106 protein-coding genes, 1 tRNA gene and 1 pseudogene (2 of these 108 cut by a window edge) are annotated in these 112,689 nt (G+C 72.6%); 56 read left to right on the forward strand and 52 right to left on the reverse strand.

The features are described 5' to 3' along the window. Both ACQPZA_RS35735 and ACQPZA_RS35740 read left to right on the forward strand, forming a co-directional pair. Positions 1-367, forward strand: partial view of a TetR family transcriptional regulator gene (locus ACQPZA_RS35735; protein WP_433276840.1) — the 3' portion only. Its footprint begins 299 nt before the window's first position; only the last 367 of its 666 coding nucleotides appear in the window; its start codon lies beyond the left edge, outside the window; it ends in the stop codon at positions 365-367. Next, a complete protein-coding gene (locus ACQPZA_RS35740) occupies positions 364-2,328 on the forward strand; it encodes an acyl-CoA dehydrogenase family protein (protein WP_433276842.1) in 1,965 nt (654 codons plus the stop codon). The genes ACQPZA_RS35735 and ACQPZA_RS35740 overlap by 4 nt, the downstream gene beginning before the upstream one ends. Positions 2,329-2,511: 183 nt before the next feature. Here ACQPZA_RS35740 and ACQPZA_RS35745 read toward each other — a convergent pair whose 3' ends face one another. After that, the gene (locus ACQPZA_RS35745) at positions 2,512-2,955 is read right to left on the reverse strand and encodes a VOC family protein (RefSeq protein ID WP_433276844.1); all 444 of its coding nucleotides are present in this window, start codon (positions 2,953-2,955) and stop codon (positions 2,512-2,514) included. A 182-nt stretch (positions 2,956-3,137) separates the two neighbouring features. On the opposite strand from ACQPZA_RS35745, the gene ACQPZA_RS35750 reads away from it, so the two are divergent. Together ACQPZA_RS35750 and ACQPZA_RS35755 are read left to right on the forward strand one after the other, a co-directional pair. Continuing rightward, positions 3,138-4,235, forward strand: coding sequence for a LacI family DNA-binding transcriptional regulator (locus ACQPZA_RS35750; RefSeq protein ID WP_433276846.1), 1,098 nt, complete (start codon positions 3,138-3,140; stop codon positions 4,233-4,235). Positions 4,236-4,247: 12 nt separating this feature from the next. Next, positions 4,248-5,060, forward strand: a complete 813-nt coding sequence (locus ACQPZA_RS35755; RefSeq protein WP_433276848.1) for an SDR family oxidoreductase — start codon at positions 4,248-4,250, stop codon at positions 5,058-5,060. Between the two features lie 129 nt (positions 5,061-5,189). Here ACQPZA_RS35755 and map read toward each other — a convergent pair whose 3' ends face one another. Next, positions 5,190-5,969 (reverse strand): type I methionyl aminopeptidase, encoded by a 780-nt coding sequence (gene map / locus ACQPZA_RS35760; protein ID WP_169397275.1) that lies wholly within the window; start codon positions 5,967-5,969, stop codon positions 5,190-5,192. A gap of 33 nt (positions 5,970-6,002) precedes the next feature. Here map and ACQPZA_RS35765 point away from each other — a divergent pair, with 33 nt between their 5' ends. Next, entirely contained in the window at positions 6,003-6,275 is a 273-nt protein-coding gene (locus ACQPZA_RS35765; RefSeq protein ID WP_433276850.1) for a helix-turn-helix domain-containing protein, read from the forward strand. 3 nt (positions 6,276-6,278) lie between these two features. On the opposite strand, the gene ACQPZA_RS35770 is transcribed toward ACQPZA_RS35765, so the two are convergent. From ACQPZA_RS35770 to ACQPZA_RS35790, 5 genes are all read right to left on the reverse strand, one after another. Continuing rightward, positions 6,279-9,464: a helicase HerA domain-containing protein gene (locus tag ACQPZA_RS35770; protein WP_433276852.1), complete on the reverse strand. Its 3,186-nt coding sequence runs from the start codon at positions 9,462-9,464 to the stop codon at positions 6,279-6,281. Then, positions 9,461-10,066 (reverse strand): hypothetical protein, encoded by a 606-nt coding sequence (locus ACQPZA_RS35775; RefSeq protein WP_312859530.1) that lies wholly within the window; start codon positions 10,064-10,066, stop codon positions 9,461-9,463. Before ACQPZA_RS35775 ends, ACQPZA_RS35770 begins: the two co-directional genes overlap by 4 nt. Positions 10,067-10,362: 296 nt before the next feature. Beyond that, positions 10,363-11,271 carry an NADP-dependent oxidoreductase gene (locus ACQPZA_RS35780; protein WP_433276854.1) on the reverse strand — a complete coding sequence of 303 codons (909 nt, stop codon included), beginning with the start codon at positions 11,269-11,271 and terminating at the stop codon, positions 10,363-10,365. Further along, on the reverse strand, positions 11,268-12,428 hold the full coding sequence (locus tag ACQPZA_RS35785) for a pyridoxal phosphate-dependent aminotransferase (protein WP_433276856.1): 1,161 nt from the start codon (positions 12,426-12,428) through the stop codon (positions 11,268-11,270). Before ACQPZA_RS35785 ends, ACQPZA_RS35780 begins: the two co-directional genes overlap by 4 nt. Positions 12,429-12,453: 25 nt before the next feature. Then, positions 12,454-13,443, reverse strand: a complete 990-nt coding sequence (locus ACQPZA_RS35790; protein WP_433276858.1) for an alanine racemase — start codon at positions 13,441-13,443, stop codon at positions 12,454-12,456. Positions 13,444-13,504: 61 nt separating this feature from the next. Here ACQPZA_RS35790 and ACQPZA_RS35795 point away from each other — a divergent pair, with 61 nt between their 5' ends. Together ACQPZA_RS35795 and ACQPZA_RS35800 are read left to right on the forward strand one after the other, a co-directional pair. After that, positions 13,505-14,872, forward strand: a complete 1,368-nt coding sequence (locus ACQPZA_RS35795) for a glutamine synthetase (RefSeq protein ID WP_433276860.1) — start codon at positions 13,505-13,507, stop codon at positions 14,870-14,872. A gap of 72 nt (positions 14,873-14,944) precedes the next feature. Then, positions 14,945-16,216, forward strand: a complete 1,272-nt coding sequence (locus tag ACQPZA_RS35800) for a Bcr/CflA family efflux MFS transporter (RefSeq protein ID WP_433276862.1) — start codon at positions 14,945-14,947, stop codon at positions 16,214-16,216. A gap of 85 nt (positions 16,217-16,301) precedes the next feature. Here ACQPZA_RS35800 and ACQPZA_RS35805 read toward each other — a convergent pair whose 3' ends face one another. Both ACQPZA_RS35805 and ACQPZA_RS35810 read right to left on the reverse strand, forming a co-directional pair. Beyond that, complete coding sequence (locus tag ACQPZA_RS35805; protein ID WP_169399802.1) at positions 16,302-17,156, reverse strand: LLM class flavin-dependent oxidoreductase; 855 nt, start codon at positions 17,154-17,156, stop codon at positions 16,302-16,304. A gap of 143 nt (positions 17,157-17,299) precedes the next feature. Continuing rightward, entirely contained in the window at positions 17,300-17,941 is a 642-nt protein-coding gene (locus ACQPZA_RS35810; RefSeq protein ID WP_433276865.1) for a YczE/YyaS/YitT family protein, read from the reverse strand. A gap of 115 nt (positions 17,942-18,056) precedes the next feature. On the opposite strand from ACQPZA_RS35810, the gene ACQPZA_RS35815 reads away from it, so the two are divergent. After that, positions 18,057-20,012: a TPM domain-containing protein gene (locus ACQPZA_RS35815; protein WP_433276867.1), complete on the forward strand. Its 1,956-nt coding sequence runs from the start codon at positions 18,057-18,059 to the stop codon at positions 20,010-20,012. A gap of 52 nt (positions 20,013-20,064) precedes the next feature. Here ACQPZA_RS35815 and ACQPZA_RS35820 read toward each other — a convergent pair whose 3' ends face one another. The 4 genes from ACQPZA_RS35820 to ACQPZA_RS35835 are packed head-to-tail and all read right to left on the reverse strand — an operon-like array spanning position 20,065 to position 25,547. Then, positions 20,065-22,389: a glycoside hydrolase family 3 N-terminal domain-containing protein gene (locus ACQPZA_RS35820; protein WP_433276869.1), complete on the reverse strand. Its 2,325-nt coding sequence runs from the start codon at positions 22,387-22,389 to the stop codon at positions 20,065-20,067. A gap of 34 nt (positions 22,390-22,423) precedes the next feature. Next, on the reverse strand, positions 22,424-23,341 hold the full coding sequence (locus ACQPZA_RS35825; RefSeq protein ID WP_433276872.1) for a carbohydrate ABC transporter permease: 918 nt from the start codon (positions 23,339-23,341) through the stop codon (positions 22,424-22,426). Continuing rightward, on the reverse strand, positions 23,338-24,237 hold the full coding sequence (locus ACQPZA_RS35830) for a carbohydrate ABC transporter permease (protein WP_433276874.1): 900 nt from the start codon (positions 24,235-24,237) through the stop codon (positions 23,338-23,340). The genes ACQPZA_RS35825 and ACQPZA_RS35830 overlap by 4 nt, the downstream gene beginning before the upstream one ends. After that, positions 24,234-25,547 carry an extracellular solute-binding protein gene (locus ACQPZA_RS35835; protein ID WP_433276875.1) on the reverse strand — a complete coding sequence of 438 codons (1,314 nt, stop codon included), beginning with the start codon at positions 25,545-25,547 and terminating at the stop codon, positions 24,234-24,236. Before ACQPZA_RS35835 ends, ACQPZA_RS35830 begins: the two co-directional genes overlap by 4 nt. 455 nt (positions 25,548-26,002) lie before the next feature. On the opposite strand from ACQPZA_RS35835, the gene ACQPZA_RS35840 reads away from it, so the two are divergent. The 8 genes from ACQPZA_RS35840 to ACQPZA_RS35875 all read left to right on the forward strand — a co-directional run bounded on the left by ACQPZA_RS35840 (position 26,003) and on the right by ACQPZA_RS35875 (position 34,025). After that, positions 26,003-27,007, forward strand: a complete 1,005-nt coding sequence (locus ACQPZA_RS35840; protein WP_433276877.1) for a LacI family DNA-binding transcriptional regulator — start codon at positions 26,003-26,005, stop codon at positions 27,005-27,007. Positions 27,008-27,490: 483 nt separating this feature from the next. Continuing rightward, positions 27,491-28,468 (forward strand): PmoA family protein, encoded by a 978-nt coding sequence (locus ACQPZA_RS35845; RefSeq protein ID WP_433276879.1) that lies wholly within the window; start codon positions 27,491-27,493, stop codon positions 28,466-28,468. Positions 28,469-28,494: 26 nt separating this feature from the next. Beyond that, positions 28,495-29,772, forward strand: coding sequence for an ABC transporter substrate-binding protein (locus ACQPZA_RS35850; protein WP_433276881.1), 1,278 nt, complete (start codon positions 28,495-28,497; stop codon positions 29,770-29,772). A 95-nt stretch (positions 29,773-29,867) separates the two neighbouring features. Continuing rightward, positions 29,868-30,755, forward strand: coding sequence for a carbohydrate ABC transporter permease (locus ACQPZA_RS35855; protein WP_407692191.1), 888 nt, complete (start codon positions 29,868-29,870; stop codon positions 30,753-30,755). Next, positions 30,755-31,591, forward strand: a complete 837-nt coding sequence (locus ACQPZA_RS35860) for a carbohydrate ABC transporter permease (RefSeq protein ID WP_169394963.1) — start codon at positions 30,755-30,757, stop codon at positions 31,589-31,591. Before ACQPZA_RS35855 ends, ACQPZA_RS35860 begins: the two co-directional genes overlap by 1 nt. After that, positions 31,588-32,166, forward strand: coding sequence for a hypothetical protein (locus ACQPZA_RS35865; protein ID WP_433276883.1), 579 nt, complete (start codon positions 31,588-31,590; stop codon positions 32,164-32,166). Before ACQPZA_RS35860 ends, ACQPZA_RS35865 begins: the two co-directional genes overlap by 4 nt. Before the next feature lie 132 nt (positions 32,167-32,298). Next, entirely contained in the window at positions 32,299-32,760 is a 462-nt protein-coding gene (locus tag ACQPZA_RS35870) for a MarR family winged helix-turn-helix transcriptional regulator (RefSeq protein ID WP_433276885.1), read from the forward strand. Then, positions 32,757-34,025, forward strand: a complete 1,269-nt coding sequence (locus ACQPZA_RS35875; protein WP_433276886.1) for an MFS transporter — start codon at positions 32,757-32,759, stop codon at positions 34,023-34,025. Before ACQPZA_RS35870 ends, ACQPZA_RS35875 begins: the two co-directional genes overlap by 4 nt. Here the strand turns inward: ACQPZA_RS35875 and ACQPZA_RS35880 are convergent. From ACQPZA_RS35880 to ACQPZA_RS35895, 4 genes are read right to left on the reverse strand one after another with little or no spacing between them, the layout of a single operon-like run. Then, the gene (locus ACQPZA_RS35880; protein WP_433276888.1) at positions 33,990-34,487 is read right to left on the reverse strand and encodes a bifunctional nuclease family protein; all 498 of its coding nucleotides are present in this window, start codon (positions 34,485-34,487) and stop codon (positions 33,990-33,992) included. The genes ACQPZA_RS35875 and ACQPZA_RS35880 overlap by 36 nt on opposite strands. Positions 34,488-34,495: 8 nt before the next feature. Beyond that, positions 34,496-35,320, reverse strand: a complete 825-nt coding sequence (locus tag ACQPZA_RS35885; RefSeq protein ID WP_433276890.1) for an MBL fold metallo-hydrolase — start codon at positions 35,318-35,320, stop codon at positions 34,496-34,498. Beyond that, positions 35,317-35,724, reverse strand: coding sequence for a VOC family protein (locus ACQPZA_RS35890; RefSeq protein WP_433283128.1), 408 nt, complete (start codon positions 35,722-35,724; stop codon positions 35,317-35,319). Before ACQPZA_RS35890 ends, ACQPZA_RS35885 begins: the two co-directional genes overlap by 4 nt. A gap of 50 nt (positions 35,725-35,774) precedes the next feature. Continuing rightward, complete coding sequence (locus ACQPZA_RS35895) at positions 35,775-36,767, reverse strand: Gfo/Idh/MocA family protein (RefSeq protein WP_433276892.1); 993 nt, start codon at positions 36,765-36,767, stop codon at positions 35,775-35,777. 226 nt (positions 36,768-36,993) lie between these two features. Between ACQPZA_RS35895 and ACQPZA_RS35900 the strand changes: the two genes are divergently transcribed. Beyond that, positions 36,994-37,800 carry a hypothetical protein gene (locus ACQPZA_RS35900; RefSeq protein WP_433276894.1) on the forward strand — a complete coding sequence of 269 codons (807 nt, stop codon included), beginning with the start codon at positions 36,994-36,996 and terminating at the stop codon, positions 37,798-37,800. Between the two features lie 61 nt (positions 37,801-37,861). Here the strand turns inward: ACQPZA_RS35900 and ACQPZA_RS35905 are convergent, their stop codons facing one another. Beyond that, on the reverse strand, positions 37,862-39,037 hold the full coding sequence (locus ACQPZA_RS35905; RefSeq protein WP_433276897.1) for a YihY/virulence factor BrkB family protein: 1,176 nt from the start codon (positions 39,035-39,037) through the stop codon (positions 37,862-37,864). 64 nt (positions 39,038-39,101) lie between these two features. Between ACQPZA_RS35905 and ACQPZA_RS35910 the strand changes: the two genes are divergently transcribed. Then, a complete protein-coding gene (locus ACQPZA_RS35910; RefSeq protein WP_433276899.1) occupies positions 39,102-39,842 on the forward strand; it encodes a Clp protease N-terminal domain-containing protein in 741 nt (246 codons plus the stop codon). 21 nt (positions 39,843-39,863) lie between these two features. Here the strand turns inward: ACQPZA_RS35910 and ACQPZA_RS35915 are convergent, their stop codons facing one another. Together ACQPZA_RS35915 and ACQPZA_RS35920 are read right to left on the reverse strand one after the other, a co-directional pair. Next, positions 39,864-40,787 (reverse strand): Dyp-type peroxidase, encoded by a 924-nt coding sequence (locus tag ACQPZA_RS35915; RefSeq protein ID WP_433276901.1) that lies wholly within the window; start codon positions 40,785-40,787, stop codon positions 39,864-39,866. A 64-nt stretch (positions 40,788-40,851) separates the two neighbouring features. Next, positions 40,852-41,283 (reverse strand): DUF3618 domain-containing protein, encoded by a 432-nt coding sequence (locus tag ACQPZA_RS35920; protein ID WP_433276903.1) that lies wholly within the window; start codon positions 41,281-41,283, stop codon positions 40,852-40,854. A gap of 282 nt (positions 41,284-41,565) precedes the next feature. On the opposite strand from ACQPZA_RS35920, the gene ACQPZA_RS35925 reads away from it, so the two are divergent. Further along, positions 41,566-41,988, forward strand: a complete 423-nt coding sequence (locus ACQPZA_RS35925) for a hypothetical protein (RefSeq protein ID WP_433276905.1) — start codon at positions 41,566-41,568, stop codon at positions 41,986-41,988. 44 nt (positions 41,989-42,032) lie between these two features. Then, a complete protein-coding gene (locus ACQPZA_RS35930) occupies positions 42,033-46,409 on the forward strand; it encodes an HAD-IC family P-type ATPase (RefSeq protein ID WP_433276907.1) in 4,377 nt (1,458 codons plus the stop codon). Positions 46,410-46,664: 255 nt separating this feature from the next. Here ACQPZA_RS35930 and ACQPZA_RS35935 read toward each other — a convergent pair whose 3' ends face one another. Together ACQPZA_RS35935 and ACQPZA_RS35940 are read right to left on the reverse strand one after the other, a co-directional pair. Beyond that, complete coding sequence (locus tag ACQPZA_RS35935) at positions 46,665-47,669, reverse strand: 1-acyl-sn-glycerol-3-phosphate acyltransferase (protein WP_433276909.1); 1,005 nt, start codon at positions 47,667-47,669, stop codon at positions 46,665-46,667. Beyond that, on the reverse strand, positions 47,666-48,511 hold the full coding sequence (locus ACQPZA_RS35940; protein WP_433276910.1) for a patatin-like phospholipase family protein: 846 nt from the start codon (positions 48,509-48,511) through the stop codon (positions 47,666-47,668). The genes ACQPZA_RS35935 and ACQPZA_RS35940 overlap by 4 nt, the downstream gene beginning before the upstream one ends. 327 nt (positions 48,512-48,838) lie before the next feature. Between ACQPZA_RS35940 and ACQPZA_RS35945 the strand changes: the two genes are divergently transcribed. Beyond that, positions 48,839-49,297, forward strand: a complete 459-nt coding sequence (locus ACQPZA_RS35945; RefSeq protein ID WP_169394975.1) for a DoxX family protein — start codon at positions 48,839-48,841, stop codon at positions 49,295-49,297. Between the two features lie 111 nt (positions 49,298-49,408). Then, positions 49,409-49,849, forward strand: a complete 441-nt coding sequence (locus ACQPZA_RS35950) for a DoxX family protein (RefSeq protein WP_433276912.1) — start codon at positions 49,409-49,411, stop codon at positions 49,847-49,849. A gap of 18 nt (positions 49,850-49,867) precedes the next feature. On the opposite strand, the pseudogene ACQPZA_RS35955 reads toward ACQPZA_RS35950, so the two are convergent. Together ACQPZA_RS35955 and ACQPZA_RS35960 are read right to left on the reverse strand one after the other, a co-directional pair. After that, a pseudogene (locus ACQPZA_RS35955) lies at positions 49,868-50,380 on the reverse strand (GrpB family protein); the annotation flags it as partial. A gap of 14 nt (positions 50,381-50,394) precedes the next feature. Further along, positions 50,395-51,783 carry an FAD-binding protein gene (locus ACQPZA_RS35960; protein WP_433276914.1) on the reverse strand — a complete coding sequence of 463 codons (1,389 nt, stop codon included), beginning with the start codon at positions 51,781-51,783 and terminating at the stop codon, positions 50,395-50,397. A gap of 28 nt (positions 51,784-51,811) precedes the next feature. Here ACQPZA_RS35960 and ACQPZA_RS35965 point away from each other — a divergent pair, with 28 nt between their 5' ends. Both ACQPZA_RS35965 and ACQPZA_RS35970 read left to right on the forward strand, forming a co-directional pair. Beyond that, the gene (locus ACQPZA_RS35965) at positions 51,812-52,018 is read left to right on the forward strand and encodes a hypothetical protein (RefSeq protein ID WP_433276916.1); all 207 of its coding nucleotides are present in this window, start codon (positions 51,812-51,814) and stop codon (positions 52,016-52,018) included. Positions 52,019-52,300: 282 nt separating this feature from the next. Then, positions 52,301-52,549 carry a DUF1049 domain-containing protein gene (locus ACQPZA_RS35970; RefSeq protein ID WP_433276917.1) on the forward strand — a complete coding sequence of 83 codons (249 nt, stop codon included), beginning with the start codon at positions 52,301-52,303 and terminating at the stop codon, positions 52,547-52,549. Between the two features lie 135 nt (positions 52,550-52,684). On the opposite strand, the gene ACQPZA_RS35975 is transcribed toward ACQPZA_RS35970, so the two are convergent. Continuing rightward, positions 52,685-53,272: a GNAT family N-acetyltransferase gene (locus ACQPZA_RS35975; protein ID WP_425563865.1), complete on the reverse strand. Its 588-nt coding sequence runs from the start codon at positions 53,270-53,272 to the stop codon at positions 52,685-52,687. A 290-nt stretch (positions 53,273-53,562) separates the two neighbouring features. Here ACQPZA_RS35975 and ACQPZA_RS35980 point away from each other — a divergent pair, with 290 nt between their 5' ends. Together ACQPZA_RS35980 and ACQPZA_RS35985 are read left to right on the forward strand one after the other, a co-directional pair. Beyond that, positions 53,563-54,609, forward strand: a complete 1,047-nt coding sequence (locus ACQPZA_RS35980) for a cupin domain-containing protein (RefSeq protein WP_433276921.1) — start codon at positions 53,563-53,565, stop codon at positions 54,607-54,609. A 51-nt stretch (positions 54,610-54,660) separates the two neighbouring features. Continuing rightward, positions 54,661-57,813, forward strand: coding sequence for an ATP-binding protein (locus ACQPZA_RS35985; RefSeq protein ID WP_433276923.1), 3,153 nt, complete (start codon positions 54,661-54,663; stop codon positions 57,811-57,813). 7 nt (positions 57,814-57,820) lie between these two features. Here ACQPZA_RS35985 and ACQPZA_RS35990 read toward each other — a convergent pair whose 3' ends face one another. Continuing rightward, positions 57,821-58,612 (reverse strand): ABC transporter permease, encoded by a 792-nt coding sequence (locus tag ACQPZA_RS35990; protein WP_433276925.1) that lies wholly within the window; start codon positions 58,610-58,612, stop codon positions 57,821-57,823. Then, positions 58,609-59,592, reverse strand: coding sequence for an ATP-binding cassette domain-containing protein (locus ACQPZA_RS35995; RefSeq protein WP_433276927.1), 984 nt, complete (start codon positions 59,590-59,592; stop codon positions 58,609-58,611). Before ACQPZA_RS35995 ends, ACQPZA_RS35990 begins: the two co-directional genes overlap by 4 nt. 160 nt (positions 59,593-59,752) lie before the next feature. On the opposite strand from ACQPZA_RS35995, the gene ACQPZA_RS36000 reads away from it, so the two are divergent. Together ACQPZA_RS36000 and ACQPZA_RS36005 are read left to right on the forward strand one after the other, a co-directional pair. Continuing rightward, complete coding sequence (locus ACQPZA_RS36000; RefSeq protein WP_433276929.1) at positions 59,753-60,400, forward strand: LysE family translocator; 648 nt, start codon at positions 59,753-59,755, stop codon at positions 60,398-60,400. Between the two features lie 35 nt (positions 60,401-60,435). After that, complete coding sequence (locus tag ACQPZA_RS36005; protein ID WP_433276930.1) at positions 60,436-61,215, forward strand: class I SAM-dependent methyltransferase; 780 nt, start codon at positions 60,436-60,438, stop codon at positions 61,213-61,215. Between the two features lie 7 nt (positions 61,216-61,222). Here ACQPZA_RS36005 and ACQPZA_RS36010 read toward each other — a convergent pair whose 3' ends face one another. From ACQPZA_RS36010 to ACQPZA_RS36020, 3 genes are read right to left on the reverse strand one after another with little or no spacing between them, the layout of a single operon-like run. Then, positions 61,223-61,732, reverse strand: coding sequence for a (2Fe-2S)-binding protein (locus ACQPZA_RS36010; RefSeq protein ID WP_433276932.1), 510 nt, complete (start codon positions 61,730-61,732; stop codon positions 61,223-61,225). After that, positions 61,729-62,664 (reverse strand): FAD binding domain-containing protein, encoded by a 936-nt coding sequence (locus ACQPZA_RS36015; protein WP_433276934.1) that lies wholly within the window; start codon positions 62,662-62,664, stop codon positions 61,729-61,731. Before ACQPZA_RS36015 ends, ACQPZA_RS36010 begins: the two co-directional genes overlap by 4 nt. After that, positions 62,661-64,880 (reverse strand): xanthine dehydrogenase family protein molybdopterin-binding subunit, encoded by a 2,220-nt coding sequence (locus ACQPZA_RS36020; protein WP_433276936.1) that lies wholly within the window; start codon positions 64,878-64,880, stop codon positions 62,661-62,663. Before ACQPZA_RS36020 ends, ACQPZA_RS36015 begins: the two co-directional genes overlap by 4 nt. Before the next feature lie 346 nt (positions 64,881-65,226). Here ACQPZA_RS36020 and ACQPZA_RS36025 point away from each other — a divergent pair, with 346 nt between their 5' ends. Both ACQPZA_RS36025 and ACQPZA_RS36030 read left to right on the forward strand, forming a co-directional pair. Further along, complete coding sequence (locus ACQPZA_RS36025; RefSeq protein ID WP_433276938.1) at positions 65,227-66,195, forward strand: aldo/keto reductase; 969 nt, start codon at positions 65,227-65,229, stop codon at positions 66,193-66,195. A 119-nt stretch (positions 66,196-66,314) separates the two neighbouring features. Further along, a complete protein-coding gene (locus tag ACQPZA_RS36030) occupies positions 66,315-67,019 on the forward strand; it encodes a DUF1345 domain-containing protein (protein WP_433276940.1) in 705 nt (234 codons plus the stop codon). A 6-nt stretch (positions 67,020-67,025) separates the two neighbouring features. Here ACQPZA_RS36030 and ACQPZA_RS36035 read toward each other — a convergent pair whose 3' ends face one another. The 3 genes from ACQPZA_RS36035 to ACQPZA_RS36045 all read right to left on the reverse strand — a co-directional run bounded on the left by ACQPZA_RS36035 (position 67,026) and on the right by ACQPZA_RS36045 (position 69,623). Beyond that, positions 67,026-69,032, reverse strand: coding sequence for a GAF domain-containing protein (locus tag ACQPZA_RS36035; RefSeq protein ID WP_433276942.1), 2,007 nt, complete (start codon positions 69,030-69,032; stop codon positions 67,026-67,028). 51 nt (positions 69,033-69,083) lie between these two features. Beyond that, complete coding sequence (locus tag ACQPZA_RS36040; protein ID WP_433276944.1) at positions 69,084-69,314, reverse strand: hypothetical protein; 231 nt, start codon at positions 69,312-69,314, stop codon at positions 69,084-69,086. Between the two features lie 75 nt (positions 69,315-69,389). Beyond that, the gene (locus ACQPZA_RS36045) at positions 69,390-69,623 is read right to left on the reverse strand and encodes a hypothetical protein (protein WP_169394990.1); all 234 of its coding nucleotides are present in this window, start codon (positions 69,621-69,623) and stop codon (positions 69,390-69,392) included. A 225-nt stretch (positions 69,624-69,848) separates the two neighbouring features. On the opposite strand from ACQPZA_RS36045, the gene ACQPZA_RS36050 reads away from it, so the two are divergent. Both ACQPZA_RS36050 and ACQPZA_RS36055 read left to right on the forward strand, forming a co-directional pair. Next, the gene (locus tag ACQPZA_RS36050) at positions 69,849-71,015 is read left to right on the forward strand and encodes a flavin-containing monooxygenase (protein WP_433276946.1); all 1,167 of its coding nucleotides are present in this window, start codon (positions 69,849-69,851) and stop codon (positions 71,013-71,015) included. 26 nt (positions 71,016-71,041) lie between these two features. Next, positions 71,042-71,515, forward strand: a complete 474-nt coding sequence (locus ACQPZA_RS36055) for a GNAT family N-acetyltransferase (protein ID WP_433276947.1) — start codon at positions 71,042-71,044, stop codon at positions 71,513-71,515. Here ACQPZA_RS36055 and ACQPZA_RS36060 read toward each other — a convergent pair. After that, positions 71,512-71,976, reverse strand: a complete 465-nt coding sequence (locus ACQPZA_RS36060) for a hypothetical protein (protein ID WP_433276949.1) — start codon at positions 71,974-71,976, stop codon at positions 71,512-71,514. The genes ACQPZA_RS36055 and ACQPZA_RS36060 overlap by 4 nt on opposite strands. Further along, complete coding sequence (locus tag ACQPZA_RS36065; RefSeq protein ID WP_433276951.1) at positions 71,973-72,518, reverse strand: anthrone oxygenase family protein; 546 nt, start codon at positions 72,516-72,518, stop codon at positions 71,973-71,975. Before ACQPZA_RS36065 ends, ACQPZA_RS36060 begins: the two co-directional genes overlap by 4 nt. Positions 72,519-72,718: 200 nt before the next feature. Here ACQPZA_RS36065 and ACQPZA_RS36070 point away from each other — a divergent pair, with 200 nt between their 5' ends. Both ACQPZA_RS36070 and ACQPZA_RS36075 read left to right on the forward strand, forming a co-directional pair. Beyond that, positions 72,719-73,867, forward strand: a complete 1,149-nt coding sequence (locus ACQPZA_RS36070; RefSeq protein WP_433276953.1) for a sensor histidine kinase — start codon at positions 72,719-72,721, stop codon at positions 73,865-73,867. After that, positions 73,864-74,526 carry a response regulator transcription factor gene (locus ACQPZA_RS36075; RefSeq protein WP_433276954.1) on the forward strand — a complete coding sequence of 221 codons (663 nt, stop codon included), beginning with the start codon at positions 73,864-73,866 and terminating at the stop codon, positions 74,524-74,526. The genes ACQPZA_RS36070 and ACQPZA_RS36075 overlap by 4 nt, the downstream gene beginning before the upstream one ends. A gap of 22 nt (positions 74,527-74,548) precedes the next feature. Here ACQPZA_RS36075 and ACQPZA_RS36080 read toward each other — a convergent pair whose 3' ends face one another. The 3 genes from ACQPZA_RS36080 to ACQPZA_RS36090 are packed head-to-tail and all read right to left on the reverse strand — an operon-like array spanning position 74,549 to position 76,753. Continuing rightward, positions 74,549-75,139 carry a DinB family protein gene (locus tag ACQPZA_RS36080; RefSeq protein ID WP_433276956.1) on the reverse strand — a complete coding sequence of 197 codons (591 nt, stop codon included), beginning with the start codon at positions 75,137-75,139 and terminating at the stop codon, positions 74,549-74,551. Between the two features lie 34 nt (positions 75,140-75,173). Beyond that, entirely contained in the window at positions 75,174-76,319 is a 1,146-nt protein-coding gene (locus ACQPZA_RS36085) for an RNA polymerase sigma factor (RefSeq protein ID WP_433276958.1), read from the reverse strand. A 26-nt stretch (positions 76,320-76,345) separates the two neighbouring features. Next, positions 76,346-76,753 (reverse strand): YciI family protein, encoded by a 408-nt coding sequence (locus ACQPZA_RS36090; protein WP_433276960.1) that lies wholly within the window; start codon positions 76,751-76,753, stop codon positions 76,346-76,348. 111 nt (positions 76,754-76,864) lie between these two features. Between ACQPZA_RS36090 and ACQPZA_RS36095 the strand changes: the two genes are divergently transcribed. The 4 genes from ACQPZA_RS36095 to ACQPZA_RS36110 all read left to right on the forward strand — a co-directional run bounded on the left by ACQPZA_RS36095 (position 76,865) and on the right by ACQPZA_RS36110 (position 79,532). Continuing rightward, positions 76,865-77,473, forward strand: coding sequence for a TetR/AcrR family transcriptional regulator (locus tag ACQPZA_RS36095; RefSeq protein ID WP_433276961.1), 609 nt, complete (start codon positions 76,865-76,867; stop codon positions 77,471-77,473). 125 nt (positions 77,474-77,598) lie between these two features. Continuing rightward, positions 77,599-78,336, forward strand: a complete 738-nt coding sequence (locus ACQPZA_RS36100) for an SDR family NAD(P)-dependent oxidoreductase (protein WP_433276963.1) — start codon at positions 77,599-77,601, stop codon at positions 78,334-78,336. Between the two features lie 14 nt (positions 78,337-78,350). Beyond that, positions 78,351-79,100, forward strand: coding sequence for an SDR family NAD(P)-dependent oxidoreductase (locus tag ACQPZA_RS36105; RefSeq protein WP_433276965.1), 750 nt, complete (start codon positions 78,351-78,353; stop codon positions 79,098-79,100). A 42-nt stretch (positions 79,101-79,142) separates the two neighbouring features. Further along, entirely contained in the window at positions 79,143-79,532 is a 390-nt protein-coding gene (locus tag ACQPZA_RS36110; RefSeq protein WP_433276967.1) for an ester cyclase, read from the forward strand. 295 nt (positions 79,533-79,827) lie between these two features. Here the strand turns inward: ACQPZA_RS36110 and ACQPZA_RS36115 are convergent. Next, positions 79,828-79,901, reverse strand: a tRNA-Thr gene (locus ACQPZA_RS36115). A gap of 130 nt (positions 79,902-80,031) precedes the next feature. On the opposite strand from ACQPZA_RS36115, the gene ACQPZA_RS36120 reads away from it, so the two are divergent. Continuing rightward, positions 80,032-80,760 carry a class I SAM-dependent methyltransferase gene (locus ACQPZA_RS36120; RefSeq protein ID WP_433276969.1) on the forward strand — a complete coding sequence of 243 codons (729 nt, stop codon included), beginning with the start codon at positions 80,032-80,034 and terminating at the stop codon, positions 80,758-80,760. 288 nt (positions 80,761-81,048) lie between these two features. Here ACQPZA_RS36120 and ACQPZA_RS36125 read toward each other — a convergent pair whose 3' ends face one another. The 5 genes from ACQPZA_RS36125 to ACQPZA_RS36145 all read right to left on the reverse strand — a co-directional run bounded on the left by ACQPZA_RS36125 (position 81,049) and on the right by ACQPZA_RS36145 (position 90,142). Further along, positions 81,049-83,856 carry an ATP-binding protein gene (locus ACQPZA_RS36125; protein ID WP_433276972.1) on the reverse strand — a complete coding sequence of 936 codons (2,808 nt, stop codon included), beginning with the start codon at positions 83,854-83,856 and terminating at the stop codon, positions 81,049-81,051. A 34-nt stretch (positions 83,857-83,890) separates the two neighbouring features. Next, positions 83,891-85,042 (reverse strand): DNA polymerase III subunit delta', encoded by a 1,152-nt coding sequence (locus ACQPZA_RS36130; RefSeq protein WP_433276974.1) that lies wholly within the window; start codon positions 85,040-85,042, stop codon positions 83,891-83,893. A gap of 10 nt (positions 85,043-85,052) precedes the next feature. Then, complete coding sequence (locus ACQPZA_RS36135; RefSeq protein ID WP_211173916.1) at positions 85,053-87,077, reverse strand: bifunctional MFS transporter/dTMP kinase; 2,025 nt, start codon at positions 87,075-87,077, stop codon at positions 85,053-85,055. A 215-nt stretch (positions 87,078-87,292) separates the two neighbouring features. Continuing rightward, the gene (locus ACQPZA_RS36140; protein ID WP_433276976.1) at positions 87,293-87,613 is read right to left on the reverse strand and encodes a hypothetical protein; all 321 of its coding nucleotides are present in this window, start codon (positions 87,611-87,613) and stop codon (positions 87,293-87,295) included. Between the two features lie 93 nt (positions 87,614-87,706). After that, a complete protein-coding gene (locus tag ACQPZA_RS36145; RefSeq protein WP_433276978.1) occupies positions 87,707-90,142 on the reverse strand; it encodes a penicillin-binding protein in 2,436 nt (811 codons plus the stop codon). Between the two features lie 155 nt (positions 90,143-90,297). Here ACQPZA_RS36145 and ACQPZA_RS36150 point away from each other — a divergent pair, with 155 nt between their 5' ends. Next, the gene (locus ACQPZA_RS36150) at positions 90,298-90,660 is read left to right on the forward strand and encodes a WhiB family transcriptional regulator (RefSeq protein WP_433276980.1); all 363 of its coding nucleotides are present in this window, start codon (positions 90,298-90,300) and stop codon (positions 90,658-90,660) included. Between the two features lie 11 nt (positions 90,661-90,671). Here ACQPZA_RS36150 and ACQPZA_RS36155 read toward each other — a convergent pair whose 3' ends face one another. Next, positions 90,672-91,847 carry an ArsA family ATPase gene (locus tag ACQPZA_RS36155; protein WP_433276982.1) on the reverse strand — a complete coding sequence of 392 codons (1,176 nt, stop codon included), beginning with the start codon at positions 91,845-91,847 and terminating at the stop codon, positions 90,672-90,674. Between the two features lie 20 nt (positions 91,848-91,867). Continuing rightward, positions 91,868-92,896: an ArsA-related P-loop ATPase gene (locus tag ACQPZA_RS36160; protein WP_433276984.1), complete on the reverse strand. Its 1,029-nt coding sequence runs from the start codon at positions 92,894-92,896 to the stop codon at positions 91,868-91,870. Positions 92,897-92,969: 73 nt separating this feature from the next. Here ACQPZA_RS36160 and ACQPZA_RS36165 point away from each other — a divergent pair, with 73 nt between their 5' ends. From ACQPZA_RS36165 to ACQPZA_RS36180, 4 genes are all read left to right on the forward strand, one after another. Next, the gene (locus tag ACQPZA_RS36165; RefSeq protein ID WP_169395013.1) at positions 92,970-93,149 is read left to right on the forward strand and encodes a hypothetical protein; all 180 of its coding nucleotides are present in this window, start codon (positions 92,970-92,972) and stop codon (positions 93,147-93,149) included. A 4-nt stretch (positions 93,150-93,153) separates the two neighbouring features. Beyond that, on the forward strand, positions 93,154-93,618 hold the full coding sequence (locus tag ACQPZA_RS36170) for a RidA family protein (RefSeq protein WP_433276986.1): 465 nt from the start codon (positions 93,154-93,156) through the stop codon (positions 93,616-93,618). Then, a complete protein-coding gene (locus ACQPZA_RS36175; RefSeq protein WP_433276988.1) occupies positions 93,615-94,205 on the forward strand; it encodes a hypothetical protein in 591 nt (196 codons plus the stop codon). Before ACQPZA_RS36170 ends, ACQPZA_RS36175 begins: the two co-directional genes overlap by 4 nt. Before the next feature lie 94 nt (positions 94,206-94,299). Then, the gene (locus ACQPZA_RS36180; protein WP_433276990.1) at positions 94,300-97,068 is read left to right on the forward strand and encodes a hypothetical protein; all 2,769 of its coding nucleotides are present in this window, start codon (positions 94,300-94,302) and stop codon (positions 97,066-97,068) included. A 9-nt stretch (positions 97,069-97,077) separates the two neighbouring features. Here ACQPZA_RS36180 and ACQPZA_RS36185 read toward each other — a convergent pair whose 3' ends face one another. Then, positions 97,078-97,968, reverse strand: coding sequence for a Gfo/Idh/MocA family protein (locus ACQPZA_RS36185; protein ID WP_433276992.1), 891 nt, complete (start codon positions 97,966-97,968; stop codon positions 97,078-97,080). A gap of 38 nt (positions 97,969-98,006) precedes the next feature. On the opposite strand from ACQPZA_RS36185, the gene ACQPZA_RS36190 reads away from it, so the two are divergent. Beyond that, a complete protein-coding gene (locus tag ACQPZA_RS36190; protein ID WP_433276994.1) occupies positions 98,007-98,816 on the forward strand; it encodes an NUDIX hydrolase in 810 nt (269 codons plus the stop codon). Next, positions 98,813-99,604 carry an MBL fold metallo-hydrolase gene (locus tag ACQPZA_RS36195; protein ID WP_433276996.1) on the forward strand — a complete coding sequence of 264 codons (792 nt, stop codon included), beginning with the start codon at positions 98,813-98,815 and terminating at the stop codon, positions 99,602-99,604. The genes ACQPZA_RS36190 and ACQPZA_RS36195 overlap by 4 nt, the downstream gene beginning before the upstream one ends. A 7-nt stretch (positions 99,605-99,611) precedes the next feature. On the opposite strand, the gene ACQPZA_RS36200 is transcribed toward ACQPZA_RS36195, so the two are convergent. The 3 genes from ACQPZA_RS36200 to ACQPZA_RS36210 all read right to left on the reverse strand — a co-directional run bounded on the left by ACQPZA_RS36200 (position 99,612) and on the right by ACQPZA_RS36210 (position 102,077). Continuing rightward, positions 99,612-100,868, reverse strand: a complete 1,257-nt coding sequence (locus ACQPZA_RS36200; RefSeq protein ID WP_433276998.1) for an MFS transporter — start codon at positions 100,866-100,868, stop codon at positions 99,612-99,614. A 103-nt stretch (positions 100,869-100,971) separates the two neighbouring features. Further along, positions 100,972-101,646, reverse strand: a complete 675-nt coding sequence (locus tag ACQPZA_RS36205; protein ID WP_169398011.1) for a Crp/Fnr family transcriptional regulator — start codon at positions 101,644-101,646, stop codon at positions 100,972-100,974. A 179-nt stretch (positions 101,647-101,825) separates the two neighbouring features. Further along, positions 101,826-102,077: a hypothetical protein gene (locus ACQPZA_RS36210; RefSeq protein WP_169398010.1), complete on the reverse strand. Its 252-nt coding sequence runs from the start codon at positions 102,075-102,077 to the stop codon at positions 101,826-101,828. A 252-nt stretch (positions 102,078-102,329) separates the two neighbouring features. Between ACQPZA_RS36210 and nth the strand changes: the two genes are divergently transcribed. From nth to ACQPZA_RS36230, 4 genes are all read left to right on the forward strand, one after another. After that, positions 102,330-103,064: an endonuclease III gene (gene nth, locus ACQPZA_RS36215; protein ID WP_169398023.1), complete on the forward strand. Its 735-nt coding sequence runs from the start codon at positions 102,330-102,332 to the stop codon at positions 103,062-103,064. A gap of 49 nt (positions 103,065-103,113) precedes the next feature. Continuing rightward, complete coding sequence (locus ACQPZA_RS36220; RefSeq protein WP_433277001.1) at positions 103,114-103,764, forward strand: TlpA family protein disulfide reductase; 651 nt, start codon at positions 103,114-103,116, stop codon at positions 103,762-103,764. 19 nt (positions 103,765-103,783) lie between these two features. Further along, positions 103,784-104,479, forward strand: a complete 696-nt coding sequence (locus ACQPZA_RS36225) for an NUDIX hydrolase (RefSeq protein ID WP_433277003.1) — start codon at positions 103,784-103,786, stop codon at positions 104,477-104,479. A 103-nt stretch (positions 104,480-104,582) separates the two neighbouring features. Continuing rightward, on the forward strand, positions 104,583-105,779 hold the full coding sequence (locus ACQPZA_RS36230; protein ID WP_169398008.1) for a MarP family serine protease: 1,197 nt from the start codon (positions 104,583-104,585) through the stop codon (positions 105,777-105,779). Positions 105,780-105,800: 21 nt separating this feature from the next. On the opposite strand, the gene ACQPZA_RS36235 is transcribed toward ACQPZA_RS36230, so the two are convergent. Further along, on the reverse strand, positions 105,801-107,009 hold the full coding sequence (locus ACQPZA_RS36235; protein WP_433277005.1) for a PQQ-binding-like beta-propeller repeat protein: 1,209 nt from the start codon (positions 107,007-107,009) through the stop codon (positions 105,801-105,803). Positions 107,010-107,186: 177 nt separating this feature from the next. Further along, a complete protein-coding gene (locus tag ACQPZA_RS36240; protein WP_433277007.1) occupies positions 107,187-108,467 on the reverse strand; it encodes an adenylosuccinate synthase in 1,281 nt (426 codons plus the stop codon). A gap of 87 nt (positions 108,468-108,554) precedes the next feature. On the opposite strand from ACQPZA_RS36240, the gene ACQPZA_RS36245 reads away from it, so the two are divergent. The 6 genes from ACQPZA_RS36245 to ureG form a co-directional block, all read left to right on the forward strand. After that, positions 108,555-109,280 (forward strand): hypothetical protein, encoded by a 726-nt coding sequence (locus tag ACQPZA_RS36245; RefSeq protein ID WP_433277008.1) that lies wholly within the window; start codon positions 108,555-108,557, stop codon positions 109,278-109,280. Positions 109,281-109,345: 65 nt separating this feature from the next. Beyond that, on the forward strand, positions 109,346-109,648 hold the full coding sequence (locus ACQPZA_RS36250; RefSeq protein ID WP_433277009.1) for an urease subunit gamma: 303 nt from the start codon (positions 109,346-109,348) through the stop codon (positions 109,646-109,648). Between the two features lies 1 nt (position 109,649). Beyond that, positions 109,650-110,027 (forward strand): urease subunit beta, encoded by a 378-nt coding sequence (locus ACQPZA_RS36255; protein WP_169398004.1) that lies wholly within the window; start codon positions 109,650-109,652, stop codon positions 110,025-110,027. Further along, the gene (locus ACQPZA_RS36260; protein ID WP_169398003.1) at positions 110,024-111,742 is read left to right on the forward strand and encodes an urease subunit alpha; all 1,719 of its coding nucleotides are present in this window, start codon (positions 110,024-110,026) and stop codon (positions 111,740-111,742) included. Before ACQPZA_RS36255 ends, ACQPZA_RS36260 begins: the two co-directional genes overlap by 4 nt. Continuing rightward, positions 111,742-112,425 (forward strand): urease accessory protein UreF, encoded by a 684-nt coding sequence (locus ACQPZA_RS36265; protein WP_433277010.1) that lies wholly within the window; start codon positions 111,742-111,744, stop codon positions 112,423-112,425. The genes ACQPZA_RS36260 and ACQPZA_RS36265 overlap by 1 nt, the downstream gene beginning before the upstream one ends. 11 nt (positions 112,426-112,436) lie before the next feature. Then, positions 112,437-112,689, forward strand: partial view of an urease accessory protein UreG gene (ureG, locus tag ACQPZA_RS36270; protein WP_433277012.1) — the start only. Its footprint extends 452 nt past the window's final position; the window shows 253 of its 705 coding nt (coding positions 1-253); the start codon lies at positions 112,437-112,439; its stop codon lies beyond the right edge, outside the window.

The following is a 112,689-nucleotide window of genomic DNA, read 5'->3' on the forward strand; positions in this document are numbered from 1 at the left end:
ATACCTGCGGCTGATCGAGAACGACCCGGAGGTCTACCGGTTCGTCGTGCACCGCCCACTCGTCGACAGCGCCCTCGACGGCGACCCGGTGGCCGACCTCGTCTCGCTCATCGGCGACGAGGCCGCCGCCGTGATCGCCGCACAGCTGCGCCGCGCCGGTTCCGACACCGGCGCCGCGGTGTCGTGGGGCCACGGCATCGTCGGGCTCGTCCGGGCGGCGGCCGACAACTGGCTGGCCCGCCCCACGGGAACGACCCACGACGAGCTGGCCGCCCAGCTCACCGATCTGGCCTGGTCCGGGCTCTCCGGCGTCGTGGCTCCCCACCAGGCTCCCGACCAGGCTTCCCACAAGGAGGAACCCGCATGACGTCCGACCCCCGCGAGCTCCGGCGCGTCCTGGACGGCCGGTGGGCCGACGTCCGCGCCGAGGTTCGCGCGCAGCTCGGGGAGCTGCGGCTCACGCCCGAGGCCGACCTGAGCACCGAGGAGTACCGCGCACTCACCACCGAGAACCTGCGCCGGCTGGCCGAGAGCGGGCGCCCGCACCAGGGCTTCGACCCGGCGTACGGCGGTGGGGGCGACGTCGGGGGCGTGGTCACGGCGTTCGCCGCGCTCGGCTACGGTGATCTCTCGCTGCTGGTCAAGGCCGGTGTGCAGTGGGGCCTCTTCGGTGGTGCCGTCCAGGTGCTGGGCACTTCTCGTCATCATGACAAGTATCTGCGCGCGATCATGGACGGCGACCTGCTCGGCTGCTTCGCGATGACCGAGACCGGCCACGGCTCCGACGTCCAGCACCTGCGCACCACGGCCACCTACGACCCGGCCACGCAGGAGTTCGACATCCACACCCCCGACGCCGGCGCGCGCAAGGACTACATCGGCAACGCCGCGCGCGACGGGCGGATGGCCGTCGTCTTCGCCCAGCTGATCACCGGCGGCGTCTCCCACGGGGTCCACGCCCTGCTCGTGCCCATCCGCTCCGAGGACGGCACCGCGCTGCCCGGCGTCACGATCGGCGACTGCGGCCGCAAGGCGGGCCTCAACGGCGTCGACAACGGCAGGCTCTCCTTCGACCACGTGCGGGTGCCGCGGGAGAACCTGCTCAACCACTTCGCCGACGTCGCCGAGGACGGCGCCTACTCCAGCCCGATCACGAGCGCCTCCCGCCGGTTCTTCACGATGCTCGGCACGCTCGTCCGCGGCCGGATCAGCGTGGCGGGTGGGGCGGGCGCCGCCACGCAGAAGGCACTCGCACTGGCCATCCGCTACGGCGCCACGCGACGGCAGTTCGCCGACCCCGAGAGCGGCGAGGAGGTGGTGGTGCTCGACTACCTCGTCCACCAGCGCAAGCTGCTCCCCGCGCTCGCCACCACGTACGCGCTGCACTTCGCCCAGGCCGACCTCGTGTCGGAGATGCACGACCTGCAGTCCTTCGACGCGGAGCCCGGCTCGGACGCCGACACCGAGGCGGGGCAGCGGGACCTGGAGACGAGGGCCGCGGGCATCAAGGCCGTGGCCACCTGGCACGCCACCGCCACGATCCAGACCTGCCGCGAGGCGTGCGGCGGCGCCGGCTACCTCGCGGAGAACCTGCTTCCGCAGCTCAAGGCCGACACCGACGTGTTCACCACCTTCGAGGGCGACAACACGGTCCTCCTGCAGCTGGTGGCGAAGACACTGCTGTCGGACTACGGCCGCCGCGTCGGGAAGCTCGACGTGGTGGGCAAGGCCCGGTTCGCCGCCGACCTCATGGCCGGTTCGATGGCCGAGCGCACCGGGCTGCGGGCCGTCGTCCGGCGCGGGGACCTCCGCGACCGCGCCTACCAGAGGTGGCTGCTCGTCGAGCGCGAGGAGCACCTGCTGGCCGCGGCCGCCCGACGGATGCGCAAGGCACTGGCCCCGGGAGCCGACCGGTTCGCCGTCTTCAACGGCGCGCAGGACCACCTGCTGGTGGCCGCGCGGGCCCACGTCGACCGGATCGTCCTCGACTCCTTCGCCGCCGCCGTCGACCGGGTGGAGAGCCCGGCCGTGCGCGGCCTGCTGGAGCAGGTGCGCGGGCTGTACGCGCTCTCGGTGATCGAGGGCGACCGCGCGTTCTTCGTCGAGCACGGGTACATCAGCCGGGGCCGGGCCAAGGCCGTCACGCAGGCCGTCAACACGCTGTGCGGTCAGCTGCGCCCGCAGGCCAGGACCCTGGTCGACGGGTTCGGCATCCCGGAGGCGTGGCTGGACTGCCCGCTGCTCGACGGCGAGCGGGACAGCCACGCCGCCCCGACCGACCCGTCACCGTCCCAGAAGGAGCCGACCGACCTGGCCGCGGTGGGCTGAGCGCGGCCCGCCGCGGGCGACTCACCCCGCAGAACCGGGCGACTCACCCCGCGAAACCGGGCGACTCGCGAAACCCCCCGCGAGTCGCCCGGTCCGGACCCGCGAGTCGCCCGTTTCCCGTCCGCGAGTCGCCCGTTCATGACGCGCGAGTCGCCCGGGACTGGGGCAGCGGGTGGCGGGTGATCACTCCTCCTCGGACCACTCGTCCTGGGGCTCACCGGGCCGGTGCACCCCGAACGACCACTCGAAGCCCTCGGGGTCGACGACCCGGAAGCGGTAGTTGCCCCACTCCGTCGGCTCCGGGGCCCAGATCGTGGTCGCGCCGGCCTCGACCGCACGGGCGTACAGCGCGTCGACGTCGGCCGGGGCGGGGACGCTGAGGTAGACCCCGTAGCCCATCGTGTCGCCCTTGCGCGGCGGGCGCTCGTAGCCGTCGTGGTCGCTGAACACCACGGCCACGGCGTCGCCCAGCCGCAGCTCGGCGTGCGCGATGCCGCCCTTCTCGTCCGGGAACGACATGGTCGTCTCGAACCCGAACGCCCGCTGGAGCCACGTGATGGCGGCCGGAGCGTCGCGGTACCCGAAGAGGGCGTGCAGGTCGGCGGGGGGCTGTCTCGTCTCGGTCACACGAGAAGCGTGTCCGGGACTGCTGCCAGTTCCTGTCCTGATCTCCACGGGCGTCGTCCCGGTGTGCGGCATTCACGGAACCGAGCGACATCGCTCCTGGTGAGCCCGGGCCGGCGTTAGCGTGCCCACGGGAACCGGTTACAGGAACCGGGCCCGTCACCGCCTGAGCCGGGGGTTGCGCGATGCCAGTGGGCTCGGCGAGGGAGGACGCGACCGCCGCCACGATCAGCCAGGTCGCGGCGGCCGCGGGGGTGTCGCGAGCCACCGTCTCGCGCGTGATGAACGGACGCGCCACGGTGGCGCCCGAGCTGGCCGAGCGCGTCCGCGCCGCGGCGGCCGCCCTCGGCTACAGCCCGAGCCCGGTGGCTCGCAGCCTCGCGCTCGGTCGCACCTCCACGGTGGCGTTCGTCGTGCCCGACCTGTCGAACCCGGTGTTCCAGAGCGTCCTGCGCGGGCTCGGTCAGGCCGCCGCGAAGGAGGGGCACCGCCTCATCGTCGCCGAGTCGAACGAGGACCCGGCGGAGGAGACGCTGCTCGCCGTGGAGATCCGGCGCCGGGTGGACGGCATCGTCCTGGCCGCCTCCCGGCTCCCGGACGACGAGCTCGCCGAGCTGGTTCCCCGGCTCGAGCCGGTCGTGCTGGTGAACCGCGAGGTGCCGGGGCTCGACGTGCCGTCGCTCTCGGTCGACCACCGCGCGGGCGTCCGCGACCTGGCCGCGCATCTGTTCGAGCTGGGTCACTCCCGCCTGGTCTACCTGGCGGGCCCGCAGGCCAGCTCCTCGGACCGGGAACGGCTGCACGGGCTGCGCGCCGCTGTGTGCGACACCGCCGGCGCTGAGCTGGTGGAACTGCGCTGCGGATCGGGCTTCGCCGACGGGCAGGCCGCTGTCCCCGCCGTGGTCGCCTGCGGTGCCAGCGGAGTGGTCGCCTACAACGACCTGGTGGCCTTCGGCGCGCTCAGCGGGCTGCACGAGCTGGGCATCGCGGTCCCGGAGCAGATCTCCGTGGTCGGCTTCGACGACATCCCGTTCGCCCGCTACACCACGCCCCCGCTCACCACCGCCTCCGTTCCGCAGTTCGACCTCGGCGAGCAGGCATGGCAACGGCTATGGGCGTTGCTGCAGGACGGTCCGCCCCAGCACAACGTGACCTACCGGCCGCGGTTGGAGGTGCGGGGCAGCACCGGTCCGGCCCCCGGGGCTGCCGGTGGGGAGGTGACCACTTCGCAGGTGGCCGACAACCGGGGACCTACCGTCGATCCGTCGCCGTCAGCGTTGTAGAAGGAGTACGGATTGATCGTCGTCACCGGAGTCACCGGCAACCTCGGCGGGCTCGTCACGAAGGACCTGCTCATGCGCGTGCCGGCCACCGATCTCGTCGCTGTTGCGCGAAACCCCCAGAAGGCCGCCACCCTCGCCGACCAGGGCATCGAGGTCCGCGCCGGGGACTACGAGGACCCCGAGTCGCTCCGGACAGCCTTCGCGGGCGCCGACGTCCTGCTGTTCGTCTCCTCTCCCGACATCACCCCGGGCACCCGGGTGCGCCAGCACGGCAACGTGATCGACGCGGCACGGGCGGCCGGGGTCGGCAGGATCGTCTACACCAGCGCCATCGGGGCGCAGGACGGCGTCGGGTTCCTCGCCGACCACACCACCACCGAGAAGCTGCTCCGCGAGTCCGGCGTGCCACACACCCTGCTGCGCAACACGTTCTACATGGGGGCGCTCGTCAACCCGGCGCTGCGCTCGGCCGTCGAGTCCGGGGAGCTGCTCGCCGCAGACGGCGGGCAGCCGGTGAACTTCGCGACGATCGCCGACCTGGCCCTCGCCGCCTCGGCCACGCTCACCGGCCCGGAGCACGACGGTGCGGCATACGAGGTGCGCGGCCCGCTGTGGACGGTGCCCGACCTCGCCCGCACCCTCAGCGAGGTCTCCGGGCGCCCCGTCACCTACCGGGCGGTGCCCGCCGACGACCTGGGGCCGGCCGCGTTCGTGCACCGGCTCATCGCATCGGGCCTGTTCGCGCAGCCGTCCGACGACCTCGAGAAGCTGCTCGGGCGGCCGGGCACCGGCCTGCGCGACGCCGTGGCGGCGGCGCTGGCCTGACGCCCGGTGGTTGCCGGGTGTCGGTGCGGTGACGTCGCGGCGGCCGGCGGGCGACTCGCGCACGAAAAACGGGCGACTCGCGGGACCCCGGCGGGCGACTCGCGGGCCGGAAACGGGCGACTCGCGGGGTCAGCTGGTGGGGCGGCCTGCGGTGAGCACCCGGGGGCCGTCGTCGGTGACCGCGATGGTGTGCTCGGCGTGGGCCGCCCGGCTCCCGTCGGCGGTGCGGAGCGTCCAGCCGTCGGGGTCGGGGCGGTAGGCGTCGGCCCCGCCCGCGTGGAACATCGGCTCCACCGCGATCACCAGCCCGGGCTTCAGGACGAGGCCGCGGCCAGCGCGGCCCTCGTTCGGGACGTGCGGCGCCTCGTGCATCTCCCGCCCCACGCCGTGGCCGCCGTGACCCTCCAGCAGCCCGTATCCGCCCGATCGTCCGACGGAGCCGATCGCGTGGGCGACGTCGCCCATCCGGGCTCCCGGCACCGCGGCGGCGATGCCGGCGGCCAGGGCCCGTTCCGTGGTCTCGATGAGCGCGAGGTCCTGCGGGTCGGCCGGACCCACCACCGTGCTGAAGGCGGCGTCGGCGCACCATCCGTCGAGGTGCACGGCGAGGTCGACGCTGAGCAGGTCCCCTGGCCGCAGCGGTTGTCCCGACGGGATCCCGTGCACCACCGCGTCGTTCACGCTCGCGCAGATCACTGCGGGGTAGGGGGACGGGGCGAACCGCGGGTGGTATCCCAGGAAGGTCGGGCGCGCACCCGCGGCAGCGATCCGCTCGGCGGCGAGCGCATCGAGCTCTCGCGGCGTGACACCGGGGGCGGCATGCTCGCGCACGGCGGTGAGCACGTCGGCCACGATCTTCCCGGCTGCCTCGACGGCGTCCACCTCGCCCGGGGTCTTCATCTCAATCATGCGGATAACTATACCGGTATTACTATTGGCGTCATGGTGCGCGTCCCCCTGACCCCGGCCGACCGCGAGCGCGGCGAGCGGCTCGGCCGCCTGCTCCGCGAAGCCAGGGGGGAGCGCAGCCTCGCCGATGTGGCCGGCGCGGCCGGAATCTCGGCGGAGACCCTCCGCAAGATCGAGACGGGCCGCATCCCCACCCCCGCGTTCTTCACGGTCTCGGCGCTGGCCGGGGCGCTGAGGCTGTCGATGGACGAGCTGGTGGTCGCGGCGGCGCCCATGTCGGAGGAGCCGGACGCGCAGGCGGTCTGACGATCACCCCGCCCCCGCTGCGGCGCGAGCGATGACCTCCTCCACGGTGAGGGCGCTCGACGGGTGGTGGCTCAGGCACATCGGCTCCTGCACCTTCTCGAACGCCAGACCCTCGCCCGCCACGTAGAACTGCCCGGACGTGAGCCGCGAGATGTCGCTCACGTGGCCGCCCTTGGCCCTGGCGAGCTCGGTGGCGGCGTTGATCTGGGCGCCGGAGTTGAGGAACCCGAAGAACTGCGTGGCGGCGTTGCCCGGGATGCGGTTGTGCAGGCCCTTGGGCGCCTGCGTGGCGAACACCAGCCCGAGCCCGTACTTCCGTGCCTGCGAGGCCAGGGAGATGGTGCTCTCGGTGCAGGCGGTCATCGCCCCCGACGGCGCGAACGTCTGCGCTTCGTCCATCACGAAGAGCCCACCGAGCGGCCGGTCCCCCGCCGGGTTCGCCTTCACCCACGAGAACAGCGCCATCTGGAGCTGGTTGACGAAGCTCTGGCGCTGCTCGTCGGAGGGCAGGCCGACGAAGCTGATCACCGAGATGCGCGCCCGCTTCCCCTCCCGCGGGGTGAGCAGCACCGAGGGGTCGGCCTTCTCCCCGGATCCGCCGAACAGCGGGTCGTTGATCATGGCCGCCGTCAGCGCTTCCGCCATCTCCGCGGCGAGCTTCTGGCCGTTGCGCAGCCCGCTGATGCCATCGGGCAGGTCGCCGAGCAGGTCGATGAACCCGCCGAGGGACGAGGCGCCGTGGCCCGCGTAGTAGGTGAGGACCTCCCGCAGCACCGCCCGGCCCGACTCGACCTTCCGCCCGGTCAGCTGCGCCCGGGGAGCGAGACTCGCGACGGCGGCACCGACCGCGATCGCGAACTCGTCGTCGTCACCGAGGACGGCGGCGAAGTCCGGGAGCGGCTGGAACGACAGCGGCCGGCCCTTCGAACGACCGGGCGTCCACACGACCACCTCGGTCTGGTCGAGGTAGGCCGCGGCCTTCTCGCCGTCACCGTCGCGCCAGTTGTCCGGCGGCTCCGGCCACGCGTCGCCCAGCCGGGCCAGGTCGTTGTTGGGGTCGAGCACGATCGCCGACACCCCGTGCAGCGCGCACTCCTCGACCAGCCGCCGCAGCAGCACCGTCTTCCCCGACCCCGATCCGGCGAAGACGACGGTGTGCTTGCGCAGCGACTCGAGCGGCACGTGCACGTCGCGCTGGTCGGCGGCGGACCGGCCGACCGGCACGGTCGGTACCCGGGGCCGGGGCACGGGGCTGGGGCGCCATGCCGCCGGGGGTTCCGGACGTTCACCGGTCTCCTCTGGGTCGTCGACGGCCTGCTCGTGCGGCGGCTCGACGACCAGCGGAGGCGGCACCGGTGCGGGCACGACCTCCGACGGGACGGGCGCGGCGCCGGCCAGCGTGCGCCGGAAGAGCTCGGTCGATCCGGCGGGCCTGCGGGCGGCGAGCCATTCCAGGAACCCCGGCTTCTGGGGGCGCTGCATGACCTCCAGCGCCGCGAAGGTGCGCAGGTCGGCCTCGCTGATCGGGACGACGATCCCGCCCAGCTCCTCCAGCTCGGTGACGACCCGCGCCGTCACCGGGCCGCTCGGCCACGGCGCGTTGCGGATCACCACGAGCGTGCGCTTGTCCCCGCCCGCCCCCACGCCCGACTCCGTCCGCGCCGAGCCGATCCGGCTCTGCACGGCGCGGGGATGCTGGTGGGCGATCGCCCGGAACGCGACGTGGATCTCGTCCTCGGTCTGTTCGTCGAGGGTGCGCCGGAGCCGGGCGTGCAGCGCGGGCTTGCGTCCGCGCGCCTGGTCCACCACGAGCAGCTGCCCGCTCTCCCCGAACTCCGCGATGTAGGCACTCAGGCCCGCGGTCAGCAGGGCCGGCATCCGCTCGTCCTCGCTGTCCTGGTGCAGCGGGCGCGCGACGTCGGCCTCCTCGCGCAGCCGGGCGAACCAGGCGTCCATCACCTGCAGGACCACGTCGTCGGTCGGCCCTACCGGCCCGGGACCGATCACCGGCTCGGTGAGCTCCTCCAGCTCGCGCACCTCGCCGGAGTCGAGGCAGTCACGGATGTGGGAGTCGACGCGCTGCAGCAGGCGCCGCGGCGTGAAGTTCCGCACGCCCGGACCGGTGAAGGCCGACGGCCGGACCGGCCACGTGTCGTACGGCGGGGTGAACCCGATCTCGGCGTACCAGCTGCTGAGGTGCTGCGCGACCAGCGCGGTGGCGATGTCCGAGTCGGGCATCGCGCCCTGCAGCACCGACACCCGGAAGCGGTCGGACGCGGAGTTGACGCTGTGCCCCCTGATGATCTCCCAGGACGCCGGGATGCACGCGACGATCGACAGCGTGCGGCGCGTCGCCTCCCGTAGCTCCATCAGGCCGTCGGCGATCTCGCCGACCAGGGCGTTCCGCTTCGCCTTCGCGTCGGCGGCGACCCCCGTGGCCTCGTCGGACTGGTTGATCAGCCCGTCGATCTGGTCGACCGCGATCACGGTCGGCCCGGTGAGCGCCAGCAGCCGGGACAGGTCGCGCAGCACGAGCTGGCGCGGCCGGGTGCCGGGCCGGAAGCCCCACTCCTCGCGCGCGGCGTCCTCGACGTCGCCGTCGAGGGTCAGGTAGCCGTAGCCGATCTCCTGCACGTCCGGGTGGTCGGCACGGAACAGCACGAGCGCCCGGAGGGTGTTCTGGCAGTCCGACCCGATCTGCCGGTCGACCTTGCGCAGACCGGCCACCAGCTCGTCGAGGTCCGTCCGGGACACCGGGATGGTCCCCCCGATGCGCGCCTGTCCCAGCGGCGACATGCCCGCGAGCGCCGCGAGCCTGCGCAGCAACGGGGTGAGCTGGTCGACCTGCCCGGCGTCGAAGCCGTCGATGATCCCGTGGACGGCGCTGCGCCAGAACTCGTGCCCCTCCAGCAGCTTGACCAGGAAGAAGTAGCCGTCGCTCTCCTGCACCTGCTGGCGCACCCAGCGCAGCAGGTGCGTCTTGCCCACGCCGCGCTCGCCTTGCAGCACGACGCCGATCGGACTCGCCCCGGTGCTCGCGCGCGCCGCCTGCACGGAGTTCAGCACCGACTGCGCAACCCGCTCGTGCAGGCCGTCGACGTGGTGGGTGACCGGGCTCCAGACGTCGTCCGGGGCGACCGCCCAGTTGAACTGGACGGCGGCGAGCGCCATCCGCTCCTCGTCGGTCATTCGGCCTCGATCATGAGCAGGTGCCGCTCGTCGCCGCCGAAGCGGACGGCGGCGGCGCGGTCGGCCTCGGTGAGTGTCTTCTGGTTGGACTCGGCCTGGACGTGCACGCCGGGGGTGCTCGCCATCCGTTCGAGCTCGGCGTCGACGGCCTCCCGGGACACGCCGAACAGCTCTTCCCGCAGCTCGGCGAGACCGACCCAGGCTCCTGGACCCTTCGCGAGGCGGAGGTACGCGCTGCGGATCTGCTTCCCGGCGTCCGGCTGGAAGATGTCGGAGAGCTGCTGGCCGGACCGGGCGACCCGCCGGCCCAGCCCGGCCAGCAGGGCGTAGCACGCCCCGCCGAGGTAGCCCGCCCGATCCGGGCGCTGTGCGGACAGCTCCGCGGTGCACCACGCCCAGCCGTCGTCGGTCAGCTCGTGGGCGAAGCTGCGGCCGACCTTGCGTGAGGTCACCAGCTTCTGCTCGTTCAGCCGGCGTCGGGGCGTCCCGTCCAGGGTGAAGCCGGCCGCGGTGCGCAGCTCCGCGTTCGTCAGCTCGCGGGCCTCGGCCATCAGGGCCAGCAAGGCGGCCCGCTCACGCATGGTCAGCCGGTCGGTGGGCACTGTCGTCCTCCGGGGTTCGGGGTCGTCGAGGGAAGGGCCGTGCGCCCGTTGGGATCGGCCGAGCGGGACCGGGCGGGGAGCGCGGACCGTCCAGCGGGAGCACGCGGTGTCGAGGGGAGCCGGAGCCCGGTGCGGCGGTCCGCAGGACCGTGCGGGCAGCACGGGGGGGGCGGCTTCCCGAGCCGATCACACCGGGCGAGCGAACCCTACGGCGCGTCCTGGCTCCGGAACAGCTCCATCCGGCCGATCATGAAGCGGCGGGCGGGCGAAATCGCGCTTACCCCGCCGGCAAGCCCTCAGCCGACCTGGATCACCACTTTGCCGGTGGTGTGCCCGGCTTCGACCGTCGCGAGTGCGGCACCGGCCTCGTCGAGGGGGCGGATCTCGGTGACGTGCGGGTCGAGCGCCCCGTCGGCGACGAGCTGCACGAGCGCGGTGAGCACAGCGGTGCTGCGATCCCGCTCCACTCCGCTCCCACCCAGCTGCGCCGCCAGCGGCCGGTCGGCGATCGTGACCAGCTTGGAGCGGTCGGCCAGCAGCTCGGCCACCGCACGCAACGCGTCGCCGCCGACGGTGTCGAACACCGCGTCGACGCCCTGGGGCGCGGCGGCGCGGACGCGCTCGGCCACCCCGTCCCCGTACGCCACGGGGACGGCGCCGTGGGAGGCCACGAGGTCGTGCTTGCCCGGGCTCGCCGTGCCGATGACGACGAGCCCGCGGGCGCGGGCGAGCTGCAGGGTCGGCACCCCCACCCCGCCGCCTGCGCCGTTGACCAGCAAGGTCGAGCCGGGTGGCAGGTCGAGCCCGGTCAGCGCGTCGTAGCCGGTGGCCGCGGCCACGGGGAGCGCCGCGGCGTCGGCAGGGGTGACACCGTCAGGACGGTGCGCAGCGAACGACGCTGTCACGAGCGCGAACTCGGCCCACCCGCCGACCATGCCGGGGTTGCCGCCGAACACCTCGTCACCGACGGCGAAACCGTCGACGTCCGGGCCGGTCTCCACGACGGTGCCCGCGACCTCGCGGCCGAGCACGGCAGGCAGCGTGATGTCGCCGTAGCCGCCGTCGCGCAGCTTCCAGTCGCCCGGGTTGACCCCGGCGGCCCGCACGCGGACCAGCAGCTCGCCCGGTCCGGGTACGGGCACCGGCACGTCGAGCATCGTCTCGTTCTCGGGACCGCCGAACGCGGTGAACCCGTACGCCTTCATGCCCGCACCTCCGTCCGCAGCGCGGCCAGCCGGGAGACCGCTTCCTCGAGCACCTCGTCGCGTTTGCAGAACGCGAAGCGCACCAGCGACCGTCCCAGATCGGGGTCGGCGCAGAACACCGACACCGGTACCGCGGCCACGCCGATCCGCTCGGGCAGGGTCCAGCAGAACTCTGCGCCGTCGGTGAAGCCGAGCGCCGTGACGTCGGTGACCACGAAGTACGTGCCTGCCGTGTCGAACACGGTGAAGCCGGCCTCGCGCAGCCCGTCGGAGAGCAGGTCCCGCTTGCGCTGCAGATCGGTGGCCAGCCCGCTGTAGAAGGAGTCGGGCAGCGCGAGCGCGGCGGCGATCGCGGGCTGGAACGGCGCGCCGCTGACGTAGGTGAGGAACTGCTTGACCGCGCGGACCGCGTGGACCAGCTCGGCCGGCCCGTTCACCCACCCGACCTTCCACCCGGTGACGGAGAACGTCTTGCCGACCGACGAGATGGTCAGCGTGCGGTCGGCCAGGCCCGGCAGCGTCGCCATCGGCACGTGGGCGCGGCCGTCGTAGACCATGTGCTCGTACACCTCGTCGGTGACGACGACGGCGTCGTGCTCGGCGGCGAGCTCGCCGATCAGGGTGAGCTGCTCGCGGTCGAACACGGTGCCCGTCGGGTTGTGCGGGGTGTTCACGAGCACGAGACGGGTGCGGCTGGAGAACGCGGCGCGCAGCTCGTCGGGGTCGAACCCGAACGACGGGGGCCGCAGCGCCACCGCCCGGAGCTCGGCCCCGGCCAGCGCGATCGTGGCCGCGTAGGAGTCGTAGTAGGGCTGGAACGTGACCACTTCGTCGCCGGGTCCGCACAGCGCGAGCACGGCGGCGGCGATCGCCTCGGTGGCCCCGGTGGTGATGAGCACCGTGTCGGGGTCGACGTCGAGGCCGTAGAACCGGCGCTGGTGCTCGGCCACCGCGGAGCGCAGCTCAGGGACGCCGATGCCCGGCGGGTACTGGTTGAGCCCGCCATGGATGTTGGCCGCGGCGTCGCTGAGCAGCGAGGGTGGTCCGTCGGTGTCGGGGAACCCCTGGCCGAGGTTGATCGCCCCGGTCCGCAGTGCGAGCGCCGACATCTCGGCGAAGATCGTGGACGTGTGGGCACGCATCCGCTCGACCAGCATCCCCCCACGGTATAGCGCCGGGCGGTCACCACCCCCGCATGTCGACGGCCCAGGTCTCCACGACCACGTCACCGTCCACGAGGTGCATCCGCTCGTGCAGGACCACGGTCGGGTCGACGTGCGCCGGGAGCACCCGGATGCGGTCACCGACCCGCACGGGTGTCTCCGGGGCGAACGTCGTGTGCTCGTCGGAGCAGAACCACACCTGGGCGTCGGCGATCGTGGGCAGGCCGTGGTCCATGCCGAGCGACTTGAGCCCCACGTCGACCACGGCATGCGTGGCCGCAACGGACACGACCGTGCCGAGCACCGACAGCGCCTGCCCGAACGGCACGACGGCCCCGTAGGCGGTGTCCATGAGCGCGTAGGAGCCGGCCTGGATCTCGGTGGCCCAGGTGTTGGCCACATACGTGCCGGTCCCGCCGGCGCTGATGATCTCGCCGCCCACGTCGGCTGCGGCGGCCGTCAGCAGCGCCATGGCGTCCCCGGTCATCCGCGCCCGGTCGGCCGGATCGGCCACCAGCATGAGGTGGCCCTCGTAACCCATGACCCCGCGTACCTCGAGCCCGGCGCGGCGGGCCGTGTCGGCCAGCTCACCGGCCCGCTCGGGCGGGCAGCCGCACCGGGGCAGTCCGACGTTCACGTCGACCAGCACCTCGCGCACGCCACCCGCCGCGGCCGCGACGACCGTCTCCGGCGAGTCGACGGCGACGGTGACCCGCGCTCCATCGCGCACGAGCGCGCCGAGCCTGCGGGTGTCGAGCACCTCGTTGGCCAGCAGCAGGTCCGCACCGAGGCCCGCGGCGGCCATCACCTCGCACTCCCGCACCGTGGCGCACGTGAACCCGGCGTGGCCGTTGGCATGCTGCCGATGGGCCAGCGCCGTGCACTTGTGTGCCTTCACGTGCGGGCGCAGCCGGGCCCCGGGGAGCGCGGCGCTCATCGTGTCGAGGTTGGCCTCCAGCGCCGCCCGCTCGACCAGCAACGCGGGTGTGGGGAGCTCGTCGATCCGCATGATCGCCACGCTAGTGCGGCGGTGTTGGCGCGCGGCGCGGCGGCGGAGGATCGTGCCCGCCATGACCTCTTCCGACGTACCGCTCGACGTCCGAGGCGTCACCACGGCGCTCTCCGACGCGGGAGTCGCCGGCGTGACGATCAGCTGGGCGGACAACAACGGGATCCCGCGAGCGCGCATCGTGCCCGTCGCCGCGCTGCCCCGGGTGGCCGAGGTGGGCGTGGGCGTCACCCCGCTGTTCGCGGTGTTCGACAGCTCCGACGCGATCACGTTCGCCCACGAGGGCCTCTCCACGCCCTCGGGGGACGTCCGGCTCGTGCCGGTGCTCGAGCGGCTGGTGCGGCTCGCCGGGCAGCCCGCGCTGGCGTGGACGCCGGGACGGCTCGTCGACGCCGACGGCGGCCCGTGGCCCTACGACCAGCGCGCGGTGCTGGAGCGGCAGGTCGAGGCGCTCGCGGCAGCCGGGCTGACCGCGCTCGTCGGGTACGAGATGGAGTTCGGGGTCTACGCGGAGGGCGGCCCCGACGAGCTGGTGCCCGCCCACCCCGGGGCGGCGTACAGCCCGCACGCGCTCGTCGCGGTCGACGGGTTCGTGGCGGACGTGCTGCGCGACTTCGCCGCCAACGGGCTGGAGATCGGGCAGCTGCACGCCGAGTACGGGCCGGCCCAGATGGAGCTGTCCCTGGCCGCGACCGACCCCGTCACCGCGGCCGACCGGCAGCTGCTCGCCCGCCAGACACTGCGCGCGGCCGCCCGGCGGCACGGGCTGCGGCTGAGTTTCGCGCCGCTCCCGGCGACGGCCGCCGCCGGTAACGGCTGGCACATCCACAGCTCCCTGTGGCGCGACGGGCGCAACCTCCTCGCCGGCACGGCGCAGGGCCCCGGCGCCGACGGCGCCGCCTACGTCGCCGGGCTCCTGCGGGACCTGCCCGCCATCGCGGCGATCAGCGCTCCCAGCATCGGGTCGCTGGCCCGGCTGCGTCCCGGGTTCTTCGCCGGGGTGTACGCGGTGTGGGGCGTCGAGAACAGGGAGGCGCCGCTGCGCTACGTGCCGGGCACCTCGCTGCTCGGGAACGACCACGCGAACATCGAGCTCAAGACGTCCGACGCATCGGCCAACCCCTATCTCGCGGTGGCCGCGCTGCTCGCCGCCGGGGCGGCCGGGGTGGCGGAAGGGCTACGGCTCGACCCGCCCGTCCAGTCCGATCCGGGCTCGTGGAGCGCGGAGGAACGCGCCGCGCGGGGGGTCGCCGCGCTTCCGTCCACGCAGGCGGAGCAGGAGGACGCGCTCCGCACCACCCCGCGCGTCACGGCCGTGCTCGGCGAGGAGCTGCTGGGCGCCTTCCTCGCCGTCCGGCGTTCCGACGCCGCGGCCGCCGACGGCCGTTCCCCCGACGACGTGCTGGCCGGGCTGCGCTGGCGCTACTGACCACCAATGAGCTGAATCACACCTGATCGCCGAGCGGGAACAGTCCTCCCGCCCGCCGCATTTCAGCCCTGCGTGACACTAGCTCCCGATCGTGTCCCGACGGCCGTACCGGACACCCGGGGGAAGCGGCTTCGGCTCGTCCTGGTCCTGGGCGCGTTCACCGCGCTCGGACCGCTCACCATCGACATGTACCTGCCCGCGCTGCCGACCATCGGCACCGAGCTGCACGCGACGCCGACCATCGTCCAGCTGACGCTCACGGGCACCCTGCTCGGGCTCGGGCTGGGGCAGCTGGTCGTCGGCCCGCTGTCGGACCGGTACGGCAGGCGCACCCCGCTGCTGATCGGCACCGCGGTGCACGTGCTCGCCTCGGCCCTCTCCCTGATCGCACCCACCATCGAGGTGCTGGGCGGCCTGCGCCTGCTCCAGGGTCTCGGTGCGGCTGCGGGCGCCGTCATCGCGCTGGCGATGGTGCGCGACCTCTACTCCGGCCGCGCGGCGGCGACGCTGCTCTCGCGGCTGATCCTGGTGATGGGGGTGTCGCCGGTGATCGCCCCGACCCTCGGCGGGTTCATCCTGCACTTCACCTCGTGGCGCGGGATCTTCGCCCTGCTGGCGATCCTCGGGCTGGTGCTCATCGCGGTCGCGGCGCGCTCCCTGCCGGAGACGCTGCCGCCGGAACACCGCCAGACCGACGGCGTGCTCGGGACGCTGCGCACCTACGGGGGGCTGTTCCGCGACCGCACGTTCGTCGGCCTCGTGCTCGTCGCCGGGCTCGCCCTGTCGGCCGTGCTGGCCTACGTCTCCGGCGCGTCGTTCGTCTTCCAGGAGCAGTACGGCGTCAGCCAGCAGCAGTTCGGGCTGATCTTCGGCAGCGGCGCGATCTGGCTGATCGCCGCCACCCAGCTGAACCCGGTGCTGCTGCGCCGCTTCGAGCCCCGGCAGTTGCTGCTCACCGCGGTGGCCGTGGGCGCGGCGGCGGGGCTGCTCCTGCTCGGTGTCGCCCTGCTCGACCTCGACGGGCTTCTCGGCGTGCTGCTCGCCCTGTGGCTGGTGCTGTTCGCGGTCGGGCTCGCGCTGCCCAACGCCCCGGCCGTCGCGCTGTCGCGCCACGGCGAGACCGCAGGCACAGCCGCCGCCCTCCTGGGCGCGGTGCAGTTCGGCGTCGGCGCGCTCGTCTCCCCGCTGGTGGGCGTGCTCGGCAACAACGCCGTGGGGATGAGCCTCGTCGTCGCGGGCGGCCTGGTGTTGTCGCTGGTCGTCCTCGTCACCGTCGTCCGGCCCTGGCGACTGGAGGACCTGGAGCCGTCGACGGCGAGCGAGGCCGTGGTGGTCGCGCACTGACCCGAAGTTCAGGAAAGCCACTTTCAGGCCCTCACAGGGCAGGAAAGTGGCTTTCCTGAACTTGCTGCGGCTCCCCGCGGGACCGTCAGAAGACGATCTCGGCCAGCCGGCTCACCTCGTCGGTGTCATCGGTGGTCGCGATGAGGATGAACTCGTCGGCCCCGAGGTCCTCGTAGGCCTTGACGGCCTCCTTGATCGCCTCCGGCGTGGCGGAGACGGCGCCGCCCATGAGGTTCGCGACGTCATCGCCCAGGAAGCTGTAGTAGTCCCGGACGTTGTTGCGCCCCTCGTCCTCGGCGCCGAGGTTGACGTAGCCGATTCCGACGATGCGCGGGTCGCCGGAACGGCCCGCTTCCTTCCACGCCGCACGGGCGGCCTCAAAGGACGGCGCGACCATGGACGCCGGCATCGAACCGCCGACGTACCCGACTCCCTCGCGCGCCATCCGGGCGTACGCCGCCGGGCTCCCACCGCCGAAGATCAGCGGGATCTCACGGGTGCCTGCGGGCACGGCGGGGTTGGTGCCACCGCCGACCGGCTCGCCCTTCCAGACGCTGCGGTAGACCTCGAGGTCGCGGTCCATCCGCTTGCCGCGACCGCTCATGCCGAAACCGTCCACGGCGAAGTCGTCCGGACGCCCACCGACGCCGATCCCGACGGTGAGCCGGTGACCCGACACGCCGTCGATGCCGGCGAGCTCCTTGGCCAGCAGCTCACCGGGCCACACGGGCGCGAGCATGACGTGGCTGAACAGCCCGATGGTCTTCGTGGCGCCTGCCGCCGCGGCGAGGGTGATCGTGTCGCTCACGCCCGGGTAGGCGTAGCGGCCCACGGTGCCGAGCGTGGAGAAACCGGCCTGCTCCGCGGCGGACGCGAACTGCGGAATCGTCTCGGGGCGGACGTTGCGCACCTGGTTCGGAAGCCCGAAACCGATCTTCATACAGATCTCCTTGGCGATCGCTGAGAGGGTCGAAGGTCGGCGTGTCCGGCGCCTTGCGGCCCTTGGCAGGCCCATCACTGAGCCTTCAACAAAAGCGTAGAGGCCACCTCCCGGCCGCTCCCGAGGCCACACCCAGGCCCGAATCAGGAATCCCCCGGCACCCCACGACCGTCCCGCACCGCCAGGAGCGGCAGGAACACCTGTGTGAGAGGGCCGATCGCCAGCGCGTACAACACGGTGCCCACACCGACGGTGCCACCGCACAACCAGCCCGCTGTGAGCACCATCACCTCGATGGCGGAACGAACCAGACGTACCGACCGGCCGGTGCGGGCCGCCAGCCCCGTCATCAGCCCGTCCCGCGGACCGGGGCCCAGCCGCGCGCCCACGTACGCCGCAGTCGCCACCCCGTTGAGGACGACGCCGCCCACCAGCAGCCCGATCCGGGCCGGCAGTGCCGACGGCGCCGGGATCACCGCCAGTGCCACGTCGACCACGACCGCGATCACCACGACGTTCGCCACCGTGCCGAGCCCGGGACGCTGGCGCAGCGGGATCCACAGCAGCAGCACCAGCACGCCCGTGACCGCGGTCATGGCGCCGAAGCCGATCGGCGTCTGCTCGGTGAGCCCTTCGTGCAGCACGTCCCAGGGGTTGAGCCCGAGCGCCCCACGGATCTGCATCGCCATGCTGGTGCCGTAGAGGGCCAGCCCGATCAGCAGCTGCGGGATACGCCGGGCCGGCTGCCGATGGACAGGGAGCGGACGGAGATCGACGACGGCCATGGCCTCCATCCTCGGTGCTTCCGCGCGAGCGACCATGGCCAATCCACGGCATGTGGACCTGCCGGACCGAGGTGACGCGACATGATGGCACCGTCCCCGAGCCGCGGAGGTCGCCGTGCGCAGGTTGTTCGCCATCCCGGCAGTGCTGGTTGCGCTGCTGCTCGGCGGCGCGGGCGTGGCGCCGGCCGAGCCGCCGTTCCGCCTGGTCGACCGGGTGACCGACGAGGCGGCCGTACTCACCCCCGGGCAGACGGCGCAGGTCACGGGGGCGATCGAGCAGTTGCGCACCCAGGACGGCATCGACCTCTTCGTGGTCTACGTCGACTCGTTCGACGGTGCCGCCCCGCAGGACTGGGCCGACCAGGCCGCCCAGCTGTCCCAGCTCGGCTCGGAGGACGTCCTCCTCGCAGTGGCCACCGACGACCGCGCCTACTACGTCTCGATCGCCGACGGGTTCCCGCTGCCGGAGTCCACGACGGACGACATCCGCCGGACCGACGTCGAGCCGCGCCTCGCCGCGAACGACTGGGCGGGAGCGGCGGTCGCCCTCGCGAACGGGCTGCGCACCGCGGACGCCTCGGCCGGAGGCGGGGTACCGGTCGGTCTCCTGGTCGTCGGCGGCGCCGTCGTGGTCGGTGGCGGCGCGTACGCGCTGGCGCGGCGACGGAGGAGGACACCGGCCGAACCGTCGGTGGCCGGGGCCTCGCCCACGCCGGCGGCGCGCGACGAGGAGTTCGGGAACGTCTCCAGCGACGACCTCGCCTACCGCGCCAGCACCGCACTCATCGAGGTGGACGACGCGGTGCGCACCTCGGAGCAGGAGCTGTCGGCCGCCCGGGCGCATTTCGGCGACGCCGCGGTGGCCGAGTTCTCGGCCGCGCTGGAGCAGTCGCGCGCAGAGATGCTGGCGGCGTTCGAGGTCCGCCAGCGGCTCGACGACGACCAGCCGGAGGACGAGGCCGCGAAGCGCGCGATGTACGCGGCCATCATCAGGGGCTGCCGGACCGCCGACGAGCGGCTGGACGCCCAGGTCGAGGCCTTCGACCGGCTGCGTGACCTCGAGGCGAGAGCCCCGGAGTACGTCGCCGGACTCGGCGGCCGCCTCGATGCCGTGACGGCACGGCTGCCCGGCACCGAGACGGTCTGGACCGGTCTGCAGGGACGCTACGCACCGTCCGCGCTGACCCCTGTGGCCGGCAACCTCGCCCAGGCCCGGCAGCTGCTCGCCGCCGCGGGAGCGGAGCTCGACGAGGCGAACACCGAGCTCGCCGGGCCACCCGGGCCTGCTGCCGCCGTGGTGTCCGGCCGGGCCGCTGAGGACGCGGTCACCCAGGCCGGGACGCTGCTCGACGGGATCGGGCGGCTGGAGGCCGAGCTCACCGACGCGGTGGCGCGCGTTCCGGGCGCCCGGGTTGAGGTGATGCAGGATCTCGCCGAGGCGAGAGCCCTCGCCGCCACGGTCACGGCCGGCGGGCTGGCGGCGATCGTCGCCAGGGCGGAGGCCACAGTGGCCGCCGCCGACCGGATGGCGAACGCTGCGGAACCCGACCCGATCTCCGCGCTCCGGTTGCTCGACGAAGCCGCCACGGCGCTGGACCAGGGCCTCGACCAGGCACGGATGGCCGAGGAACGGGCGCGGCGGGCCGCTGCCGCTCTCGACCAGACCCTGCTCACCGCACGATCCGGCGTGGCGGCGGCGGGCGACTTCATCGCGACCCGCCGGGGCGCCGTCGGCACGGAGGCGCGCACCCGGCTCGCCGAGGCGCAGCGGCACCTGCAGCAGGCCGGCGGCGGCGATCCCGTCGTGGCGCTCCGCGAGGCCCAGCAGGCCGACGCGCTCGCGCAGGAGGCCCTGCGGCTCGCCCAGGCCGACGTCTCCCGCTGGTCCGCGCCGTCGCCGTCGATGACCGGGGCAGGCGGCCTCGACCTGGGCAGCCTGATCCTCGGCGGGATCCTGGCCGGAGCGAGCGGTGGCCACCGCGGCGGCGGCGGTCGCGGCGGCGGCCGGCGGCCGGCCAGCTTCGGTGGGTCCGCGACGCGGGGCCGCCGTGGCGGCGGCGGCCGCTTCTGAGGCGAGCCGCCGCCGCTGTCGGAGGGAGCGGACGTGGAGCAGGGGAGCCTGGTCAGCTGCGGGTGATCGCCACCTCGACCATCCTGCGGTCGGCCGTGGTCACCTCGTGCACCGGGCCGGTCAGCTCCACTGCGCCCGTGAGCACCGGGGTCTCGCAGCTGGTGCCGACGAAGAGGTCGATCGCACCGGGCTCGACCACCCGAACCATGCGCCGGTCGCTGAACGCGAGCCGCTGGGTGGGCACGTCGAACGTCACCTCGACGCTCTCGCCCGGCTCGAGGTCGACGCGGGCGTAGCCGAGCAGCTGCACCACGGGGCGCGTCACCGCCGCGACGACGTCCGTGGCGTACAGCTGGACGATCTCGGTGCCCGCCCGGTCACCGGCGTTGGTGACCCGGCAGGTGGCCTCGATCGCCCCGTCGGTCGGCACCTGCTGCGCGGCGACACGCAGGTCGGCGTGCTCGAACGAGGTGTAGGACAGCCCGAAGCCGAACGGGCGCACCGGTTCGGTGTCGATGTTGCTCACCGAGCTGGCACCCCCGAGCTTGGGGTGCAGGTAGCTGTAGGGCTGGGCACCGACCGAGCGCGGCAGGGTGACCGGCAGCCGCCCCGACGGGTTGATCCGCCCGGAGAGCACCCCGGTGATCGCGGCCGCGCCCTCCTCGCCGGGGAAGAACGCCTGGACGACAGCGGCGCACCGGTCCAGGGCCCATCCGACGGCGTACGGCCGGCCCGTCAGGAGCACGAGGACGACCGGGGTGCCGGTGTCGAGCAGCGCCTCGACGAGCTGGCGCTGCACGCCGGGCAGGTCGAGCGACTCGGCGTCGCAGCCCTCGCCCGACGTGCCCCGGCCGAAGAGGCCGGCCCGGTCGCCGACCACGGCGACGCACAGCTCCGCCTCGCGGGCGGCGGCCACGGCGGCGGCGAACCCGGTGGTGTCGGCGGTGTCGACGTCGCTGCCGCGGGTGTAGTCGACGGTCGCCGCCGGCAGCTCGGCCCGCAGCGCGTCGAGCACCGTGGTGACGTCGAAGCCCAGCTCCGTGCCGGGGTGCAGGGCGATCACGTGGTTGACGAAGCTGTAGCACCCGAACAGCGCCGCCGTGTCGTCGGCGTTCGGGCCGACCACGGCGATCCGGCTCGCGGTTCCCGGGTCCAGCGGCAGGATGCCGTTGTTGCCGAGCAGCACCACCGACTCCTCCGCCAGCCGGGCGGCGAGCGCCCGGTGCTCCGGCGGGTCGAGGTCGATCCCGGCGTCCACGCGGGTCTCGTCGAAGACCGCGTCGAGCAGGCCGAGCCGGGCCTTCTGGTCCAGGACGCGGTGCACGGCGCGGTCGACCAGCTCCTCGGGCAGCTCGCCGGCGCGCACCTTCGCGGCCAGCGGCGCCAGGTAGGCGGTGCCGGTGGGCAGCTCGACGTCGATACCGGCCGCGAGGGCCTGCGCCGCGGCGTCACCCAGGTCGGCCGCCACGCCGTGCAGGGTGTGCAGGAAGGCGACCGCGAAGTAGTCGGCCACCACCGTGCCCTCGAAGCCCCACCGCTCCCGCAGCACACCGGTGAGCAACCCGGCGTCGGCGGCGACCGGGATGCCGTCGATCTCGGCGTAGGAGTTCATCACCGAACCGGCACCGCCGTCGAGCACGGCCATCTCGAACGGGGGCAGCAGGACGTCGGTGACCTCGCGCGGCCCGGCGTGCACCGGCGCCAGGTTGCGGCCTGCGCGGGAGTTCGAGTACCCGACGAAGTGCTTGAGCGTGGCGACCACGCCGGTGCTCTGGACGCCGCGGACGTACGCGGTGGCGATCGTGCCCACGACGTAGGGGTCCTCGGAGATGCACTCCTCGACCCGGCCCCAGCGGGCGTCGCGGACGACGTCGAGCACCGGGGCGAGGCCCTGGTGGACCCCGAGGCTCGCCATGGAGCGCCCGATCGCCGCGCCCATCTCCTCCACCAGCTCGGGGTGGAAGCTCGCGCCCCAGGACAGCGGTGCCGGGAAGGTGGTGGCCTTCCACGCGGCGAGCCCGGTGAGGCACTCCTCGTGGACCAGCGCGGGGATGCCCAGCCGGGTGTTCTCGGTGAGCCAGCGCTGCTTGGCCGCCAGGGTCCTGGCGCCCTCCACCGGGTCGATCGGCGTGGTGCCGAACGCGCGCGTCACCTGGCCGAGCCCGTGCTCGGCGAACGCCTCGAACTCGCTCTGCTCGTCCTGCATCGCGTCCTGCATGGGGGCGACGTCGCCGCCCTCCCCGGAGCCGCCCCGCCCCTCCCACAGCCCCACCAGCTGGGCGAGCTTCTCCTCCAGCGTCATGCTGGCGACGAGCTCGGCGACCCGGGGGTCGTCGCTGCGCGTCGCCGCGCTGGTGCTGGACACGTCGGTACTCATGACGTCCTTTCGGAGGTTCGGCGATCGGGGACGTTCACTTGCCGGCGCCCGCGGTGAGGCCTGCGAGCAGGAAGCGGCGGGCCAGCAGGTAGACCACCAGCAGAGGGAGCAGGGACAACGTCACGGCGGCCGTCACCAGCGGGACGTTCGTGCCGTACTGGCCCTGGAAGTCCCACAGCCCGAGCGTGAGCACCCTGACGTCGGGGTTCTGGGTCAGCACCAGCGGGAACAGGAACCCGTTCCAGGCCTGCAGCGCGGTGAAGATGCCGATCGTCGCCAGCCCGGAGCGGGACAGCGGGAGCACCAGCGAGAAGAGCGTGCGTACGGTGCCCGCCCCGTCGATGGTGATCGCCTCGTACAGCTCCTTCGGGACGTCCCGCAGGCTCGACGTCAGCACCACGATCGACAGCGGCAGGGCGAACGCGGCCGTCGGCAGGATGATCGCGAGCAGCGAGTCGTACAGGCGCAGCTGGGTGATCATCAGGTACAGCGGCACGATCACCGCCTGGGCCGGCACCGCCAGCCCGAGCAGGACGATCGAGAAGCCGGTGGAGACGAGCCTGCTGCGGCTGCGCACGATCGCGTACGCGGCCGGGAGCGCCAGCACGATCACGATCGCGACGCACGCCACCGTCACCAGCAGGTTGTTGATGAAGTAGCGCGGGAACTGCGACGTCAGGACGGTGATGTAGTTGTCGGCGGTGAGGCTCCTCGGGAGCGCCAACGGCCCGTCGCTGAGGTAGGCCCCGGACGCCCGGAAGCTCGTGACCGCCAGGAAGTACAGCGGGACCGCGACGATCACGAACCAGACGCCGGCGCCCAGGCCGCCGACCACGTTGGGCCGCCGGTAGGAGACCGACCTCCGGGACCGCTTGCGCTCCGGCTCCGTGGGCCCGCTGGACGTGCTGGGCGGAGCGGGTGGCCGCTCGGTCGAGGGGGTTGTCGCTGTCACAGTCCCTCCCGCTGACTGGCCATCTGCCGATATCCGGTGACGCGGGTGATCACGAGCGAGAGGGCCGTGCCGATCACGAGCAGCACCACGGCGAGCGCGGCGGAGTAGCCCATCTGGAAGCTGCGGAAGCCCTCGACGTACATGTGCAGCGGCAGGATCCGCGTGGCCGTGCCGGGCCCGCCGTTGGTCAGGATCAGCACGATCTCGAAGTACGTCAGCGACCCGACGACGATCAGCACGCCGGAGGTGATGATCGTGGCCCTTAGCTGGGGCACCGTGATCGACCGGAACTGCCGCCACCGGCCCGCCCCGTCCAGGGTGGCCGCCTCGTAGAGCGACTCCGGGATCGCGCGGGTCGCACCCTGGTAGAGCAGGGTGTGAAACGGCATGAACTGCCACGAGATCACGAACAGGACCACGTAGAACGCCAGTGACGGGTTGCCGATGAAGTTGCCGTCGGGCACCCCGACCAGCGGGCCCAGCACGCTCGCCAGCCCGAAGTTCGGGTCGAACAGCGTGCCCCACAGCACGGCGATCGCCGCGCCGGACATCAGCTGCGGCACGAAGAAGATCGCCGCGAGCACGGCCCGCGTGCGCTCCTTCCCCGCCAGGTAGACCCCCAGCGGCAACGCCACGGCGGTCTGCAGCAGCCACGAGAGCAGGGTGAGCATCCCGGAGAGCCGCAGCGAGTCGAGGAAGATCTGGTCCCCGGCCAGCGTCTGCCAGTTCTGCAGACCCACGAAGACCGGCGGGTTCAGCCCGTCGTAGGACGTGAAGCTGAGGTAGACCAGGGCCAGCATCGGGACCAGGGCGAACAGCCCGAAGAACACCAGCGCGGGCGCGACCCAGCCGAAGCCGGGCCGCGCCACATCGACGTGCGAGGTCGAACGACTCACTTCGAGGCCGCGTCCATGGCCTGGCCGAACTGCTCGGGGGTCATGCTGCCCAGGAACACCTGCGAGAGGTTGGTCAGCATCGACTGCGAGACGTCGGCGGCGAGAGCCTGGTCCCAGGACTGGGTGAAGGTCGGCGCCTTCTGCACCGCGGAGTAGGAGTACTGGTTGAAGGCCGCGAACTGCCCGGTGGCGACCTGCTGGTCCAGACCCTTGATCGCCGGCACCTGACCGACGTCGATCATGCCCTTGACGTAGGCCGGGCTGGTCATGTTGTCGACCAGGAACTTCGTGGCCGCCGCGACGTCCTTCGAGCTCGCGGCCACCGAGTAGAAGTTGCTCGGGTTACCGACGAGGTTCTTCGGGTCGCCCGTGCCGCCCTCGACGGCCGGGAAGTCGGCCCAGCCGAGCTTGTCGGCCTTCAGGAAGTCGGGGAAGTTGTCGTTGAGGCTCGTGACCTCCCACGACCCCATGAGCTCCATCGCCGCACGACCGCTGGTGAGCAGCGCCTGCGAGCCCTGGTTGTCGTAGTTCACGGCGGAGAAGTTGCTGCCGAACGCACCCCGGTCGACGAGATCCTTGATCTGCGTCAGCGACGTGATCACGGCGGGGTCGCTCCACGCGCCGGGCTTGCCGTCGGCGATCGCCTGGAACTTGTCCGGGCCACCGTTGCGGTCGAGCAGGTACTCCAGGTACATCAGCTCGGTCCACGGCTGCGAGCCGGCCAGCGAGATCGGCTGGATCCCCGCGGCCTTGAGCTTGTCGACGGTCTCGAGGAAGCCCTGCCACGTGGTGGGGAACGCGGTGATGCCGGCCTTGGCGAAGGCGTCCTTGTTGTAGAAGAACGACACGGGCTGCACACCCTGCATCGGGATGCCGTAGATCTTGCCGTCGATCGTGCCGACCTGCATCACGCTGGGCAGGAAGGCGTCCTTGACGTCGGGCTTCGCGTCGAGCGCCGCGGTCAGGTCGGCGACCTGGCCCGCGTCGACGTAGCCCTTCAGGTTGCCGCCGCCCCAGTTGTAGAAGATGTCGGGAGCGTTCGGCGAGCCGATCGCGGTCTGCAGCGCCGCCTTGTAGGGGTCGTTGACGTAGGTCCGGAGCGCGATGTCCGGCCCCTCGCCCGCGTTGAACGAGTCGACGGCGGCCTGCTGCACACCGTTTATGCCCTCGTTCTCGAGCGTCCACAGCGTCAGCCCGCCCGAACCGCCCGCCCCTGCGGGGCCGGCGGTGCCACAGGCGGCGGTGGCCGTGACGGTCAGTACGGCGGCCGCTGTAACCAGCGTCGTCCGCACGGTGGACCAGGTGGGCATGTGCTCTCCATCGGGGAGTCGGATCAGTGGTTGGTCTCGGCAGGCGCCCGCGTCAGGCGGCGGCCGGGACCCTGGCGTCGGCGGGCTGCTGCGGGGTCGTCCGCCGCATGAGGACGTGCGGAACGTGCGTCGGGGGCACGTGAAGGGGAGAGTTCGCCTCGTCCGGACCCGGCCCCGCGACGGCGGGAACGGCCACGACATTCCCGGCCGGAGCCGGCGCTCCGGCGGTCGGGAGGGCACGCCGGGATCGACTGGTCACATGACTCCCCTTCGAGCCGGTGCCGAAACTTTCCGAGACTTGCGAACTGAGGGCCGACCGTAGGTTTCCCGCCCGCCCCCGTCAAGGCCCCGCCGGTCCACCGATATCGCGCTGTGACCGGCAGAAAGTTTCGGCTAGCATTCGCGCCGCCTCAGGCCCGAACACGGGAGGACCCCTGGACAGGATCAGCAGCCGCGTGACGATCGCGGAGATCGCCGAACAGGCCGGAGTGTCGGTTCCGACGGTCTCCAAGGTCCTCAACGGCCGCTCCGACGTCGCCGAGGCCACCCGACTGCGGGTCCAGCAGGTGATGGCCGACCGCGGCTACCAGCGGCGCAAGCCCGGGACGCTCCGGCGCGTCGGCCTCGTGGACATGGTGCTGCCCACCCTCGACTCCCCCTGGATCGTGGAGGTGCTGCGCGGCGCCGAGGCGGAGGCCAGGAAGGCGGGCGCGCAGGTCGTCCTCACCTCAGCCGAGGACGGCCCCGCCGGCGACCGGCAGTGGCTCGACCGGCTGGCCTCCCGCCGCTCCGACGGCCTGGTACTGGTGGTGAGCGAGGCGGCACCCGAGGCGGTCGAGCAACTGGCCGCCCTGCACACGCCCATCGTGCTGCTCGACCCCGTGGGCGGGAGCGACCCCTCCTTCGCCACGGTCGGCGCCACCAACTGGGCCGGTGGCCTCAGCGCCGTCGAGCACCTGGTGTCCCTCGGCCACCGCCGGATCGGCGTCATCTCCGGGCGTCCCCAGCTGGTGTGCAGCCAGGAACGCATCGAGGGGTACCGCGCCGCACTCGGTCGCGCCGGGATCCCCGTCGACGATGACCTCGTGCACTTCGGCGACTTCCGGCCGCGCGGCGGACGGCTCTGCGCGCAGCAGATGCTCGACCTGCCCGACCCCCCGACCGCGATCTTCGCCGGCTCCGACATGCAGGCCGTCGGCGTCTACCAGGAGGCATCGGTGCGCGGCCTGCGCATCCCCGAGGATCTCTCCGTCGTCGGGTTCGACGACATCGCGTTCTGCGAGCACATGACACCGCAGCTCACGACCGTGCGCCAGCCGCTGGCCAGGATGGCGAGCGAGGCCGTGCGGCTGGTGCTGGCGGCGGAGGACACCGCGGGCGCAACCGGCGCACCCCCACCACGCGTGGAGCTCGCCACCCACCTGGTCCTCCGGGAGAGCACGGGCCCAGCCCCCCACTGACCCCCGCGAGTCGCCCGTTCCCGCCCCGCGAGTCGCCCGTTTCCGTGCGCAAGTCCCCCAGCGCACCCGCCGAGCAGGCGCGACATGGACACACGACGCTGCGCGAGACCGCTTCTGAACAGCGACATGTGTCCATGTCGCGGCGGCGCAGAGCCGGACTGGCCAGCCTGCCTGCCGGAACGGGCGACTCGCGCACGCATTCCGGGCGACTCGCGGGGTGGGGGCGACATGGACACGTGTGGCTGATTTTCGGGCCCGGATTCCGCGACATGTGTCCATGTCGCGGTGCGACCTTCTCCCGTCGCGCGGGGGCCGGGTGGGTGGTGGCGTGGGCGCCCGGACCGTCGGAAGTTTCGGAAAACTGCCGATTGTGCGTTTGCGTGTCGTATGCGACCGTTGCAAGCGCTTTCCGACCCCCGGCACCGTCGATCGGAGATCCGTGAGCGCCCGGCCCCCGTTCCCCGCCGACAGCTCGGCACGCTGATGCCCTACGCCGGCGCCAGCGGCCCCGTCGGCGGCCTGCTGCCCGAGCCCGCCCCCCTCGGGCTCGGGCTGCAGCACGAACACGGCCGCTCGGTGTCCGTCACCCACCACGGCGCACAGCTGCTCCGCTACGTCACGCACCCGTGGGACCCGCAGCTCGAGTCGCCGCGGCCCTACGTCCATCCACTGCGGACGCTGTCCGGGCAGCTGGTCAGCCTCTACCGCCCGCACGACCACGTGTGGCACAAGGGTCTGGGCTTCGCGCTGCCCAACGTCGGGGAGCACAACTTCTGGGGCGGCCCGACCTACACGCGGGGCCCCGGCTACCGGCAGTCGGACAACGACGGCTCGATGCGGCACCGCAGCTTCGACGTGCTGCACGCCGACGCGGACAGCGCCACGATCGGACACGTCCTCGACTGGGTCACGGCCGCCGGGGAGACGGCGATCGTCGAGCACCGCCGCATCGACGTCACCGTTGCGGCGGGCACGAACGCCTGGGTACTGACGTGGTCCACCCGGCTGACCAACGTCTCCGGGGGAGCGTTGCCCATCGGCAGCCCGGCGACCGAGGGCCGCGAGGGCGCGGGGTACGCCGGGCTGTTCTGGCGCGGTCCGCGCTCCTGGACCGGCGGCACGGTGCTGGCCCCCGGCCGGTCCGGAGACGACGACCTCAACGGCGTCCACGGGCCGTGGCTGGGCTTCACCGGACGGCACGACGAGGGCGGCGACGCCTCCACGCTGGTGTTCGTCGACGCCGAGGACAACCTGCGGCACCCGACGCCGTGGTTCGTCCGCTCCGGCCTCTACGCGTGCCTGTGTCCGGCGCCGTTCGGCGAGACCGAGTACGTGCTCGACGACGACGCGGAGTTGCACCTGCGCTACGCGGTGGTCGTGGCGGACGGCGAGCACGACCCCGACGGCGCCGCGCACCTCGCCGCGCTGGGCGCGAAGTCCCTGACGCAGCGGTCCCGCTGACTCCCCCTACCGATCTGGAGGAACGCATGCTCAACGGAGAGCGGCACCGATCCCGTCTCCTCGCCGCGCTGGCCTGCGCCGCCGTCCTGCTGCTCACCGCCTGCGGCGGGAGCGGCGGAGGCGGCGGTGGGGACGGCGGTCCGGTGGAGCTCCGCTACTCGTGGTGGGGCAATGCCGACCGCGCCGCTCTGATGCAGCAGGCGATCGCGATCTTCGAGGCCGACCACCCCGACATCAAGATCATCCCGAACTTCTCCGACTTCGCCGAGTACTGGCAGAAGCTCAACACGGAGTCGGCGGGCGGCGGCACCCCGGACGTCCTGCAGATGGACTTCAGCTATCTGCGGGAGTACGGCGACCGGGGGCTGCTGCTGGACCTCGACAAGTCGGAGAACCCGGTACCCGTGAACGACCTGCTGCCCGGCCTGCAGCAGGCCGGCGTGGTCGGCGGCGAACGGTTCGCGGTGGCCCTGTCCGGCAACACCTGGGGCCTGATCTATGACCCGGCCGCGTTCCAGACCGCGGGGGTCACCGTCCCCGAGCGCTGGACCTGGGAGGAGTACGGGGCGGCGATCACGAAGGTCGCGCAGACCTCCGGCATGGCGGGCGCGTGGGACTACACGTCGATCATGGGTGTCTTCGAGATCTGGCTGCGCCAGCAGGGCAAGGTCCTGTTCACCGAGGACGGCCGCATCGAGGCCACCCCCGCGGATCTGGAGCGGTTCTGGCAGCAGGGAGTCGACCTGCGCGCGGCCGGGGCGTTCCCGCCCCAGGACAAGGTGGCCCAGGCGCTGCCGGTCACCGTGATGGGCGCCGACCTGGCCGCCTCCACCGTGAACCTCGACAGCATGGTCACCCGCTACGCGGGCGAGTCCGAGCGGAAGCTCGCTCTCGGTGCGCTGCCCAGCTCGAACCCCGCCGACCTGGGGATCCGGCTGCGTCCGGGCATCCTGCTCTCGGCGTTCAGCGGCACCGACCACCCCCGCCAGGCGGCGCAGCTGATCGACTTCATGGTCAACGACCCGCGGGTCGGCGAGATCTTCGGCGGTAACCGCGGCCTGCCGGCCAGCAACGCGCAGCGCGCGGCGGCCACTCCGAAGCTGTCGGCGACCGACGCGGCCGTGGCCGAGTACGAGAAGACGATCGCGCAGTACCTGACGGTGGCGCCGACCATCCCGCCGGCCGGCGTGGGCACCGCCGACTCCGCCTTCCTGCGCATCAACGAGGAGCTGGCCTACGGCCGCATCTCGGTGCAGGACGCCGTAGCGCAGTGGTTCTCCGAGACCGAGGCGGCGCTCAGGTGACAGCGGGGACCAGTGCAGGGCCTGCCCTGTCCCGGGGCCTGCGCCCGAGCGCCGGTCCCCAGCAGGGCGGCACGAGCGGGCGCGCGAAGCGATCGTTGCGCACGGACGGGCCGGCCGGGTACTTCTTCCTGAGCCCGTGGATCCTCGGCATGCTCCTGCTGACCCTGGGGCCGATGCTCGCGTCGCTCTACCTGTCGTTCACCGACTACAACCTGTTCACCGCACCGGAGTGGGTCGGGCTCCAGAACTACGTCGACATGTTCGCCGACCAGCGGTGGCGGCAGTCGGTGCTGGTCACGCTGACGTACGTGGTGATCTCGGCACCGCTCAAGCTCGCCGTCGCGCTGGCCGTCGCGATGCTGCTGGCCCGCCCGCGCCGGAGCCAGGGGTTCTACCGGTCGGCGTTCTACGCGCCGTCCCTGATCGGCGCGAGCGTCAGCATCGCGATCACCTGGCGGGCCTTGTTCAGCGACGACGCCGCGGTGGACCGGGTGCTCACCGCGCTCGGTTTCCCCTCGGGCGGCTGGGTCGGCGACCCGTCGCGGGCGCTGATGATCCTGGTGCTGCTGGCGGTGTGGCAGTTCGGCGCCCCGATGGTGATCTTCCTGGCCGGGCTCAAGCAGATCCCGCGCGAGCTGTACGAGGCCGCCGAGTGCGACGGCGCGGGCCCGTGGCGGAAGTTCTGGTCGATCACGCTGCCCACACTGTCGCCGGTGATCTTCTTCAACGTGCTGATGGAGACGATCGGCGCGTTCCAGGCCTTCACCAGCGCGTTCGTCGTCAGCAGTGGCAATGGTCTCGGCGGACCCGCCGGGTCGACCCTCTTCTACACGCTCTACCTGTACGAGCGCGGCTTCCAGGACTTCCGGATGGGCTACGCGTCGGCGATGGCCTGGATGCTGTTGCTGGCCGTCGGGCTGGTCACGGCGGTGCTCTTCCGCACCTCGCGTTCGTGGGTCTTCTACAACGACGGGAGCAGCTGATGACCACCCGCGTCCGCTCGGTGGTCTGGCACGTGGCCGCGCTCGCGATCCTCGTGGTGCTGCTCTACCCGGTGGCCTGGACGATCGGGGCGTCGTTCACGCCGTCCCGGGACATCGTGGGCAACCTCGAGCTGTTCCCGGCCACGCCGACCGGGGCGAACTACGCCCGGGCCGCGGAGGGCATCGCCGGGGTGAGCATCTGGAGCTTCTTCCGCAACTCCGTGGTGCTGGCCGTGCTCTCGGTGATCGGCACGGTGGCGTCGTCGGCGATGGCCGGCTACGCCTTCGCCCGGCTGCGCTTCCGCGGGCGGGGCCTGATGTTCACGATGATGATCGGCACGCTGCTGCTGCCGTTCCACGTCATGATCATCCCGCAGTACATCATCTTCCAGCGGGCCGGCCTGATCGACACGTTCGTGCCGCTGCTGATCGGCAAGTTCCTGGCCACCGAGGCGTTCTTCGTGTTCCTCATCGTGCAGTTCATGCGCACGCTGCCGCGGGAGCTGGACGAGGCCGCCACGATCGACGGCTGCGGGCATCTGCGGCTGTTCTGGAACATCATCCTGCCGCTGTCGCGGCCCGCGCTGATCACGGTCTCGATCTTCACGTTCATCTGGACGTGGAACGACTTCCTCGGCCCGCTGCTCTATCTCAACAGCCCGGAGAACTACCCGCTGCCGATCGCGCTGCAGGCGTTCATCGACCAGACCACCACGTCGGACTACGGCGCGATGATCGCGATGTCGTTGCTGGCCCTGATCCCGGTGCTGCTGTTCTTCCTCGCGTTCCAGCGCTACCTCGTCGAGGGTGTGGCGACCTCGGGGATGAAGGGATGAGCAGCGACACCACCCGGCTCGGCCGGCTGGAGCTCTTCGCCGAGTGCCTGCTGCTCGGCGTGCTGGTGGCGGTCGCGGCGCTGCCGCTGGTCACCCTTCCCGCGGCGCTCGCGGCCGGGTGTTCGGGTGTCCGCAGGCTCGTCGAGCACCGGACCAGCGGGGCGCGGGTGTTCGCCGGCGACCTGCGGCGGGCGCTGCACACCAGCGCGCCCGCGGCCGCGGGTGTCGTCGGGGGCTGCGCGCTCCTCGGGTTCGACGCCCTCGTGGTCGTGCGGGCCGGGCTCCCCGGTGCCGTCGCGGTGGCCGGAGTGGTCGCCGCCACCGCCGTCGCGGGGCTCGTCGTCCTGCTCCGCGCCGCGGCGCTGTGGCGCGCGGACGGCCCGGCGTGGTCGATCCTGCTCCGGCTGGCGGGCGCTCGCGCCGCGGCCGACCTCTCCGGCTGCGCGCTGCTGGTCGGTGCGCTCGTCGCCGTCACCGCGCTCGTCTGGCAGCTGCCGGTACTCCTGCCACCCGCCATCGGATGTCTCGTTCTGGCCGGCACCGCGATCGAGGCACGAGCGAGCGCCCGGATCTGACCGGGTGCCGGTCGGGTCGACCGGCCACACCGCAAGCTCTCCCCGTATCGGGGCTCACATCCCCCTCACCAGCGGTGATACTTCCTCGGGCGTATAGTTGCTTGTTGTCAGGCAACTATCTGAGGAGGCGACATGACGGACACCTTCGACGACGAGGCAGTCGCCCGCCTCCGGATCGCACTCGCCCGCATCTCGCGCCTGCTCGACCGGCAGTCGCGCGGTGACGCGCTGACCCGCACCCAGGCATCCGTGCTGGCCACGGTCGTGCGTCTCGGGTCGGTACGCCTGTCCGAACTCGCTGACGTCGAGGGCGTCAACCCCACGATGCTCTCGCGCATCGTGGCCAAGCTCGAGGACGGCGGTCTGCTCCGCCGCGACCCCGACCCCGACGACCGGCGCGCCGCTCGCGTGGAGTGCACCGACGTCGGGCGTGCGGAGCACCTGCGCCTGCGCGCCGAACGCACCCAGCTGCTCAGCGCCCGTCTCGCGACGATGCCAGCGGCCCACGCGGCCGAGCTGCTCGCCGCGCTGCCCGCACTCGAGTCCCTCGCCGACCAGCTGACCCCCGCCGTACCCCGCAAGGAGAACCAGTGACTCTCGTCGGCGAGCGAACCCTCGCCCCTCTCGATGCGCTGCGCCGGCAGACCTTCGCGTCCCTGTCCAACCCCAACTACCGGCGCTACATCAGCGGCCAGTCCATCTCGCTCGTCGGCACCTGGATGCAGACGATCGCGCAGTCCTGGCTGGTCCTGCAGCTCACCGGCTCGGCGACGGCGCTCGGCCTCGTCGTCGCGTTGCAGACCCTGCCGACGCTCGTCCTCGGTCCGTACGGCGGCGTGATCGCCGACCGGATGGACAAGCGCAAGCTGATGATCGGCCTCCAGTCGATGATGGGCGCACTCGCGCTGCTGCTCGGGCTGCTGACGATCACCGGCGTCGTCCAGCTGTGGCACGTGTACGCGCTCGCCTTCCTGCTCGGCCTCAACAACTGTTTCGAGAACCCGGCCCGCCAGTCGTTCGTCCTGGAGATGGTCGGTCCGACCGACCTGCGCAACGCCGTGAGCCTCAACTCGGTGCTGGTCAACTGCGCCCGCGCCGTGGGTCCGGCCGTGGCCGGCATCGTCATCGCCACCGGCGGCATCGGGCTGTGCTTCATGCTGAACGCGTTGAGCTTCGTCGCCGTCGTCGTGTCGCTCAGCCGGCTCGACACGTCGAAGCTCAGCCCCTCGGACCCCGCTCCCCGCGCTCCCGGACAGCTGCGTGAGGGCTTCAGCTACGTCCGCCGGACGCCGAAGCTCGCGGTGCCGCTGCTCATGATGGGGCTGGTCGGCTGCCTCGCGTACGAGTTCCAGGTGGTGCTGCCGATCGTCGCCAGCGAGACCTTCCGCGGTGATGCCCGCACCTACGGCTTCCTGACCGCCGCGATGGGCGTCGGCGCCGTGGTCGGTGGCCTCTACGTGGCCGCACGGGGACGGACGGGAATGAAGTCGATGGTCGTCGGGGCCACCGCGTTCGGCGTGGCGCTGCTGGCCACCGCCTTCTCCCCCACGCTGATGCTGGCGCTCGGCGGAATGGCCCTGGTCGGAGCGGCGAGCGTCGCCTTCCAGTCAACGGGCAACAGCACCCTGCAGCTGACCGCCGCACCGCACATGCGGGGACGGGTGATGGCGCTGTGGGCCGTCGCGTTCCTCGGGTCGACGCCGATCGGCGGCCCCATCGCCGGCGTGGTCAGCCAGCACTTCGGAGGTCGCGCCGGTCTGGTGCTCGGCGCCATCGCATGCCTCGTCGCCGCCGGGCTGGGAGCGATCGTCGTCCGCCGGGAGTCAGCCGCCGCCAGGGCGTCCGAAATCGTCGGGTGACACGTCGTCGAGGAACTCCCGGAAGTCGCGCAGCTGCTGGTCCGGCGGGGCGTCCGCACCGTTCGGGAACAGGTCGCTGACCGGCTGACCGACCTCGTCGAGGATCGCGTCTGCCACGCCGATCGACAGGCCCTCCCGCACCGCGAAGGCCAGTGCGTCACTCGGCCGGACCGGAACGCGGTGGCCGCCGTCGAACACCAGCGCGGCCGAGTACCTGCCCTCGCGCAGCTCGGTGATCTCGGCGCCGTCGAGGTGGTGTCCGAGGCCCGTGACCACCGGCAAGAGCACGTCCTGCGGCAGCGGCGGGCGGGACTCGTCCCTCCGACCGGCCGCGATCACCTCCGCCGGGCCGCGGTGCAGGAACACGGGAAGGCAGCGGTCGCCGTCGACCTCGCCGAGCAGCAGCACCGGCTCCCGCGTCCGCACGTGGACCACCAGCCGCAGCACACGCATCTCCCGCATCCTCCGCCTCACTCCTTCGGGCGCCGCGGCCAGTCTGCGCCACCGGTGTCGCCGACGCGACGCGTCCCGGTGAGGTCGACGTCGTGGGTGGTGGCGAGGTCGTCGCCGAACCACGCCTGGATCCCGGCCTCCCGGACACCGAGGTACTCCGGGTGGTCGCGCCCCTCCGGCCAGACGAGCGGGACGTCGTGGCCAGGAACGACGACGGTCCCGGGCCGCGCGCGCCACAGAGCCGTGATGAGCGCGAGGGTGCGCCTGCTGGCGTCGCGGTCGGTGGTCATGTCGACGTCGCCGGACAGCAGCTCGGCACGGTTCTTCGCGGCGTCGCCGGTGAACAGGACGGGACCGGCGGTCCCCTCCACCAGGAAGACGAGGCTGCCCGGGGTGTGGCCAGGGGCGGCCACGGCCGTGATGCCCGGCACGACCCGGCAGCGCGCGTCCGGCCCGGTCTCGATCGGGCGGGTTCGCGGGTTGGTCGCCAGGTCTTTCACGTAGAGCTCGGGCACCGGGCCGAACGCGGGACCGACGGCCTGCGCCCAGGCGAGCTCCGCCGCGCCGACGTGCACCGCGGCTCCGGGGAACAGCAGGTAGTTGGCGGCGTGGTCGTGGTGGGTGTGGCTCAGCAGCACGTCGGTGACGTCACCCGGCTCGACGCCGTGTTCGGCGAGCCGCTGCGCGAGCACCGCCCGCATCCCGAAGCTCCCCGAGTCGACGAGCACCAGCCGGTCGGTCCCGCGCAGGAGCGTCACGCTGCTCCAGCCGAGCACGCCGTGCCGGGTGCTGCGACCCGGGAACCCCTGCACGAGCTCGAGGACCTCGTAGGTGTCGTTCATTCGGAGTCCACCACCGGAGCGCCGAGCAGGTCCCACCGGTTGCCGGCGACGTCGAGGAAGACCGCGACGCGCCCGTAGTCCTCCGAACGGGGCGGGGTCACGAACTCGACGCCCGCGGACGCCATCCGGAGACAGGCGGCGTCGAAGTCGGCCACCCGGAGGAAGAACCCGACTCGGCCGGCCACCTGGTTCCCGACGACACCGGACTGACGTTCCCCATCGGCGCGGGCGAGAAGCAGCCCGGTCTCGGCGCCGGGTGGCCGCACGACGACCCATCGCTTCGGCCTGCCGTCGTTCGTGAGCGACGGGGAGTCCTCCACGAGCTCGAAGCCGAGGACGTCGACGAAGAACGAGATGGCGGGGTCGTACTCCTCGACGACGACCGTGACCAGATCGATTCGCATCTGCACGCGGCGATGATGCCTTCTTCCCGACCGACGGCCCGACCCCGCGCTCAGAGCTCGGCAGGCCCTTCCTGCGGCACCATGCCGAGCTGGTCGGCGACCGCACCCATCACGTCCTGCACCGCGATGGTGTCGGCGAGCGGCATGACCTCGCTCTGCGTGCGCCCCGCCAGGACACCGTCGGTGACCTCGCGCAGCTCGTGGGCGTAACCGCCCCCGACGTGCGGCACCGTCACCTGCTCCGCGTCGTGCCCGGTGCGGTGGAGCACGAACGTGTCGGGGTGGTGGAAGCGCGGCAGGAGGTCGACCCAGCCGCCGGTGCCGAAGATGCGCATCTGCCCGGGGGTGGCGCAGCGGAGCGAGGTGAAGAGGGACGCGGTGCGGCCGTCGGCCCAGCCCAGCAGCACGGCCTCCTCGATGTCGACGCCGTTCTGGTCGAGCGTGCCGTGGGCGGCGACCGTGTCGGGGGTGCCGAGCACCATCTGGGCGAACGAGATCGGGTACACGGTGAGGTCGAACAGCGCGCCGCCGCCGATCGCGATGTTGTAGTACCGGTCGAGCGGGTCGGTCGGGGCGTTCACCCCCAGCTCGCCCTGCACTGCGCGGACCTCGCCGATCGCGCCGTCGGCGATCAGCTCCCGCATCCGCACCACGGCGGGCTGGAAGCGGGTCCACATGGCCTCCATCGCGAAGACCCCCGCGTCGGTGGCCGCCTCCGCGATCTCCCGCGTGGCCGCGGGCGTGACCGTGAAGGCCTTCTCCACCAGCACGGCCTTGCCCGCCTTGATCGCCGCGAGCGCAACGGCACGGTGGTGGGGGTGCGGGGTGGCGATGTACAGCGCGTCGACGGCGTCGTCCTCGACGATCGCGCGGTAGGAGTCGTGGATGCGGGCGATCCCGTGGGTGTCGGCGAAGGCCTGGGCGCGTTCTGCCGACCGGGACGCGACCGCGACGACGTCCGCTCCCGGTACGTGCGGGAAGTCGGCCACCACCTTCTCCGCGATCCGGCCCGGACCCACCACTCCCCAGCGGACGATGTTCATGCCCCCATCCTGGCGGCGCCGCGGTTGCGGTGCCGGACGGCATCCACAGCTGTGGACAGCCCGGTGGACAACTCGAACGGACGTTCGAGAACCGATTGTGACGGGTCCGACCCGGGCGCTCGGGTTGCCGATCGTTGCCTGGGATACCTATCGGAGGTGGGCGCCGGTACCCGGTGCCACACCCGAGACAGCCACACATCCCGAGCGCTGACGAACAGGAACGCACATGGCAGACGAGACAGCGGAATCGACCCCGACGGCCCGCCGGAGCACCGGTACGGACCGTCCCCGCGCCGCGCAGGCCCCACGACACGAGCCGGACCAGGCCACCCCCACCCGGACGGGAGAGACGAAGCCCCGCACCGCGCTCGCCGAGCGCGGCGACCAGGGCGTCCGGGGAACAGCGAGCCCCGACACGGGTACGCGCGGCGAGCCGGGCCCCCGTGGGGAGCAGGGCACTCCCGGCGAGAAGGGTGCGCCCGGGGACAAGGGTGAGCGCGGCGACAAGGGCGAGCGCGGCGAGCAAGGCCTGCCCAGCGAGCGCGGTGACAAGGGCCTGCCCGGCGACAAGGGCCTGCCCGGCGACAAGGGCCAGCCCGGCGACAAGGGCCAGCCCGGGGAGCAGGGGTCGCGCGGCGAGCAGGGCGAGCAGGGCGAGAAGGGCGAGCAGGGCGAGAAGGGCGAGCAGGGCGAGCGCGGTGAGAAGGGCGAGCAGGGCGAGCCCGGAATCCGCGGCGCGCAGGGGCCGGCCGGCCCTCCCGGGCCCCCCGGGCTGCCGGGCCCGCAGGGACTTCCCGGTCCGCAGGGACAGCAGGGGTGGGCGCCCGCGCCCAGTCAGCCGGCCGCGGCGGGAACCCGATGGGTCGTCCCGGCCATGCCGGCGAAGGCCGTCGCGTCGGGGGTCGAACTGGCGTTCGCGCCTGTCCGGATCTTCGCCTCGATGGTCGAGACCATGGTGCGGGTGCAGCAGCAGACGTGGTCGGCGCTGACCGCGGCCCAGCGGCCGGGCTCCCGGGACGCCACGCGGCGCTGACCTCCGCGCGTCCACCGGCGGGTGCCCTCCTCCGGATCAGGAGGGCACCCGCCGGTGCCGTTCACGCGTCGCCGCGGACGTCGCCCGCTCCGCCGCCCCGAGGGCCGGTGGCGCCGGCCGCCGGGCGCGTGACCACGTAGTCCAGGCGTTCGAGCACAGCGGCGGCCACCTCCGGTGCGACCCGGACCGCGTGGGCGAGATCCTGCACCGGGGCCTGCCGCTCGGCACGCCGTCCCCGTCGGCGCAGCGGGGCGGGCCACAGGTCCTGCAGTGCGGCGTTGAGGTGGGCGCCGAGGATGATCGCGAGCGCGATGAAGAAGTTGCCGAGCAGGAAGGCGATGGGTGCCGCCAGCGCGCCGTAGGTGTAGCCGGTGCCGGTGATCCAGTCGAGGTAGAGGCGCAGGCCAGTCGCGCCGACGAGGAACACCACGGCGGCCAGCAGCGCGCCCGGCAGACCCCGGTACCACGGCGGCTTGAGCGGCAGCGCGATCTTGTAGAACGTGGTGAGCGCCAGCACGAGCACCAGCCCGATGAACGGGTAGTACAGCGAGCCGAGCACCACTCCCGCCAGCGGTTCCCAGGCATCGGGGAGCAGCGGGAGCAGGCGGTCGGGGCTCAGCGCGATGATCGGGAGGAACACGATCCCGACGGAGAGACCCACCAGGTAGAGCAGGATCGCGAGGATCCGCTGCCAGACCAGGTTGCGCAGCTGGTACTGGCCGTACGCCCTGGTCACCGCATCGACGAACGCGGCCATCGCCGAGGATCCCGACCAGAAGCTGAGGACGAACCCGATGGAGATCACCTCACCGCGGGCGGAGGTCAGGACGTCCGCCACGGTCGGGACGATGATCTCCTCCACCGCGTTGCGGCTGAACACGCCGCTGGTGAGGTCGATGATCCACTGCTGGACGGCCACGACCGTGTCCGGGCCGAACCAACCGCCGACGTAGCCGAGCACGCCGAAGAGGCCCAGCAGCAGGGGTGGCAGCGACAGCGTCTGCCAGAACGCGGCGGAGGCGGACTCGCTGAAGATGTCGTCGTCCCACGCGCTGCCGACCGTGCGCCGCAGCACCCGGCGCACCGCGTGGCCCCGCTCGCGGGTGTCCGTCACCGCCGTGCGCTCGTGGTCCGGCCCCGACCCGTCGTCCTCCCGCGCCCCCGTCACCGCGTAAGGATGCGCCGCGGCCACCCGGCTGTCGCTGCCGACGGCGACCACGGCTGCCGTCTTGATCATTCCGAGATCCAGCTACCGTCAACTTCGGGTTGACGAACCCCTGTCGTCAACCTAGAGTTGACGCATGACGAACCGCGTCCGCATCGCCAACCCGGTCCGACTCGACGACCTGATCGACGGCATCAAGAAGGTCCACACCGGCGCTCTCGACCAGCTGTCCACCGCAGTCATCACCGCCGAGGCCCTCGACGACCTGGCCGACCACCTCATCGGCCACTTCGTCGACCAGGCACGACGCTCCGGCGCGTCCTGGACGGAGATCGGCCGCAGCATGGGGGTCTCCAAGCAGGCGGCGCAGAAGCGCTTCGTGCCGAAGGGACCCGGTGAGCCGGCCGACCTCGATCCCGATCAGGGGTTCAGCCGGTACACCGACCGGGCGAGAAACGTGGTGGTCGTCTCCCAGAACGAGGCCCATGCCGCCCGGAACGACACGATCCGACCCGAGCACCTCGTGCTGGGTCTGCTGGGCCAGCCGGACGGGCTCGGCGCGCAGGCGATCGTCGCGCAGGGCGTGGAGCTGGAGACGGTGCGCCAGGCGGTCGTGGCGGCCCTGCCCCCCGCAGCCGATCCGGTGCCCGACCTCGTCCCGTTCGACCCGCAGGCACGCAAGGCGCTGGAGCTGACGTTCCGGGAGGCCCTGCGGCTGGGCCACGACCACGTCGGGACCGAGCACATCCTGCTCGCGCTTCTCGAGCTCGAGAACGGCGCGGGCGTGCTGGGCGGCCTCGGTGTCACCAAGGAAGGCGCCGAAGCCACCATCACCGCCGCCGTGGCCGCCCGCGCGGCCGCCGACGAGCAGCAGTAGACGGGGGGCGCCCGGGGCTCGTCAGTCGTCCTCGGGAGGCGCGAACCGCCGGAGCGCGTCGATGGAGGGGACGGTGTAGTAGCCCCCGGAGACGGGCTGGGTGTAGCGGGTCAGCGCGTCGCGGATCCCGTCGCCGACGCCCGCCATCTGCCGCAGCATCTCCTCGAGCCGGAACTGCTCGCAGCTGAATCCGACGAACACCGTGCCGTGCCGGGTGGCGGTTCCGTAGGCGACGTTGCGCCGGAAGATGTCCAGTTCCTGCCCGTCGACCTCCAGCGTCGACCGCGAGACGTGGCTGTCGGCGGGCATCGTCTCGTCGTCGAACTCGATGCTGTCGGGCTTGGTCCGGCCGATGACCCGTTCCTGCTCCTCCTGCGGCAGCTTCTCCCACGCAGTCGTGCTGTGCTCCCACAGCTGGACGAGGACGACGCTGCTGCCCGCCCCCGGCTTGCCGCCGGGCACCAGCGCGACCTCCGGGGCCTCCAGCAGCGACGGGTTCTCGGTGCCGTCGATGAACCCGGTGAGGTCGCGGTCGTGGCGGTACAGCCAGCCGGCCGTCTCCCGTCGCAGCCGGGCGACCGCCGAGAGGCCGTCGACGATCGCTCGTCCGTTGTCGAACACCGCCGTGCGGTCCCCACCCGCCGTCCACAGCCAGGCGTCGTGCTGGGTGGCGGGCATGGTGAAGCCGTCAGGACCGGCGATGCCCTCCTCCCAGCCGCGGGCGCCCGACGGCACCTCGGCGGGATCGGCCACCTCCGCCCAGAGCTCGGGCCGGAAACCGACGACGAGGTTGACGCCACCCGTGGTCGACAACGGTCCCACCAGCGAGGCCGCGGCCGTGACGAGATCGACCGGCTGCGCTCCGGGCAGGAGGTCGAACTCCTGATACCCGTGCTCCGGTGTACCCAGGGCGAAGATTCCCGGCTGCGCATTCACGACGACCATGCTGGCAGTGTCCACACTGGGCGCGCTGCCGCCCCGGCTGTGTGTTCGGGCACCGATCGGGCGATCAGACGCCGTCGGCGGCCGTGACCCTGGCCTTCCGCCGCCTGCGCAGCACGACGAGGAGCAACAGGGCAGCGGCCGCACCGGCCACCGCACCCGGCCGGTCCCGAAGAATCTTCCGGACGGCTTCGGCCTTCTCGACGGCGAGCCGGTACATCCGGTCGAACTGCTGCTGGGCCGCCGCGACCGTCTCCACCTTCTTGGCCTGCACCCGCGCCGGGACGTCCAGGCGCGCCACGAGCTCCTCGACGGTGTCACCGAGCTCCGCACGGAGCTCGTCGATATGCCGCAGCCGATCGTCGTCCAGCTCGACGACCTCCTCGCGGAGCTCCTCCGACGACTTCCCTCTCCCGTCGACCACCGGTCGGTCCGGTGCCACGGGCACCGTCTCCTCGCCGGCGTCGTCGGGCTCCCTGCCCGTCGCACCCGTGCTCATCGTGGTGCCCTCCTCCTGATCCCACATGGCGTCGCCACCCACCTGGATGACCGTTTCTCCGGCCGGCCAACCGCGAACATCGGCAATGGCACCCAGGAGAGCCACGGCCGGCGCCGCCGCCGAATGGGGACCACGACCATGAACGAAATGCGCCGGATGCCGTTCCAGCGAGATTTCTCCCGTTCCATTCGGCGCAATTTCGCCGCCTCATGTTTTCCTGTCGGCCACCCCGGAAACGCTCTGTTGTTCATATCCATGATCGAGTGCAGAGCGAGGTGGGCAGTGACGGCCAAGGCGAGGACGATCCAGAACCAGCCCGAAGACGTGCGCCCGGGCCGCCCGGCCGAGGGCCGGTTCGAAGGCCACCGGTCGGCCACGGTGAACCTGCCGTTCGTGACCGCCCAGTTCCGCGTGCCGGATCTGCATGCGCCGAGCCGCGGGGACCTCGACGCCGCCGCACGTGGAGCGCGGTCGATGCTGCCGTCGACGAAGTCGATGTTGTTCTTCGGCGGTCTGGCGGCCACCGCCGTCGTCGGCGTGCTCGAGTGGCCGGTGGCGGCGGCCATCGGCATCGGCAGCGCGTTGGCCAGCCGGGGTTCGGCGGATCCCCGGCCCCGCGCGGCGTTGCCACCCGCGCAGGCCGAGACGACGGGTTCGACGACGACACCGGGGTCGCCGCCCCAGGCGGGGAAGGCACAGAACTGACCTGATCCGTCAGGACGAGCCGCGCCAGGTCGCGGCTCGTCCTCATGCTTGGCTGCGAGGCACTGGTGTTGCAGAGCGTCTTCGACCTGGCCGGTGCCGCCGTGGGCACGATCGCCGGCGCTGCGAGTGGGGTGGCCGAGCTGATCTCGGCCACCACCTCCGGCGCCACCTCGGTGTCGGACGGGCGGGTGCACGTCCCCGTCCGCGGACTCCACACCGGCGACGCGCCGACCACCGCCATCGAGGACCGGCTTCTCGCCAACGAGGGCGTCTGCCGGGCCGAGGTCAACGCGGCGCTGGGCCATGTGCTGGTCGAGTTCGATCCGGACCTGCTCCCCGTGTCCGAGGTGCTGGACCTCGTGCAGGAGGTCGAGGAGGACCACGGGCTCGCGTCGGAGCCGCACACCGACCAGGACCACCCGGGAGCCGCCGGCCGGGCGCTGCAGGAGGCCGCCCTGTTCGGCCTCCATGCCGTCGGGTTGGTCTACACGACCGTGGGCAGCGCGCTGCCCGCCGCGCCGATCGCGCTGCCGTCGTCGATCCTCGCGCTCGTCGACGCCACCCCCCGCCTGCGCGGACTCGTCGAGGCGGCGGTCGGCGAGCCCGTCGCCGAGGCGCTGCTCAGCACGGGCGCCGCGATGTCCAACGGGCTGGGCAAGCGGCCGATCGGGCTCGTCGTCGACGCCTGCCAGCGCTACCTCCTCTACCAGGAGAGCCAGGCCCGCCGTCGGGCGTGGACGGTGTGGGACGGCGCTCTTGCCGGTCAGGAGGGCGCCCATCGGGCTGCGGCCCACCCGGTCGGCCCCCGCCCGGCGCCCCTGCCGCCAGGACCGGTGGAGAAGGTCGCCGACCGGTCCGGCGTGGCCGCTCTCGGCGGCGCCGCGGCGCTGTTCGCCGCCACCCGGTCGATGCCGCTGGTCACCACCGCACTCGCTCTCGGCGCACCCAAGGCCGCGCGGTCGGGGCGGGAGGGGTTCGCCGCCCAGCTCGACCGCGCCGCCGCCGCGAGGGGCACCCTCGTCCTCGACCGCCACGTGCTGCGCAGGCTCGACCGCGTCGACACGATCGTGCTGGACTCGGAGATCCTGCTCACCGGCCGCCACGGCATCGACGAGGTGATGCCGATCGGCGAGGGCGTCGATCCGGCCGAGCTCGTCGAGCGGGCCCACGACCTGATCGACGTGCGCAGGCCACGACGTCCGAGTGCGCAGGAGGGATGGGCGGTCGCGCCGACCGGCCCGGAGGCGGCGGAACGGACGGGCGAGGCGGCCACCGCGCTCTCCCGGCGGTCGTCGATCATGCTCACCCTGCGCCGCGACGGCGATCCGGTCGCCCTCGTCGGCGTCTCACCGGCGCTCGATCCGTTCGCCGAGGCGGTCGTGGCGGCCGCCGCACGGGCCGGCCTGGTTCTCGTCGGAGGTCCTACCGAGCTGGCCCGGCGCCTGGAGCTCGACGGGGCCGTCGCCGGCGGGGCCGGGCTGGTCGGCGCGGTACGGGCGCTCCAGGCCGACGGTCACGTGGTCGCCGTGGTCAGCGGGACCCACCACGGCGCGCTCGTCGCCGCCGACGTGGGCATCGGAACCGTGACGCCCCGGCAGACCCCGCCGTGGACGGCGGACGTGCTGACCCGGTCGGCGGGCGAGGTGTGCCTGCTCCTGAACGCCGCCGGCGCGGCTCGGCAGGTGAGCCGCCGCGCCGCGCAGCTCGCCGTGGCGGGGTCGGGGTTCGGAGCCCTGCTCGCCGTGCTCGGGCCCCCGACCGGCGCGGCGAGCCGCGCCGCCATCCCCGTGCACACCGCCGCGCTGCTCGCGCTCGGCCTCGGCGTCTGGTCGGCGACGACGCTCGACCGGCGCCCCGACCCGGTGCCGGCCGACCGGACGCCGTGGCACGCCATGTCGGCCGGGGCGGTGCTGGGCGCGTTGCGCAGCACACCGACCGGTCTCTCCGAGGTGGAGTCGCGGCGGCGCCACCACGAGCGGTCCACGCCCGGCGACCCCGACGCGGCCGGTCTCGGCCGGGCGACCCTGGAGGAGCTCGCCAACCCGCTCACCCCCGCACTCGCCGCCGGGGCCGGGGTCTCGGCGGCCACCGGCTCGATCCTCGACCCGCTGCTGATCACCACCGTGCTCGCGGTGAACGCGCTCATCGGTGGGGTGCAACGGGTCGCCGCGCAGCGGGCGCTGCGCACCCTGCGGCACAGCAGCGCGTCCCGGGTGCACGTCCGCCGGGGTGAGTCCGAGGTGGAGCTGCGCGCCGACGAGCTGGTCCGAGGTGACGTGATCCGGCTGCAGGCCGGTGACGCGGTCCCGGCGGACTGCCGGGTGCTCTCCGGGCACGACCTGGAGGTGGACGAGTCGTCCCTGACGGGCGAGTCGGTGCCGGTGGCGAAGTCGAACCGCGCGACGAACGCCCGGACGCTCGCCGACCGGCGCTCGATGCTCTACGAGGGCACGGTGGTCGCCGCCGGGCGGGCCGAGGCGGCGGTCGTCGCGACCGGTAGCCACACCGAGGCCGGTCGGGCGCTGCACCACGACGGCGAGCAGGCGCCCCCGACCGGCGTGGAGATCCGGTTGCGCAAGCTCACGGCCCGCACCCTGCCAATCTCGCTCGGCGCAGGCGTCGTGCTGATGGCGGTGGACCTCCTGCGCCGGCAGCCGACGGGGGTGGCACTGTCCCGGGCGGTCAGCCTCGCGGTGGCCGCCGTGCCCGAAGGGCTGCCGTTCGTGGCGACGGTGGCGGAGCTCGCGGCCGCCCGCCGACTGTCCGCCCGCGGCGCACTGGTGCGCAACCCGTCGACGATCGAGGCCCTCGGCCGGGTGAACGTGCTGTGCTTCGACAAGACCGGCACCCTCACCGAGGGCCGGATCAGTCTCCGGCAGGTGTCCGACGGGACCGACACCGCCACCGTCGACGAGCCGCTCCCTCGCGACCTGCAGGACGTCGTCGCCGTCGCGGTGCGCGCCAGCCCGTTCCGGGCCGACCCGCACCAGGTCACCCACCAGACCGACCGGGCCGTGCTGCGCGGCGCCGACGCCATCGGGGTGAGCGCGGAGAACGGGCACGCGCTGGTCGAGCAGCTCGACGAGCTCCCCTTCGAGTCCAGCCGCGCGTACCACGCCACTCTCTGGCGCGGTCACAGCGGCGAGCGGATCAGCGTCAAGGGCGCACCCGAGGTCGTGCTGCCCCTCTGCAGCACGCGCAAGCGGCAGGAGGACGCCCACCCGCTCGACGACGCCACGCGCGCCGCCATCGACGAGGAGGTGCACCGCCTGGCGCGGGAGGGACACCGCGTACTCGCCGTCGCCCAGCGGCGCGTTCCCCACCAGACCCGGCTGGCCGAGGCCGACGTCCGGGACCTGGAGTTCCGCGGTCTCGTCGCGCTCGTCGACCCCGTCCGCCCGACCGCCGCCCATGCGGTGGCCACCCTGCGCGCCGCGGGTGTCGAGATCGTCATGATCACCGGCGACCACCCCAGCACGGCCCAGTCCATCGCCGCCGAGCTGGATGCCCTCAACGGACGCACGGTCATGACCGGCGTCGAGCTCGAGGAGCTCACCGACGCCCAGCTCACCGACACCCTGCCGCGCACGGCGGTGTTCGCACGCGTCAGCCCCTCGCAGAAGGCACGGATCGTCCGGCTGCTGCAACAGCGGGGTCTCGCGGTGGCCGTCACCGGCGACGGCACCAACGACGCGCCCGCCATCCGCCTGGCCGACGTGGGCATCGCGCTGGGTGCCAGAGCCACGCCGGCCGCGCGCGAGGCGGCCGACCTCGTGGTCACCGACGACCGCATCGAGACCATCACCGATGCGATCGTCGAGGGCCGCGGCATGTGGTCATCGGTCCGCGACGCCCTGTCGATCCTCCTCGGCGGGAACCTCGGCGAGATCGTCTACACCCTCGCCACCGGGCTCGCGGGAGGCAGCGGCGTGCTGAACGCGCGGCAGCTCCTGCTGATCAACCTGCTCACCGACGTCCTGCCCGCGATGGCCGTCGCCGTCCGCCCGCCGCCCGCCGCCACCCCCGAGCAGCTCCTCGCCGAAGGACCCGAGACCTCACTCGGCGGCGCCCTGATCCGCGACATCCAGGTCCGCGCCGTCATCACGGCGACCGCCGCAGGCGCCGCATGGCTGGTGAGCCGCCCCGTCAGCACACCGGGCCAGGCCGGCACCACGGGACTCGTCGCGCTCGTCGGCGCGCAGCTCGGGCAGACCCTCGCCGTCCGCGGGCGCACCCCGCTCGTCGCCGCGTCGGTCGTCGGCTCGATGGCACTGCTCGCCGTCGCCGTCCAGATCCCCGGGCTCAGCCACGCCGTCGGGTCGCGGCCACTCCTGCCGCATCAGTGGGCGATCGCGCTCACCGCGGCGGTGGCGGCCACCGCCGCACAGCTCGTGGCGCAACGTCTCGTCGCCCCCGGCTGAACGCGCTCGTCATCTTCTCGCCATCGGACATCCAGCCCGGGTGCGCCCATCGCTCACCACCGTCACCGATCCTGGACAGCCATCGGAAGGCGGAAGCTATGACCGGTTTCTTCACCGCGGTGCTCGTCGCGGTCGCAGCAGCACTTCTCGAACGGCTCGCGGTGCGGGTCGCCAGGTCGTTCTGGGGATCGCTGCAGCCCGCTGCCGCCTGACCCGATCGCCGATCCACCCGGCGGGTGGCGCGGTGTCGTTCGCTCAGGGCAGCCTGCGGGTCTCCTCGATCCAGTGGTCGATCTTCGCCCACCACTGGTAGAGCCACTCCACCTGGTCCTCCTCGCCGGACGGTACGTCGGCCGCGGGCACCCGCCACCAGCGCATCCGCACGGTCGCGTCGAGCGGGAGCTCCCGCCAGATGTCGGCCACGGTGAAGAGGTGGTCGAGTCCGGAGTGCGCGACGAACACGACGTCGGCCTCGGGAGCCGCGGCCAGCGCCGCGTGGACTCCGCCGGGACGCGGCGGCAGTACGTGCCGCATGGCCTCCGAACGGCGCGCCATGCGCTCCAGGCCCCGCGCCCGCAGTCGCTTGATTCCGGCCAGCCGCCTGCGCTCGGTGAAGTTGCCACCCTCGGGGAAGATCACGAACGCGTCGTTGTGGTCGAGCGCGGTGGCGAGCTCGCCGATCCGTCGCTGCAGCTGTGCTCCGCCGCCGGCCGGCAGGAACCGGGTGGGCAGCCGGTTGAGCACCACGTCGAGCGCCGGATCCCACTGCAGGGCCGCGGTCAGCACGATGCGCGGCTCCCGCGCGTACCAGTTCACCAGCGCGTGGACCAGGAGGAACGAGTCGCCCGGGCCGGCGTGGCGGCAGAACACGAGCAGCGGACGGTCGAGGTACTCGTCGGGGTCGGGGCCCTCCACCTCGACCTTCAGGCGCAGCACCCGGACCGCCTCGCCGTAGAGCACCTGCAGGTACCAGCCCACGAGCCGGTAGTGCAGATACTGGAACGGCGGGGAGCGCACCAGCAGCCCGAACCCCGACACCAGCCACAACACGAACAGGACCACCAGCACCACGCTGTCGAGCACCATCGCCACGACCGCCACCCACAGCACGCGCAGCGGACGCCACCGGCCGGGAAGGAACGGCGACAGGGCGGCCGCGAGCAGCAACCACATCGGCAGCGTGGTGACCACAGCGACGGTCATCAGCACCACGGCGGGTGCGAGCATCGTCCGCCGGACCCAGCGAGGCGGTGGCGTCACCGGTGGTCGCTGCCGAGCGAGGCGTCCAGGTACTCGACGGACGCCCGGTACGCAGTGGCGATCCGTTTCGCGGTGGTCCCGACGTCGCGGTAACGCAGCGCGGCGCGGCTGTCCCAGCGGGGCGCGGCTCCTTCGCCTGCCGGCAGCACGTGCACCGTGACGCCGTCGGGAACGGCGGCCAGATCGCGGGCGTAGCGGTGTCGGCGCGCGATCTCGAAGGCCACCATCGCCACTTCCCACGGCTGCCGCGGCGGTCGGAGCGGCTGGTCGACCCGACCGACGTGCAGCACGAAGATCCGGTCAGCGCCCAGCTCGACGGCGTGGCCCAAGGGGATGCTGTTCACCAGGCCACCGTCCATGTAGTGGCGGCCCTCGACGACCGCGGGCGGCAGCAGCCCGGGCACGGCAGCCGAGGCCATGACCGCATCGACGATCGGGCCGCGGTCGAACCAGTGTTCCGCGGACTGCTCGATCCCGGCCGCGCAGCACAGGAAGCGGACCGGGAGATCCTCGATCCGCCGGTCCCCGAGCACGGCGGTCAGCGCCCGGCGCAGCGGCGTCGAGGGATGCGCCGCGACCCGACTTCGAGCGAGCTCCCGCAACCGTCCGATCGTGCCCGCCGCGAACACGGCCCTGGCCTCGGCCGAGGACCACAGCGCGGTGAGCCGGTCGGGCACGTCGTCAGGCGGCAGCGCGGCGAGGACCGCACCGTTGATCGCTCCGACCGACGTGCCGAGCACCAGGTCGGGACGTACTCCGGCCTCGACGAGCGCGCGGAGCATGCCGACCTGGACGGCGCCGAGCACGCCACCCCCACCGAGGACGATCGCGGTGCCAGCCATCGACCGCCATGCTGCCAGCCGCCACCGATCAGCACAGGACAAGGCGGCCACGATCACGACGGGCCGGGAGCACGCTCCCGTGTCCGGGGGACAGAACACGGGAAGTGATACAAGATCTCCACGCTGAGCGCCCAACGGTGTCGATCAAGGGGTGACCGACCGGACACCTGCGGTCGTGCGCGAAGTGACGCCCTGCCTGCTGCTCGTCGCTGCCATCCGTGCGATGGCCGCGCCGACGGCGGGGCGGCGGAGCCCGGACAGCGCTGCTGAGTTGACTGATAGCAGCCTCCTGTCAGGCTGATCACCGAGTCATCCCTGGAGTTCCCGATGTTCCGATCCCTGCCCGCGCCGTCACGCGACTGGATGCTGCTGCTGTCGCGTGTCGTGATCGGCGTCGTGATGTTCGCCCACGGCTTTCAGAAGCTGGCGATCGACGGGATCGGGCAGACCTCGGCCGGGTTCGAGAACATGAGCATCCCGCTCGCCATCGTCTCCGCCTCGTTCGTGACGGTGGTCGAGTTCGCCGGCAGCGTGCTGATGGTGGCGGGGGTGGCCACCCTGCTCGTCGCCTCGCTGGAGCTCGTCACCATGGCGGGCGCCGCGATCTTCGTCCACATCCCCCACGGCATCTTCGTCGGCGACGGAGGCTGGGAGCTCGTCGGTGTGCTCGGCGCGGGGCTCCTCGCCATCGCGGCCACCGGGCCGGGGCGCTACAGCGTCGCCCATCTGATGCGGACGCGTGAGTCGGTGCCCCAGCAGCGGCCCCCGGCCTTCGGGACGACCTGACGGGGACGGGAGCACGGCGCCGCCGTGCCGATGCACCCCGGCGAACGCCGCAGGTGCGTCCTCCCCTCACATCGACGGTCCGATCCCCGCACGTGCCTCTGGAGGCTCCCCATGACGTTGCCCAAGCCCACCGATGACATCGCCGTCCTCGTCGCCCGCGTCCTGCTCGGTGTCGTGCTCATGGCGCACGGCCTCCAGAAGCTGGTCACCGACGGCATCGGCGGCACCACCGCGTCGTTCCAGGCGATGGGCATCCCGCTCCCGACGGTCTCCGCTCTCTACGCCACGGTCGCCGAGATCGGCGGAGGGCTACTGCTGCTGGTCGGCCTGGCCACCGCGGTGGCCGCGATCCTCGTCGCCCTGGACATGGCAGGCGCCCTGGTCTTCGTCCACATCAGCAACGGTGTCTTCGTCCAGAGCGGCGGCTGGGAGCTCGTCGGTCTGATCGGCGTGGTCGCGCTGCTGATCGCGGCGGTCGGTGCCGGTCGCTTCAGCATCGACGGCGTGCTGGCGGCCAGGAAGCGCCCGGAACGCTCGGACGTGGCCGCCTGATCCCACCACGGTCGCGACGAACTCGGCCTTGCCGTGCGAGTACGCCTCGCGATCATTCGCGTGCCGGGACGCCAGTTCCTGCTTGGTCCGGGCGTACCGCCTTCTGAGGTCGGCGTCGCTCCTCAGCGCATCGCGGAAGACGAGCTGTTCGTGCCATCGCGGACTTCAGTCGATCATCAGGTGTAGGTGCGCAACGCGCCGGTCGTCCTCGACGAGCACGAAGAAGCGACGCCACGGCCGTCGGTCGAGCTCCGCGGGCACGACGTGCCAGCCCGCCGGAGCCAGCACATCCGCGACGTGTGCCGTGCAGGAGAAGTCGGGCACGGCCGCCTGCACGTCGATGATCGGCTTGGCAGCGAGTCCGGGGACGGCCGTCGAACCGATGTGCTCAACAGGACGGGTGAGCCACTCCGCCAGGAGCCGGCCGAGTTGGCCGGCGACGAGCTCACCGCGGCTGAGCCAGGGCGGGTCGTGGTCGACCACCTCCACGGGTTCCGTCGCCCAGCGCGGCCACTGCCCCGGTTCCGTCACCGCCCAAGGATGGGCTACGAGCCCCCAGGCGGGATGTTGTGGTTGAACCGGAACATGTTGGCCGGGTCGTACTCGGCCTTGAGCGACCGGAGACGCTGGTAGGTCGCGTCGTCGAAAGCCTTGCGCGTCTCCTCCACCGCAGCGTCCGCGGGTGAGAGGAAGCTCGGGTGCTTCCGGGGACTGACCCAGGGACGCAACCCCTCCATCAGTTCCAGGCCGGACGCCTCGGACCCGGCGACCTCACCGGGCGGGACGAAGGTCAGGGCGAAGACGGCGAAGGCCGCGTCCCGGTTCCCCACCGCGTTGCGGTTCCCGGCGGTCCCGGCGAGCGCGCCGCCCATCTGGCGGATGTCGATGATCGAGATCCGGGAGTCGGCACCCGGACCGGCGACCTCCGTGATGGCATCCGCCGTCGCGGCCGTCATCGCGGTGAGCAGTGCGAAGTGCTCGACCGCGGCGACCGGCTCGCCGGAGTCCGGAAACATGGAGGCGGAATCCGCGTAGGGGATGTCGGCGACCGTGTCGAGCAGCACCGGCGCCGCCGCCCTCAGCAGCGCGATCAGCTCCTCGCCTTCGTGTTTCGAACCCAGGTAGGAGATCCTGATGTTGACGGTCAGCTTTCCCCGCATGAACTCGGGAATGAACGGAAGGTCGGGCATCCGGAGGAGGGCGATCGACGAGGTCAGGTCATCGGGCGCCTGCGCCGCGAACTTCTGATAGGCGCGCAGCACCTCACGGGTGTGCTCGCCGGAGTAGAACAGGTTCCCGGCATACAAGCGGGTGACCGGGAAAAGCGTGAACTCCAGCGCCGTCACCACACCGAAGTTGCTCTTGCCGCCGCACAGCGCCCAGAACAGGTCCGGCTCGGAACCCGGCGTCACGTGGTGGAGTTGCCCGTCCGCGGTCACCACGTCGATCCGGCGGACGTGGTCGGCGGCCCATCCGAACGCGCGTGCCAGGGTGGCGCTGATCCCGCCGCCGAGCGTGTACCCGACCACGCCGACCGTCGGTGACGACCCGGCCAGCGGGGCGAGCCCCGATTTCGCGGCCTCGTCGACGACCTGCTGCCAGCACACCCCGGCCTCGACCCTGGCGGTCCGGGCGACCGGGTCGATCGTGAGTCCGGTCATCCGCCGGGTGTTCACCAGGACCCCGGAGTCGATGGGCACCGACGGTCCGTGCCCGGTCAGGAGGACGGCCACGGGAAGGTCGTGCGCGGCAGCGAAGCGCACGGCCGCCTGGACGTCGGCCGCGCTCATGGCGCCCACGACCACCGCGGGCCGATGGCGCACGGAAAGGTTGATGGTGGCCACCTCCTCGGCGAAACCGTCATCGCCGGGAAGAAGGACCGGGCCGTCGACGGCGGCCGCGAGCACGTGACGGGAACTCAGTACGGAAGCCAACGCCATCACTTCCAGACGGGTGATGAGAATGGACACCAGCAACGTGCGTCTGCCACTTCTCACCGGCAGGTCGGTCTGCAGCGGAAAAGGCATCCACGATCAGCGCGCCCCATCAGCCTGCTGGGTGGAGGTCAGCGAAACCAGACGCGGCCGCGGTGATGAAGATCGCAAGGTTTTCGGGCCGACTGATTGCGCAACCGAGTCATCCGAATTCACCGGAATGGGCAACTGGTGACCATGGTGCCCATCAGGGCCTGCGTCCGAACCACCCGCGACGCCGTCGCGAGGCAGGTCCGGCACCGGTTCGGCGCGGTCGCGAGTACCGGAGAGGACCCGAATCACACTTTTCGGATGATCCGCCGCCCCGCGCACCGGGTGATGGTGGTGCCCCACGCCCGGTCGAACCGCGGCCGGACAGGACGGGATTGGGACCGGCGATGGCGACCCACGACGTGTCTCCTGCAGCAGGGCGGCCGAGTACGTCCGTGACGGGGCGAACGGGCGGGGAGGCCCCGCGATGACCGATCCGGCAGCGCATGGGAAGGCAGCGTCGAAGCGCAGCGATCAGAACCGGCGGCGGCCGTCCGCCCGGGTTCTGATCGGCGCCGTACTGCTGCTCCTCACCTTCGTGTTCATCATCGAGAACCGCGAACCGGCCGCCATCCGGGTGATCATCCCGATTGTCGTCATGCCCTTGTGGGCGGCCCTCACCGCCATGTTCCTCGTGGGCCTCATCGTCGGCCTCGTCTGGCGACGGCGGAGCTGAGGCCCGGGGCCGATCACCGGCTGTTGGTCGCCTGCATGCCCGAGAGAATGAGCTCGAGACCGTAAGCAGCCTGCGGCGGCGAACACCGTCGGGACCTGTGCCCCGTCGTGGTGCCCGCCGCCGCGGCATCCGCGCTCAGCGGGCGAGGCGCGCCACCAGGCTCTCGCGCACGCCCGGCCATTCCTCGGCGATCACGGAATAGACCACGGTGTCGCGCAGAGTGCCGTCCGGCCGGATCCGGTGGGCCCGCAGCACGCCTTCCCGCTGCGCTCCGAGACGCTCGTTCGAGCGCTGCGACGCCTCGTTGCGGATGTCGGTCTCCAGCGAGACCCGGTTGGCGCTCAGCTCCTCGAACGCGTGGCGCAGCATCAACAGCTTCGACTCGCTGTTGAGCGGGGTGCGCTGCCACGGCTTGCCGATCCAGGTGTGACCGATCGACAGGATCCGATGGTTCGCGTCGATCTGATAGAAGGACGTCGTGCCGGCGACCTCCCCGGTCGCGGCATCCACCTGCGCCCAGGCGAGCCGGGTGCCGTCGGCGAGGATGTTGTCGACGAGCTTGCGCATCCCCCCGATGTCGTCGGGCTGGCGGACGGCGAGCCAGGTCCATACGGCGGGGTCGGAACCCGCCTTGTACAGGCCTCCGGCGTGTTCCGCTGTCAGTGGTTCGAGCCGGACGTGTTCCCCGGACATCGTCGGACGGTGCTTCCAGGCATCGGTCACCGCCGACACGTTACGGCATACTGTATGCAAAGTAGAGTGTCTCGGATCGATCGGTCCTGGTCCTCGATGTCCGAACCGGTAGCGAGGCCCGGCGACGCGCGACCACGACCATCACCGACGCGCGGAGGCCACGTGCGCGGTCACTCGTCGACAGCCGGCCCCGCGGACGGGCAGATCACCGGCAGCGAGCTTGCACTGGGGCCCGTTTCCCCATAGCGTGCAATTATTGCTCCGTACACGGAGCATCTTATCGGTCAACCATTTCTCACGGGTTGAGTAAAGAGGAAGAAATGTCTGCAGCCAAGACGGACGCGGCCTACGACGCGCTCGCCGGCCTCGATTCTGCACCGCTGTGGCGATACTTCGGAGACCTCTTCCTCCGCGAGCCGCGCAGCGCCGCCCGGCCGCACCGCTGGCAGTACGCGGCGCTGCGGCCCCTCGCCCTGCACTTCGCCGACACACTCTCACTGGAGGAGGCCGAGCGCCGGGTACTGATGTTGATCAATCCGGGCATGCAGGACCCACCGGCCACGGTGAACAGCCTGTTCGCCGGGCTCCAGATCATCCTTCCCGGTGAGACCGCCCAGGCCCACCGCCACACCGCCAACGCCTTCCGCTTCATCATCGAGGGTGAGTCGGCCTACACGACGGTGAACGGCGAGCGGGTACACATGAACCCCGGTGACCTGCTCATGACACCGGGGATGCACTGGCACGACCATTACCACGAGGGCGACCGCCCCATGATCTGGCTGGACGGCCTCGACTTCCCGCTGACCAACTCGTTCGAAGCCGGCTTCTTCGAACTGTTCGGGGATCGCTCGCAGAAATCGCTCGTGCCCGATGATCTGTCGAGCCGCCAGTTCATCCACGGCCGCCTCAACCCGGCGTGGCTGCCGGCGGCCGGGCCTGCGTCGCCCGTGGGCAACTATCCCTGGCAGGAGACGGCGCGGGCATTCGCCGCGATCGCCGACGACGCCGAGGGCAGCGAGTCCGAGGGGATCGTCCTGGAGTACACGAACCCGTGGACCGGCGGCCCGGTGCTGCCCACCATCGACTGCAAGATCAGCAGGCTCCGGCCGCGCTTCCACGGACGCGCCCGACGGACCACGGCGAGCACGATCGTGCACGTCGTGCACGGCGAGGGGTACATGGAGATCGGCGACGAGCGCTTCGACTTCGCCCCCAAGGACGTGATCGCCGTGCCGGGCTGGCAGGCCCACCGGTTCGTCAACACCTCCGCGGGCGAGGACGCCGTGCTCTTCGCCTGCAGCAACCGCCCCGCCCTGCAGGCCCTCGGCCTGCTGCGCGAAGACCTTCCCGGATCGGACACCTGAGAGTCCACCGCATGGCCGACGCCAGCTGGTTCTCCCCTCTAACCTACGGCGGTGACCACCGAGCTGGCCCTCCTGCCGCGGGTCGCGTTCCGCGGGCAGGAGATCACCGGCCCTCGGCTCCGCGGCCTGATCGCATTGCTCGCCGCCGACCTGCGTACGGGCTGCAGCACCGCCCGGCTCGTGGAGGGACTCTGGCCGGACGAGCAGCCGGAGAACCCGACCAAGGCGCTCCAGGTGCTCGTCTCGCGTACCCGCGCCCTGCTGGGCGCCGGCGTCATCGCCAGCACACCCACCGGCTACCGGCTGTCCCTCGGCGAGGACCAGGTCGACGCATCGGCGCTGCTGCTGCGCGCGTCGGCGAGCGCTCAGCACGCCCGGGCCGGCGACCACGCCGCCGCACTGGCGCAGGCGGAGGCGGGACTCGCGCTGTGGGAGGGCAGCACCGACGGCGACGCGATGGCGGACGATCCGGTGTCGGCCCTGCGCGCCGAGCGGCTGCCGACGTACCGGGCGTTGGTGCGGGCCAGGGCACTGGCGCTCGCCCGGGTGGCCCGGCACGCCGACGCGCTCGACGGGCTCGCCCGGCTCGCCGTGGAGCGGCCGCGGGACGAGGAGGTGCTGCTGGAGCTGCTGCGCTGCGAGGCGGCCACGACCGGACCCTCGGCGGCCCTGGCCCGGTTCGACGCCTACCGCCGCGGGCTGCGCGAGGAGCTCGGAACCGACCCCGGCCCGGCGCTGCAGGCCCTCCACCAGCAGCTCCTGCAGGGCCAGGCGCCCGCCGTCCGGCACGGGGTCGTGCACGAGCCCAACGCGTTGCTCGGCCGCGACGACGACGTCGTCGCGGTGGCCACCCTGCTGCGGACGTCCCGCGTGACCTCGATCGTCGGACCGGGCGGCCTCGGCAAGACGCGGCTCGCGCACGTCGTGAGCCGGCAGGCGGAGCAGCGCGTCGTGCACTTCGTCGGGCTGGCCGGCGTCGCGACGGACGACGACGTGGCCGCCGAGGTTGCCTCGGTGCTCGACGTCCGCGAGTCGCGGCGAGCGCCGTTCGCGCATCGCACCCTCCAGCCGGATGTGCTCAGCGGCCTCCTCGGCGCTCTGGGCACCGGGCCCGCGCTGCTGGTGCTGGACAACTGCGAGCACGTCCTCGACGGCGCCGCCGAGCTCGTACAGGCGCTGGTCTCGATGACCGGCGAGCTGCGCGTGCTCACCACGAGCCGCGCCCCGCTCGGCCTCTCGTCGGAGTCGGTGTACGCGTTGCCGGAGCTGGACCTGCCGACCATGGTCGAGCTGTTCCGCAGCCGGGCGCGGGCCGCCCGTCCCGGCGTCGATCTCCCCGCCGCGGCCGTGGTGGAGCTGTGCCGGCACCTCGACGGGCTGCCGCTCGCCGTGGAGCTGGCCGCGGCCCGGGTGCGGGTGCTGTCGGTCGCCGAGATCGCCCGGCGCCTGGAGGACCGCTTCGCGCTGCTGCAGGGCGGCCCGCGGGACGCACCGCAGCGACACCGCACCCTCCACGCCGTGGTGGACTGGAGCTGGAACCTCCTCGACCCCGCTGACCGCACCGCGATGCGCGCGCTGTCGATCTTCCCGGACGGGTTCGCGGCCGAGGCCGCGGAGCACCTCCTGGGCGGCGACGGCACGCTCGCCGTCCTGGAGGATCTGGTCGACCAGTCGCTGCTGAAGGTCACCGACACGCCGTCGGGGACGCGTTTCCGCATGCTGGAGACGGTCCGGGAGTTCAGCGCCGCGCGCCGGCACGAGGCAGGCGAGGACGAGCGCACCGTCGCCGGGCTACTCGCGTGGGCCCGCGACTTCGGCATCGCGCAACACGAGTCGCCGCTGGGTGCCGACCCCGTCGGAGCCGCGGCACACATCCGGGCCGAGCAGGACAACCTGGTGCAGGCACTGCGGCTGGGGCTCGCCCGTGGCGACGGCGCCACCGTCGCCGCCACCACGGCCGTGCTGGCGGCCCTGTGGCTCGTCGAGGCCAACCACCCCCGGCTGGCGGCGCTGGCCGAGGAAACGGCGTGGACCCTGTCGCATTTCCGGCCCGCGCCCGGGCTCGTCGAGGTCACGCGGACGGCTGCCGCGATCTCCGCCGCGACCACGTTCATGTTGGAAGGACCCCGCGCGGTGCGCGCGCTGGTGGTGCTGCACCGGCTTCCTCCCGCTCCGCCGAACACGCCGATGCGGGCCGTCGCCGCGGTGCTCCTGCAGGCCCGGGAGCTCTCCGGCCCGGACCGCACGGTGCTCGACGCGATGTCCACCAGCCGCGAGCCGTGCCTCGCCGGGATCGCGAGCGGCCTTGCCAGCTACGTCCGGCAGCACGAGGGCGATCGCGCGGGCGCCGTCGCGGCCGCCGAACGGATGGTGGCCGCGTTCGAGGGACCGGCGACCCCCTGGCTCCGGGCGACCGCTCACGCCCGGCTCGCCGAGCTGTTCCTGCAGGAGGAGCGCGGCGCCGAGGTTCGGCACCACCTCGAGGAGGCCTCGCTGCTCGAGGAGATGGGGCTGTTCGAGACCGGCGTCCGGTGGTCGCAGGTCCTCACCGACCTGCAGCTCGAGGACGTCGACGAGGCGGAGCGCCGGTGGAAGGAGGCGACCGCCGACCTGACGGACGAGACGGCCTCACCGTTCCGGGAGGACCTCATCGCGCGCGCGGAGATCCTGCTCCTCCGGGGCGAGGTCGACGCCGGTCTGGAGCTCTGGCGCTGCGCGGTCGACCGCCTGCGGCATCCCGCGGAGGGGGCCATCGGTGTGGGTCCGTGGCTGGTCGAGGTCCTCGCCGCCACCGTCGTCGCGCACGCCCGGCACGGCCGGCTCGATCTCGTCGAGGAGATCACCCAGGAGCTGCCGCGGACCCTCACGACGATGCTCGCCCAGCCCGCCCAGCGGCAGCCGGGCCACTTCGTCGAGCTACCGCTGCACGGTGCGCTCCTGCTGGCGCTGGCGATGGTGGATCTCGATCGTGGACGGCGTCTCGGGGACACCCGCGCGACCGTGTCGGGGGTACGGCTCGTCGCCCTCGCCGAGCGGTTCCACTTCGTACGGACGTTCCAGCCGACGATGTCGTCGGCCCGGGCCCGCGCCGCGGCAGAACATGCCGACGGTCCGGCGTACCTCGACGCGGTGTCGAGGTACGCCGGACTGGGTCGCGACGAGCTGCGGGGAGCCGCCCTTCAGGCTCTGTCGGCACGGCCGTGAGCCCGCCCTACCGGGTCCGTTCCCGGGTGAAGAGCCGCTTCGCCCACAGGTAGCTGGCCAGGGCGATCACCACGCACCAGGCGATCGCGAGCACCGTGCTGCCACCGGCCGCGCTGCCCGTCAGCAGGCCGCGCAGCGTCTCGATGACCGGGGTGAAGGGCTGGTACTCGGCGAACCAGCGCAGGGCGGCCGGCATCGAGTCGGTGGGCACGAACCCACTGCCCAGGAACGGCAGCAGCACCAGGAACATCGGGGTGTTGCTCGCGGTCTCGACGCTCTTCGCGTTGAGGCCCAACGCGACCGACAGCCAGGTGAGCGCGAGCGTGAAGAGCACGACCAGACCGAGCGCCCCGAGCAGTCCCCCCACGCCCGCGGTGGTCCGGAAGCCGACGAGCACGGCGATCGCGAAGACCACCACGATGCCGAGCAGTGTCTGGATCATGCTGCCGACCACGTGGCCGGTGAGCACCGATGCGCGGGAGATGGCCATGGTGCGGAACCGGTCGATGATGCCCTCGGTCATGTCCATGGAGACCGAGATCGCCGTGCCCTGCGCTGCCGCCGCCACCGTCATCGCGAGGACCCCGGGCACCACGTAGGCGACGTAGTCGGCACGGCCGCCGGCCGGCCCGCCGAGCCCGGCCCCGAGGGTGCCTCCGAAGACGTAGACGAACAGCAGCAGGAAGACCACCGGCATCCCGATGAGCATCAGGGTCAGCGACGGGTAGCGGACCATGCGGCGCACGTTGCGGCGCAACATCGTCCGCGAGTCACGGGCGGCGTAGGCGAGCGTGGTCATCGGGCAAGCTCCTTCTGCGGCTGAGGCTGCGGCTGCTGCTCTTCGGCGGGGCGGCCGGTGAGGGCCAGGAAGACGTCGTCGAGGTCGGGGGTGTGCACGGTCAGCTCGTCCACCTCGATGGCTGCCCGGTCCAGCTGGTCGAGCAGAGCGCGCAACGACCGGACGTCACCGTCTCCCGCGACCTGCAGGGTGAGCGCCTCGTCGTCGCGTGCGGACCCCACGAAGACCCGGGCGGCGGCGTCGAGCCGCGCGGGATCGGTGAACCGCAGGCTGACGTGTCCGCCGGGCACCATCCGCTTGAGCTCGGCCGCCGTGCCCTCGGCCACGATCCGTCCGTGGTCGAGGAGCGCGATCCGGTCGGCGAGCTGGTCGGCCTCCTCGAGGTACTGGGTGGTGAGGAAGATCGTCACCCCGCCGGCCACGAGCTCGCGGATGATCTCCCACATCGTGCGGCGGGTGCGGGGGTCCAGCCCGGTGGTCGGCTCGTCGAGGAAGATCACGCGCGGGTCCCCGACCAGCGTCATCGCCAGGTCGAGCTTGCGCCGCATCCCTCCGGAGTAGGTGGCGGGCGACTGCCGGGCCGCGTCCCGCAGGTCGAACCGGTCCAGCAGCCCGGCCACGCGGCGCCGGCCCTCCCCCCGCTCCAGATGGTGCAGGTCAACCATCAGCTGGAGGTTCTCCTCGCCGGTGAGGAGGTTGTCCACCGCGGAGAACTGTCCCGTCACGCCGATCACGGCCCGTACGGCGTCGGGGTCCCGGGCCAGGTCGTGGCCCGCGATGTGGATCTCGCCGGCGTCGGCGCTGATGAGCGTGGACAGGATCTGGACGGCAGTGGTCTTCCCGGCACCGTTCGGGCCGAGCAGCGAGAAGACCGTTCCTGCCGGGACGCGCAGATCGACACCGTCGAGGACGACCTTGTCGCCGAACGACTTGCGCAGTCCGGCCGCCGCGATCGCGGACGGCGATGATGTGGTGTTCATCGGCCCCTCGTGTTCCCGCGTGGCCCTGGTTGCCACGACGACGAGAGCGTGCGACCCAGCGCATTCAGCGCGGCTTCACCACGGTTTCAGGACCTTTCCCGCAGGCTGCGCAGCCGGAATCCGCTGGCACCCGCTGCCGTCCCCCTGACAGCATCGGGCGGTGGATCTTGCCGCCTCCGTGTCGACGTTCGTGATCGCGGTGCTCCTGATCTCCGCGTCGCCGGGGCCGGCGATGGCCTTGATCATGCGACGGGCCGCGCTGCACGGCTTCCGCGGCGCGGTGCCCACCGTGCTCGGCCTGGAGGCCGGGCTCTACGTGTGGGCGTTGCTCGCGGCCGGCGGCTTCGCCGCACTGGTCGCCGCATCGGAGGTGGCGTACCTCGTGCTGCGTGTGGTCGGCGCGGCGGTGCTGGTCGTGCTGGGGGTACGGGCGTGGCGGACGGCGTGGCGGTCGCGGGGCCAGGACGCCGCGGCCCACCCGGACCTGCTGCCGACCGGCGGTGTGCGCAGCGGTCATGCGGCTTTCGCCGAGGGCGCTCTCGTGATGCTCGCCAACCCGAAGGCCGCGGCGTTCATGATCGCCTTCTATCCGCAGTTCGTGCCACCGGACCGGCCGCTGTTCGCGACCACGGCGTTGCTCGCACTCCTGCAGGTCGTGCTGGAGACCGCCTTCTACCTCGCCATCGCCGCGGGAGTGGCCCGGGCGGGCACCTGGTTCCGGCGGCCGCGGATACGCCGTCGGCTGGAGGCGGTCAGCGGCTCCGTCCTGGTGGGCCTGGGCGTGCGGCTGGCCGTCTCTAGCCGCTGAGCGCGGTCGACCCGGTTCGTGGGATCTTCTTCCTGATGAGTGAATCAGACAAATCAGTCAGCGAGTCCGAGGGCTACGACCTGGCCTTCCGGGTTCTGCACAAGAGCCGCCTGGTACGGGAGCTCTGGGCCCGGGCGCTGGGCGACCAGTACCCGGCAGAGGTCGACCCCTTCAGCTCGTGCTGCTGGTGGCTGCTCGGTCAGGTGGTGGCCGGCCTCCGGCTGAAGCCGGACGACACCCTCCTCGATCTCGGGTGTGGCCGCGGCGGTCCTGGCCTGTGGCTCGCCCGGGCCCTGTCCGCCCGCCTGGTCGGAGTCGACGTGAGTCCGGTCGCGATCGAGCTGGCGGGGGCGCGGTCACCGCGGTTCCTCGCCGAGGGCCGGGCCTCGTTCCGGGTCGGCGAGTTCGACTCCACCGGGCTGGCAGCCGGCAGCGGTCAGGGCGCGGTGAGCATCGACGCGTTGCCCTTCGCTCCCGACCGCGCCGCAGCGCTGCGTGAGGTCCACCGCCTTCTCACGCCCGGCGGGCGCCTGGTCTTCACCGCGGCGCAGAACCGGGCCGTGGTGCCCGGCACTCCTGACTCGTGGGACCACCTTCTCGACGACGCCGGCTTCGATCTCGAGGCACGCATGCCCAACGCGTTCCACCACGAGCACTGGCGTCGGCTCTACGGGTTGTGGCGTGAGCACGCCGACGACCTCCGGGCAGAGCTCGGCGAGATGGTCGCGAGCGGTCTTCTCACCGAGGCAGCCGGTGCGGACCGCCTCGACGAGCAGGATGCGCTCCTCTTCGTGGCTCGGCGACGCGACGGCTGATCCCCGCTCAGTCCTCGGCGGTCCCGTTCTCCTGGCGCGTGCCGTCCTTGCCGTACACGCGCAGCACCGCGCGCCGGATGCCCTCGTAGCCCGTGCAGCGGCAGAGGTTCGAGGCCAGCAGCCCGTCCAGGCGTTCGGGATCCTCGGCGATGGTGGGGTCCTCCTCCAGGGCGCCGACCACCAGCATCACGAACCCGGCTGTGCAGAACCCGCACTGCAGGCCGTGTTCGGCGGAGATCGCCTCCTGGAAGGCGTGGAGTCCGCCGTCGGCCGTCAGCCCCTCGACCGTCCGGATGTCGCGGCCGGCGCACTGCACCGCGAACATGAGGCAGGAACGCACCCCCTCGCCGTCGACCAGGACGGTGCAGGATCCGCACACGCCGTGCTCGCATCCGAGCTTGGTGCCGGTGAGGTCGCAGTCCTCGCGCAGCACGTCGGCCAGCAGCCGTCGTGGCTCGACCGTGACGTCGTACGGCGTCTCGTTGACCGTGAGCCGTACCGGGATCCGCCCTGTCATCGTGCCTCCCAGCCGTCGTGTCCGTCGCGGCCCGCGCCGCTGAAGAAGTCCGCGCTCTCGCTGTCCTCGCGGGCCTGCACCAGCGCGCGCCGGACGAGCACGCCGATCACGTGCCGCCGGTACTCGACGCCGGCGTGCGGCTCGGAGAGTGGGTCGGCGCCCGCTGCGGCCAGGGCGGCGGCCTGGGCGAAGACGTCGGGCTCGGGCTCTCTGCCGACCAGATGGCGCTCGGCCTCGTGCGCGCGCACCGGCCGGTCGGCCGCCCCGGCCAGCCCCAGGCGGGCCTCGACGATCACCCCGTCCCGCAGTGTCAGCACGGCGACCACCGCGACCTGGGCGAAGCTGGCGTGCGTGCGGTGCTGCTCGCAGAAGCCGACGCCGACCGTGCCGCTCTCGGTCCCCGGAAGCAGCGGCAGCCGTACCGACGTCAGGATCTCGTCCGGCTGCCGCGCGGTGCGGAAGGGGCCGAGGAAGAACTCGCCCGCACCCACCAGCCGGCTGCCCGCCGGCCCGGTCAGCTCGATCCCGGCATCCAGGGCCACGGCCGTGGCGCACCACTCGGACACCGGGTTGGCCCACGCCAGGCTGTCGGCCATGGTGCCTCTCGCCCGCACCGGCGGGTGCGCGATGAGCGGGCTGACCCGGCTCAGCAGCCGTCCCAGCGCCCCCGGCGCCACGGTCGGCGTCTCGAAGGCGCGATGCCGGGCGAGGGCGCCGACGCGCAGCGCGTCGCCATCCACGGTGATCGTGTCCAGCTCGCGCACGTTGTTGATGTCGACCAGCAGCGCGGGACGCTCGCGGCGGTAGTGCATCTCGAGCACGAGGCTCTGGCCGCCGGCCAGCACCCGGGCCGTCTCCGGCCGCTCGGCGAGCGCGGTGACGGCATCGGACAGCTCCGCCGGGGCGGTGTAGTCGAAGGGTGCCGGTTTCATCGGGCGCCCACCTCCTGGCCGGCGGCTGCGAGCCAGCAGGTCTCGGGGGTCAGCGGCAGCTGCATGCCGCCGATGTCCGTGGCCGTGCCGGCGGGCTGCGGTCCCAGCGCGTCGATGACGGCGTTGACGATCGCGGGCGGAGTGCCGATGCAGCCGGCCTCGCCCGCGCCCTTGGCCCCCAGCGCCGTGTTCGGGTTGGGGGTGACGGTGGTGTCGAGGCTGATGGGCGGGAGCTCGCCGATCGTCGGCAGCAGGTAGCCGAGCAGCCCGTCGGCCTGCGGCACGCCCTGGTCGTCGTAGGGCATCACCTCGTACAGCGCCTGGCCGAGCCCCTGCACGATGCCTCCGCGCGTCTGGTCCTCCACGATCTCCGGGTCGACCGCCACTCCGCAGTCGTCGACGGCGACGAGGCGCAGCACGCGTACGTTGCCCAGCTCGCGGTCGACCTCGACCACCGCCACGTAGGTCCCGAAGGGGAAGGCAGCGGGGGTGTCGTACACACCACCGGCCCGCAGCGGTTCCGGCGACGCCGCCGCCAGCTCAGCCAGCGTCCAGCTGCGCTGACCGATGATCACGGTGCCGTCGGCGTAGCGGGCGTCCGGCTCCCCCGCGCGGCGCCTCGCCTCCTCGATCAGCTCCAGCGCAGCCCGGTGCAGTGCCGCGCCTCCGACCTGCATCGAGCGGCTGCCGAAGGTGCCGATGCCCTGCGCCGTCTCGTCGGTGTCGCCCTCGATGAGCGAGACCCGGCCCGGCGGGATGCCGAGGGTGCGCGCCACGAGCTCCGGAAATACCGTCTCGTGGCTCTGGCCGGTGGAACAGGTGCCGACGCGGGCGGTGACGCTCCCGTCGGGCGCGACGTCGACGGAAGCCCACTCGTTTGCCATGGGCGCCTGTTCGAGGCCCGAGCGCTCGGCGAAGCTGCACAGCCCGATGCCGAGCGGCCGCTCGCTGCCCGAGCGCCGACGCCGTAGCTGTTCCTCGCGCCAGTGGGTGTAGTCGACCAGCTCCAGCGCCTTGTCCAGGGCCAGCTCGTACTGCCCGCTGTCGAAGACCCGGCCGGTGGGCGAGTGGTACGGGAACGCCTCCGGCGGGATGAAGTTGCGCCGCCGCAGCTCCGCAGGGTCCATGCCGAGGCGGCGGGCGAGGAGGTCGACGGTGCGCTCGACGGCGTAGACCTGCTCGGGACGTCCGGCGCCGCGGTAGGGGGCGGTGGGGGTGGTGTTGGTGACGACCACCCGGATCCGGGCGTGCACGTTCGGGGTCAGGTACACACCGGCGGCGGCCTGCCCCGTCTCGGCGGCCACGAACCCGGTGTTCGGGTACGCGCCGACGTCGGCGTCGACCTCCAGCGCCAGCGCCAGCATCCGGCCGTTCTCGTCGGCGGCCAGGCGCACCCGCTGGTTCTGGCCACGCCCGTGGGTGGAACCGGACAGCGTCTCGGCGCGGTCCTCGAGCCACCGCACCGGACGGCCCAGCTTCACCGCCAGCCCGACGACCGACAGGTACTCGGGGAAGGTGCCGCTCTTCGCCCCGAAGGCGCCGCCGCTGTCGGCCACCCGCACCCGGATCCGCTCCGCGTCGAGCCCCAGCGCCGACGCGAGGTCCCTGCGCAGCCGGTGGGGTGCCTGGTGGGAGACCCAGACCGTCAGGTGCCCGTCGGTCTCGGGGACGGCGAGGATCGCCCGCGGCTCCATCGAGGTGGGGGCGAGGCGCGGCTGCCGGTAGGCGCCCTCGACCACGACGGCGGCCCGCTGCCACACCTCGTCGTCGATGGGCGTCCCGAACTCCATCTCCGTAACGACGTTGTCCACCCCGTCGAAGAGCCACGTCGACGACGCAGCGGCCTCCCCGGGGTCGACCAGCGCGGGCAGCGGGTCGATGTCCACCCGCACCGCGTCGGCCCCGTCCTCCGCCACATAGCGGTCGGTGCCGACGATGACGGCGAGCGGCTCCCCGACGTACCGCGCCCGGTCGACCGCCAGTGCCGCGCACCTGCGCGGATCCTCGCCGCCGGCGGACGGGAAGAACGGGGGGACGAAGGCCAGATCGTCGCCCAGGTCCGCAGCGCTCCAGGCCCCGACGACGCCGTCGACCTCGGCGGCCGCGCTCGTGTCGACCGCGAGCAGCCGCCCGTGGGCGACGGTACTGCGCACGAAGGCCGCATCGAGGCAGCCGGCGACCTTGAGGTCACCGACGTAGTTGCCCGCTCCGGTCACCAGGCGGGCGTCCTCCCGTCTCCCCAGCGCCCAGGACTGCGCGCTCTCCGGGACACGGGTGGAGGCAGGAGGCGGCGACACAGGAGGCCGGACCGGGACACGAGTCTGCGGAAATCCGCTCACTCCCCTCACAGTAATCCCCGGACCTCGGGCGAGGGCGGAATCCGGGCTGCCCACGATCACAAGGTGCGCAGCGAAATCGTCGAAAACGACATATCACCCGATATTGACGTAGTCCGGATGCCGATCTCGGCCCGTTCGGGCAACTTCCTCCGCAGCGCCGTTGACATTGCGTCACGGCCCCGATGATCATCGGTCATCCCGAGCCGAGGACAAACCCATGCGCATGAAACAACGGCCCCTCGGGGGCACCGGCCTCACCGTGTCGCAGGTCCTGCTCGGATGCGGATCGATCGGCGGTATCGGCACTCCGGCGAGCACCCGCGGCAAGGGTCTCCGCGTCGACGAGGGGTTGGCCCAGATCGACGCGGCCGACACGCTGGGCATCACCGTGCTGGACACCGCCGACTCCTACTCGGGAGGAATCAGCGAACAGGTCGTCGGGCTGTGGAGCATCGAGCACCCCGACAGCGAGATGCTGATCTCCACCAAGGTCGGCAATCTGGTGTCACCGCAACAGCGCCGCGTCACGCTGACCGCCGAGCACATCACGCGCCAGTTCGCGATCAGTGAAGAACGGCTCGGCCGCGTCGATCTGTACCTGTCACACGGCCCGGACGACGAGACCCCGATCGAGGAAACGCTGGAGACGTTCGCGGGCCTGCTCGAGTCCGGCCGGATCCGCGGTTTCGGCGCCTGCAACGTCAGCGCGTCACAGTTGGAGTCCGCCCTCATTGCCGCGGACCGGCACGGCCTGCCGCGATACGAGTGGGTCCAGAACGAGTACAACCTGCTGAACAGGGACGACGAGTCCGACGTGTGGCGCCTCGTGGCCGAGCACTGCCTCGGCTACACCCCCTACAGCCCGCTGGCCGGAGGAACGCTGTCCGGCCGCTACCAGCAGGGCGTGGCGCCGGACCCGGGGAGCCGCCTGGTGGTCGCCCCCGGCTCGCTGCGTCCCCTCGACGAACCCACGTGGCGAGGGCTCGACCTGCTGGCCGCCGCCGCCCGCCGCCGCGGAGTCGGTACCGCCGCCCTGGCCCTGGCCTGGGTCACCAGCGCGCCGCTCGTGACAGCCCCACTCGTGGCCCCCCGCAACAAGGCCCAGTTCACCGACGTCGCCGACGCGGTCGACCTCATCCTCGACCCGGACGAACGCGCGGAGATCGCGGCCTTCTTCGACCGTATCTCGTGACGGCACCCCGGTAGGCACGACCGGGGGACTGAGCCCTGTCGATGACTCGCGGAACGACCCGCAGCGGGCAGACTGCAGAACCCGATCCGCCACGGCGCCCGCGATGAACAGGGACGACAGTGACCGAGCCGACGACACCCGCGGACCCCGAGCCCGGTGGCGCCGGGACCCGGCGGGCCGCTGGCTCACCGGCGCGCACGGCAGGTCGATGGGCGGCGCGGGCGGTCGACGTACTCCTGCTCCTGACCAGCCTGGCCGCCATCGTCAACCCCGAGGATCCCGAGGCGGACCTCCGCCCGTTCATGATCACCAGCCTGCTCTGGATCGTCGTGGGCAGCTGCTACATCGGGATCCGGGTGGTCCGGGTGCGCCGGTCGAGCAGCGGGGACCAGGACTGGCCGAAGCGGCTGGCCCGTGGCCGCACGAGCTACCTCATCAGCCTGTCCACGGCGATCATCCTGCTCGGGTCCGGGCTGGAGATCGTCGGCGTCGAGGGCACCGGGGACGTCGCCGACACCATCCGGACGGTCAACGTCATCACCGTTCTGCTCGCGTGGGCGATCCTGCATCTGAGCTACGCCGAGCGGTACGCCCAGCTCTGCCTCGGCGCCGACGACCCTCCGCTCTCGTTCCCCCATACGCCGGCCCCCACGCTGCTGGAGTTCGTCTACTTCTCCTTCACCGTCGGCACGACGTTCGTCACCTCCGACGTCGAGATCCGCTCCGCCCGCGCCCGCGGGATGGTGCTGGCCCACGGCCTGATCACGTTCGTCTACAACACCGCGATCCTCGGCCTGGTGGTCGGCCTGATCACCAGCACCTGAGTCCTGCTACCCGTGCTCGTGGGGGGCGGCGAGGGGCAGGGACACGCACAGGGACGTGCCGGCATCGGGCGGGCTGTGGACGGAGAACCGGCCACCGAGCGCCTCGACGCGGTCCTTGAGGCCGACGAGACCGGACCCGCCGCCGGTGTCGGCGCCACCGCGCCCGTCGTCACGGACGACGACGTGCAGGAGGCTGTCATCGGTTCTCACCTCGACGTCGACCACCTCGGCGTCCGCGTGCTTGGCCGTGTTGGTGAGCGCCTCGGAAACGGTGTAGTAGGCCGCGAGCTCGATCGGTTCGGGTAGCCGGGTGCCGACCCGGATGTCGAGGCGGACGGGGACGGCGGAGCGGCGGGCCAGCGTTTTCACCGCGGCGCCCAGGCCGCCCTCGGCGAGGGCGGCCGGGTGCAGACCGCGGGCGATCTCCCGCAGGTCGCCCAGCACCTCGCCCAGCTCGTCGACGACCCGGTCCAGCTGCGCGGTCAGATCGTCGGAGCCGGGTGGTACCGCCCGCTGCACGCTGCCGCGCAGGTGCAGAGCGAGAGAGACGAGGCGTTGCTGGGCGCCGTCGTGCAGGTCGCGCTCGATGCGGCGGCGCGCGGTGTCGGCGGCAGCCACGATGCGCACGCGCGAGGCGGTGAGCGCAGCCCGGGCATCGGCGTCGGCGAGGGCGGTGGCGACCAGATCGGTGAAGCCGGCCAGCCGCGCCTCCGCGCCGGCAGGGAGCGGCGCCGCGCGCGACACGGCGATCATGACGCCCCACAGCCGCCCCTCGACGGTGATGGGCGCCCCCGCTCCCGACCTGGCGCCGAGGTGCGCGAAGCAGTTCGCGATCGATCCTTCGGGGCCCTCGAAGTGTTCCGTCCGCACCGGCCGGCCGGTCGCCAGCACCGTCGCGGCCGTGCCGCCACCCGCCACCCGCATCCGTGCGGTGCCCGGGAAATCCACCCCTGGCACGCTCCACACACCGACGACCGTGCCGACGCCATCGGGCTCGTACCGGAACACGACCGCGACGTCCGCGCCCAGCAACCGGCCGACCTCGCCTGCCACGAAACCGAACGTCTCGGCCGGTGCCGCCCCGCCGGCCACCATCGTCGCCACCCGCCGCAGGGCCGCCTGCTCCTCCGCGAAGCTCCGCAGCTCAACCCGGGCCTGCGCGTTGGCGATCGCGGTGGCGACCAGCTCGGTGAAGCCGGTCAGCCGGACTTCCGTCTCGGGTGGGAGGGGGCCGCTCACGGACCAGGCGATCAACACGCCCCACCGCCGGTTGTCGACGACGACGGGAACACCGACAACCGACTTCAGATCTGCGCCACGCGTGAACGGCGTGGCGACGTCCTCGTAGTCGTCGACGCGGACCGCGCGCCCCGTACGGAGCACCTCGGCGGCCACGGTCGTGCCCTCGACCTCCGTGCGCTGGTAGGCAGGAGGAGCACAGCCGGGCAGGCTCCATTCGGCCACGTGCACGAGCTCCGTCCCGTGCTCGTAGCGGGCGAGCCGGACGCCGTGCACGTCGAGCAGGGTGCCGGCCTCCGCCGCCACCGAGGCGAAGAAGTCATCGGCGGGCACGCCCTTGGCGACGAGGGTGGCGACCCGGCGAAGCGCCACCTGCTCGTCAGCGATCTCACGGTGGGCCCACTCGGCGGCACGGGCGCGGCGCGCGGTGTGGGCCGCCAGTTCGCCCAGGACGACCCCGACGACCAGGTAGACGACGAGATCCACCAGGTTGGCCGTGTCCGGGAACGCGAACGGGTGCGTCGGCGGCAGGTAGAACCAGTCGAAGGCGAGCATGCCCGCCATCCCCGCCGGGACCGCGTACACGACGCTCACAAACCTCGCTGTCGCGACCACGGCAAGGAAGCACACGACGCCAAGGACCGCAGCGACCACCCTGGAGTCCATGTGCGCCAGAACTACGGCTGCCAGGGCGAACGTGCCGACGCCCGTTGCGAACGCCAGCGCTATCTCCGCGCCGAGCGGAAGCCGATGGGCCCGCTCCCATGCGGCCACAGATGCAGGCTACCCCCGGCTCCGAGCCGGAAGAGACGACGACGAGTGGATTCAGCCGGGCGGCCGACGGGGGTTCCGCAGCGCGCGCAGCTGGTGCGCCCCGTCCGCAAGGGTCCACAACGAGCATGGCCACGGCGCCCACGGCGTCCCGTGGCCAGGGGTCGTGCACTCGACGCACAGCCCGTCGTCGTTCGGCAGGTGCGCGGCCATCAGCCGCTCGATCACGTCCCGCCGCGTCGCCAACTCCTCGAGCCAGGGGTCGCCGAGGGCGCACCGCGACATGGACACATATCGCTGTTCCCAAGGCCCTTCGGACCGCGACATGTGTCCATGTGACGGGCGGAAGGCTTGGGAACGTCAGTCGCCCACGTCGTCCCGCAGCAGCAGCACGGTGCGGAGCACGTACTCGACTGCCGACTCGAACGCGCCGCCCCGCAGCTCACCACGCACTCCGAGGTTGCGCGACGCGAACTCGAGCATCTGGTCCGGTCCGACGCGGCGGACGACCAGTGCGGCGATCTCCTCGAGGTCGAGGCCCGGGTTGTCGAGTCGCGTCAACGCGAACTCGACCACCAGCTCGTCGACCGTCACGGCATCCGCTCCCTGGCTCTCGGGTCCTGTACTCCCATCATCCCGGACCGGCGACGGCGACAGCTCGCCGTTCACCCGGCGACACGGGGACGAGACCTCTGGAGACATGGGGATGTGACCGTTTCCTTACCCTGCCAGCCCGCCGCCGTCGATTGATCCACAAGGGGCCCGGATTGGCTACGTTGTCGCGGCGGTGCACACCGGAGAAGATGCGAGGTTCTCGGAATGGTCGTCCCCATCGGGCAGGGTGCTGGGCAGGCGTACGTCATCGGCGGGGGTCCCGCCGGGCTCGCCGCGGCCGCCGTCCTCAAGGGACACGGCATTCCCGCCACCGTCCTGGAGCGCAGTGAGGCCGTGGCGGCGAGCTGGCGCACCCATTACGACAGGTTGCGCCTCCACACCATCCGCAGTTTGTCCGGCCTGCCGGGATTCGCGATTCCCCGGTCCTACGGCCGCTGGGTGGCCCGCGACGACCTCGTGCGGTACCTGGAGCAGTACAGGGAGCACCACGGTCTCGACGTCCGCACCGGCACCGAGATCGAACGGGTCGACCAGGCTGACGGCGCCGCACACGACGGCGCCCGGTGGTTACTGCGCACCGCCGGGGGCGAGGAGCTGGCCGCGCGCACGGTCGTGGTCGCCACCGGCCACAACCACACCCCTCACCTGCCGGACTGGGCGGGACGGGAGACGTTCACCGGCGAGTTCCTCCACGCGAAGGACTACCGCAACCCCGGTCCGTACTCCGGGCGCGACGTCCTCGTCGTCGGCGTCGGCAATACGGGGGCGGAGATCGCGGCCGACCTGGCGGCCGGCGGTGCGCGTCGCGTACGCCTCGCGGTCCGTACGCCGCCGCACATCGTCCGCCGCGACGTGGCGGGCTGGCCCGCCCAGGCATCCGGGATCCTGCTGCGCCACGCCCCGCGCGTCGCGGTCGACCAGGCAGCGCGCGTGCAGTCTCGGCTGAGCACCCCCGACCTGAGCGCGTACGGCCTTCCCCGCCCACAGGAGGGCATGTACACGCGCGTGCTCCGGGACCGCGCGGTCCCCGTCCAGGACGTCGGTCTCATCGACGCCGTGAAGTCGGGCAAGGTCAAGCCCGTGGCGTCGGTCGCCGGATTCGAGGGGTCCGGGGTCCGGCTGGCCGATGGCTCCGTGATCACCCCCGACGTGGTCATCGCCGCGACCGGCTACCGCCAGGGCCTGGACAAGATGGTCGGCCACCTCGGCATCCTCGACGGCGACGGGCGCCCGCCGGCCTCAGGCGTCGCTGTTGCACCCGGGCTGTACTTCCTCGGCTACACGATCTCCATCAGCGGGGCGCTCCGCGACATCGCCATCGAAGCCCGACGGATCGGCCGGGCAGCGCGCCGCGACACCCCTATGAATTGACAGGCTTCCCATTCGATCATGGGTCGATGTTCACCACCGTGGCTCGTGCGCCCCTGCCCGAGGACTACGTGCGCTTGCGCGCGTCAGTGGGTTGGCCGAGTCCTGACGTGGAAGCGTGCGCCCGGGCATTGGGTGCAACAGTGTTCGGGCTCACCGCTCACGACGAGGCAGGCCGAGCTGTCGGCATGGGGCGGGTGATCGGTGACGGGCTGTATCTCGTCCTGGTCGATGTCGTCGTCGAGCCGGCGGTGCAGGGGCAGGGTCTCGGCGCACGGATCATGGACGAACTGACCGGCTGGGCGACTGCATCCGGCGCCACGCACGTGGCGTTGGCGGCCGATGCCGACGTGGCGCCGTTCTACGCGCGCTGGGGCTTCGTGCAGGAGTCGACTGCCTACCTGCGTCTACGAGGCCGGAACCGCCCGGTGCAGGCGACCGGACAGCAGGCCGCGCCGGCAGGGGCGACGACGTGCTGCCCTTCAGCCGCCCAAGTCGGCTAGCTCTCGCTGTCGGCGGCCTGGGATGCCGGCACGAGGCGGCACAGGAGCACCGCAAGGGCGCCGGCGGCCACCCCGACGAGGGTGCCGGTGACCACGCTGGAGATCGCAGCGACGGTACGCAGGGCGGTCTCCTGGGTGGCGGGGTCGGTGCCGGCGAGCTCGCCACCCAGGGCCGGTGTCTCCTCGCCGAACGCCATGTCCCAGAGCAGTTGGTGGCCCAGGGCGAGGAGCACCCCGTAGATCGCGCCGATGACGACGACAGTGGCAAACGGGCGGTGGGGGCGTTTCCACAGCACTGCGGCGATCCAGCAGACGGGTGGGACGAACACGAACAGCCCGTTGACGAACGAACCCTCCTCGATCACTCCCAGGTCGTGCAGCACGACCCGGGGGACTGCCAGCGTGGCCAGCCCGATCAGCACCGGCCAGGAGAATCCGAGCACCCGCGTCGGTCGGCTCACAGCAGCGCCCCACCGGTTTCGGTGCGCTCGCGGCGGTCGGTGCCGGCCCGTGCGGTCCGGCCCACCCACCGCAGCAGCGCCGTGAACGCCAACGCAGACGTCACCGCGCCCCCGGCTAAACGCACCCAGTGCCCGGTCACGAACTCCTGCGCCACCTGACGCAGGTACTCCGGGGAATGGGTACCGACCGGATCCACGAACATGATCTCGTTGCGCGGCCAGAAGAACATCGCCGAGAACAGGAACTCGCACCCGATGAACACCGCGGCCGCGGCCACGATCCACCACCGCAGCCGCGGCTCCCGCCACGTCAACGCCGTCGCCACCAGGCACGTGAGCACCACGGTGGCTCCCAACGGGGGGAAGTAGTCGCTCGGACCCCCCGCGATCAGGAACTCCCGCGCCCGATCCAACGACGCCGGCGCATCGCCGAAGATGTTCGGATACAGCATCACCGTCTCGGCGGCCACCCCGCCGAACGACATCATCGACGCCCACACCAGCGCGATCAGCACCACCGTGGTCCACCTCGTACACGACATCCCCCCGCGTCCTCTCACATCGATCCTCGACAACTCCGGCAACAGGGCCGCCGTCACCCGACCGACGCTAAGTCCGCCCGCGCGCCTCGACTGCCTCCCGGCCGCGCGACCCCGATCGCTTCTCGACGTACTTCGAGCGCCCACAGTCACGCGTCTCGACGACGGCCCACGAGGCGTCCGCGGCGCTAACCTGCGACATCGTGCGAGCCGGCCGTCCCACCCGTTCCGATGCACTGCTGGCCATCGCGGTGTCCTGTCTCGTGGCGGCCGCGGTGGTCACCGACGCCGGACCGATCAGCCGGTCGGTGCTCGCGTACGCCTTCGCTGCCGGATTCGGCGCACTGATGCTGGTGAGCCGCCGGTGGCCGGTGTCGGCGCTGGCGGCGACCGCGGCCGGCCTCGTCCTCTACTACCTGCTCGACCTGCCCCCGATCGGCGTGGCGGTTCCGGTGGCAGCCGCGCTGTACGCCGCTGCCGATCATGGCCGGCCCTTCGCCGCTGCGGGCATCGCCGCGGTACTGCTTCTGGTCTCGGTGACAGCGCGGCTGGCCGAGGGCGACGACCTCACCTACGTCGTGGGTCTTGCCCTCGGATCGGACGCCGTCCTGATGCTCGCGGTGATCGCGCTGGGCGACGCCATGCGCAGCCGACGTGCCTTGCGCGCACAAATGGCCAGGCAGGCCGCTGCGGCGGCAGAGGAGCGACGCCGCGAAGCTGCCCGTGAGGTCGACACCGAACGGATCCGCATCGCCCGCGAGTTGCACGACACCCTCGGCCACACCATGTCGGTGATCACCTTGCAGGCCGCCGTGGCAGAGGAAGCACTCGACGGGGGCTCGGTCGCCGACGTCCGCGGTGCGGTCACGACGATCGGCACTGCGGCGAGGAGCGCGATGTCCGAACTCCGCGCCACCCTCGGCACCTGGCTCGGCGGACCCGGCACCCGCGAACCCCCGCCGGGGCTCGACCGGCTCCGCGACCTCGCCGACGGCGTCATCCGCAGCGGGCTCCCGGTTGACCTGCACCTCACCGGGGACGTCAGCGGGGTCCCTACCGTGGTCGGCACCACCGCCTACCGGGTCGTGCAGGAGGCACTGACCAATGCGCTCCGGCACGCCGACGCAAGTCGGGTCACAGTGTCGGTCCGCGCGTCCGGCACGGGGTTGGCACTGGAGGTCGCCGACGACGGCCACGGCGCACCGGCCGACCAACCGGCCGAGCACGGTCACGGACTGCGCGGAATGACCGAGCGGATCGCCCTGCTCGGCGGCAGTGTGCACGTCGGCAACCTGGAGGGAGGCGGCTTCCACGTGCAGGCACACCTGCCCGTCGGGAGGGCGGCACATTGAGCGAGATACGCGTCGTGCTCGTCGACGACCAGCACCTCATTCGCGCGGGGCTGCGCGCTCTTCTCGAGCGGGCGCCCGACATCACCGTGGTCGGCGAGGCCGGCGACGGGACGACCGGAGTCACCGTCGTGCGCACCCACCGCCCGGACATCGTGCTCATGGACGTCCGCATGCCCGGCACCGATGGTCTGCAGGCGACCCGCCGGATCCTCGGCGAACCCGTGCTGAGCGGTGTCCAGGTGATCATGCTGACCACGTTCGACGACGACGAGTACCTCTTCGAAGCCATCCGTGCGGGTGCAGCCGGTTTCCTCCTCAAGGACACCGCACCTGATGCCCTCCGCGAAGCAGTGCGCATCGTGGCCGGCGGAGACGCACTCCTCTCACCTGCCGTGACCCGACGGGTGCTGGCCGCCGCAGCCCGGTCCGGAGCCGCGCAGCCGGAGCGGCTCGTCGGGCTCACCGACCGTGAGCGCGACGTCCTCGCCCAGGTCGGGGCCGGTCGCTCGAACGCCGAGATCGGAAGCGTCCTGCACATCAGCCCGGACACCGCCCGCACCTACGTCGGCCGCCTCCTCGGCAAACTCAACGCCCGCGACCGCTCCCAACTCGTGGTGATCGCCTACGAGAGCGGGCTCGTCCGGCCCGGCGAGCACTAGCAGGCCTTGGGGCTCGCCCGGGTCAGGGCTGAGCCGGGCGAGCAGCCTTGGCCGCCCGCTCGATCTTCGCGCGGTGGGCCTCCCAGAAAGCCGTGCCACGTTCCTGCAGGGCCGTGTTCCACGCGGCCGATCCGACCGCGCCGTCCAGTTGCTCGCGCAGGATGTCGGCGTGCCCGGCGTGCCGGTTGGTCTCGGTGAGCACGTGGACCATGACGTTGAACAGCTTCACGTCCGGGCGCGGCCACCAGGGCACGTGGCCGGGCGCGTCGATGGCGAGGGCGGCGATCGTCGCGTCCGTGTGCTCCCACGCCCGCCGGTACCGGTCGACGATCTCGGCGCGTGACTCGTGCTCGGTGACCCACTTGTCGGCGGCGAAGTCTGCGTCCTCGTCCCACCAGGGCAGCCGTTCCGGGAACGGGCGCCCGAACACGTCGCCGAAGTACCGGGCCTCGGTGTTCGACAGGTGTTTGACCAGGCCGAGGAGATTGGTGCCCGTAGAGGTCAGGGGGCGGCGGACGTCGTACTCGGTGAGCCCGTCCAGCTTCCAGAGCATCGTCTCCCGCACGTCGCGCAGGTCGCTGTGGAGGTACGCCTTCGCGAAATCGTCGATCATGGGGAGCGAGCCTGCCACCCGACGCCATCAGGCCTCACGCACGCAGCGACTGGCTGATCCGCGCTGCCTGCAGGGTGAGGTGGTGGCGCTCGGCGAGGTTGGGGGCGGACCGGGCGGCATCGGCATACAACTGTGCCGCGGTCCGAAGGTCGCCGGCCTTCTCGTGCAGGTAGGCCGAGGCGGCGGTGTGGCGGGGCAGGCCGGGGTCCACGGTGGCCAAGGCGGCGAGGCCGGCCACGGGGCCGTCGGCCTCGCCGATCGCGACGGCCCGGTTGAGCTCCACGACCGGGCTCCCGGTGAGCCGGAGCAACTCGTCGTACCAGCCGACGATCTGCACCCAGTCGGTCTCTTCGGCGCGCGGCGCGTCGGCGTGCAGGGCGGCGATCGCGGCCTGCGCCTGGAACTCACCGAGCCGGTCGCGGGCCAGCGCCTTCTGCAGGATGGCGACGCCCTCGGCGATGAGCGAGGTGTCCCAGCGGGAGCGGTCCTGCTCGGCCAGCGGGACCAGGCTGCCGTCGCGCCTGGTCCGCGCCGGTCGCCGGGCGTGGTGCAGCAGCATCAACGCCAGCAGGCCCGCGGTCTCCTCGTCATCGGTCATCGACGCCAACTGCCGGGTGAGCCGGATCGCCTCGGCCGCCAGGTCGACGTCTCCGGTGTAGCCCTCGTTGAAGACCAGGTAGAGCACCCGTCGCACCGTCGCCAGGTCGCCCGGCTGATCGAACCGCACGTCAGCGACCGTGCGTTTGGCCCGGCTGATCCGCTGCGCCATCGTCGCCTCCGGCACGAGATAGGCCTGGGCGATCTGCCGGGTGGTCAAGCCACCCACCGCGCGCAGCGTGAGGGCCACCGCGGATGCCGGGGTCAGCGACGGGTGGGCGCACAGGAAGAAGAGCTGCAACGTGTCGTCCGCGGTCTCAGCAGGTCCGGGTGGCGGCTCGACCTCGACCCGCTGTTCCCGGTCGCGACGCGAGATCTCGGAGCGGCGGGCGTCGAGGAACTTGCGCCATGCGACCGTGACCAGCCAGCCCTTCGGGTCGGTCGGTTGCCGGTCCGGCCAGGTCAGCGCGGCCTGGATGAGTGCTTCCTGCACGGCGTCCTCGGCCGTCGCGAAGTCGACTCCGCGACGGGTGAGGACGCCGATCACCGCGGGAGTCAGCTCCCTCAGCAGCAGTTCGTCCATCAGCTGATCTTCCCCGGCCGGTCCGGTCACTCGGTGACAGTGGGCGCAACGCCCAGGAACGGGCGCAGCTCGAGCCATTCGTGGATCGGCTTGCCGCCGGCCCCGGGGGCCGCCGACAGCTCGCCGGCGAGCTCGAGCGCGCGCTCGTAGGTGTCGACGTCGATCACCATCCAACCGGCGATGAGGTCCTTGGTCTCCGCGAAGGGCCCGTCGGTGACCGGCGGGCGGCCCTCCCCGTCGTACCGGACGAACGTGCCCCTGGGCGAGAGTGCCTGGTGGTCGACGAACTCACCGGTGCTCTCGAGCCGGGCGGCGAAGTCGTTCATGTACTGCACGTGGTCCTGGACCTCCTCCGGGGTCCACTGGTCCATCGGGACGGGATTCACGGCTTCCGGGGCGCCGCGGTAGTGCTTGAGAAGCAGGTACTTCGCCATGCTGGGACTCCTTGGTGCGGTGCGGCGGCTGCATGTGGCCTCTGTATCGATCGATGCGCGAGCGTAGCCAGAGTTCCGCAGCGATCGATGCGAAAAAGGTAATCTGGGGCGATGGAGACCGAACAGCGCCGCCCCACCGGTCGACCGCGAGGATTCGACGTCGACGAGGCTCTCGAGCGCGCCCTGCGGGTGTTCTGGGAGCAGGGCTACGAGGGGGCCAGTCTGTCCACCCTGACCGGCGCGATGGGCATCTCCACCACCAGCATGTACTCGACCTTCGGCAACAAGGAGGAACTCTTCCGCAAGGCCCTCGATCGCTACTCCGAAGGCCCGAGCGCCTACCTGCACCGGGCCCTGGACGAGCCGACCGCTCTCGGCGTCGCCTCCGCGATCCTGGCCGGCACCATCCTGACCACCACTCGCCCCGACAACCCTCACGGGTGCCTCGGGGTCCAGGGCGCCCTGGCCACCAGCGACTCGGGACGACAGGTCCGCGACCTCCTCGCCGCCTGGCGGGACGACACCTGCACCCTCGTCCGCGATCGGTTCGCGCGAGCCGTCGACGACGGCGACCTGCCCCCGGAGGTCGATCCTGGACTGCTCGCCCGTCTCGTCACCACCGTGGCCTACGGCATCGCCGTGCAGGCTGCGAGCGGCGTCGACCAGGAGGAGCTCCGGGCGATAGCCGACGCCATCCTTCGTCAGTGGCCGCTCCTCTGAGGTCGACCACACGTCTCACTCCTCCCTAGCTCGACGCCCGCGTCCCGTTTTGCATCGATCGATGCGGAATGTGCTAGCGTCGAGTTCCGCATCGATCGATGCAGAACTCGGGGAGGGTTCGTCTCATGAGACTGCTCGAAGGAAAGACCGCCGTCGTGACCGGCGGCAGCACCGGAATCGGCCTGGCCACAGCACGGCGCTTCGCCGCAGAGGGTGCCCACGTGTTCGTCACCGGGCGGCGCGTGGAGGAGCTGGAGAAGGCGGTGGCCGCGATCGGCGACGCCACGGCGGTGCCCGGTGACGTCAGCGTCGCCGCCGATCTGGATCGGCTGTACCAGCAGGTGCGCGAGCGCGGGCAGGGGCTCGACGTCCTGTTCGCCAACGCGGGCGTCAACCACCTCGCCACGCTGGAAGAGCTCACCGAGGAGGCTCACGACAGGGTCTTCGACATCAACGTCAAGGGCACCGTGCTCACCGTGCAGAAGGCCCTTCCGCTGCTCAACGTCGGCGCATCGGTGATCCTCACGAGCTCGACGGCCAGCGTGAACGGCATGGCCGGCCTGGGTCCGTACGGGGCGTCGAAGGCGGCCATCCGCTCCTACGCGCGCACCTGGACCAACGAGCTGCGCGGCCGGGGCATCCGCGTCAACGCGATCTCGCCCGGTCCGACCGACACACCGCTGTTCGACGTCCTCGGCGATCGCGCCGAAGAGACGAAGGCGGCGATCGCGGCCGCCGTGCCCGCCGAGCGGCTCGCCGCCCCGGAGGAGATCGCCGCTGCCGTGACCTTCCTCGCCTCGGCCCAGAGCAGCTTCGTCCACGGCGCCGACATCGTCGTCGACGGCGGAGAGCTCGTGGCCTGACCGGAGGGAGCGGAATGACTGGACAACTGATCGGCAAGGTCGCCGTGATCACGGGAGGTACGAGCGGGATAGGGCTGGGTATCGCGAGTCGCTTCGTCGCGGAGGGCGCGCTGGTGTTCGTCGCAGGGCGCCGAAAGACGCAGTTGGACGCCACTGCGGACGAGCTCGGATCCCAGGCCGTCACCGTGCAGTGCGACGTGAGCAATATGGCCGACCTGGACCGGCTCTACGACATCGTGAACGAGCGGGCCGGACGGATCGACGTCCTGGTGGCCAATGCGGCCGATCCCACCGTTGCCGCCCTCGGCGACATCACCGAGGAGCATTTCGACGCTTCGTTCGCCGCCAACGTGAAGGGGGTCGTCTTCGGCGTGCAGAAGGCGATTCCCCTGTTGTCGTCAGGAGCGTCCGTGATCCTGATCGGGTCGACCACGTCGGTGCGGCCGGATCCCGGCCTCGAGGTCTACGGCGCCACGAAGGCGGCGGTGCGCAACTTCGCGCGCAGTTGGACGGTCAACTCGAAGGCTCATGACTTCCGGGTCAACGTGCTGAGCCCCGGCCCGACCAGGACCCCCGCGCTGTTGGGTCTCGCGCCCGTGGACGAGCAGGCGGCGCTCCTGGACCGGTTCGCCACCGCAGTGCCGCTCGGGCGCATCGGCGATCCCGACGAGATCGCCGCAGCCGCGACGTTCCTGGCGTCGGACGCCGCGGGGTACGTCAACGGCGCCGAGTGGTTCATCGACGGCGGCTACGCACAGGTCTGAACCCTCGACCTCAACCCATCCGCCGCCACAGAGAGGACAACCATGCCCAGCAACCTGCGCGACTTCTACGAGCGCTACATCGAGGCGCTCAACGCCCACGAGTTCGACCGCATGCACGAGTTCATCCACGACACCATCACCCTGCAGAGCGAGCCGGCCACCCGGGACGATGTCATCGCCCAGTTGCGCGGGATCGCCGATGCAGTACCCGACTTCCACTGGGAGACCCAGGAAATCGCCATCGACGGCGATCGTCTGGCCGCGCGACTGATCAACACCGGAACTCCCGTGAAGGAGTGGCTCGGCGTGGCTCCGAGCGGCGCGCCGATCAAGATCGTCGAGTACGCCATCTACACGGTCCGCGACGGGCGGTTCCTGCACATGTCGGCCCTGCACGACGCCGAGGCCCTGCAGCACCAGCTAGCGGCGTAAGACTGTCGATTGCTGTACCAGTACCCCCGCGCCTACCCCGCACGCGGATGCGGAGCATCGTCACGGAACCTGACTGCAGGTTGCTGACCGGGCGGCCCAGCCCCGCGGACCTCATCGGTCGCCCGGTCGATCTCCCCCGTCCCTGGCCGGGATCAGCAGGAACGAGACGGGCAACGACGAGGGTCACCCGGGCAGTGATGGCGAACGCTCGACCCCACGGGCGTCGCGCGAACTGACGACCACGAGCCTTCCGGAGAACGACCAAAGGTCCCCTCGAAGGACCTGTGAGCTGCGGAGCCGCCTTGGGGAGTCGAACCCCAGACCTACGCATTACGAGTGCGTCGCTCTAACCGACTGAGCTAAGGCGGCCGATGGTGCGTGCTCAGTGTAGCGACCGCCTCCGCGCCCCCGACGCCCACCGTCCGGTGCCGGTCGCCCTGTCCGGCACGCCCTGGACCGGCCGATACAGTTGCCCGACTCGGCGTCAGGAGAGATCCACATGGAGGACCGTCCGGTGAAGCTGATCGACCTGGGGTACGTCAGCGAGCTGTACCGCGAGTTCGCGGGCGAGCTGGCTGCCGTGGGGAAGGCCCAGCGCGAGTACGCCGAGTCGATGAAGGCGACGATGACGCCCCAGCTCGACGACCTCGAGGCGGAGATCACCTACCTGCTCCTGCGGGCCACGAAGCCGAGCTCGGTGATGGAGCTCGGGACGTTCCACGGGTGGTCGACGACGTGGATCCTCAGCGCGCTGCGGGACAACGGGTCGGGGCACCTGCACAGCTTCGACATCATCGACAACGTGGTGCGCAACGTGCCGGAGGACCTCGCCGAGGGCCGCTGGACGTTCGTGAAGGGCGACATCAAGGACACCCTCGACCAGGTGCCCGCCGACACGGGCTACCTGTTCGTCGACGCCGCGCACAACTCGCGCTTCGCGCACTGGTACGTCGAGAACCTGTTCCCGCGGGTGCCGGCCGGCATCCCGGTGAGCGTGCACGACGTCTTCCACTTCCCGGTGACGCTGCCGCTGCACGAGGGCAAGGTCGTGGTCCGCTGGCTGGACGAGCGGGAGGTCCCGTTCTTCACGCCGTCACGGGCGAAGGCACGCGCCGACTACAACGCCCTCAACAGCCTGCGCGACGAGCTGGGGCTCGCTCCGATCCGGGGTGCCGGCGACAACCCGATGATCTACTTCACGATGCCCGACCTGTCGGCCCGGGTCTGAGCTGCCGCGCCGGACGAGGGCGGCCAGGCGCACGAGCCGGGTCCGGACCCGTGGGGCCGGTGCGGCCGCGAGGGCGAGCCGGTAGGCGTCGGCCTCGGCGAGCAGGGCACGGTGGTGGTCGTTCGCGACTGCGGCGGTGAAGATCTCGCTGAACACTGTGGTCACGTCCTTGTTTCCGGTGGTGGGCGACGTGTTCCACGATCGGCTGTGCGGAGCCTCCGGACATCCGTGGCCGGCACGGAGCGGACACGGAACTGCTGGTCGGTGCCGTCCGTGCGTGCCGCGGTGTCAGACGAGCGTTGCGCCCATGGCGCGGAGCGCCGACTCACCTCGGGCCCGCTCGGCGCCACCGGCGAGGACGAGGCTGCGGGCCCACTGGTAGCGGCAACCGGCAGCCTCCAGGGCACGGGCCGCAGCCAGCACGCCCGCGCGGTCGCCCGCGGCGAGGGCGGCAGCACGGTCGACGACCGCGGCCGCGACCGGGTTGTCGCCGATGGCCGGACGGACGGTCGAGGCCCGCTCGGCCGCGGCCGGCTGGTCGGCGAGGACCGCCGCCTCCACCCACAGTGCCCCGTACCAGGGACGCCAGATCCCCTGGTACCAGCCGTGGATCTCGTCCGGGGGCACGGCGAGCAGGCGCAGCGCCTCATCGGGCTGATCGAGGTGGAGCAGCACGAGGGCGTCGAAGAACGCGCGAGGGTTCTTGTCGTGCAGCGGGCGGCACAGGGGTTCCAGCGCGTCGAAGATCGACATCCAGGTGGCGCGGCTGTCGGCCTCACCGCGCAGGCCGTGCACCGTGGCCACGGCGTGGGCGGCCCGGCGGAGCGTGGGGACGCGCGGTCGGCCCGCACGTTCCCAGCCCTCCCGGAAACGTTCGCCGGCAGCGACCACGCCGTCCCAGTGACCGTCCAGCAGGGACACGGTCAGCAGGCGCGCGACCGCGACGTGGCCGACCTCGCGGTGCAGGGGCAGATCCCGGACGCGCTCGGCCACCCGCCTCGCCTCCCGCAGATCGCCCGCCGCGATCGCCGACTCGACCGCCATGATGTGGGCGTCGGACAGCTCGAACCCCGCGTCGGCGTCGAGCGCCACCGGGGCCAGCAACTCGATGCGCCGCAGCGCGCTCGCCAACGCCGCACGCGCCTCACCCCCGGCGAGCTGCACGGTGGTGAGCCGGTCCAGCGCCGCGCTCTCGGCCAGCCGGTCACCCGCTCGCTGCGCCAGCTCCAGCGCTTGCTCCCCCGCCTGCGCCGCCCCCGGATCGGTCTCGGGCACCACGAACGCCTCCGCCGTGGCGAGCCGCGCCTGCGCGACGAGGTCGCCGCCCGCGTACGGCCGGGCCTCGTCCAGCAGCGCGCGCACCACGTCCGGCGACGCCGGGTGGGCGAAGGTCCCCGGGCCCCGGTTCATCAGCTCTGCGGCCTGAGCCAGCTCCCGGGCGGCACGCTCCGGCTCGTCCGCGCGCAGGGCCGCGGCCGCAGCGGCACGGCGCAACCGGACCGCCTCCTCGCCGGCCAGCTGCGCTTCCGCCGCGCCCGCAGCCATGTGCAACGCCACGGCGGCCCGCGCGTCGTCCGGGGCCAACGCGGCAGCCTGCTCGTAGCGCCACTGCGCCTCCCTCGACAGGCCGCGGCGGTGGCACAGGGCCGCGAGCAGCCCCTTCCCCTCGTAGGCGACCTGACGATGCTCCGGGCGGGGTGCGAACCAGGCGAGGGTGGCTCTCAGCTCGTCGGCGAGCCGGTCGAAGGTCGTCCGCCACCCGACGGCCTCGACGTCGCTGTCGGCGAGCAGGGCCGCCGCTGCCTCGCCCGACCAGCGCAGATGCCGCGCCCGGCACTCGACGAGCTCCCCGGTGTCCTCGAGGAGCTCGGCACCGTACTGACGGACGGCCTCCAGCACCCGGTAGCGGGTGCCGTCAGACGCTGTCGTCGGCACCAGCAGGCTGTGGTCGGCGAGCGCGGCCAGGTGCACGCCGATGTCGCGCACCGCCACCGGAGCCCAGCCCGCCACCGCCGCCGCGTCCTCGGCGCGGAACGGCCCGGCGAACACCGCAGCCCGGCGCAGCACCGCCTGCGCCTGCTCGTCGAGCAGGGCGTAGCTCCAGTCCAGCATCGACCGCAGCGAGCTGTGTCTGCTGTCGACGCGGCGCGCGCCGGTGAGCAGCTGGAGCCGGTCGGCCAGGCCGGCCTCGAGCCCGTCCACCCCCAGCGAGGGCAACCGGGCCGCCGCCAGCTCGATCGCCAGTGGCACACCGTCCAGGCCGCGGCAGATCCGCGCGATCCGGCTCCGATCCGCGGCGGTGACCGGAGAGCCCGCGGCGGCGGCGCGTTCCTCGAAGAGCGTGGTGGCGTCACCGTCCTCGGCGTCGTCCCCGACCGGGACGGACATCCCGGCCACCGGGACGACCCGCTCGAACGGCAGCAGCAGCCGCGCGCGGCTCGTCGCCAGCACGACGAGCCCGGGGCTGCGTGCCAGTAGCCGCTCCACCAGCAGCGCGACCCCGTCCAGCAGGTGCTCGCAGTTGTCCAGCACGAACAGGGCCTGGCGGTCGGCCGCCCACGCGAGCACCGTGTCCTCCGTCGACCTCCCCTGCTGCTCGCCGAGCCCGATCGCCCCGGCCACCGCCGAGGCGACCATCAGGGGATCGGCCACCGGCACCAGGTCGGCGTACCACACGCCGTCGGCGAACCGCCCGCTCACATCGGCAGCCACCGCCAGCGCGAGGCGCGTCTTCCCGACCCCGCCCGGCCCGACGGCGGTGACGAGCCGGGGCCCGCTCAGAGCGGCCGCGAGCTCGACCCGCTCGCTCGTCCGGCCGACGAACGACGTGAGCGGCGACGGCAACGGGGCGACCCGCCGGGACGTGTCCCCGGACGGGGCGGGATCGCGCGACCGCTGCGCGGCGAGCAGCGACAGGGCACGCCGATCGCTCGCCCCGAACTTGCGCAGCAGCGACGACACGTGGCTCTCGACCGTGCGGATCGAGATGAAGAGGCGGGTGGCGATCTCGGCGTTGGTGAGGTGTTCGCCGACCGCGGCGAGCACCTCGGCCTCGCGAACGGAGATGGACGCCTCCGCAACCCCGTCCTGCTTCACGCGGGTGATTCTGCCCGGAGGTACGACCCCCTGATCAACCCCGATGCAGGGCCGTCATCATCGACTCGACGGCGATCTCCGGCTTGACGTTCTGGTCCAGCGCCGTGCGACAGGCCAGCACGGCCTCCAGCCTCCGCAGCACCGACTCGGGCGACCACTCGGCGGCGGCCCGCCTGATGTCGGCGGAACGGTCGGGGTTGGTCAACGCCACCTGCGCGCCACTGCCCGCCACCAGGGTGTCGCGGAAGAACCCGGCCAGGTCGACCAGCGCGCGGTCGATCGCGTCGCGCTGGGTGCGCGTGTTGCGCGACTTCTGCTGGCGCTCCAGGTCCTTCTCCGCCGCCTTCGCCCCTCGGGCGGCCGCGGCGACGCCCTTGCCCACTCCACCCGCACCCATGGCGACGGCCAGCTCCTCGCGCTCGGTGGCGTCGCGGGTCTCGCTCAGCTCGCTGGCCTCGGCCTTCGCGTTGCGCACCAGCTCACCGGCGTAGGCGAACGCGTCGCCCAGCCCGCGGATCCGCATCGGCAGCGACAGCACGGTCTCGCGGTACTTGCGGGCGTCGGCGTCGCGGGCCAGCCTGCGGGCCCGGCCGACGTGGCCACCCGCGACCGACGCGGCCCAGCTCGCCGTCTCCGCGTCGATCCCGTCGCGACGCACCAGCACGTCGGCGATGGCCTCGGGCGCCGGTGTGCGCAACGGCACCGGCCGGCACCGCGAGCGGATGGTGATCTGGACGTCCTCCGGGTGGTCGGACGGCGCGCACAGCAGGAAGATCGTCTGGTCGGGAGGTTCCTCGATGAACTTGAGCAGCGCGTTGGCGGCGTTCTCGGTGAGCCGGTCGGCGTCGGTGATGATCAGGATCTGGTAGCGCCCGCTCACCGGACGGCGGGCGGCGGACTGCACGAGCTGCCGCATCGACCGCACCGAGATCGACAACCCCTCCGGGACGACCTCCCGCACGTCGGAGTGGGTGCTCGCCATCACCGTGTGGCAGGACTGGCAGTGCCCGCAACCGTGGAGCGGGCACTGCAGCGCGGCCGCGAACGCCCTGGCCGCCACCGACCGCCCCGAGCCCGGCGGGCCCGTGAACAGCCACGCGTGGGTCATCGCGGCAGGGTTCTCGGCGGCGGCGCTGAGCTCGGCGACGGCGGACGGCTGGCCGACGACCTCGTCCCACACGGTCATGGCCGGACCGTCACGGCGCGGTGGGAGCCGGGGCCGGGGCCTGCGGGACCGCGTCGTCGTCCGATGTGGCCGGCCGCTGGGGCAGGAGCGGCTGGATGCCGCTGAAGACCCGCTCGGCCACCTCGTCGGACGTGCCGTCGGCGTCGATGACGACGTAGCGGTGGGGCTCGGCGGCTGCCATGCGGGTGAGCAGCCGCTGCACCCGCACGTGCTCCTCACCGGAGATGCCGCGCGCCTCGGTGGAGGGCTCTTCGGGGGCGCGGTCGAGCAGCACGGACACGTCGGGGCGCAACCTGCCGGTGGCCCACGCCGCGAGGTTCTCCAGCTCACCGGGGTCGAGCTCGGACTGCGCCCGGTCGGCCGCCACGCCGAACTGCACCAGCGGGCTCACCAGGAAGCGGTCGACCACCACCACGGCGCCGCTCTCCAGCGCGGGCCGGACGACGCGCTCGACCTGGTCGGCCCGCACCGCCGCAGCGGCCAGTGCCTTCGCCCGCCTGCCCGACAACGCCGCCTCCCGGGTGGCGGCGGCCCAACGCTCACGGTCGCGCTCACCGTCGTCGAGCACGACCACGACATGACCGGCGTCGCGCAGGCGCGTGGCCAGCCGCGCGGCCTGCTCGGTGGTGGCCTCCGCCGGGGCGCCCTCGACGGCGATCAGCAGGCCGGTGCCCGACCGCAGGTCGCCGCGACGCAGCGCAGCGAGCAGGTCGGGCAGGATCGGCTCGGTGCGGCGGTCGTCCATCTGCCGGTAGGCGAGCATTCCCACGCCCGCGGCGACGAGACCGCCCACCAGCATCACGACGCGGGTGCCGTCGACGAGGAACGGGTAGCCGAGCACCTCGATGTGCCGGGCGCTCACCAGGCCGACGAACAGCGGCACCAGCGCCATCGACCCGAGCAGGGTGAGGCGCACGATCGACTGCACGAACGCCACGATCCGGCCGCGGATCTCGTCGGCCACCTGCGAGCCGATGATCGTGAGGCCGGTGAGGAACGCGATGCCGGCGAAGCCACCGACGAGCATGACCGCGACGATCGCCACGAACAGGTGGGGCGCGATGGCCACCAGCACCAGCGCCAACCCGGCGGCGACGATCGCGGCGCCGAACAGCCGGTTGTGCGGGAGGCGGCGCGCCAGCCGCGGCGCGGAGCCCATCCCGAGCGCGAGCCCGACGAACACGGCGGCGAACAGCACGCCGTACGCGGCGTTGCCGCCACCGAGGCTGGCCGCATACAGCGTGGCCGAGCCCACGACGGTGCCACCGGCCGCGAAGGCGCCGACGATGCCGAACACCAGGCCGCGCATCATCGGAGTGCGCACGACGAACGCCGCGCCGTCGCGCATCATGGCGAGCACGCCGGGCGCGACAGCCCGGTTCCCGATCGCGCGGCCGGAGATCTCCGGGATGCGGAACCAGACGGTGAGCGCGATGACCAGGTAGGCGATCCCGCTCAGGACCAGCGCCACGAACACCATCGACAGCGCCGAGCCACCGAAGAACGAGCCGGCGCTGGAGAGCAGCGTGAACAGACCGGCACCGGTGATCACCGCGACGCCGTAGGTCATGACCAGTGCGAGCTGGTTGGCGGTCTCGACCTGGTCGGGCCTGCGCAGCAGGTTGGGTACCGAGGCGTCCTTGGACGGGATCCAGAACAACGCGCAGATCTCGATGAGGAACGTGGCGACGAACAGCCACCACAGCGAGCCCAGCAGTGGGATTGACACGAACAGGCCGAACCGCAGCAGGTCGCACACGACCATCACCCGGCGCCGGTCGAACTTGTCGGCGAGCGCACCCGCGAGTGGACCGAGGACCAGCGCAGGCAGCAGCTTGGTGGCGACGACGCCACCCAGCGCGAAGCTCTGCGCCTGGTAGCCGCTGGTGAGCTGGGTGGCCAGCGCGGACAGCGCCAGCAGGCTCAGCCAGTCGCAGGTGGCCGAGACGGACGTGACCAGCCACAACCGGCGGAAAGCGGGGATCGCCAGCACGCTGCGCACGCGGTGCGAGGTGGGCGCCGACAGCTCCGGCATACGCGCACTGGTCGGAGCGGACTCGGAACCGATCGCTCCTCACCTCCTCGGCAGGCGGCCGCGCACCGGGCCGGCCTGCGGCGGACCGGTGGCCGCCGTCGATCGACCAGGGTAGCCGGACGGACCGACTTCATTCGCATCCGGGCGCGTCACTCACAGCGCCTTCTCAGCCCTTCGTGAGACTTCTCAGGGAGGGGCCGGCCCGTGTCCCCGTCCTACGGATGGAGGAGGGACGCGACCAGCTGGACGAGGATCAGGGCGAAGACCAGCACGAAGAACCACGTGAACAGCCGGGTGCCGATCCGGCTCCTGAGGTGCCGGGAGAAGCCGAGTACGGCGATCTCCTCGACCACGGGAGGACGGGCCTCCGGGCGACCGGGCCACGCAGGCGGACGGCCCGGCCCGGCGGGGCGACCGGGTGGCACGGTCCCGGACGGCGAGGACGCCTCCTCTCGCCGGTCGGCCTCGTCGGAGGGTGCACGGAACGGCGGGCTGCCGTCCCGGTCGAACGGTGCATCACCCGGCCCCGGAGTCATGGGGGCGGATGTTAGGCCCGGGCCGGGCCTTCCGTGCCCCGCCGGGCGGAACGCGCCACACCGACCACACGGCCGGGCGGACGGACCACCCGATCAGCCGCCGTCGTCCTCGTCGCCGCTGTCGTTCGCGTCGCCGTTGCCGTCACTGTTGCCACCGTCCTGGGTGGGCGGGGGCTGGTCACCGGCCGGCGGCTGCCCCGCCTGCGGGGGCGCACTCGGAGCCGCGGGCGGCGGCGGTACGGATCCGCTGCTGATGCTCAGCACGATGACCTCGCCGGGCAGGGCGGTGCCGCGCGGGCTCTGCCCTATCACGGTGCCGCGGGCCGCGGCGTTGTCGACCGTGCGCGTCGAGACGGTCCAGCCGGCCCGCTCCAGGACACCGCGGGCGTCGTTCTGGCTGCGGCCCACGACGTCGGGGACACGCGACTCGGCGCCACCCTCCAGGTACCGCTGCTCAACGGGTGGCAGCGGCAGCACGGGCTGGCCCTCGAGCAAGGGCTTCATCGCGCCGAACCACGTCTCGGCAGGCGTCTTGCCTCCGAAGATGTTGCCGCTGCGGCAGGCGAACGGCGAGCCTGCACCGTCGCAGAGCGGCCGGGGCGAGCTGGAGTTGTCGAAGGCGATCACGGCGCCGGACATCTGGGGGACGATGCCGACGAACGCAGCCGACTTGTGCTGCTGTGTGGTGCCGGTCTTGCCCGCCATCGGCCGGTTCCATCCGACCTGGCGCGCCGCCCCGGCCGAGGTGCCGCTGATGTCGTCCTTGCTGAGCGCGTTCATCATCGCGTTGGCCAGCCCCGGCTCGACGGCCTGCTGGCACGGCGCCTCGGTGATGGGGACGGGGTTGCCTGCCGGGTCGGTGATCGACTCGATCGGGCTGGGCGGGCACCACTTGCCCGCACTGGCGAGGGTGGCACCGACGTTGGACAGCTCCAGCACGCTCGTCGGGCTCACCCCGAGCGTGAACGAGGCCTGCTTCTGCGCCTTGGTGACCTCGGCGATCGAGCGGTCGGTGGCACGTCCGGTGGCCGGGTCGACGAACGGGGTGGTGGCCAGCGAGCGCATGCCCAGCCGCACCGCCATGTCGACCACGTCGGGCACCCCGGTGAACTCCTCGAGCTTGATGAACGCCGTGTTTGGTGAGAGCGCGAGCGCATCGGTGAGCGACAGGCGTTCCGGGAGCCCGCTGCTCGCGTTCTGGACGGGCAGGGGACGACCGTTGCCGTCGACGTAGATCGGCGAGGCGTAGCCGCTCGGCGGCACGGCGAGCTGGTAGTTGATGCCCAGGCCCTTCTCCAGCGCCGTGGACGCGGTGAAGATCTTGTAGGTGGACCCGGCACCCAGGTTGACCGGCTCGAAGGGGAGCCCGTAGCTCGTCTCCATCGCCTCGGCGTCGAGGCCGAAGTTGCGGCTCGACGCCATGCCGAGCACGCGGTGCTTGTCCTGCCCCGGCGCCACCACCGACATGACGTTGGCGACGTTGGGCTGGTCCGGCGGGACCTCCGCGATGAGCGAGGCTCTCATCTTGTCCAGGACGTTGCGGTCGAGCGTGGTCTTGATGGTGTAGCCGCCGCGGTTGAGCTGCTCCTGCGAGAACCCGGCCTCGCTGAGGTACTCGGCCACGTACTTGCAGAAGAACCCCGCGTCGCCCGCCCCGATGCACCCGTTGGGCTGGGACCGCAGCGGGCTGACCACGCCCAGGGGAGCGGCCAGCGCGGCCTGCGTCTGCGTCTCGTCGATCATCTGCTGGTCACGCATCTGGAGGATGACGAGGTTGCGCCGCTCCAGCGCGGCCTCCGGCTTGGTGACCGGGTCGAACGCCGTGGTGCTGCGCACCATGCCCGCGAGCAGGGCCGACTGCGCGACCGTGAGCTGGTCGGGGGTGGTGTCGAAGTAGATGCGCGCCGCCGAGGCGATCCCGGCGGCCCCGTTGCCGAACGAGACGATGTTCAGGTAGCGGGTGAGGATCTCCTCCTTGCTCAGCGCCTGCTCCATCTGCAGGGCGATCTGAGCTTCCTTGAGCTTGCGGGCCGGAGTCTGCTCGGTGGCCTTGAGCTGCTCGGTCTCGGTCTCTGCCTCTACGTAGAGCATGTAGTTCTTCACATACTGCTGGGTGAGCGTGGACGCGCCCTGCACGACGTCGCCGGAGGCCGAGTTGGCGACGAGAGCCCGCAGCGTGCCCTGCCAGTCGACGCCCTGGTGCTGGTAGAAGCGCCGGTCCTCCACCGCGACGATCGCGGCCTTCATGGCGGGCGAGATCTCCCCCGCCGCGACGGGGCGCCGGTTCTGGTTCTGCTCGAAGAACCTGGCGATGGGGACGCCTGCGGAGTCGGTGACCGTGCTCGTCTGCGGCAGCGGCTCGTCCACCAGGTCGGTGGAGACGCTGTTGACGCTGTCTCCCACATCGCTGGACGCCAGCCCGAGGCCTGCGGCGACGGGGAACGCCATCCCCGCGGCGACCAGCCCGGCGAGCACGCAGAGTCCGAGCAGCAGGCCCGCTGGTCGCAGGAGATGTCGCCGAGAGCTCACGGGCATTGAGGGTACGCGGGACCGCGTGGTCCTTCCGTCAGGTCACCTTCAACCGACTTGAGTAGTTTTGCTCGGTTCCACGTGGAACCACTGGCTCCCAGAATCCGTCTGTGCCGGTCGTGACGATCACGACTTCAGGAGGAGGAGCGGGAGCCATGGCGGGTCGGTGGAACTGGCGGGTGGCGGCTCGGTGCCGGGCGGTCGACGCCGACGGGCTGTTCGTGACCGGGGCCAGGCAGCGGGAGGCGCGCCGGTTCTGCCGTGCCTGCCCGGTCCGTACGGAGTGCCTGGCCCATGCGCTCGACCAGCGCATCGAGTTCGGCGTCTGGGGCGGCATGACCGAACGGGAGCGGCGCGCGCTGCTGCGCACCCGGCCCGAGGTGGGGTCGTGGTCCGAGCTGCTCGCCGACGCCCGCACCGCGCACTACGCGTCCACGGCGGAGGAGACGGCCGACGCGCTCGCCAGGGTGCTGGAGCAGGAGTCGGAGCCGCTGGAGGCGCTCGAGGAGTCCGCGTGAGGGCCGGTGGGCTACCGGGCCCTGGCCGAGCGCAGCGGCCGCTCCGTGGCGGTGCGCGCGGCCTCCGGGGCCTCGTCGCCCGCCGCGAGCCGCGTGCCGATCTCGCGGAGCCCGTCGAGGTCGCTCACGTCGCCGGCCACCACGGGCACCTTGGTCACGGCGACGGCGGGGTGTGCGCTGGTGAAGCGGGAGAGCAGCCGCTCCTCGCGCTCGGCGAGGTCCACCCGATCGGCGTGCAGCCGCAGCACCGCGGCCGCCAGCGGCGCACCCCGCAGCCCATCGGCGACGTCGCGCGCCTTCGTCGCCGACAGCTGCGCCCGCACGGGATGGGTGCGGTTGAGCACCAGACCGGCGAGGGGCATCTCGTCGGCGGAGAGCCGGTCCACGAAGTAGGCGGCCTCGCGCAGGGCGTCCGGCTCCGGGGCGGCGATCACCAGGAACGCGGTGCCGGGCGAGCGCAGCAGGGCGTACGTGGCCGTGGCGCGCTCGCGGAACCCACCGAACATCGTGTCGAACGCCTGCACGAACGCCGAGGCGTCGGCCAGCAGCTGGCCGCCCAGGATCGTGGACACCGCCTTGGCGAAGAGGGTGAAGCCGGCCCCCACGATCTTCCGGAGGCCACGCCCTCCCGCACGCGCGGGAGCCGACAGCAGCCGGATCATCCGGCCGTCGAGGAAGTTCGACATCCGCTGGGGCGCATCGAGGAAGTCCAGCGCCGAGCGGGACGGCGGGGTGTCCACCACGATCAGGTCCCACTCGCCGGTGGCCGCGAGCTGGCCCAGCTTCTCCATCGCCATGTACTCCTGCGTGCCGGAGAACGATGAGGAGATGGTCTGGTAGAAGGGGTTGTCGATGATCGACTCGGCGCGCCCGGGCTCGGCGTGGGTGTAGACCATCTCGTCGAAGGTCCGGCGCATGTCCAGCATCATCGCGTGCAGCTCACCCGGCTCATCGGCGTTGCCGCCGACGGCCGCCACGCGGCCAGGCTCGTTGCTGAGCGCCTCCAGGCCCAGCGCCTGGGCGAGCCGTCGGGCCGGGTCGATGGTGAGCACCACCGTGCGCCTGCCGCGCTCCGCGGCCCGTAGTGCCAGCGCGGCCGATGTGGTGGTCTTGCCGACACCACCGGAGCCGCAGCAGACCAGCACGCGCGTGTCCCGGTCGTCGAGCAGCGCGTCGACGTCCAGCACGGGAGGGACGCGGCCGGGGCTCACGAGTGGGCCCCGCTCAGCGTGGGCACCGACACGCCCTGTTCGACGAGTGTCTCCGCCAGCTCGTAGAGCGAGCCGAGGTCCACGCCGTCCACCAGCTGGGGCAGCTCCAGCCGGGGCAGCGGCGGCCCCTCGTCGAGCCGGGCGAGCGCGGTGGCCTCCGCGTGCACCCGCACCGCGTGGTCGACGGTCTCGGCGACGAGGCCGTCGATCACGTCCGGAGGAAGGTCGAGGCCGGCCGTCGACAGTCCGGCGCGGATCCGCTCGGCGTCCACCCGTCCGTTGGCGGCAGCCGCCACGGAACGGTCCGGGAGCCACTGCGGCCGCACCCGGTTGACGATCACCGCGCCCATGGGGAAGCCGGTGGCGGCCAGCTCGTCGACGGTCTCGAGCGTCTCGGTCACCGGCAGATCCTCCAGCAGCGTCACGAGGTGGACGGCGGTCAGCTCCGAGTGCAGCACCTGCACCACCCCCGCGGCCTGGCTGTGGATGGGCCCGCTCTTCGCGAGGTCGGCCATCGCCTTGGTGACGTCGAGGAAGCTCACGACCCGGCCGGTGGGCGGGGCGTCGAGCACCACGGCGTCGTAGACGGGCAGCCCGTCGGGCCCGCGACGGTTCACGCACTCCTTCGCCTTGCCGGTGAGCAGCACGTCGCGCAGGCCGGGGGCGAGCGTGGTGGCGAACTCGATCGCACCCATCCGGCGTAACGTGCGCCCCGCCATCCCCAGCCGGTAGAACAGCTCGAAGTACTCCAGGAGCGCTGCCTCGGCGTCCACCGCGAGGGCCCTGACCTCGCCACCGCCGGGAGCCACGGCGATCTTGCGCTCCTCGTACGGCAGCGGGGGCGTGTCGAACAGCTGGGCGATGCCCTGACGCCCCTCCACCTCGATGAGCAGTGTGCGCCGCCCCCCGGATGCCAGCGCCAGCGCCAGCGCAGCGGCCACCGTGGTCTTGCCGGTACCGCCCTTGCCGGAGACGACGTGCAGGCGGGCCGCGGACAGCGCGGCAGGCCACGCGGAAGACGTCACGTCTGTCAGGTTACGGAGCTTGCGTCCGCCCGGCCGCCTGAACGGAATGAGGCGCTGGCTACAGTGACCGTTCATGAGCGCCCCCGGGTCACCTGTCACGACATGGGAATACCTCACAGCTCCGGTGCTGATCCACAGCACGCAGGCGATTCTCAACAACTTCGGGCGCGACGGCTGGGAGCTGGTGGCCGTCACCACCGGTGCCAGCCCCGAGCAGCTCGTCGCCTGGTTCAAGCGACCGGTCCGAGGCTGACGGCATGGCCTCCACGAGCGAGCGGCTGCGTGAGCTGGACATCGTCCTCCCGTCCGTCGCCGCGCCCGCGGGGTCGTACATCCCGGCGCGCCGCACGGGCTCCCTGGTGTTCACCTCGGGCCAGGTGCCTTTCGTCGACGGCAAGCCGGCCGGCACCGGCAAGGTCGGCGCGGAGGTCGACCCCGACGAGGCCTACCGCCTCGCCCGGATCTGCGCGCTCAACGCTCTCGCCGCCGTGGACGCCCTGGTGGGGATCGACTCGGTCACCGGCGTCGTGAAGGTCGTCGGGTTCGTGGCCTCGGCCCCCGGGTTCACCGGGCAACCGGGCGTGATCAACGGGGCTTCGGACGTGCTCGGCGAGATCTTCGGCGAGGCCGGCAGGCACGCCCGCTCCGCCGTGGGCGTGGCCGAGCTGCCACTGGGCGTTCCGGTCGAGGTGGAGCTGGTCGTCGAGGTCGAGGGGCCGTGAGCGCCCCCGACCAGGCGTGCCACGACCTCCTGGTCCGGCTGGCCGGCAGGCTGCCCGACGACCTGCTCTGGCGGCTGCGCGACTGGCTCGCCGACGGCGGCCGGGCCGCGCTCAGCGCCACCCTGCCGCGGGAGCTGCTGCGTCACCGCGTCGGGCTCACTGACGACGAGCGGGACCTTCTCGTGGCCTCCGTCGGCGAGTGGGGCGCCGAGCGGCGGCTGCTCGACACGATCCTGCCCTCCCACGGTCCCGATGAGCTCTTCTTCACCTTCGAAGCGGTGCCCGAGGGCCTGGACCCGGCAGCACTGAGCCTGGCCGCCGTGGTCCGCGGCCACCCCGGCTGTGTGGAGCTGCGCCAGAGCCGGCGCACCGGTGGCCGCGGCAGGCAGCGGGTCGTGCTGGTGTCGGGCGGCGAGCGACCGTGGGTCCTCACGGGCGTGCTGCAGCGGGTGCTGCGGGCGCACGGCGACCGCACACCGTGCGTGGAGGTGCTCCCGCCGCACGGAGAGCCACCGGCGTACCACCAGGCAGTCATCATTGGATCCGCATCGCTGTGGCACTCCCCGGCCGAGCTCGTCGGGGCCTGACGCGCGTCGCGTGACAGGCGGGGGGCTGACACCCGGCGGTGCCAGCTGCCGCAGGGCAGTCGGCAGATGACCGGCGGGACGGGGAGGGGGCCGAGTGGAACACGAGACGTCACCGGAGACGACGCACGACCTGCTGCTGTCGTTGGCCGGCCGAGTGGACGACGACCTGCTCGCCTGGGCACGGGAACTGGTCGCGGTCGGCGAGGACGCCCACGCCGTCGAGATCCTCACCGCGAGCCTGATGGCCGCCCGCGTTGTGCTTCCCCCGCCCGCGCGCGCCGCTCTCGTGGCTGCGGCTCGCGCCGCACGCACCGATCTCGACCCGGAGGCCACGCTTCCCCCGCCCGGCCAGGGCGGCCCCTCCGAGCACCTGTTCGAGCCCGGGCCGCCCGATGACATCGTGGCCGCCGCCCTGCTGGCCGTGCCTGCCCGGCAGCTGCAGGGCTGCCGTGTCCTGGTCGCCCACCGCCTGACGCCCGCCGGCTCGGCACCCGGCCCCCTGCCGCATCCGGTGGTGCTGGTGGAGGTCCAGCCGGGGTCCCGGGCCACCGACGTGCTTGCCTACCAGCTCGCCGTCATCCTCGAACGGGCCGGCGTCCCGTCCTCCGTCGAGGTCCTCACCGCGGGCACGCCCGTCTCCGACTACCACGCCGCCGCCCTGCGCCACGCCCGCCCGATCCGGTGGGACGCGGAGGGCGAGCGCAGCACGGGCCGTCCCGACTGGTTGGCCGAGCGCCCACAGCCCGAGCGCACTGCGTCCGAGCGCCCGCTGCCGGACCACCCTCTCGCCGAGCGCCCGGCCTCGGAGCACCCGCTGCCCGAACGCCCGCTGCCCCAGCGCACCGCGTCCGAGCGCCCGGCATCGGAGCACCCCCTGGCCGAGCCCGCCGCCTCGGAGCGCCCCCTTCCCGACCGCCCACTGCCCCAGCGCGCCGCCTCGGAGCGCCCTGCGCCGGAGCGGCCACTGCCCCAGCGCGCCGCGTCCGGGCACCCCGCGGCGGAGCATCCCCTGGCCGAACGCGCTGCCTCGGAGCACCCGCTGCCCGAGCGCCCACTGCCCCAGCGCCCGCTGCCCCAGCGCGACGTGGCCCAGCGCCCTGCGCCGGAGCACCCTCTCGCCGAGCGCCCTGCCTCGGAGCACTCGCTGCCGGAGCACCCACTGCCGCAGCGCACTGCCTCGGAGCGCACTGCCTCGGAGCGCCCGCTGCCTCAGCGTCCTCTGCCCCAGCGCGACGTGGCCCAGCGCGACGTGTCCCAGCGCGCTGCGCCGGAGCACCCGCTGCCCGAACGCGTTACACCGGAGCACCCACTGCCGGAACGCCCACTGCCGGAACGCACTGTCTCGGAGCGCCCACCGCCCGAGCGTGGTGTGGCCGAGCGTGGTGCGTCCGAGCGCCCGCTGCCGGAACGCCCGGTGGCGGAGCGCCCCGCACCCGACGTCGCGCCCCCGCTTCCCAGCAGGCGGCCGGGACGCCACCCGCTGGCAGCACCGCAACCCGACGTCGTCGGCCTGCTGGGCGGCCCGTTGCGTCCGTCCGACGCCCCGGCCGACCCGCGGCCCGCATCACCCGCGCGTCCGCTTCCGCGCCGCACCCCCGCCGCGGGCCCGGAGCCCGTCGACCCGTCGGAGGCGGGCACGGAGTCCATGCCGGCCGTCCAGCCCCGCCCGGCGGGGTCGCCCGCCCCCGAGAACGCGACGCCTCCCGCCGACCAGAACGCGCCTGCCGTCGAGCAGCGGGAGGAGGACCGGCCCCGCCCTTCCGCCGGCCCGCCGGTGCCCGGTCCGATCGCCCGGCCGCGGCCCTCCGCTCCCCACAACCCGCGTCCCACGTTGGCCCCGATCCCGCTGGTGCGCCGCAACCCGGCCCCGCCACCGGTGCACCCGGAAGGCCCCCTCGGGGAACAGGCCACCGAGCCTCCGGCAGCCGAGCCTCCCCCCGAGCGGGTCCTGCATCCGGCCGAACCCGTCGACCCGCCGCACCCGGCACATGAGGAAGCCCGCAACGGCGACCTGTCGCGTGAACTGGGCGAGAGACCTGCCTTCGACGCGCTGAACGACCCCCTCAGCGGGCCGCTGCGTGAACCCCTGCTGGCACCGCTGCTCGACCCGACGATCGACAACGACCCACCGGTCCCTCCCGCGACCAGCACCCCGGGCGGCGTCGACGCCATCGACATCGCGGACAGCGACCCCGCAGGCAGCGAGGCCGTGGACGAGGCCGCAGCACCCGCCGACCCCGCAGGCAGCGACGAGCCGGCGGACAGCGCACCCGTGGGCGCCAACACCGTGGCCGACGACCCCGACCTGGCGCGCGAGCAGGACGACTGGTCGTCCGAGTGGCTCTCGGGATCGTGGGCGATGGCGCCGTCGGACCTCGCCGAGGAGCCGAGCGCCGACGCCGCCGTGGCGGAGGACGACTCCCCCGAGGCGGCACCGCCGCCCGTCGAGCTGGATCGGCGCGAACCCCGTCCGGCGCCCCGACGCATCCCCCGGCACCGCTACGCCGACGAGAACTCCGAGCAGGGCAACCGGGCAGCGGAGCCGGCTGCCGAGCCCACCTGGGAGGAGACGGACCGGCCCGCTCCCGAGCCGGCACCGGTTGCCGAGACCCGTCCCCAGGACGCTCCGGAACCAGAACCCGTCGCGGGGGCGGCCGAGCTCGGGCTGCGCCCGGAGTCGCTGGCGCGGCTCAGCGATGAGGATCGGCAGCTGCTCGCCCGGCTGCAGGCCGAGCTCTCGGAGGGGCGCAGGCCGCGCGTGGTCCGCCGGGCCGGAATCGCCAACGGCTCGGGTTCCAACGGCTCGAGCAGCAACGGCCACAACGGCACGCCGCGGTCCGACCCACCCGATCTGGCCGGCTGAGACCGTCAGTCAGCCTGCGGCGGCGCGGACCTGTTCCACGAGCTCCTGCAGCCGCAGGCCGCGCTCCACGCCGAGTTCCGGTGCCGGACCCGAACCGGTGACGGCGGCGACGAGCTCGTCGAGCAGCGACGCGTAACAGGTGCGCGCGTCGGCGACGCGGCCGGCGAGCCGGTGCGACACCCCCCGGCCGAACACGGCGAACTCGGTCTCCGTGGGATCGATGGGCAGCCGCATCGACATCGTCACGGTGCTCTGGGCCCCGCCCTCGTGCACCAGGCCGAACCGCCACAGGTCGGGCTGGTCGTGGTGCGCCCAGCCGACCGATGCGACCGGGCCGACGGCAGCTTCGAGCATGTCGATCACGTGCGGGCCGACGTCGAGCAGCGCGCCGTTCTCGATCCGCCACGCCGATGTGGAGTACGGGCCGCCGAGCAGCGCTCCGGACAGCCAGCGCGCCGTGGCCACCGTGCCCGGACCGGCCGGGACCGACGGGAGGGCGGCGAGCCAGTCGCGCACGGCCGGGGCGTGGCGCAGCGTCAGCACCATCGAGGAGTGGACCCCCGCCTGCTGCACGGCGGCCACCACCGCACGTGCGTCCTCGACGGAACCGGCGAGCGGCTTCTCGCAGATCATGTGGCGCCCCGCGGCGGCGGCCCGCACGGCCAGCTCGCCCTGCACCTGCGGCGGAACGGCGAAGGCGACGACGTCGACGTCCTCGAGGAGGTCGTCGAACCGGGTGTGCGCACGGGCGCCGAGGTCGGCGGCGAGCTCATCGGCCACTTCCGGTCTGCGGGTCCAGACCGCGGTGATCTCCGCGGCGGGGTGCGCCGCGAGCGCGGGCCCGTGCACCGTCCGGGCCCAAGGGCCACCACCGACCAGGCCAACGCGCAGCTGATCCACGGGACCCATCCTGCCCGGCCCCGGGTTAGTGTCCGTCCATGCCCTCCGAACCCGTCGTTCCGAGGCCCGCGGCGACCGTGCTGCTCGTGCGCGACGCCCCTGCCCCACCGCCCGGGCGCACTCCCCTCCAGGTCTTCCTGCAACGGCGGGTGGCCGAGATGGCCTTCGCGAGCAGCATGACGGTCTTCCCCGGCGGAGGGGTCGACGCAGGGGACCGTGCCGGGCTCGCGTCGTGGGCCGGCCCGGACCCGACGTGGTGGGGCGAGCGGCTCGCGTGCGACACCGAACTGGCCGGTGCTCTCGTGCAGGCCGCGGTGCGGGAGACGTTCGAGGAGTGCGGCGTGCTGCTGGCCACCCCGCAGCTCCCGGCCGACCTGCAGCGGCACCGGTCCGACCTCGTGGCCCGGCGGCAGACGCTGGGGCAGATGCTCGCCGAGACCGGGCTCGTGCTGCGCGCCGACCTCCTCCGGCCGTGGGCGCGCTGGATCACGCCTCCGGCGGTCAAGCGCCGCTACGACACCGTCTTCTTCGTCGCGCTCGTCCCGGACGGCCAGGAGGCCGACGCCCACACGACGGAGGCCGTCGAGGCCGCGTGGTGGTATCCCGCCGAGGCGCTGGAGCACTGGCAGCGCGGGGAGATCGAGCTCATGGCCCCGACGATCCGCACGCTGCAGGAGATCGCCGAGCACCCCGACAGCGCCGCGGTGCTGGCGGCCGCCGACGAGCGCGTGGTGCGGCCGGTCACGCCGGAGGTGCGTCGGGAGGGCGGGAAGGTCGTCGTCGTGCTGCCCGACGATCCCGGCTTCCAGCTGGACGTGGAGCGCATCGTCCCCGGAGGAAGCGCGTGAGCCACCCGGCGTACGGCGAGCTGCGCCCCGTCACGGCACTGGCATCGGTGCTCCTCGCGGAGAACCCGTCGCCGATGACACTGGAGGGCACGAACACCTGGGTGCTGCGCGCTCCCGGCGCGCAGGAGTGCGTCGTCGTCGATCCCGGAGAGGACGACGAGGAGCACCTGGCGCGGGTCGCGGCCCACGGCCCCGTGGCGCTGGTGCTCCTCACCCACCGGCACCACGACCACGCGGGCGGGGCGCGGCGCTTCGCCGAGCTCACCGGGGCACCGGTACGGGCCCTGGACCCCTCGCTCGTGCTGGGCTCGGAGGCGCTCGGGGACGGTGACGTGGTGGCGGCCGCCGGCGTCGAGCTGCGGGTGGTGGGCACGCCGGGACACACGTCGGACTCGCTGTCGTTCCTTCTCGACGGTCCGGGCGACGCCACCGCCGTCCTCACCGGCGACACGATCCTGGGTCGCGGCACCACGGTGATCGCGCATCCCGACGGCGCGCTGGGGCCGTATCTCGGTTCGCTGCGACGGCTCGCCGAGCTGCCCGAGGGCACGACGGTGCTGCCCGGGCACGGCCCCGACCTCCCGGACGCCCCCGCGACGGCCGCGACGTACCTGGCCCACCGCGAGCAGCGGCTCGACCAGGTCCGGGCGGCGCTGGGGCGGCTCGGGCCGGACGCCACGGCGCAGCAGGTGGTTGAACTGGTCTACGCCGACGTCGACCGGACGCTCTGGCCCGCCGCGGAGTGGTCGGTGCGGGCGCAGCTGGAGTACCTGCGCGCGGAGCGCTGAGCCCCGGTCAGGCAGGCACCGAGGCCGGCTCAGCCGACGGGGCGAGCGTGGCCCGGCGCAGCCAGAGCACCACGGCGAGCACCGCGCCCGACGCGCCGCCCGCGAGGAAGGCCGCGGGCGGGCCGGCGGCCTCCACCACGAAGCCCGCGAACGACTGTCCTGCGGCGAGCCCGAGCGTGGCGGCGGTGATCACCCAGCCGAAGGCCTCCGACGCCGTCCCGGCCGGGGTGGCGATCTCGACGGCCATCGAGTGGGCGGTGACCTGCGGGGTGATGACCGCTCCGGCCAGGAGCATCGTCACCACGAGCACGGGCAGCGACTCGAGCGGGCCGGTCAGCGCCATCATCGCGACGAACACCGCGAACACGCCGAGCAGCACCGGCATCCGCAGGTGCAACGGCCGCGGCCATGGCCGCATCCCGTAGATCACCCCTGCGACCACCGAGGCGACCGACCACGCTGACAGCAGCAGGCCTCCCGTGGCGGCCGAGCCCGCCGCGGCCGTCACGGCGGGTACCCCGACCTCGACCGTGCCGACGACGAGCCCGAAGCCCAGCGACGCGAGCGCAACGGTGCGCATGCCGGGCCGGGCCAGCGCACCGAACAGACCGACGGACGAGGCCGGCTGGTCGCCGCGGGCCGCCATGGCGGCGCTCCGGGCCCGGACCGCGGGGGTGAGGGCGAATCCGACCGAACCCACGGCCATCAACGCGACAGCGACCACCACGCCGGTACCGGGCCACGGGGCGGCCACCAGGAACGCGGCGATCGCCGGCCCGAGGATGAAGAAGACCTCCAGGCTGATGGCCTCGTAGCCGTAGGCGGTGTCGCGCAGGCGGCCGGGCGGGACGAGGTCGCTCCACAGTGCCCTGGACGCCCCCGGGAGCGCGGGCTGCACCAGCCCGGCCACCAGGGCCAGCGCCACGAGCACCGGCAGCGGCTGGCCCGTCTCCACCGCGGTCACGAGAGCGGCGCCGGCCACCCCGAACAGCACGGCGACGAGCAGCAGCGGCCACGTGGGCCCGCGCCGGTCCATCACCCGGCCCTGCACCACCGCGCCGATCCCCTCCCCGGCCAGGATACCCGCGGACACGAGGCCCGCGGCGGCGAACGAGCCGGAGGCCCGTTGCACGTAGAGCAGGGTGGCGAGGCCGAACATCGCGATCGGCAGGCGGCCGATCGCGGAGGTGAGCACCGGGCCAGGAGCGCCCGGAGCCGTCAGGACGATTCGGTAGTCGGCGAGGGATGCGGACGAGGACGACACGCGCACCAGCGTGACACATTCTGGTACGTCCGTACCACTTCTTTGTTCCGCACACGAAAAAGCGCTCCCGGCGGGACGCCGGGAGCGCTCGATCGACGGACCGTTACCGGGCCCGGCGGGCCAGCCGCTCGGGCTCGAGGATGAGCACGCTCTTGCCCTCGAGCCGCAGCCAACCCCGGTGTGCGAAGTCGGCCAGAGCCTTGTTGACCGTCTCCCGGCTCGCGCCGACGAGCTGCGCGATCTCCTCCTGGGTGAGGTCGTGGGTGACGCGCAACAGACCCGACTCCTGCGACCCGAACTGGCGCGCGAGCTGCAGCAGCGACTTCGCCACCCGGCCCGGCACGTCGGTGAAGATCAGGTCGGCGAGCATGTTGTTGGTGCGCCGGAGCCGCCGCGCGAGCACGCGCAGCAACTGCTCGGCGATCTCGGGCCGCTTCCCGATCCACTCCCGCAACGCGCTGCGGTCCATCGTGTAGGTGCGCACCTCGGTGACCGCGGTGGCCGACGACGTGCGCGGCCCCGGGTCGAAAATCGACAACTCTCCGAACATGTCGGAGGGCCCGGCCACCATCAGCAGGTTCTCGCGACCATCGGGCGACTTGCGCCCGATCTTCACCTTGCCGCTGCCCACGATGTAGAGCCGATCGCCCGGCTCGCCCTCCGCAAAGATGACGTGTCCCCGTGGGAACTCCGCCGGCTCGAGCGCTTGAGCCAGGGCGTCGGCCGCGTGCGGCTCCACTCCCTGGAAGATCCCCGCGCGGATCAGAACCTCGTCCACTGCACCGCCCCTCGTCCCGGCCGCTCGCACGCGGCGGACCACTGGCGCGCCAGTCTAGGGGGTGCGTCAGACGTGCGTGCCGTCGCAACCGCCCTTCCGTGGGCGCCGCCAGGAGGTTTCGTCACCTATAAGCCCAGTTCAGTACGGTTCGACCGGTCCCAGGTGGAGCCACGGACGGGTCACGCCGCCTTGCTGCGCTTCGGCGACCGCCGCCCCCGCTGGTTGCGGTTGCGCAGGCGGAAGAGCTCGAGCGCCCGCCCGGTGCCCTGCCTGAACAAGGCCCGGACCTCGTCGGGGCGCGGTCGTTCCAGGAGCTCCTCGAGCTCCTCCGGCCGGACAGTGGCCTCCCGTAGCTTGGATTCGACGCGCTCCATTCCGAGCGCGAAGAACATCACCAGCAGTGGCACGAGGACGGACAACCAGGCAGTCATGACGGGTGGATGGTCTCGCACGGGTGATGGGGACCGTCGCGCAGGGGTCGAGCGCGTCGGCGTGTCGATACCACTTCGTGATAATCGCAGTCACGGTGCGTCACGGGCGCTTGCTGACCGGCGCCGTCGCAGCGTGTCGGTGGCGCGCCGTAGGCTCGAAGCGTGACCACCGCTTCGCGGAACGCGGCACGCCTTGCCAAGAGGGTGGCCGACGGGGAGCCGTCCCTCGGCCGGGCCCGGCGGGTCGGACGGATGCTGCGCACCCTTGCCGCCACCCATCCCGACGCACACTGCGAGCTCGACTTCCGCACGCCGCTGGAACTGGCCGTCGCCACGATCCTGTCCGCACAGAGCACCGACAAGCTCGTCAACTCGGTCACCCCGGCCTTGTTCGCGCGCTACCCCACGGCACTCGACTACGCCAAGGCCGACCGCACCGAGCTCGAGGGGCTGATCCACAGCACCGGCTTCTTCCGGAACAAGGCCAGCTCGCTCATCGGGCTGGGAGCCGCCGTCGTCGAGAAGCACGACGGCGTGTTGCCGCACACCCTCGCGGAGCTGGTCGCCCTCCCCGGCATCGGGCGCAAGACGGCCAACGTGATCCTGGGCAACGCCTTCGACGTCCCGGGCATCACCGTCGACACGCACTTCGGCCGTCTCGTGCGGCGCTGGGGCTGGACCCAGGAGGAGGACCCGGTCAAGGTCGAGCACGCGGTGGGAGCGCTCGTGCCGAAGCGCGACTGGACGATCGTGTCCCACCAGGTGATCTTCCACGGCCGCCGGGTCTGCCACGCCCGCAAGCCCGCGTGCGGTGCCTGCACCCTCAGCGCCGACTGCCCCGCCTACGGCACCGGCCCCACCGATCCGATCAAGGCCGCGGCGCTCCTCAAGGGCCCCTCCCGGCCCCACCTGCTCGCCATGGCCGGCATCCCCGACGACGAGGCCCCCGCGCCCGAGCCGACGGGCGAGGGCCAGGACGCGCCATGACGCGGCTCGACCACGGGCTCCACCACCGGTACGACCGCCAGGCGTGTCGGTGAGTCCCACGCGGACCGGGGCCCGGCGGTCCGAGCTGGTCACCACGCTCGTCGTCGTACTGCTGGCAGCGGCAGCCGTGTTCGCGCTGTGGCCGCGCAGCGGATCGGAGCGGCCCTCGCCCGCACAGGATGCGGCGGGACCCACGGCCGTCTCGGTCCCCGACTCCGAGCTCGCGCCGCTGCGTGCCGCCGCCCGCAGCGCACCGTGCCCCACAGGTGGCGGCGCTCCGGCTGCCGGTCCACTGGCCGGCGTCACCGTCCCGTGCCTCGGCGCGCCCGGCTCCGTCGACGTCGGCACGGCCCTCGCCGGCCGTCCGGCCCTCATCAACGTCTGGGCCTCCTGGTGCGGGCCCTGTCGTGACGAGCTGCCCGCGCTGGCCGCCTACGCCGCCCGGCCGGGTGCCGTGCGGGTGCTGGGCATCGACTCCCGGGACGACCCGCGTGCCGCGCTGGCTTTGCTGCGCGACATCCGCGTCACGATCCCGTCCGTCACCGACCCCGACGGCGCACTGCGCGCCGCCCTCGACATCCCGCCCGCGCTTCCCGTGTCCTACGTCGTGCGTGCCGACGGCAGCGTCACCCGGGTGGACCCGCCCGTGCCGTTCCGCAGCGCCGACGACGTCGCGGCGGCCGTGGAGCGCCTGTCGTGACGATGAAGGAGACCAGGCCGTGACGACCCTGCGGCCCGACCGCGCCCCGGGCTGGCTACACCCGCTGCTGGAGAACGTCGGCGACGCCGACGCGGCCACGCTGACCCACCACCACATCCGACCCCCCGCTTCCGGCGGGCGGCGGGCAGCCGTGCTGGTGCTCTTCGGCGAGGATCCGGTGCACGGTCCCGACGTGCTGCTCGTGGAGCGGGCGAGCACCCTGCGCAACCACGCGGGTCAGGTTGCCTTCCCCGGCGGCCGCGCCGACCCGGAGGACCGCGACGCCATCGCCACCGCTCTCCGGGAGGCCGAGGAGGAGACCGGCGTGGAGCCGGCCGGGGTCGCACCGCTGGCCGTGCTGCCCGAGCTGTTCATCCCACCGTCAGGCTTCGTCGTCACCCCCGTGGTCGCCCACTGGGAGCGTCCGGTCGCGGTGCACGCCGTCGACACGGGCGAGACCGCAGCAGTCGTGCGGGTGCCCATCTCGTCGCTGGTCGAGCCCGCCAACCGGCTCCTGGTCCGTAACCCCTCAGGTACCAGCGGTCCCGCGTTCGCCGTTGCGGGGCTGCTCGTCTGGGGTTTTACGGGGGGCTTATTGTCCGCTCTGTTGGATCTGGGGGGCTGGGCGCGCCCCTGGGACACCTCCCGGATGGACGATCTGGGCACAGCGTGGTCCGCGGCACGGGCCGGTCGGCAGGAGGTCGCAGGATCATGAGCGCGGTGCCCCGGGCAGCCGGGCGGGACGCGCGCACGCGAGGTCGCACAACGGATGACCCCGCGCGCGACTCATCGATGCAGCGCCTTCGCGAGGCCCGGCGATGAGTTGGGTCGACGGGGTCGTACTCGGGCTGGCGCTGATCGCGGCGGTGTCCGGGTGGCGCCACGGCATGGCGGTGGCGCTGCTGTCGTTCGTCGGCGTGCTCACCGGCGCGGTTCTCGGAGTGCGGCTGGCGCCGTTGCTGGCCGCAGGCGTGGAGGCGCCCACCACGCGCGTCATCGTCAGCGTCGTCGTGGTGGTGCTGCTGGTCGCGCTCGGCGAGACCACCGGGGTCTTCTTCGGGCGGCGCATCCGCGACCGGATCACCGGCCATCGTTCGCTGCAGGTCGACTCCACGCTGGGCTCGGTGCTGCAGGCCTTCACCGTGGTCATCGCGGCGTGGCTCGTCGCGCTGCCGCTGGCCTCGGCCAGCTTCCCCGGCCTCGCCTCGGGGGTCCGCGGGTCGGAGGTGCTCCGGGCCGTCGACTCGGTGATGCCGGCCGGGGCGAAGGCGCTGCCTGCCGAGCTGCGGCAGCTGCTCAACAACTCCGGCTTCCCCGACGTCCTCAGCCCGTTCGCGGAGACGCCGATCACGGAGGTCGGTCCCCCCGACCCCGCCATCGCGCGGAGCCCCATGATCGAGGACCTGAGCAGCAGCGTGCTCAAGATCCGCGGTCGCGCCCCGTCCTGCGCGCGGCAGCTGGAGGGCACCGGGTTCGTGATCGGGCCCCAGCTCGTCCTGACCAACGCCCACGTCGTCGCCGGCACGTCCGAGACGGGTGTGGAGGTGGTCAACAGGCGCGGGCGCACGGTGGAGCTCACCGCCGAGGTGGTGCTCTACGACCCCCGGGTCGACCTCGCGGTGCTGCGGGTGCCCGATCTGGACGCGAAGCCGCTGACGTTCGACCCGAAGCCCGCCTCTCCGGGCAACGACGCCGTGGTGCTCGGCTATCCGCTGGACGGCCCGTTCACGGCCACACCGGCCAAGATCCGGTCCATGATCAACCTCAAGGGCCCCGACATCTACGACGACGGCGAGGTCACCCGCGAGGTCTACACGGTCCGGGCCGTGGTCCGGTCGGGCAACTCCGGTGGCCCGCTCGTCGCCCCGGACGGCCGCGTGATCGGTGTGGTCTTCGGTGCGGCGCTGGACGACCAGGAGACCGGCTTCGTCCTCACCGTCGACCAGGTGGCGCCCGTGGTGCAGGCCGCGGGCAACCTGCGCTCCGAGGCCGACACGGGCAACTGCGCGGCCTGAGCCCCGGCCGGGGCGGGCGGCTCAGCCGATCGCGGTGACGAACCCGTTTCCGCTGCCGATGACGAGGGCGCCGTCGGCGGTCAGCGCGGGATAGCTGTCCACCGGACCGCCGAGGTCGACGTCGAAGAGTTGCCTGCCGCCGCCGTCGAACCCGTAGGCGTGCCCGTTCTGGCCGCCGAAGTAGAGCCGGTAGGCGCGGTCGACGATCGTCGAGCTCCAGATCTGTCCCGGGACCGGCCCGTAGCGGGCCGTCTCCGCGCCGGTGCGGACGTCGAAGCCGTGGACGACCCCGCTGTGGTCGGCCACGTACGCCAGTCCGGTCGCGGTGACCGCCGGGGACGAGTAGGTGATCACCCTCGGCGCCTTCCACAGCAGCGTGCCGTCGGGGCGGTACGCCCACTCGTTGCTGCCGTTCGTGCCGAGCAGCGCGGTGCCGTCCGGCGCGAGGCCCGCGGACACCTCGGTGATGTCGTCGTGGGGGTCCGACCGCCACGCCACGCGGGCGGACGCCCCCTGGTCGTCGAGGGCCACGAGCGCCGAGTCCGCGGTGGTGTAGATGCGGCCATTCCCGTCGGTGACGACGGACCCGTACGACGTCGTCCCCACGTTCACGTGCCAGGCCACCCAGTGCCCGTCGGGTGCGGAGACGTCGAGCGCGGTGACGGTGCCGGACGAGTCGCCGACGTAGACGCGTTTCCCGTCGACGGTGACCGGCGAGGTGACCTGGGCCGCGAACGGCTCCGACCACAACTGCTGCCCCGTGGAGGAAAGGGCGATCAGGCGGTTGTCCGCCGGGAACAGCACGGTGCCGTCCGGCAGCACCAGCGGGGAGATCGACAGGTCACCGCCGGAGGGCGTACCCGAGTCGTACGTCCATCGATCGGTCCCGTCGACCGGGTTCAGGGCGTGCAGCACACCGCCGTTGGAGGCCACGAAGATCGTGCCGTCGGCCCCCACGACGGGCCCGGGAGTCACCGCCCCCTCCAGCTTGCGCCGCCACCGCACCGCGCCGTTCGTGGGCCCCTCCGCCGTGGACGCCCCCGAGTGCCGGGCGTCGTGCAGGGCGGACGGCCACGGCGCCCAGGACGGCGTGCCCGGTGCTCCCGCCGGCAGCACGATCTTCGCCGGCGGAGCGGGCGGCGGGGGAGCCGCCGCGGGCGCGGCACAGGAGGCGAGCGCCGACACCGCGACCAGCGCCGCTGCGCAGGCCGAGAACCGGGAAAGAGCCATGGCTCGACGCTACGGATCAGGAACGACGGCTCCCGGGTTCTCCGGCTTACCGCTCGCGAACAGATCAGGGCGGCACCGGCCGTCCGAACGGGTGAGGTCGACGTGGTGGGGGTTGGCCGTGGCTGCGGCCCCGCTCACGTCGACCTCGCCCGTTCCAGGGCCCGGGGCCCTCTCCGGTCAGACGTCGCGGGTGATGGTCTGGTCGCGCCCCGGCCCGACGCCGATCGCGCTCACCGGCGCGCCGGTGAGCTCCTCGATGCGGTGCACGTAGGCACGCGCGGCGGCCGGGAGATCGTCGAACGTCCGGCACCCCGAGAGATCCTCGAACCAGCCGGGGAGCTCCTCGTACACCGGCAGGGCGTGGTGCACGTCGGTCTGGGTCATCGGCATCTCGTCGATCCGCTTGCCGTCGACCTCGTAGCCCACGCAGATCGGGACCTTCTCCAGGCCCGACAGCACGTCGAGCTTGGTGAGGAAGAAGTCGGTGATCCCGTTGACCCGCGCGGCGTAGCGGCCGATCACGGCGTCGAACCAGCCGCAGCGGCGGGGCCGTCCGGTGGTGACGCCCACCTCGCCGCCCGCCTTGCGCAGGTGCTCGCCCATGGCGTCGAGCAGCTCCGTGGGGAACGGGCCCGAGCCGACGCGGGTGGTGTAGGCCTTCAGGATCCCGATCACGCGGGTGATCCGGTTGGGGCCGATGCCCGAGCCGACCGCGGCGCCACCCGCCGTCGGGTTCGAGCTGGTGACGAAGGGGTAGGTGCCGTGGTCGACGTCGAGCAGCGTGCCCTGCGAGCCCTCCAGCAGGATCGTCTCCCCCGCCTCGATGGCCTGGTTGAGCAGGAGGCGGGTGTCGGCGATCCGGTCGGCGAACCGGCGGCCGTGGGCGAGCACGGTGTCCACCACCTCGTCGACGTCGAGAGCGCGCCGGTTGTAGACCTTGACCAGCACCTGGTTCTTGAACTCCAGGGCGGCCTCGACCTTCTGGTGGAGGATCTTCTCGTCGAGGACGTCGGCCACCCGGACGCCCACGCGGGCGACCTTGTCCTGGTAGGCGGGCCCGATGCCGCGGCCCGTGGTACCGATCTTGGCCTTGCCCAGGAACCGCTCGGTGACCTTGTCGATGGCCACGTGGTACGGCATGATCAAGTGCGCATCAGCGCTGATGAGCAGGTTGCTGGTGTCCACACCGCGGGCTTCGAGCCCGGACAGCTCGTCGAGCAGCACCCCCGGGTCCACCACCACGCCGTTGCCGATCACGTTGCGCAGGCCGGGCGTGAGGATCCCGGAGGGGATCAGGTGCAGGGCGAAGTCCTGGCCGTCGGGCAGCACCACCGTGTGGCCTGCGTTGTTGCCGCCCTGATACCTCACCACCCACTGCACCTGTCCACCGAGGAGGTCGGTGGCCTTGCCCTTGCCCTCGTCGCCCCACTGGGCGCCGATCAGCACGATCGCCGGCATGTGAAACTCCAGTCCTAGCCACCCGTAGGTGGATACAGCGAGCGCGGCGCGTGCCCCATCACCGCGGCGGGGAGGGTAACCGATCTGGTGAGCACGATCGATTCAACAGTGGTGCTGCTGGCCTGCTCCGACGACGGTCAGGTCACGCGGCTCCCGGTCCACAGTAGTGGGCGCCCCTCGGAGGTGCCCGTGGTCGCACTGCCTGCCCGACCGGACCGCACGGCGATCGACCCCGTCCTCGCCCAGCACGAGCCGCGCCGGGTCGTCGTGGCGGGCACCGACGCCGACCTCGCCGCCGTGCTGGTGCGGCTGCTGCGCACCGACCGGCTGGCCGTCGAGGTGGCGTATCTGCCCTCGGGGCCGTCGGCCGCGGCCACGGCGTGGGGCCTCCCGAGCGGGGCGGACGCGGAGCGGCTCGCCCTCACCGGCACGGCGTCGTCCGTACCGCTCGTCCGGGACGACGGGGGCGGGGTGCTCGTCGGTCGCGCCGAGATCCGGGACATCGACGGCGAGTGCTACTGCGACAACGTGCTGGTGCTGCGTGGCACCGCCCGGCGGCTGGTGGTGGTCGCAGGCCCGGACGGGATCGCCGTCCGGGCGGGCTGGGCCGGACGCACCCCCGACGGCCGCGTGCGGGCCGTGGCGCCACGGGCCCCGCGCGGGCGGGGTTCCGCGCTCGGCCGAGCGGTGCAGGTGGGCTGCCGGCCAGCCACCGTCGTCAGCGACGGCGTGGCGCATCCGCGTCAGGTGCCGCGCTGGACCTGGTACCGGCACATCGAGAACTGGCTACTGGTCCGTCCCTCGATCGGGTGATCACCGCCGTTCCCCGAAACGTGATCGAACCGTGGCGTTAACAAAGCCGGATTAGAACTGTCTGCATGCACTTGAGTCCGCAGGAGCGCGACAAGCTGCTCGTCCACGTCGCGGCGGATGTCGCGCGGTCCCGGCGCGCCCGCGGGCTGCGGATGAACTACCCCGAGGCGGTGGCGCTGATCACCGACCACGTGCTGGAGGGCGCGCGTGACGGTCGCAGCGTGGGGGAGCTCATGTCGAGCGGCCGCGAGGTGCTCACCAGCGACGACGTACTGGACGGGGTAGGCGACATGATCGACTCGGTGCAGGTCGAGGCCACGTTCCCCGACGGCACGAAGCTCGTCACCGTCCACGACCCGATCGTCTGACGTGGCAGGCGGAGCAGCGGCACCGGGCAGCCCCGGCGAGATCATCCCCGGCGAGGGGGCGGTCCCGCTCAACCCGGGTCGCGACCGGATCACCCTCGTCGTCACCAATGCGGCGGACCGCCCCGTCCAGGTCGGGTCGCACTTCCACTTCGCGGCCGTCAACCCCGGGCTCACGTTCGACCGGGCAGCGGCCTGGGGCAGGCACCTCGACATCCCGGCCGGCACGTCGGTGCGCTTCGAGCCGGGCGTCGAGCGCGAGGTGACGCTCGTCCCGCTGGCCGGGGCCCGCCGCGTGCCGGGCCTGCGTGTCGAGTTCGCCGGCGCGCTCGACGAGCGCGGAGCCGAGCCCGGCCCGCTCGCCTACGGAGGACAGCAGTGACGTCGATCGAGCGTGCCCGCTACATCGACCTGTTCGGCCCCACCGTCGGCGACCGCATCCGGCTGGCCGACACGAACCTGCTCATCGAGGTCACCGAGGACCGCAGCCGCGGCGCCGCGTCGGGTGACGAGGTGATCTTCGGCGGCGGCAAGGTGATCCGCGAGTCGATGGGCCAGTCGGCGCGCACGAGCGCGGAGGGCGCTCCCGACCTGGTGATCACCGGCGCCGTCGTGCTCGACCACTGGGGTGTGGTGAAGGCCGACATCGGCATCCGGGACGGGCGGATCGTCGGGATCGGCAAGGCCGGCAACCCCGACACGATGGACGGCGTCGACGACGCGCTGGTGATCGGCCCGTCCACGGAGGTGATCTCCGGCAACGGACGGATCCTCACCGCGGGCGGGATCGACCCCCACGTCCACTTCATCTGCCCGCAGCTCGTCGACACCGCGCTCGCGTCGGGTCTCACCACGCTCGCGGGCGGGGGCACCGGGCCCGCCGACGGCACCAAGGCCACCACCGTGTCGCCCGGGCCGCGCGCGATCTCCCGGATGCTGCAGGCGATGGACCACCTCCCGATCAACGTGCTGCTGATGGGCAAGGGCAACACCACCAGCGCCGAGGCGCTCTGGGAGCAGCTGCGGGCCGGCGCCGGCGGGTTCAAGCTGCACGAGGACTGGGGCACCACCCCGGCGGTGATCGACGCCTGCCTGCGGGTGGCCGACGCGTCCGGTGTGCAGGTGGCGATCCACACCGACACCCTCAACGAGGCGGGCTTCGTCGAGTCCACGCTCGAGGCGATCGCCGGCCGCTCGATCAACGCCTTCCACACCGAGGGCGCGGGCGGCGGGCACGCTCCGGACATCATCGAGGTGGTGGGCCGGGCGAACATCCTGCCGTCGTCGACCAACCCGACGCGCCCGCACACGGTGAACACGATCGACGAGCACCTCGACATGCTCATGGTCTGCCACCACCTCAACCCGGGGGTGCCCGAGGACCTCGCGTTCGCCGAGAGCCGGATCCGCCCCACCACGATCGCCGCGGAGGACGTGCTGCACGACATGGGCGCGATCTCGATGATGAGCTCGGACTCGCAGGCAATGGGCCGCATCGGCGAGGTGATCATCCGGACCTGGCAGACCGCGCACGTCATGAAGGCCGCACGCGGAGCCCTCCCGGGCGACGGGGGCGCCGACAACCTGCGGGCCCGGCGCTACGTCGCGAAGTACACGATCAACCCCGCGATCGCCCACGGGATGGCGCACGAGATCGGCTCCGTGGAGGTCGGCAAGCTCGCCGACCTCGTGCTGTGGGAGCCCAAGTTCTTCGGCGTCCGGCCCGAGCTGGTGCTCAAGGGCGGGTTCATCGCCTGGGCGCAGATGGGTGACGCCAACGCGTCCATCCCGACGCCGCAGCCGGTGCTGCCGCAGCCCATGTTCGGGGCCGCGCCGCTGGTGGCCGCCGACACCAGCGTCAACTTCGTGGCGCAGGCAGCGTTGGACCACGGCGGCCTGGACGGGCTGCGGCTGACCAAGCGGTCCGCCGCCGTGGCCGACACGCGGTCCGTCCGCAAGTCCGACATGATCGCCAACGACGCCACGCCGGACGTGCGGGTGGACCCCGACTCCTTCGCCGTGCGGATCGACGGTGAGCTCGTCGAGCCCGCCCCGGTTGACGTCCTGCCGATGGCCCAGCGCTACTTCCTGTTCTGATGGCGAGCCTCGCGGCTCTCACGCTGGCCGACGCCCGCTTCCCCGGCGGCGGGCACGTCCACTCCGGCGGCGTCGAGGAGGCGGCGGCCCGCGGGCTGATCACCGGGGTGCCCGACCTCGGGTCGTTCCTGTCCGGACGGCTGCGCACCACCGGTCTCGTCGGGGCCGCGTTCGCGGCGGCCGCGGTGGTGGCGGCGACCCGGGCCGACGCCGGCTGGGCGGTGCTCGACGGCGAGCTCGACGCCCGCACGCCGGCAGCCGCCCAGCGCGACGCGTCGCGGGCGCAGGGCCGGGCGGCCCTGCGTGCGGCCCGGCTCTCCTGGCCGTCGCCGGTGCTCGACGCCCTGTGCGCGGTGGCGCCCCGGCCCCACCACGCCCTGCTGGTGGGAGCCGTCGTCGGCATCGACGGCGGCAGCCCGGCCGAAGCCGCCCGGTGCCTGGCGTACCTCGCGGTGAGCGGCCCGGCGTCGGCCGCGGTCCGGCTGCTCGGGCTGGACCCGCTGGCGGTGAACGCCGCGATCGTCGCGCTGCGCCCCGCGCTCGACGCCGTGGTCGCGCAGGCAGCGCAGGCCGCGGCGCTGTCGCCCGACCGGCTGCCCGCGCCGGGCGCGCCGGTGCTCGACCTGATGGCCCAGGCCCACGTTCACCACCACCGGGAGCAGGTGCGTCTCTTTGTCTCCTAAGGAGCCAGTTCATGAGTGCTGACCACGGACACGGCCACGGCCACTCGCTCGACCCGACGGTCACCGAGCCCGACCCGCACGTCCCGCAGGCGCCGTCCGGCCGGGCGGTGCGGATCGGCATCGGCGGCCCGGTGGGCAGCGGCAAGACGGCGCTGGTCGCCGCCCTGGCCCGCACGCTCGGGTCGCGGCTGCGCCTCGGCGTGGTGACCAACGACATCTACACCACCGAGGACGCCGACTTCCTGCGCCGGGCCGGGGTGCTCA

Origin of the sequence: Pseudonocardia xinjiangensis (assembly GCF_050948425.1) — a bacterium.
In the GTDB taxonomy this organism is placed as follows: Bacteria; Actinomycetota; Actinomycetes; order Mycobacteriales; family Pseudonocardiaceae; genus Pseudonocardia; species Pseudonocardia xinjiangensis.

Bases quoted from the DNA above. Each gene is read 5' to 3' on its own strand.
- ACQPZA_RS35740 (WP_433276842.1), top strand. From the start codon at position 364: ATGACGTCCGACCCCCGCGAGCTCCGGCGCGTCCTGGACGGCCGGTGG.
- ACQPZA_RS35750 (WP_433276846.1), top strand. From the start codon at position 3,138: ATGCCAGTGGGCTCGGCGAGGGAGGACGCGACCGCCGCCACGATCAGC.
- map (WP_169397275.1), bottom strand. From the start codon at position 5,969: ATGATTGAGATGAAGACCCCGGGCGAGGTGGACGCCGTCGAGGCAGCC.
- ACQPZA_RS35765 (WP_433276850.1), top strand. From the start codon at position 6,003: ATGGTGCGCGTCCCCCTGACCCCGGCCGACCGCGAGCGCGGCGAGCGG.
- ACQPZA_RS35770 (WP_433276852.1), bottom strand. From the start codon at position 9,464: ATGACCGACGAGGAGCGGATGGCGCTCGCCGCCGTCCAGTTCAACTGG.
- ACQPZA_RS35780 (WP_433276854.1), bottom strand. From the start codon at position 11,271: ATGAAGGCGTACGGGTTCACCGCGTTCGGCGGTCCCGAGAACGAGACG.
- ACQPZA_RS35785 (WP_433276856.1), bottom strand. From the start codon at position 12,428: ATGCTGGTCGAGCGGATGCGTGCCCACACGTCCACGATCTTCGCCGAG.
- ACQPZA_RS35790 (WP_433276858.1), bottom strand. From the start codon at position 13,443: ATGCGGATCGACGAGCTCCCCACACCCGCGTTGCTGGTCGAGCGGGCG.
- ACQPZA_RS35795 (WP_433276860.1), top strand. From the start codon at position 13,505: ATGACCTCTTCCGACGTACCGCTCGACGTCCGAGGCGTCACCACGGCG.
- ACQPZA_RS35805 (WP_169399802.1), bottom strand. From the start codon at position 17,156: ATGAAGATCGGTTTCGGGCTTCCGAACCAGGTGCGCAACGTCCGCCCC.
- ACQPZA_RS35810 (WP_433276865.1), bottom strand. From the start codon at position 17,941: ATGGCCGTCGTCGATCTCCGTCCGCTCCCTGTCCATCGGCAGCCGGCC.
- ACQPZA_RS35820 (WP_433276869.1), bottom strand. From the start codon at position 22,389: ATGAGTACCGACGTGTCCAGCACCAGCGCGGCGACGCGCAGCGACGAC.
- ACQPZA_RS35835 (WP_433276875.1), bottom strand. From the start codon at position 25,547: ATGCCCACCTGGTCCACCGTGCGGACGACGCTGGTTACAGCGGCCGCC.
- ACQPZA_RS35845 (WP_433276879.1), top strand. From the start codon at position 27,491: ATGCCCTACGCCGGCGCCAGCGGCCCCGTCGGCGGCCTGCTGCCCGAG.
- ACQPZA_RS35850 (WP_433276881.1), top strand. From the start codon at position 28,495: ATGCTCAACGGAGAGCGGCACCGATCCCGTCTCCTCGCCGCGCTGGCC.
- ACQPZA_RS35860 (WP_169394963.1), top strand. From the start codon at position 30,755: ATGACCACCCGCGTCCGCTCGGTGGTCTGGCACGTGGCCGCGCTCGCG.
- ACQPZA_RS35865 (WP_433276883.1), top strand. From the start codon at position 31,588: ATGAGCAGCGACACCACCCGGCTCGGCCGGCTGGAGCTCTTCGCCGAG.
- ACQPZA_RS35870 (WP_433276885.1), top strand. From the start codon at position 32,299: ATGACGGACACCTTCGACGACGAGGCAGTCGCCCGCCTCCGGATCGCA.
- ACQPZA_RS35880 (WP_433276888.1), bottom strand. From the start codon at position 34,487: ATGCGGGAGATGCGTGTGCTGCGGCTGGTGGTCCACGTGCGGACGCGG.
- ACQPZA_RS35885 (WP_433276890.1), bottom strand. From the start codon at position 35,320: ATGAACGACACCTACGAGGTCCTCGAGCTCGTGCAGGGGTTCCCGGGT.
- ACQPZA_RS35890 (WP_433283128.1), bottom strand. From the start codon at position 35,724: ATGCGAATCGATCTGGTCACGGTCGTCGTCGAGGAGTACGACCCCGCC.
- ACQPZA_RS35895 (WP_433276892.1), bottom strand. From the start codon at position 36,767: ATGAACATCGTCCGCTGGGGAGTGGTGGGTCCGGGCCGGATCGCGGAG.
- ACQPZA_RS35900 (WP_433276894.1), top strand. From the start codon at position 36,994: ATGGCAGACGAGACAGCGGAATCGACCCCGACGGCCCGCCGGAGCACC.
- ACQPZA_RS35905 (WP_433276897.1), bottom strand. From the start codon at position 39,037: ATGATCAAGACGGCAGCCGTGGTCGCCGTCGGCAGCGACAGCCGGGTG.
- ACQPZA_RS35910 (WP_433276899.1), top strand. From the start codon at position 39,102: ATGACGAACCGCGTCCGCATCGCCAACCCGGTCCGACTCGACGACCTG.
- ACQPZA_RS35915 (WP_433276901.1), bottom strand. From the start codon at position 40,787: ATGGTCGTCGTGAATGCGCAGCCGGGAATCTTCGCCCTGGGTACACCG.
- ACQPZA_RS35920 (WP_433276903.1), bottom strand. From the start codon at position 41,283: ATGAGCACGGGTGCGACGGGCAGGGAGCCCGACGACGCCGGCGAGGAG.
- ACQPZA_RS35930 (WP_433276907.1), top strand. From the start codon at position 42,033: ATGCTTGGCTGCGAGGCACTGGTGTTGCAGAGCGTCTTCGACCTGGCC.
- ACQPZA_RS35940 (WP_433276910.1), bottom strand. From the start codon at position 48,511: ATGGCTGGCACCGCGATCGTCCTCGGTGGGGGTGGCGTGCTCGGCGCC.
- ACQPZA_RS35945 (WP_169394975.1), top strand. From the start codon at position 48,839: ATGTTCCGATCCCTGCCCGCGCCGTCACGCGACTGGATGCTGCTGCTG.
- ACQPZA_RS35950 (WP_433276912.1), top strand. From the start codon at position 49,409: ATGACGTTGCCCAAGCCCACCGATGACATCGCCGTCCTCGTCGCCCGC.
- ACQPZA_RS35965 (WP_433276916.1), top strand. From the start codon at position 51,812: ATGGACACCAGCAACGTGCGTCTGCCACTTCTCACCGGCAGGTCGGTC.
- ACQPZA_RS35970 (WP_433276917.1), top strand. From the start codon at position 52,301: ATGACCGATCCGGCAGCGCATGGGAAGGCAGCGTCGAAGCGCAGCGAT.
- ACQPZA_RS35980 (WP_433276921.1), top strand. From the start codon at position 53,563: ATGTCTGCAGCCAAGACGGACGCGGCCTACGACGCGCTCGCCGGCCTC.
- ACQPZA_RS35990 (WP_433276925.1), bottom strand. From the start codon at position 58,612: ATGACCACGCTCGCCTACGCCGCCCGTGACTCGCGGACGATGTTGCGC.
- ACQPZA_RS35995 (WP_433276927.1), bottom strand. From the start codon at position 59,592: ATGAACACCACATCATCGCCGTCCGCGATCGCGGCGGCCGGACTGCGC.
- ACQPZA_RS36005 (WP_433276930.1), top strand. From the start codon at position 60,436: ATGAGTGAATCAGACAAATCAGTCAGCGAGTCCGAGGGCTACGACCTG.
- ACQPZA_RS36010 (WP_433276932.1), bottom strand. From the start codon at position 61,732: ATGACAGGGCGGATCCCGGTACGGCTCACGGTCAACGAGACGCCGTAC.
- ACQPZA_RS36015 (WP_433276934.1), bottom strand. From the start codon at position 62,664: ATGAAACCGGCACCCTTCGACTACACCGCCCCGGCGGAGCTGTCCGAT.
- ACQPZA_RS36025 (WP_433276938.1), top strand. From the start codon at position 65,227: ATGAAACAACGGCCCCTCGGGGGCACCGGCCTCACCGTGTCGCAGGTC.
- ACQPZA_RS36040 (WP_433276944.1), bottom strand. From the start codon at position 69,314: ATGTCGCGGTGCGCCCTCGGCGACCCCTGGCTCGAGGAGTTGGCGACG.
- ACQPZA_RS36050 (WP_433276946.1), top strand. From the start codon at position 69,849: ATGGTCGTCCCCATCGGGCAGGGTGCTGGGCAGGCGTACGTCATCGGC.
- ACQPZA_RS36055 (WP_433276947.1), top strand. From the start codon at position 71,042: ATGTTCACCACCGTGGCTCGTGCGCCCCTGCCCGAGGACTACGTGCGC.
- ACQPZA_RS36065 (WP_433276951.1), bottom strand. From the start codon at position 72,518: ATGTCGTGTACGAGGTGGACCACGGTGGTGCTGATCGCGCTGGTGTGG.
- ACQPZA_RS36080 (WP_433276956.1), bottom strand. From the start codon at position 75,139: ATGATCGACGATTTCGCGAAGGCGTACCTCCACAGCGACCTGCGCGAC.
- ACQPZA_RS36085 (WP_433276958.1), bottom strand. From the start codon at position 76,319: ATGGACGAACTGCTGCTGAGGGAGCTGACTCCCGCGGTGATCGGCGTC.
- ACQPZA_RS36090 (WP_433276960.1), bottom strand. From the start codon at position 76,753: ATGGCGAAGTACCTGCTTCTCAAGCACTACCGCGGCGCCCCGGAAGCC.
- ACQPZA_RS36095 (WP_433276961.1), top strand. From the start codon at position 76,865: ATGGAGACCGAACAGCGCCGCCCCACCGGTCGACCGCGAGGATTCGAC.
- ACQPZA_RS36100 (WP_433276963.1), top strand. From the start codon at position 77,599: ATGAGACTGCTCGAAGGAAAGACCGCCGTCGTGACCGGCGGCAGCACC.
- ACQPZA_RS36105 (WP_433276965.1), top strand. From the start codon at position 78,351: ATGACTGGACAACTGATCGGCAAGGTCGCCGTGATCACGGGAGGTACG.
- ACQPZA_RS36110 (WP_433276967.1), top strand. From the start codon at position 79,143: ATGCCCAGCAACCTGCGCGACTTCTACGAGCGCTACATCGAGGCGCTC.
- ACQPZA_RS36120 (WP_433276969.1), top strand. From the start codon at position 80,032: ATGGAGGACCGTCCGGTGAAGCTGATCGACCTGGGGTACGTCAGCGAG.
- ACQPZA_RS36130 (WP_433276974.1), bottom strand. From the start codon at position 85,042: ATGACCGTGTGGGACGAGGTCGTCGGCCAGCCGTCCGCCGTCGCCGAG.
- ACQPZA_RS36135 (WP_211173916.1), bottom strand. From the start codon at position 87,077: ATGCCGGAGCTGTCGGCGCCCACCTCGCACCGCGTGCGCAGCGTGCTG.
- ACQPZA_RS36140 (WP_433276976.1), bottom strand. From the start codon at position 87,613: ATGACTCCGGGGCCGGGTGATGCACCGTTCGACCGGGACGGCAGCCCG.
- ACQPZA_RS36150 (WP_433276980.1), top strand. From the start codon at position 90,298: ATGGCGGGTCGGTGGAACTGGCGGGTGGCGGCTCGGTGCCGGGCGGTC.
- ACQPZA_RS36165 (WP_169395013.1), top strand. From the start codon at position 92,970: ATGAGCGCCCCCGGGTCACCTGTCACGACATGGGAATACCTCACAGCT.
- ACQPZA_RS36170 (WP_433276986.1), top strand. From the start codon at position 93,154: ATGGCCTCCACGAGCGAGCGGCTGCGTGAGCTGGACATCGTCCTCCCG.
- ACQPZA_RS36190 (WP_433276994.1), top strand. From the start codon at position 98,007: ATGCCCTCCGAACCCGTCGTTCCGAGGCCCGCGGCGACCGTGCTGCTC.
- ACQPZA_RS36210 (WP_169398010.1), bottom strand. From the start codon at position 102,077: ATGACTGCCTGGTTGTCCGTCCTCGTGCCACTGCTGGTGATGTTCTTC.
- nth (WP_169398023.1), top strand. From the start codon at position 102,330: ATGCTGCGCACCCTTGCCGCCACCCATCCCGACGCACACTGCGAGCTC.
- ACQPZA_RS36230 (WP_169398008.1), top strand. From the start codon at position 104,583: ATGAGTTGGGTCGACGGGGTCGTACTCGGGCTGGCGCTGATCGCGGCG.
- ACQPZA_RS36235 (WP_433277005.1), bottom strand. From the start codon at position 107,009: ATGGCTCTTTCCCGGTTCTCGGCCTGCGCAGCGGCGCTGGTCGCGGTG.
- ACQPZA_RS36240 (WP_433277007.1), bottom strand. From the start codon at position 108,467: ATGCCGGCGATCGTGCTGATCGGCGCCCAGTGGGGCGACGAGGGCAAG.
- ACQPZA_RS36250 (WP_433277009.1), top strand. From the start codon at position 109,346: ATGCACTTGAGTCCGCAGGAGCGCGACAAGCTGCTCGTCCACGTCGCG.
- ACQPZA_RS36265 (WP_433277010.1), top strand. From the start codon at position 111,742: ATGGCGAGCCTCGCGGCTCTCACGCTGGCCGACGCCCGCTTCCCCGGC.